This window comes from Streptomyces sp. NPDC101132 (assembly GCF_044759225.1).
Lineage (GTDB): Bacteria > Actinomycetota > Actinomycetes > Streptomycetales > Streptomycetaceae > Streptomyces.
Genome location: NZ_JBIVYX010000003.1, coordinates 209,236 through 322,378, shown reverse-complemented (window position 1 = coordinate 322,378; position 113,143 = coordinate 209,236). Strand labels below are relative to the sequence as shown.

101 protein-coding genes and 2 riboswitches (1 of these 103 cut by a window edge) are annotated in these 113,143 nt (G+C 73.1%); of the genes, 38 read left to right on the top strand and 63 right to left on the bottom strand.

Translation table 11 applies throughout. The annotated features are described in order from the left end of the window. The 6 genes from mraY to rsmH form a co-directional block, all read right to left on the bottom strand. On the bottom strand, nt 1–1,026 hold the 5' portion of the coding sequence (gene mraY / locus ACIQUR_RS09025; RefSeq protein ID WP_399939789.1) for a phospho-N-acetylmuramoyl-pentapeptide-transferase. 45 nt of this gene lie to the left of the window's left edge; 1,026 of the gene's 1,071 nt are visible here — the first part of the coding sequence; its start codon is at nt 1,024–1,026; the stop codon falls past the left edge of the window. After that, nucleotides 1,023–2,441 carry a UDP-N-acetylmuramoyl-tripeptide--D-alanyl-D-alanine ligase gene (gene murF / locus ACIQUR_RS09020; RefSeq protein WP_403660642.1) on the bottom strand — a complete coding sequence of 473 codons (1,419 nt, stop codon included), beginning with the start codon at nt 2,439–2,441 and terminating at the stop codon, nt 1,023–1,025. The genes mraY and murF overlap by 4 nt, the downstream gene beginning before the upstream one ends. Next, nucleotides 2,438–4,129: a UDP-N-acetylmuramoyl-L-alanyl-D-glutamate--2,6-diaminopimelate ligase gene (locus tag ACIQUR_RS09015; protein ID WP_403660639.1), complete on the bottom strand. Its 1,692-nt coding sequence runs from the start codon at nt 4,127–4,129 to the stop codon at nt 2,438–2,440. Before ACIQUR_RS09015 ends, murF begins: the two co-directional genes overlap by 4 nt. Before the next feature lie 64 nt (nt 4,130–4,193). Then, nucleotides 4,194–6,164, bottom strand: coding sequence for a peptidoglycan D,D-transpeptidase FtsI family protein (locus tag ACIQUR_RS09010; RefSeq protein ID WP_403660636.1), 1,971 nt, complete (start codon nt 6,162–6,164; stop codon nt 4,194–4,196). 54 nt (nt 6,165–6,218) lie between these two features. Further along, nucleotides 6,219–6,740, bottom strand: coding sequence for a septum formation initiator family protein (locus ACIQUR_RS09005; protein WP_403660633.1), 522 nt, complete (start codon nt 6,738–6,740; stop codon nt 6,219–6,221). A gap of 79 nt (nt 6,741–6,819) precedes the next feature. Next, complete coding sequence (gene rsmH, locus ACIQUR_RS09000) at nt 6,820–7,776, bottom strand: 16S rRNA (cytosine(1402)-N(4))-methyltransferase RsmH (RefSeq protein ID WP_403660630.1); 957 nt, start codon at nt 7,774–7,776, stop codon at nt 6,820–6,822. A gap of 318 nt (nt 7,777–8,094) precedes the next feature. Here rsmH and ACIQUR_RS08995 point away from each other — a divergent pair, with 318 nt between their 5' ends. The 4 genes from ACIQUR_RS08995 to ACIQUR_RS08980 all read left to right on the top strand — a co-directional run bounded on the left by ACIQUR_RS08995 (nt 8,095) and on the right by ACIQUR_RS08980 (nt 13,523). Then, nucleotides 8,095–8,640, top strand: coding sequence for a beta-class carbonic anhydrase (locus ACIQUR_RS08995; protein ID WP_403660627.1), 546 nt, complete (start codon nt 8,095–8,097; stop codon nt 8,638–8,640). A 139-nt stretch (nt 8,641–8,779) separates the two neighbouring features. Continuing rightward, entirely contained in the window at nt 8,780–9,805 is a 1,026-nt protein-coding gene (locus ACIQUR_RS08990) for an AAA family ATPase (protein ID WP_403660624.1), read from the top strand. Continuing rightward, nucleotides 9,805–11,145 (top strand): DUF58 domain-containing protein, encoded by a 1,341-nt coding sequence (locus ACIQUR_RS08985; RefSeq protein WP_403660621.1) that lies wholly within the window; start codon nt 9,805–9,807, stop codon nt 11,143–11,145. Before ACIQUR_RS08990 ends, ACIQUR_RS08985 begins: the two co-directional genes overlap by 1 nt. After that, a complete protein-coding gene (locus ACIQUR_RS08980) occupies nt 11,142–13,523 on the top strand; it encodes a transglutaminaseTgpA domain-containing protein (RefSeq protein ID WP_403660618.1) in 2,382 nt (793 codons plus the stop codon). Before ACIQUR_RS08985 ends, ACIQUR_RS08980 begins: the two co-directional genes overlap by 4 nt. Nucleotides 13,524–13,946: 423 nt before the next feature. On the opposite strand, the gene ACIQUR_RS08975 is transcribed toward ACIQUR_RS08980, so the two are convergent. From ACIQUR_RS08975 to ACIQUR_RS08965, 3 genes are read right to left on the bottom strand one after another with little or no spacing between them, the layout of a single operon-like run. Then, nucleotides 13,947–14,561 carry a TetR/AcrR family transcriptional regulator gene (locus tag ACIQUR_RS08975; RefSeq protein ID WP_399939765.1) on the bottom strand — a complete coding sequence of 205 codons (615 nt, stop codon included), beginning with the start codon at nt 14,559–14,561 and terminating at the stop codon, nt 13,947–13,949. 11 nt (nt 14,562–14,572) lie between these two features. Beyond that, nucleotides 14,573–16,657, bottom strand: a complete 2,085-nt coding sequence (locus ACIQUR_RS08970) for a YhgE/Pip family protein (protein WP_403660615.1) — start codon at nt 16,655–16,657, stop codon at nt 14,573–14,575. After that, nucleotides 16,629–17,663 carry an ATP-binding cassette domain-containing protein gene (locus ACIQUR_RS08965; RefSeq protein WP_403660612.1) on the bottom strand — a complete coding sequence of 345 codons (1,035 nt, stop codon included), beginning with the start codon at nt 17,661–17,663 and terminating at the stop codon, nt 16,629–16,631. Before ACIQUR_RS08965 ends, ACIQUR_RS08970 begins: the two co-directional genes overlap by 29 nt. Before the next feature lie 200 nt (nt 17,664–17,863). Here ACIQUR_RS08965 and ACIQUR_RS08960 point away from each other — a divergent pair, with 200 nt between their 5' ends. From ACIQUR_RS08960 to ACIQUR_RS08940, 5 genes are all read left to right on the top strand, one after another. Next, on the top strand, nt 17,864–18,346 hold the full coding sequence (locus tag ACIQUR_RS08960) for an SAV_6107 family HEPN domain-containing protein (protein WP_403660609.1): 483 nt from the start codon (nt 17,864–17,866) through the stop codon (nt 18,344–18,346). A gap of 94 nt (nt 18,347–18,440) precedes the next feature. Then, the gene (locus ACIQUR_RS08955; protein ID WP_399939756.1) at nt 18,441–19,208 is read left to right on the top strand and encodes a methyltransferase; all 768 of its coding nucleotides are present in this window, start codon (nt 18,441–18,443) and stop codon (nt 19,206–19,208) included. Nucleotides 19,209–19,497: 289 nt separating this feature from the next. Then, nucleotides 19,498–19,899, top strand: coding sequence for a DUF3040 domain-containing protein (locus tag ACIQUR_RS08950; RefSeq protein ID WP_403660606.1), 402 nt, complete (start codon nt 19,498–19,500; stop codon nt 19,897–19,899). A gap of 80 nt (nt 19,900–19,979) precedes the next feature. After that, nucleotides 19,980–20,600 (top strand): DUF4126 domain-containing protein, encoded by a 621-nt coding sequence (locus tag ACIQUR_RS08945; protein ID WP_403660603.1) that lies wholly within the window; start codon nt 19,980–19,982, stop codon nt 20,598–20,600. Between the two features lie 23 nt (nt 20,601–20,623). Next, a complete protein-coding gene (locus ACIQUR_RS08940; protein WP_403660600.1) occupies nt 20,624–22,069 on the top strand; it encodes a phytoene desaturase family protein in 1,446 nt (481 codons plus the stop codon). Between the two features lie 46 nt (nt 22,070–22,115). Here ACIQUR_RS08940 and ACIQUR_RS08935 read toward each other — a convergent pair whose 3' ends face one another. From ACIQUR_RS08935 to ACIQUR_RS08915, 5 genes are all read right to left on the bottom strand, one after another. Then, on the bottom strand, nt 22,116–23,129 hold the full coding sequence (locus ACIQUR_RS08935; protein WP_403660597.1) for a hypothetical protein: 1,014 nt from the start codon (nt 23,127–23,129) through the stop codon (nt 22,116–22,118). Nucleotides 23,130–23,168: 39 nt separating this feature from the next. Beyond that, nucleotides 23,169–24,083 (bottom strand): methylenetetrahydrofolate reductase [NAD(P)H], encoded by a 915-nt coding sequence (metF, locus tag ACIQUR_RS08930; RefSeq protein ID WP_403660594.1) that lies wholly within the window; start codon nt 24,081–24,083, stop codon nt 23,169–23,171. A 130-nt stretch (nt 24,084–24,213) separates the two neighbouring features. Next, a complete protein-coding gene (thiE, locus tag ACIQUR_RS08925) occupies nt 24,214–24,867 on the bottom strand; it encodes a thiamine phosphate synthase (RefSeq protein ID WP_403660591.1) in 654 nt (217 codons plus the stop codon). Between the two features lie 71 nt (nt 24,868–24,938). Then, nucleotides 24,939–25,304: an Rv2175c family DNA-binding protein gene (locus ACIQUR_RS08920; RefSeq protein WP_399939741.1), complete on the bottom strand. Its 366-nt coding sequence runs from the start codon at nt 25,302–25,304 to the stop codon at nt 24,939–24,941. A gap of 80 nt (nt 25,305–25,384) precedes the next feature. Next, nucleotides 25,385–26,620, bottom strand: coding sequence for an NAD(P)/FAD-dependent oxidoreductase (locus ACIQUR_RS08915; RefSeq protein WP_403660588.1), 1,236 nt, complete (start codon nt 26,618–26,620; stop codon nt 25,385–25,387). A gap of 125 nt (nt 26,621–26,745) precedes the next feature. Further along, a riboswitch (TPP riboswitch) is annotated at nt 26,746–26,858 on the top strand. Here ACIQUR_RS08915 and thiO point away from each other — a divergent pair. From thiO to ACIQUR_RS08885, 6 genes are all read left to right on the top strand, one after another. After that, the gene (gene thiO, locus ACIQUR_RS08910) at nt 26,856–28,031 is read left to right on the top strand and encodes a glycine oxidase ThiO (protein ID WP_403660585.1); all 1,176 of its coding nucleotides are present in this window, start codon (nt 26,856–26,858) and stop codon (nt 28,029–28,031) included. Its footprint overlaps the riboswitch before it by 3 nt. Further along, complete coding sequence (gene thiS / locus ACIQUR_RS08905) at nt 28,028–28,228, top strand: sulfur carrier protein ThiS (RefSeq protein ID WP_403660582.1); 201 nt, start codon at nt 28,028–28,030, stop codon at nt 28,226–28,228. Before thiO ends, thiS begins: the two co-directional genes overlap by 4 nt. A gap of 2 nt (nt 28,229–28,230) precedes the next feature. Next, a complete protein-coding gene (locus ACIQUR_RS08900; protein ID WP_403660579.1) occupies nt 28,231–29,022 on the top strand; it encodes a thiazole synthase in 792 nt (263 codons plus the stop codon). Between the two features lie 127 nt (nt 29,023–29,149). Then, the gene (gene pknB / locus ACIQUR_RS08895) at nt 29,150–31,075 is read left to right on the top strand and encodes a Stk1 family PASTA domain-containing Ser/Thr kinase (protein WP_403660576.1); all 1,926 of its coding nucleotides are present in this window, start codon (nt 29,150–29,152) and stop codon (nt 31,073–31,075) included. An 8-nt stretch (nt 31,076–31,083) separates the two neighbouring features. Then, nucleotides 31,084–31,941: a deoxyribonuclease IV gene (locus ACIQUR_RS08890; RefSeq protein ID WP_403661430.1), complete on the top strand. Its 858-nt coding sequence runs from the start codon at nt 31,084–31,086 to the stop codon at nt 31,939–31,941. Nucleotides 31,942–32,019: 78 nt separating this feature from the next. Further along, nucleotides 32,020–32,580, top strand: a complete 561-nt coding sequence (locus ACIQUR_RS08885; RefSeq protein ID WP_403660573.1) for a DUF4396 domain-containing protein — start codon at nt 32,020–32,022, stop codon at nt 32,578–32,580. A gap of 55 nt (nt 32,581–32,635) precedes the next feature. On the opposite strand, the gene ACIQUR_RS08880 is transcribed toward ACIQUR_RS08885, so the two are convergent. Continuing rightward, nucleotides 32,636–33,268, bottom strand: coding sequence for a sulfite oxidase-like oxidoreductase (locus ACIQUR_RS08880; protein WP_403660570.1), 633 nt, complete (start codon nt 33,266–33,268; stop codon nt 32,636–32,638). Between the two features lie 181 nt (nt 33,269–33,449). On the opposite strand from ACIQUR_RS08880, the gene bfr reads away from it, so the two are divergent. Further along, nucleotides 33,450–33,929 carry a bacterioferritin gene (gene bfr / locus ACIQUR_RS08875; RefSeq protein ID WP_403660567.1) on the top strand — a complete coding sequence of 160 codons (480 nt, stop codon included), beginning with the start codon at nt 33,450–33,452 and terminating at the stop codon, nt 33,927–33,929. A gap of 70 nt (nt 33,930–33,999) precedes the next feature. Here bfr and ACIQUR_RS08870 read toward each other — a convergent pair whose 3' ends face one another. Next, the gene (locus ACIQUR_RS08870; RefSeq protein ID WP_403660565.1) at nt 34,000–34,332 is read right to left on the bottom strand and encodes a bacterioferritin-associated ferredoxin; all 333 of its coding nucleotides are present in this window, start codon (nt 34,330–34,332) and stop codon (nt 34,000–34,002) included. A gap of 162 nt (nt 34,333–34,494) precedes the next feature. Beyond that, nucleotides 34,495–35,850, bottom strand: a complete 1,356-nt coding sequence (locus ACIQUR_RS08865; RefSeq protein ID WP_399939720.1) for a class II 3-deoxy-7-phosphoheptulonate synthase — start codon at nt 35,848–35,850, stop codon at nt 34,495–34,497. A gap of 101 nt (nt 35,851–35,951) precedes the next feature. Between ACIQUR_RS08865 and ACIQUR_RS08860 the strand changes: the two genes are divergently transcribed. Both ACIQUR_RS08860 and ACIQUR_RS08855 read left to right on the top strand, forming a co-directional pair. Further along, nucleotides 35,952–36,008, top strand: a complete 57-nt coding sequence (locus tag ACIQUR_RS08860; RefSeq protein WP_101392327.1) for a trp operon leader peptide — start codon at nt 35,952–35,954, stop codon at nt 36,006–36,008. Between the two features lie 101 nt (nt 36,009–36,109). Beyond that, complete coding sequence (locus ACIQUR_RS08855) at nt 36,110–37,984, top strand: anthranilate synthase family protein (RefSeq protein ID WP_403660561.1); 1,875 nt, start codon at nt 36,110–36,112, stop codon at nt 37,982–37,984. 103 nt (nt 37,985–38,087) lie between these two features. Here ACIQUR_RS08855 and ACIQUR_RS08850 read toward each other — a convergent pair whose 3' ends face one another. The 5 genes from ACIQUR_RS08850 to ACIQUR_RS08830 all read right to left on the bottom strand — a co-directional run bounded on the left by ACIQUR_RS08850 (nt 38,088) and on the right by ACIQUR_RS08830 (nt 43,107). Continuing rightward, on the bottom strand, nt 38,088–39,074 hold the full coding sequence (locus ACIQUR_RS08850) for a 2-hydroxyacid dehydrogenase (RefSeq protein WP_403660558.1): 987 nt from the start codon (nt 39,072–39,074) through the stop codon (nt 38,088–38,090). Nucleotides 39,075–39,185: 111 nt separating this feature from the next. After that, the gene (locus tag ACIQUR_RS08845) at nt 39,186–40,214 is read right to left on the bottom strand and encodes a 6-phosphofructokinase (RefSeq protein WP_403660555.1); all 1,029 of its coding nucleotides are present in this window, start codon (nt 40,212–40,214) and stop codon (nt 39,186–39,188) included. Between the two features lie 146 nt (nt 40,215–40,360). Continuing rightward, entirely contained in the window at nt 40,361–41,032 is a 672-nt protein-coding gene (locus ACIQUR_RS08840; RefSeq protein WP_403660553.1) for a response regulator, read from the bottom strand. Beyond that, nucleotides 41,029–42,249 (bottom strand): MacS family sensor histidine kinase, encoded by a 1,221-nt coding sequence (macS, locus tag ACIQUR_RS08835; protein ID WP_403660550.1) that lies wholly within the window; start codon nt 42,247–42,249, stop codon nt 41,029–41,031. Before macS ends, ACIQUR_RS08840 begins: the two co-directional genes overlap by 4 nt. Before the next feature lie 90 nt (nt 42,250–42,339). Beyond that, nucleotides 42,340–43,107, bottom strand: a complete 768-nt coding sequence (locus ACIQUR_RS08830; protein WP_403661427.1) for a lysophospholipid acyltransferase family protein — start codon at nt 43,105–43,107, stop codon at nt 42,340–42,342. Nucleotides 43,108–43,375: 268 nt separating this feature from the next. Between ACIQUR_RS08830 and ACIQUR_RS08825 the strand changes: the two genes are divergently transcribed. Together ACIQUR_RS08825 and ACIQUR_RS08820 are read left to right on the top strand one after the other, a co-directional pair. Further along, nucleotides 43,376–44,164, top strand: a complete 789-nt coding sequence (locus tag ACIQUR_RS08825) for an alpha/beta hydrolase (RefSeq protein ID WP_403660547.1) — start codon at nt 43,376–43,378, stop codon at nt 44,162–44,164. Continuing rightward, nucleotides 44,157–44,717: a hypothetical protein gene (locus tag ACIQUR_RS08820; RefSeq protein WP_403660544.1), complete on the top strand. Its 561-nt coding sequence runs from the start codon at nt 44,157–44,159 to the stop codon at nt 44,715–44,717. The genes ACIQUR_RS08825 and ACIQUR_RS08820 overlap by 8 nt, the downstream gene beginning before the upstream one ends. Before the next feature lie 87 nt (nt 44,718–44,804). On the opposite strand, the gene ACIQUR_RS08815 is transcribed toward ACIQUR_RS08820, so the two are convergent. The 6 genes from ACIQUR_RS08815 to ACIQUR_RS08790 all read right to left on the bottom strand — a co-directional run bounded on the left by ACIQUR_RS08815 (nt 44,805) and on the right by ACIQUR_RS08790 (nt 49,826). Next, entirely contained in the window at nt 44,805–45,554 is a 750-nt protein-coding gene (locus ACIQUR_RS08815; protein WP_403660542.1) for an endonuclease/exonuclease/phosphatase family protein, read from the bottom strand. 86 nt (nt 45,555–45,640) lie between these two features. After that, complete coding sequence (locus tag ACIQUR_RS08810; RefSeq protein WP_403660539.1) at nt 45,641–46,582, bottom strand: ROK family glucokinase; 942 nt, start codon at nt 46,580–46,582, stop codon at nt 45,641–45,643. 61 nt (nt 46,583–46,643) lie between these two features. Further along, a complete protein-coding gene (locus tag ACIQUR_RS08805; protein WP_403660536.1) occupies nt 46,644–47,117 on the bottom strand; it encodes a DUF5304 domain-containing protein in 474 nt (157 codons plus the stop codon). 100 nt (nt 47,118–47,217) lie between these two features. Beyond that, the gene (locus ACIQUR_RS08800; RefSeq protein WP_403660533.1) at nt 47,218–48,465 is read right to left on the bottom strand and encodes an ArsA family ATPase; all 1,248 of its coding nucleotides are present in this window, start codon (nt 48,463–48,465) and stop codon (nt 47,218–47,220) included. A 90-nt stretch (nt 48,466–48,555) separates the two neighbouring features. Further along, nucleotides 48,556–48,996, bottom strand: coding sequence for an SRPBCC family protein (locus ACIQUR_RS08795; protein WP_403660530.1), 441 nt, complete (start codon nt 48,994–48,996; stop codon nt 48,556–48,558). An 80-nt stretch (nt 48,997–49,076) separates the two neighbouring features. Further along, a complete protein-coding gene (locus ACIQUR_RS08790; protein ID WP_403661424.1) occupies nt 49,077–49,826 on the bottom strand; it encodes a metallophosphoesterase in 750 nt (249 codons plus the stop codon). A gap of 316 nt (nt 49,827–50,142) precedes the next feature. On the opposite strand from ACIQUR_RS08790, the gene ACIQUR_RS08785 reads away from it, so the two are divergent. Beyond that, nucleotides 50,143–51,939, top strand: a complete 1,797-nt coding sequence (locus ACIQUR_RS08785; protein ID WP_403660527.1) for an AMP-dependent synthetase/ligase — start codon at nt 50,143–50,145, stop codon at nt 51,937–51,939. A gap of 22 nt (nt 51,940–51,961) precedes the next feature. Here ACIQUR_RS08785 and ACIQUR_RS08780 read toward each other — a convergent pair whose 3' ends face one another. Continuing rightward, nucleotides 51,962–53,578, bottom strand: coding sequence for a GMC oxidoreductase (locus ACIQUR_RS08780; RefSeq protein WP_403660524.1), 1,617 nt, complete (start codon nt 53,576–53,578; stop codon nt 51,962–51,964). Nucleotides 53,579–53,696: 118 nt separating this feature from the next. Next, complete coding sequence (locus ACIQUR_RS08775) at nt 53,697–54,839, bottom strand: glycosyltransferase family 4 protein (protein ID WP_403660521.1); 1,143 nt, start codon at nt 54,837–54,839, stop codon at nt 53,697–53,699. Nucleotides 54,840–54,907: 68 nt separating this feature from the next. Between ACIQUR_RS08775 and ACIQUR_RS08770 the strand changes: the two genes are divergently transcribed. Next, a complete protein-coding gene (locus ACIQUR_RS08770) occupies nt 54,908–56,065 on the top strand; it encodes a glycosyltransferase 87 family protein (protein WP_403660518.1) in 1,158 nt (385 codons plus the stop codon). A 30-nt stretch (nt 56,066–56,095) separates the two neighbouring features. On the opposite strand, the gene ACIQUR_RS08765 is transcribed toward ACIQUR_RS08770, so the two are convergent. The 5 genes from ACIQUR_RS08765 to ACIQUR_RS08745 form a co-directional block, all read right to left on the bottom strand. Continuing rightward, nucleotides 56,096–57,292, bottom strand: coding sequence for a hypothetical protein (locus tag ACIQUR_RS08765; RefSeq protein ID WP_403660516.1), 1,197 nt, complete (start codon nt 57,290–57,292; stop codon nt 56,096–56,098). 26 nt (nt 57,293–57,318) lie between these two features. Beyond that, nucleotides 57,319–58,356 carry an NlpC/P60 family protein gene (locus tag ACIQUR_RS08760; protein ID WP_403660513.1) on the bottom strand — a complete coding sequence of 346 codons (1,038 nt, stop codon included), beginning with the start codon at nt 58,354–58,356 and terminating at the stop codon, nt 57,319–57,321. A 277-nt stretch (nt 58,357–58,633) separates the two neighbouring features. After that, nucleotides 58,634–59,659, bottom strand: coding sequence for an NlpC/P60 family protein (locus tag ACIQUR_RS08755; RefSeq protein WP_403660510.1), 1,026 nt, complete (start codon nt 59,657–59,659; stop codon nt 58,634–58,636). Nucleotides 59,660–59,915: 256 nt separating this feature from the next. After that, on the bottom strand, nt 59,916–61,280 hold the full coding sequence (locus ACIQUR_RS08750) for an NYN domain-containing protein (protein ID WP_403660507.1): 1,365 nt from the start codon (nt 61,278–61,280) through the stop codon (nt 59,916–59,918). 45 nt (nt 61,281–61,325) lie between these two features. Then, nucleotides 61,326–61,565: a hypothetical protein gene (locus tag ACIQUR_RS08745; protein ID WP_114057246.1), complete on the bottom strand. Its 240-nt coding sequence runs from the start codon at nt 61,563–61,565 to the stop codon at nt 61,326–61,328. A 168-nt stretch (nt 61,566–61,733) separates the two neighbouring features. Here ACIQUR_RS08745 and ACIQUR_RS08740 point away from each other — a divergent pair, with 168 nt between their 5' ends. Next, a complete protein-coding gene (locus ACIQUR_RS08740; protein WP_403660504.1) occupies nt 61,734–62,444 on the top strand; it encodes a rhomboid family intramembrane serine protease in 711 nt (236 codons plus the stop codon). Continuing rightward, complete coding sequence (locus ACIQUR_RS08735) at nt 62,441–62,722, top strand: Lrp/AsnC family transcriptional regulator (RefSeq protein WP_399939655.1); 282 nt, start codon at nt 62,441–62,443, stop codon at nt 62,720–62,722. Before ACIQUR_RS08740 ends, ACIQUR_RS08735 begins: the two co-directional genes overlap by 4 nt. A gap of 103 nt (nt 62,723–62,825) precedes the next feature. Here the strand turns inward: ACIQUR_RS08735 and ACIQUR_RS08730 are convergent, their stop codons facing one another. The 6 genes from ACIQUR_RS08730 to ACIQUR_RS08705 form a co-directional block, all read right to left on the bottom strand. After that, nucleotides 62,826–64,241 carry an aminotransferase class V-fold PLP-dependent enzyme gene (locus ACIQUR_RS08730; protein ID WP_403660500.1) on the bottom strand — a complete coding sequence of 472 codons (1,416 nt, stop codon included), beginning with the start codon at nt 64,239–64,241 and terminating at the stop codon, nt 62,826–62,828. 218 nt (nt 64,242–64,459) lie between these two features. After that, a riboswitch (SAM riboswitch) is annotated at nt 64,460–64,576 on the bottom strand. Nucleotides 64,577–64,710: 134 nt separating this feature from the next. Then, nucleotides 64,711–65,775 carry an anthranilate phosphoribosyltransferase gene (gene trpD, locus ACIQUR_RS08725; RefSeq protein ID WP_403660497.1) on the bottom strand — a complete coding sequence of 355 codons (1,065 nt, stop codon included), beginning with the start codon at nt 65,773–65,775 and terminating at the stop codon, nt 64,711–64,713. Between the two features lie 221 nt (nt 65,776–65,996). After that, the gene (locus tag ACIQUR_RS08720) at nt 65,997–67,619 is read right to left on the bottom strand and encodes a cytochrome bc complex cytochrome b subunit (protein ID WP_403660494.1); all 1,623 of its coding nucleotides are present in this window, start codon (nt 67,617–67,619) and stop codon (nt 65,997–65,999) included. Further along, on the bottom strand, nt 67,616–68,668 hold the full coding sequence (locus ACIQUR_RS08715) for a Rieske 2Fe-2S domain-containing protein (RefSeq protein WP_403660491.1): 1,053 nt from the start codon (nt 68,666–68,668) through the stop codon (nt 67,616–67,618). Before ACIQUR_RS08715 ends, ACIQUR_RS08720 begins: the two co-directional genes overlap by 4 nt. After that, on the bottom strand, nt 68,665–69,474 hold the full coding sequence (locus ACIQUR_RS08710) for a c-type cytochrome (RefSeq protein WP_403660488.1): 810 nt from the start codon (nt 69,472–69,474) through the stop codon (nt 68,665–68,667). Before ACIQUR_RS08710 ends, ACIQUR_RS08715 begins: the two co-directional genes overlap by 4 nt. A gap of 64 nt (nt 69,475–69,538) precedes the next feature. Beyond that, a complete protein-coding gene (locus tag ACIQUR_RS08705; RefSeq protein ID WP_399939640.1) occupies nt 69,539–70,159 on the bottom strand; it encodes a heme-copper oxidase subunit III in 621 nt (206 codons plus the stop codon). Between the two features lie 173 nt (nt 70,160–70,332). On the opposite strand from ACIQUR_RS08705, the gene ACIQUR_RS08700 reads away from it, so the two are divergent. Further along, nucleotides 70,333–70,734 (top strand): hypothetical protein, encoded by a 402-nt coding sequence (locus ACIQUR_RS08700; RefSeq protein ID WP_403660485.1) that lies wholly within the window; start codon nt 70,333–70,335, stop codon nt 70,732–70,734. 102 nt (nt 70,735–70,836) lie between these two features. On the opposite strand, the gene ACIQUR_RS08695 is transcribed toward ACIQUR_RS08700, so the two are convergent. The 4 genes from ACIQUR_RS08695 to coxB form a co-directional block, all read right to left on the bottom strand. Next, nucleotides 70,837–72,084 (bottom strand): Ig-like domain-containing protein, encoded by a 1,248-nt coding sequence (locus ACIQUR_RS08695; RefSeq protein WP_403660482.1) that lies wholly within the window; start codon nt 72,082–72,084, stop codon nt 70,837–70,839. A 147-nt stretch (nt 72,085–72,231) separates the two neighbouring features. Then, nucleotides 72,232–72,630, bottom strand: a complete 399-nt coding sequence (locus ACIQUR_RS08690) for a cytochrome c oxidase subunit 4 (protein ID WP_403660479.1) — start codon at nt 72,628–72,630, stop codon at nt 72,232–72,234. After that, nucleotides 72,627–74,357 (bottom strand): cytochrome c oxidase subunit I, encoded by a 1,731-nt coding sequence (gene ctaD, locus ACIQUR_RS08685; protein ID WP_403660476.1) that lies wholly within the window; start codon nt 74,355–74,357, stop codon nt 72,627–72,629. The genes ACIQUR_RS08690 and ctaD overlap by 4 nt, the downstream gene beginning before the upstream one ends. Continuing rightward, nucleotides 74,354–75,325: a cytochrome c oxidase subunit II gene (coxB, locus tag ACIQUR_RS08680; RefSeq protein ID WP_403660473.1), complete on the bottom strand. Its 972-nt coding sequence runs from the start codon at nt 75,323–75,325 to the stop codon at nt 74,354–74,356. Before coxB ends, ctaD begins: the two co-directional genes overlap by 4 nt. 283 nt (nt 75,326–75,608) lie before the next feature. On the opposite strand from coxB, the gene ACIQUR_RS08675 reads away from it, so the two are divergent. Further along, nucleotides 75,609–76,991, top strand: coding sequence for a cysteine desulfurase/sulfurtransferase TusA family protein (locus ACIQUR_RS08675; protein WP_403660470.1), 1,383 nt, complete (start codon nt 75,609–75,611; stop codon nt 76,989–76,991). Nucleotides 76,992–77,048: 57 nt separating this feature from the next. Here the strand turns inward: ACIQUR_RS08675 and ACIQUR_RS08670 are convergent, their stop codons facing one another. After that, nucleotides 77,049–78,026, bottom strand: coding sequence for a carbohydrate kinase family protein (locus ACIQUR_RS08670; protein ID WP_403660467.1), 978 nt, complete (start codon nt 78,024–78,026; stop codon nt 77,049–77,051). A gap of 158 nt (nt 78,027–78,184) precedes the next feature. On the opposite strand from ACIQUR_RS08670, the gene ACIQUR_RS08665 reads away from it, so the two are divergent. After that, entirely contained in the window at nt 78,185–78,394 is a 210-nt protein-coding gene (locus ACIQUR_RS08665; protein ID WP_403660464.1) for a hypothetical protein, read from the top strand. A gap of 76 nt (nt 78,395–78,470) precedes the next feature. Next, nucleotides 78,471–79,907, top strand: a complete 1,437-nt coding sequence (locus ACIQUR_RS08660; RefSeq protein ID WP_403660461.1) for a hypothetical protein — start codon at nt 78,471–78,473, stop codon at nt 79,905–79,907. 96 nt (nt 79,908–80,003) lie between these two features. Here ACIQUR_RS08660 and ACIQUR_RS08655 read toward each other — a convergent pair whose 3' ends face one another. After that, nucleotides 80,004–80,360: an iron-sulfur cluster assembly accessory protein gene (locus tag ACIQUR_RS08655; RefSeq protein WP_125640545.1), complete on the bottom strand. Its 357-nt coding sequence runs from the start codon at nt 80,358–80,360 to the stop codon at nt 80,004–80,006. A 302-nt stretch (nt 80,361–80,662) separates the two neighbouring features. Here ACIQUR_RS08655 and nadA point away from each other — a divergent pair, with 302 nt between their 5' ends. From nadA to ACIQUR_RS08640, 3 genes are all read left to right on the top strand, one after another. After that, nucleotides 80,663–81,850 carry a quinolinate synthase NadA gene (nadA, locus tag ACIQUR_RS08650; protein ID WP_403660458.1) on the top strand — a complete coding sequence of 396 codons (1,188 nt, stop codon included), beginning with the start codon at nt 80,663–80,665 and terminating at the stop codon, nt 81,848–81,850. A gap of 105 nt (nt 81,851–81,955) precedes the next feature. After that, nucleotides 81,956–82,381 carry a hypothetical protein gene (locus ACIQUR_RS08645; RefSeq protein ID WP_403660455.1) on the top strand — a complete coding sequence of 142 codons (426 nt, stop codon included), beginning with the start codon at nt 81,956–81,958 and terminating at the stop codon, nt 82,379–82,381. After that, complete coding sequence (locus ACIQUR_RS08640) at nt 82,368–84,689, top strand: TCP-1/cpn60 chaperonin family protein (RefSeq protein WP_403660452.1); 2,322 nt, start codon at nt 82,368–82,370, stop codon at nt 84,687–84,689. The genes ACIQUR_RS08645 and ACIQUR_RS08640 overlap by 14 nt, the downstream gene beginning before the upstream one ends. Nucleotides 84,690–84,757: 68 nt before the next feature. On the opposite strand, the gene ACIQUR_RS08635 is transcribed toward ACIQUR_RS08640, so the two are convergent. The 7 genes from ACIQUR_RS08635 to ACIQUR_RS08605 all read right to left on the bottom strand — a co-directional run bounded on the left by ACIQUR_RS08635 (nt 84,758) and on the right by ACIQUR_RS08605 (nt 95,277). Next, nucleotides 84,758–87,904 (bottom strand): efflux RND transporter permease subunit, encoded by a 3,147-nt coding sequence (locus ACIQUR_RS08635; RefSeq protein ID WP_403660449.1) that lies wholly within the window; start codon nt 87,902–87,904, stop codon nt 84,758–84,760. Between the two features lie 210 nt (nt 87,905–88,114). After that, the gene (locus ACIQUR_RS08630; RefSeq protein WP_403660446.1) at nt 88,115–88,801 is read right to left on the bottom strand and encodes a response regulator; all 687 of its coding nucleotides are present in this window, start codon (nt 88,799–88,801) and stop codon (nt 88,115–88,117) included. Continuing rightward, nucleotides 88,798–89,988: a sensor histidine kinase gene (locus ACIQUR_RS08625; RefSeq protein WP_403661421.1), complete on the bottom strand. Its 1,191-nt coding sequence runs from the start codon at nt 89,986–89,988 to the stop codon at nt 88,798–88,800. Before ACIQUR_RS08625 ends, ACIQUR_RS08630 begins: the two co-directional genes overlap by 4 nt. 348 nt (nt 89,989–90,336) lie before the next feature. Further along, entirely contained in the window at nt 90,337–91,023 is a 687-nt protein-coding gene (locus ACIQUR_RS08620; RefSeq protein ID WP_403660443.1) for a hypothetical protein, read from the bottom strand. Then, nucleotides 91,020–92,837, bottom strand: a complete 1,818-nt coding sequence (locus ACIQUR_RS08615; RefSeq protein WP_403660440.1) for a phosphatidylglycerol lysyltransferase domain-containing protein — start codon at nt 92,835–92,837, stop codon at nt 91,020–91,022. The genes ACIQUR_RS08620 and ACIQUR_RS08615 overlap by 4 nt, the downstream gene beginning before the upstream one ends. Before the next feature lie 104 nt (nt 92,838–92,941). Further along, on the bottom strand, nt 92,942–94,003 hold the full coding sequence (gene cobT / locus ACIQUR_RS08610; protein ID WP_403660437.1) for a nicotinate-nucleotide--dimethylbenzimidazole phosphoribosyltransferase: 1,062 nt from the start codon (nt 94,001–94,003) through the stop codon (nt 92,942–92,944). 62 nt (nt 94,004–94,065) lie between these two features. Beyond that, complete coding sequence (locus ACIQUR_RS08605; RefSeq protein ID WP_403660434.1) at nt 94,066–95,277, bottom strand: bifunctional adenosylcobinamide kinase/adenosylcobinamide-phosphate guanylyltransferase; 1,212 nt, start codon at nt 95,275–95,277, stop codon at nt 94,066–94,068. Nucleotides 95,278–95,382: 105 nt separating this feature from the next. Here ACIQUR_RS08605 and ACIQUR_RS08600 point away from each other — a divergent pair, with 105 nt between their 5' ends. Further along, complete coding sequence (locus ACIQUR_RS08600; RefSeq protein ID WP_403660431.1) at nt 95,383–95,598, top strand: hypothetical protein; 216 nt, start codon at nt 95,383–95,385, stop codon at nt 95,596–95,598. 52 nt (nt 95,599–95,650) lie between these two features. Here the strand turns inward: ACIQUR_RS08600 and ACIQUR_RS08595 are convergent, their stop codons facing one another. Both ACIQUR_RS08595 and ACIQUR_RS08590 read right to left on the bottom strand, forming a co-directional pair. Further along, the gene (locus ACIQUR_RS08595; protein WP_403661418.1) at nt 95,651–96,406 is read right to left on the bottom strand and encodes a class I SAM-dependent methyltransferase; all 756 of its coding nucleotides are present in this window, start codon (nt 96,404–96,406) and stop codon (nt 95,651–95,653) included. 146 nt (nt 96,407–96,552) lie between these two features. After that, the gene (locus tag ACIQUR_RS08590) at nt 96,553–97,164 is read right to left on the bottom strand and encodes a DUF3043 domain-containing protein (RefSeq protein WP_403660428.1); all 612 of its coding nucleotides are present in this window, start codon (nt 97,162–97,164) and stop codon (nt 96,553–96,555) included. 242 nt (nt 97,165–97,406) lie between these two features. Between ACIQUR_RS08590 and ACIQUR_RS08585 the strand changes: the two genes are divergently transcribed. Further along, nucleotides 97,407–98,198, top strand: coding sequence for a PspA/IM30 family protein (locus ACIQUR_RS08585; protein ID WP_403660425.1), 792 nt, complete (start codon nt 97,407–97,409; stop codon nt 98,196–98,198). Between the two features lie 14 nt (nt 98,199–98,212). Beyond that, nucleotides 98,213–98,491, top strand: coding sequence for a hypothetical protein (locus tag ACIQUR_RS08580; protein ID WP_403660422.1), 279 nt, complete (start codon nt 98,213–98,215; stop codon nt 98,489–98,491). A gap of 42 nt (nt 98,492–98,533) precedes the next feature. Here ACIQUR_RS08580 and ACIQUR_RS08575 read toward each other — a convergent pair whose 3' ends face one another. After that, a complete protein-coding gene (locus tag ACIQUR_RS08575) occupies nt 98,534–99,295 on the bottom strand; it encodes a hypothetical protein (RefSeq protein ID WP_403660419.1) in 762 nt (253 codons plus the stop codon). A 68-nt stretch (nt 99,296–99,363) separates the two neighbouring features. Here ACIQUR_RS08575 and ACIQUR_RS08570 point away from each other — a divergent pair, with 68 nt between their 5' ends. Then, nucleotides 99,364–100,164, top strand: a complete 801-nt coding sequence (locus tag ACIQUR_RS08570; RefSeq protein ID WP_403660416.1) for an adenosylcobinamide-GDP ribazoletransferase — start codon at nt 99,364–99,366, stop codon at nt 100,162–100,164. Here ACIQUR_RS08570 and ACIQUR_RS08565 read toward each other — a convergent pair. The 6 genes from ACIQUR_RS08565 to ACIQUR_RS08540 form a co-directional block, all read right to left on the bottom strand. Further along, nucleotides 100,091–100,840: a hypothetical protein gene (locus ACIQUR_RS08565; protein ID WP_403660413.1), complete on the bottom strand. Its 750-nt coding sequence runs from the start codon at nt 100,838–100,840 to the stop codon at nt 100,091–100,093. The genes ACIQUR_RS08570 and ACIQUR_RS08565 overlap by 74 nt on opposite strands. A 77-nt stretch (nt 100,841–100,917) precedes the next feature. Continuing rightward, on the bottom strand, nt 100,918–101,718 hold the full coding sequence (locus ACIQUR_RS08560; protein ID WP_403660411.1) for an endo alpha-1,4 polygalactosaminidase: 801 nt from the start codon (nt 101,716–101,718) through the stop codon (nt 100,918–100,920). Continuing rightward, a complete protein-coding gene (locus ACIQUR_RS08555; protein WP_403660408.1) occupies nt 101,715–102,362 on the bottom strand; it encodes a spherulation-specific family 4 protein in 648 nt (215 codons plus the stop codon). The genes ACIQUR_RS08560 and ACIQUR_RS08555 overlap by 4 nt, the downstream gene beginning before the upstream one ends. An 18-nt stretch (nt 102,363–102,380) precedes the next feature. Then, the gene (locus ACIQUR_RS08550; RefSeq protein WP_403660405.1) at nt 102,381–103,919 is read right to left on the bottom strand and encodes a hypothetical protein; all 1,539 of its coding nucleotides are present in this window, start codon (nt 103,917–103,919) and stop codon (nt 102,381–102,383) included. After that, on the bottom strand, nt 103,916–105,439 hold the full coding sequence (gene pelF / locus ACIQUR_RS08545; protein WP_403660402.1) for a GT4 family glycosyltransferase PelF: 1,524 nt from the start codon (nt 105,437–105,439) through the stop codon (nt 103,916–103,918). The genes ACIQUR_RS08550 and pelF overlap by 4 nt, the downstream gene beginning before the upstream one ends. A gap of 113 nt (nt 105,440–105,552) precedes the next feature. Then, entirely contained in the window at nt 105,553–107,562 is a 2,010-nt protein-coding gene (locus ACIQUR_RS08540) for a hypothetical protein (protein ID WP_403660399.1), read from the bottom strand. Between the two features lie 362 nt (nt 107,563–107,924). Between ACIQUR_RS08540 and ACIQUR_RS08535 the strand changes: the two genes are divergently transcribed. From ACIQUR_RS08535 to sucB, 3 genes are all read left to right on the top strand, one after another. Next, the gene (locus tag ACIQUR_RS08535) at nt 107,925–109,448 is read left to right on the top strand and encodes a leucyl aminopeptidase (protein ID WP_403660396.1); all 1,524 of its coding nucleotides are present in this window, start codon (nt 107,925–107,927) and stop codon (nt 109,446–109,448) included. A 298-nt stretch (nt 109,449–109,746) separates the two neighbouring features. Beyond that, nucleotides 109,747–111,135: a dihydrolipoyl dehydrogenase gene (lpdA, locus tag ACIQUR_RS08530; protein WP_399939560.1), complete on the top strand. Its 1,389-nt coding sequence runs from the start codon at nt 109,747–109,749 to the stop codon at nt 111,133–111,135. 57 nt (nt 111,136–111,192) lie between these two features. Then, nucleotides 111,193–112,974 carry a 2-oxoglutarate dehydrogenase, E2 component, dihydrolipoamide succinyltransferase gene (sucB, locus tag ACIQUR_RS08525; protein ID WP_403660393.1) on the top strand — a complete coding sequence of 594 codons (1,782 nt, stop codon included), beginning with the start codon at nt 111,193–111,195 and terminating at the stop codon, nt 112,972–112,974. Nucleotides 112,975–113,143 lie beyond the last annotated feature (169 nt).

Genomic DNA, 113,143 nt, shown 5'->3' with positions numbered 1-113,143 from the left:
GATCACGCACATGCCCTGGATGATCCAGAAGCGGACCACGACCAGCACTTCCGACCAGCCCTTGAGCTCGAAGTGGTGCTGGAGCGGCGCCATCCGGAAGACCCGCTTGCCGGTGAGGCGGAAGGAGCCGACCTGGATCACCACGGACATGGTGATGAGCACGAACAGGCCGCCCAGGAGCGCCAGCAGCAGCTCGGTGCGCGAGCAGATGGCGAGGCCGGCGAGGGCGCCGCCGAGGGCGAGCGAGCCGGTGTCGCCCATGAAGATCTTGGCCGGGGAGGTGTTCCACCACAGGAAGCCGAAGCAGGCTCCCATGAGGGCGGAGGCGACGATCGCGAGGTCCAGCGGGTCGCGCACCTCGAAGCAGGCGGCCGGGTTGGTCAGGGTCTCCGCGTTGGCGCAGGACTCCTGGTACTGCCAGACGCCGATGAAGGTGTAGGCGCCGAAGACCATGACGGAGGCGCCGGTGGCCAGGCCGTCCAGACCGTCGGTCAGGTTCACGCCGTTGGACATGGCCAGGATCATGAACAGCGCCCAGACCACGAACAGCACCGGGCCGATCGACCAGCCGAAGTCCGAGACCCAGGACAGCTTGGTGGAGGCCGGGGCCAGGCCGCGGGAGTCGGAGAACTGGAGCGCCAGCACCGCGAAGGCGATGCCGACGATCAGCTGACCGGCCATCTTGGCCTTGGCCCGGAGGCCCAGCGACCGCTGCTTGACGATCTTGATGTAGTCGTCCAGGAAGCCGACCAGGCCCATGCCCGCCATCAGGAAGAGCACCAGCAGGCCGGAGAACGTCGGCTGGCTGGACGTGATCACCTTCGTCAGGGCGTACGCGGCGAGCGTCGCCAGGATGAAGGAGATGCCGCCCATGGTGGGCGTGCCCTTCTTGCCGAGGTGGCCGCGCGGGCCGTCGTCCCGGATGAACTGGCCGTAGCCCTTGCGGGCCAGCAGCTTGATCAGCAGCGGGGTGCCGATGATCGTGAGGAACATACCGATGACACCGGCGAACAGGATCTGCCTCATCGGCCGGCACCCTCGCCCTCAAGCAGTGCCTGTGCGATCCGCTCCAGACCGATCGACCTGGAAGCCTTCACCAGCACGACGTCCCCCGGCCGCAGTTCCCTGCGCAACAGGTCGACCGCCGCCTGCGCGTCGGACACGAGCACCGACTCCTCACCCCACGAACCCTCGTTATATGCGCCCAGTTGCAGCCAGGAGGCTTCCCTGCCCCCGACCGCCACGAGCCTGCTCACGTTGAGCCGGACGGCGAGCCGCCCGACCGCGTCGTGCTCGGCGAGCGACTCGTCACCGAGCTCGGCCATCGGACCGAGCACCGCCCACGTGCGGCCCCCCGCCGCCTTGGCGGCGTCGCCCATCGCGGCAAGCGCGCGGAGCGCGGCCCGCATGGACTCGGGGTTCGCGTTGTAGGCGTCGTTGACGACCGTCACGCCGTCGGCGCGCTCGGTGACCTCCATCCGCCAACGGGAGAGCGTGCCCGCGCCGGAGAGCGCGGTGGCGATCTCGTCGACGGACATGCCCAGCACGTGGGCGACGGCGGCCGCGGCGAGCGCGTTCGACACGTGGTGCTCACCGTACAGCCGCAAGGTCACGTCGCTGCACCCGGTGGGTGTGTGCAGTGTGAAGGAAGGCTGTCCCCGGTCCGTCATGCGGACCTCGCTCGCGCGTACGTCGGCGTCCTCGGCCTCGCCGAAGAAGACGGTGCGCGCCTTCGTCCGGGAGGCCATGGCCCGTACGAGCGGGTCGTCGGCGTTGAGCACGGCCACGCCGCCCTCGCTCTCGGCCGGCAGGGCCTCGACCAGCTCGCCCTTGGCCTGGGCGATCTGCTCGCGGCCGCCGAACTCGCCGATGTGGGCGGTGCCCACGTTCAGGACGAGGCCGATGCGGGGCGGGGTCAGTCCGGTGAGGTAGCGGATGTGGCCGATGCCGCGGGCGCCCATCTCCAGGACGAGGTGCTGGGTTTCGGCGGTCGCCCTGAGGGCGGTCAGCGGCAGCCCGATCTCGTTGTTGAGCGAGCCCGGGGTCCACACGGTGGGGGCGTGCTGCTGGAGGACCTGGGCGATCAGGTCCTTCGTGGACGTCTTGCCCGCGGAGCCCGTCAGGGCCACCACGTCGGTGCCGAGGCGGCCGACGACGGCGCGCGCGAGGGCGCCGAGCGCCGTCTCGACGTCGTCCACGACGATCGCGGGTACGCCGACGGGCCGGGCGGCCAGCACGGCCACGGCGCCCGCGGCGACGGCCCGCTCGGCGTAGTCGTGTCCGTCGACGTGCTCGCCGGCGAACGCGGCGAACAGCCCGCCGGGTTCGACCTGGCGGGAGTCGATGACGACGGAGCCGGTGACCGTGCGGGAGGCGTCCGGTATGTCGTGCGTCCGCCCGCCGGTGATGTCGGCGATCTCGGCGAGGGAGAGGGCGATCACTGTTTCACCTCGGCCTGTCGGGCCTGCTGTTGCTGGGACTGCTCGATCGCGGCGCGGAGCACCTCGCGGTCGTCGAAGGGGCGTACCACTCCGGCGGTCTCCTGGCCCTGCTCGTGGCCCTTGCCGGCGACGAGCACGGTGTCGCCGGGCCGGGCCCGGGCGACGGCCGCGGCGATGGCGGCGGCGCGGTCCGCGTCGACGAGCACCTCGCCGCGTTCGGCGGCGGGCACGGAGACGGCGCCCCCGAACATCGCGGCCAGGATGGCGAGGGGGTCTTCGGAGCGCGGGTTGTCGGAGGTCAGCACGGCGGTGTCGGCCAGGCGCGCGGCGGCGGCTCCCATGGGGGCGCGCTTGGTCTGGTCGCGGTCGCCGCCGCAGCCGAGGACGAGGTGCAGCCTGCCCTCGGTGACCTTGCGCAGCGCGCGCAGGACCGATTCGACGGCGTCCGTCTTGTGCGCGTAGTCGACCACGGCGAGGTACGGCTGGCCCGCGTCCACCTTCTCCAGGCGGCCCGGCACGCCGGGGACGGCGGCCACGCCGTCGGCGGCGGTCTGCGGGTCGATCCCGGCGGCGGCCAGGGTGACCACGGCGGCCAGGGTGTTGGCGACGTTGAACGGGCCGGGCAGCGGGGCGGTGGCGCGGACGCGCACGCCGTCGGGCCCGACGACCGTCAGGGTGCTGCCGACCGGGCCGGAGACCACGTCCTCGGCGCGCCAGTCGGCACCGGCGTCGCCCTCGGCGGAGAAGGTCACCACGGGGATGGTGGCCTCCTTGGCGAGGCGGCGGCCGTACTCGTCGTCGACGTTGACCACTCCGAGGCGGGCGCGGCGCTCGGTGAAGAGCTGCGCCTTGGCCTGGAAGTAGTCCTCCATGCCGGAGTGGAACTCCATGTGCTCGGGGCTGAGGTTGTTGAAGACGGCGACGTCGAAGACGCAGCCGTCGACCCGGCCCAGCACGAGGGCGTGGCTGGAGACCTCCATGGCGACCGACTCGACGCCGCGTTCGCGCATCACCGCGAACAGCGCCTGGAGGTCGGTCGCCTCGGGGGTGGTGCGCTCGGACTTGATGCGCTCGTCGCCGATGCGCATCTCCACCGTGCCGATCAGGCCGGTGTGGTGGCCGGCGCCGCGCAGGCCGCCCTCGACGAGGTACGCCGTGGTGGTCTTGCCGGACGTGCCGGTGATGCCGATCTGCAGCAGACCGGTGCCGGGGTGTCCGTAGATCGCGGCGGCCAGTTCGCCCATCCGGCCGCGCGGGTCCTCGACGGCGAGGACCGGCAGGCCGGTCGCGGCCGCGCGGTCGGCACCGGCGGGATCGGTCAGGACGGCGACGGCGCCCAGCGAGGCTGCCTGGGCGGCGAAGTCGGCGCCGTGCAGGCGGGCGCCCGGCAGGGCCGCGTAGACGTCGCCCGGCCGCACGGCGCGGGAGTCGTGGGTGATGCCCGTGATCGGCGCGTCGGCCGGTGCGGGGGCTCCGATGCCCAGCAGCGCGGCGAGCTCACCCAGGGGGGTCGGGCGGGCGTTCGCGGGCCGGGGCGCTCCCGGCGGCGCTGCCGGGGCGTCTTTCTGGGTGGTTCTGGGCTGATCAGCGTGGGGCACGGCGGTGAGCGTACCGGGCGCACCGGGCCCGCCGGGAATTGAGGGGCCTCCGGCGCCCTGGTTCCCGGGATCCTGGGTGATGGTCGTCACTGGTGGTGCCTCGCGCTTCTCTCCTCGGGCCCGGGCGCTGCCGCCCGGGCCGGCCGGCCGGTTCTCACCGGCCGGGTCCGAAGGTGACCGGCAGTCCGGCGGGAGCCGTGCCGGTGGGGGCGATCTGGAGGGTCTTGAGGGCGAACTCCATGACCTTCTTGTAGATGGGTCCGCAGATCTGGCCGCCGAAGTAGCTGCCGCGGGTGGGGTTCTGGATGGCGCAGTAGACCGTGATGCGGGGCTTGTCCGCGGGGGCGAACCCGGCGAAGGAGGCCGTGTAGCCCTTGTAGCGGCCGGTGGCCGGATCCACCCGGTTGGAGGTGCCGGTCTTGCCGCCGACCCGGTAGCCGGGGATGCGGGCCTTGGTGCCGGTGCCCTCCTGGTCGTCGACCACGGACTCCAGCATGGCGGCGAGGGTCTTGGCGGTCGCCTCGCTGATCACGCGGCGCGTCTCGGGCGCGGGGGCGGGCGTGAAGCGGCCGTCGGGACCCTTGGTGCCGCGGACCAGGGTGGGCTCGATGCGGACGCCGCCGTTGGCGACCGTCGAGTAGACGGACGCGGCCTGCATGGCGTTGAGGGAGAGTCCCTGGCCGAAAGGGATCGTGTACTGCTGGGAGGTGGACCACTCCGAGGGGCGGGCCAGCAGGCCGCGGGACTCGCCGGGGTAGCCGAGGCCGGTGGGCTGGCCGATGCCGAACTTCGTGAGGTAGCCGTAGAGGGTCTCGTTCACGTCGGCCTGGGTCTTGCCGAGCCGGCCGGTGGCCAGGATGGTCCCGATGTTGCTGGACTTGGCCAGGACGCCGTTGAGCGTCAGGTACCAGGTGGGGTGGTCGATGTCGTCCTTGAACAGCCGGTCGCCGCGGTGCAGCCGGTTGGGGACGGTGACCTGCGTGAGCGGGCCGGCGGCCTTCTCCTCCAGGACGGCGGCCATCGAGATCACCTTGGCGGTGGAGCCGGGCTCGTACACGTCCTGGAGGGCCGCGTTGCCCATGGCGGCGGAGCGGGCCTTGCTCAGGTCGTTGGGGTCGAAGCCGGGGGCGTTGGCCATCGCCAGCACCTCGCCGGTCCGGGTGTCCTGGACGACGACGTAGCCGCGGTCGGCCGCGGAGGCCCGCACCTGTTCGGTGATGGCGTTCTGGGCGGCCCACTGGATGTCGCGGTCGATGGTGAGCTCGATGTCCGAGCCGGGCACGGCGGGCTTCTCGCGCGAGCCGGCGGTGGGCACGCGGCGGCCGCCGGACTGGGCGTAGCGCAGCTCGCCGTCCTTGCCCGCGAGCTTCTCGTCGAGGGAGGACTCCAGGCCTCCGGCGCCCTTGCCCTCGGCGTTGACGTATCCGATTATCCCGGCGGCCAGGTTCCCGTTGGGGTACACGCGCTTGCTGCTGGGCTCCTGGAAGACGCCGGCCAGGACGTTGGCGCCGGGGCCGTTGCGGCGCTTGTCGGCCTGGGCCTTCTCGGCGAAGACGCGCTTGAGGTCCTTGATCTGGTTCCAGACCTGGGGGGTCTGCCGGCGGGCCAGGACGACGTACCGGGTGTTGGGGGTCTTCAGGCGGGCCGTGAGGTCCTCGGCGTCCTTGCCGAGGATGGGTGCGAGGAGCGCGGCGGCCTGCTGGGGCGCGTCGGGGGCCTTGCTCTCCTCGGGCGTGAACATCTTGGGGTCGGCCGTGATGTCGTACGCGTCGACGCTGGTGGCCAGGGCGATGCCCTTGCGGTCGGTGATCCGGCCGCGCTCGGCGGCGAGGGTGTAGCTGGCGTACCGGTTCTTCTGCGCCTGCGCCGAGTACTCGGCGGCGTCGACGGCCTGGACCTGGAGCAGCCGGACCACGAAGGCGACCATGACCAGGGTGAGGCCGAGGCTCACCAGGCGCAGCCGGGGCCTGGGGCTGCCGAGCCGGATGGTGTGCGGGGCGCGGGAGGCGGCGGGGCGGGGGCGGCGGGCGGACGGGCGGGCCGCGGGGCGTCCCGGGCCGCGCTCCCCCGGCCGGGGCCGGCCGGGGCCCGGCACGCGGCGGCGCGGGGGCTCCTTGGGGCTCATCGGCGCGCTCCTCGGGCCGCGGACGGGCGGGGGCTGGCATGAGCGGTCACGACGTCACCTAACGGGGGTCAGTGAGGGCTTCGCGGACGGGGCGCCCTGGCCGGGCGCGGCGGACGTGACGGCGGGGGTGGGCGAGCCGGCGGGCCCGCCCGGGCTCGCGGCGGGCGCCTGCGGGGCGGGCGCGGCCGCGGTGGGGCTGGGCGGGGGCGGCGCGGAGGCGGTGCTGGGCACGCCGTTGACCTTGCCGTCGGCGCCGAGGAAGACGGGGCTGCCGCCGGGGACCATGCCGAGGCGGCGGGCGCGGCGCTCCAGGGCGTCGGGCGCGGAGTAGGCGTCCACGTCGCGCTGGAGGGCCTGCTGCTCGTCGGTGAGCGCGGTGGTGTCCCGCTTGAGCTTGCTGAGCTGGAACGAGCCCTGGTTGAGGGCCGAGTTGAGCAGCAGCAGCGTGATCAGGCCGCCGCCGAGCAGGGCGACGACCAGCAGCACGAACGGGGTGCGCGCGGCCCCCGTGCCGGGAGACCCCTTGAGCCTCCCGAGCCGGCCGGTCCGGCCGGTCTGCCCGCCCCGCGCGGTCACGCGCTCCTCCGCTCCCCGGTCCGGGCCGCGGAGGGCGCGGACGCGGCGGTCCGGGGGCGGCCCGCAGGTGCTGCGACGGTCACAGTTCCTCCTCGCGGATCCGCTGGGCGCCGCGGAGCCGGGCCGGGGCGGCGCGCCGGTTCTCGGCGACCTCCTCCTCGGTCGGCAGCTCCGCGCCGCGCGTCAGCAGCTTCAGCTTGGGCTGGTACTTCTCCGGCACGACGGGCAGGCCGGGCGGGGCCGTGCTGGCGGCTCCGGCCGCGAAGACCGTCTTGACCAGGCGGTCCTCCAGCGAGTGGTACGACAGGACGGCGATCCGGCCGCCCACGGCGAGGGCCTTGACCGCGGCGGGCACCGCCCGCTCCAGCACGGTCAGCTCGCCGTTCACCTCGATGCGCAGGGCCTGGAAGGTGCGCTTGGCGGGGTTGCCGCCGGTGCGCTTGGCGGCCTGCGGGAGCGCGTCGCGGATCAGCTCGACCAGCCGGGCGCTGTTGCTGAAGGGCTCCTTCTCGCGCTCGCGGACGATGGCCGAGACGATGCGCTTGGCCTGCTTCTCCTCGCCGTACGCCCGCAGGATCCGGACCAGCTCGCCGGGCGGGTAGGTGTTGAGGACCTCGGCGGCGCTGATGCCGGTCGTCTGGTCCATGCGCATGTCGAGCGGGGCGTCCTGGGCGTAGGCGAAGCCGCGGTCGGCCTCGTCGAGCTGCATGGAGGAGACGCCGAGGTCGAAGAGGACGCCGTCGACCCTGGGGATGCCGAGCCGGGCCAGTACGCCGGGCAGCTCGTCGTAGACGGCGTGGACCAGGGTGGCGCGCTCGCCGTAGGGGGCCAGCCGCTCGCCGGAGAGCCTCAGGGCCTCCTTGTCCCGGTCGAGGGCGACCAGCCGCGCCTCGGGGAACCGCTTCAGCAGGGCCTCGCTGTGGCCGCCGAGGCCGAGGGTGCAGTCGACGACCACGGCCCCGGGCCTCTCCAGTGCGGGGGCCAACATGTCCAGGCACCGCTGGAGCATCACCGGGACGTGTCGGGTCTCGCTCATGCGCCCTCTCAGGTAACGGCGCGACCTGCGGGTACATGGACGTACGCGCCGCGCACGCGGGGGGATCATCGGGGCCGGGGCGGCGGGAACACACCGGGGCCCGGCCGGTTCGCGTCACTTTAGTCCACGGGTCGCCCCGGTCAACGAACCGGCCCGCGTGCCGTGCGGCGGGCTCCGGACAACCCGGCGAAACCGGCGGATCACCCGGCCGGACGCGTCCGCCGGGGCCCTGTGGGGTACCTCACAACAACGATCGGCGGCGCCCTTTGTCCGCCCTCACACCTGCTGTGCCCGGAGGTGCGCACTAACGTCGTAGACATGACGACTTCCGCATCGCTGCCCGCAGAGTCCGCACCCTCGGAGGCCGGCACCGTCATCGACCGCCTCGTCGAGGCGAACGCCCGCTACGCCGAGCGGTTCACCGACCCGGGCATGGACGCCAGGCCCGTCCTGCAGGTCGCCGTCGTGGCGTGCATGGACGCACGAATAGACCTCCACGCCGCCCTGGGCCTCCAGCTCGGCGACTGCCACACCATCCGCAACGCCGGCGGTGTGGTCACGGACGACACGATCCGGTCGCTCACGATCAGCCAGCGGGCGCTCGGCACCCGTTCCGTGGTCCTGATCCACCACACGGGCTGCGGTCTGGAGAGCCTCACCGAGGACTTCCGCCACGAGCTGGAGGACGAGGTCGGACAGCGTCCCGCCTGGGCCGTCGAGGCCTTCCGGGACGTCGACCAGGACGTGCGGCAGTCCATGCAGCGGGTGCGGACCTCCCCGTTCCTCCGCCACACCGACGACGTCCGGGGCTTCGTCTTCGACGTCACCACGGGCCTGCTGCGCGAGATCGACCCGGCTTCGTGAGTGACATTACGGTGTGAGGCCGTCAAGAATGCTCGGGTGACGCCCGCCCGGGAACCGCTTCCGGTGGACGTCCGTGTGTTTGGGGTGGGCCGGGATTACGCAATGGGCGTCGGCCCGTGAAAGGGCCGAGGAGGGCCGGGTGACGACCTATGACGATCGAGCGAGCCTCGCTGATCTGACCACCACCGCGGATCGTGTGCGGCGGTCGGTCGAGAGCGTGATCGAGGGCAAGCCCGAGGTCGTACGGCTTTCGCTGGTGGTGCTGCTCGCCGAGGGACATCTTCTGATCGAGGACGTTCCCGGCGTCGGCAAGACGATGCTGGCCAAGACGCTGGCGAAGTCCATCGCCTGCTCCGTGCAGCGCATCCAGTTCACGCCCGACCTGCTGCCGTCGGACATCACCGGCGTGAGCATCTACGACCAGCAGCGCCGCGAGTTCGAGTTCAAGCCGGGCGCGATCTTCGCGCAGATCGTCATCGGCGACGAGATCAACCGTGCCTCGCCGAAGACCCAGTCGGCGCTGCTGGAGTCGATGGAGGAGCGCCAGGTCACCATCGACGGCACCCGGCACGAGCTGCCGAGCCCCTTCATGGTGGTCGCCACGCAGAACCCGGTGGAGATGGAGGGCACGTACCCGCTCCCCGAGGCCCAGCGCGACCGCTTCATGGCCCGGGTGTCCGTCGGGTACCCGAGCCCCGAGGCCGAGCTCCAGATGCTCGACGTGCACGGCGGCGTCTCCCCGCTGGACGACTTCCAGCCGGTCGCGCACGCGCACGAGATCGTCAAGCTCATAGAGGCCGTGCGCGAGGTGTACGTCGCCGAGCCGGTCCGCCGGTACGTCGTCGACCTCGTCGCCGCCACCCGCAACCACCCCGACCTGCGGCTGGGCGCCTCCCCGCGGGCCACCCTGCACCTGCTGCGCGCCGTGAAGGCCTCCGCGGCCCTGTCCGGCCGCGACTACGTGCTCCCGGACGACGTGCAGGCCCTGGCCGCGCCGGTGCTCGCGCACCGCCTGCTGCCGACCGCGCAGGCCCAGCTGAACCGCCGGACCGCCGAGCAGGTGGTCGCGGACATCCTCCAGCGCACCCCCGTGCCCACCGCCTCCGTTCGCGGCGGCGCCCCGCACGGGTACGGGGAGCAGCCCCCGGGCCCGCGGAGCTTCTGATGGCCGCCGCGACGCGCCCGTCCGCCGAGTCCGGGCGGGACGGGCTGCGCGCCGCGTTCTCCGGGCTGACCACGCGCGGCCGCTCCTTCCTGGCGGCCGGCATCGCCGCGGCCGTCTGCGCGTACGTGCTGGGCCAGGGCGACCTGCTGCGGGTCGGGCTGCTGCTCGCGGTGCTGCCGCTGATCTGCGCCGTGGCCCTGCACCGCACCCAGGACCGGGTCACCGGCAGCCGCCGGCTCACCCCGGTGCGGGTGCCCGCCGGGGCCGAGGCCCGGGTGCAGCTGCGCATGAACAACGTCTCCCGGCTGCCCACGGGGCTGCTGATGCTGCAGGACCGGGTGCCGTACGTGCTGGGGCCCCGGCCGCGGTTCGTGCTGGACCGGGTCGAGCCGGGCGGGCGGCGCGAGGTCTCGTACCGGGTGCGGTCGGACCTGCGCGGCCGCTACCCGCTGGGACCGCTCCAGCTGCGGCTGACCGACCCGTTCGGGCTGGTCGAGCTGACCCGGTCGTTCCGGGACTTCGACACGCTGACGGTGATCCCGCGCACCGAGCCGCTGCCGCCGGTCCGGCTGACCGGCGAGTCCTCCGGGTACGGCGACGGGCGGCAGCGGTCGCTGGCGCTGGCCGGGGACGACGACGTGATCCCGCGCGGCTACCGGCACGGGGACGACCTGCGCCGGGTGCACTGGCGCTCCACCGCCCGGTACGGCGAGCTGATGGTGCGGCGCGAGGAGCAGCCGCAGCGCTCCCGGGCCACGGTGCTGCTGGACACGCGGCGGGTGGCCTTCCGCGGTGCGGGCCCCGACTCGGCCTTCGAGTGGGCGGTCTCGGCCGCCGCCTCGACGCTGGTGCACCTGCTGGAACGCGGCTTCTCGGTCCGGCTGCTGACGGACACCGGCGACACGGTGGGCGGCGAGGGGTCGGGCGGCTACTCGTCCGGCGGCTCGGAGTCCGCGGAGGCGGCCGGGCTGATGATGGACACGCTGGCCGTGGTCGGGCACTCCGACGGCGCCGGCCTCTCGCGCGCCTGCGACGCGGTGCGCGGGGGCAACGAGGGGCTGCTGATCGCCTTCTTCGGCGACCTGGACGACGCCCAGGCGGACCTGGCGGCGAAGATGCGGCAGCGCTCCGGCGCGGCCGTGGCCTTCGTCCTGGACTCCGCGCAGTGGGCCGGCGAGGGCCGGGCCGCCTCCGGCGGCCCGGACGAGGAGCGGCTGCGCAGGCTGCGCGAGACGGGCTGGACGGCGGTGGCCGCGTCCCCGGGCGTGTCCTTCGCCGAGCTGTGGCGGCACGCGGGGAACGCCCCCGCGGGCCGGGGTACTCCGGGGGGTTGGGCATGAGCGGCCGGGCGAGACTGACGCTGTGCGCGCTGCTGGCCACGCTGCTGACGGCGTGCGCGATGCTGCCGCTGGTGCATCCGGCGACCTGGCTGCCGCAGGCCGCGGTGCTGCTGGCACTCCAGAGCGCGACGGGCGCGGGTGCGCGGCGGGTGCCGCTGGCGCGCTGGCTGACCGTACTGGCGCAGCTGGTCGTGTCGGTGGTGCTGCTGACCCTGCTGTTCGTCGGGGAGCGGGCGCTGGGCGGGGTGCTGCCCGGCCCGGGTGCCCTCCGGGACTTCGGGGCGCTCTTCTCCCAGGGCGTGCAGGACGTGGGGCACTACGCGATGCCCGCGCCGCTGACGGACGGCATCCGGCTGCTGCTGCTCAGCGGGGTGCTGCTGATCGGGCTGATGGTGGACGCGCTCGCGGTGACCTTCCGTACCGCCGCGGCGGCCGGGCTGCCGCTGCTGGCGCTGTACTCGGTGGCGGCGGGGCTGTCCCAGGGCGGCTCGGACTGGCTGTGGTTCCTGCTGGCCGGCTGCGGCTACCTCCTGCTGCTGCTCGCCGAGGGCCGGGACCGGCTGTCCCAGTGGGGCCGGGTCTTCGGCGGCGCGCCGCGCAAGGGCCGGAGCACGGCCGCCGGGCTCACCGGCGGGGGCGCGGTGGCTCCCGTACGGACCGGCCGCCGGCTGGGCGCGCTGGCGCTCGGCATCGCGCTGGTGGTGCCGCTGGGCCTGCCCGCCCTGGAGGGCGGGATGCTCGGCGGTACGGGCAGCGGCGACGGCGACGGCCTGGGCGGCACGATCTCGGCGGTCAACCCGCTGGTGTCCCTGCAGAACAGCCTGAACGTCACCGAGGACCGCGAGGTGCTGCGCTACCGCACCGACCACCGCAACCCCTCGGACCAGTACCTGCGGATCGTGGCGCTCGACGAGTTCGACGGCCAGTCCTGGAAGACGGCGGAGCGCCACATCACCGACGTCCCCGAGCGGCTGCCGGACCCGCCGGGCCTGAGTCCCGCCGTGCGCACCACGGAGGTGCGCACCAGCGTCTCGGCGGCCGGCTGGTACGCCCAGACCTACCTGCCGATGCCGTACCCGGCCACGCAGGTGGACATCGGCGGCAAGTGGCGGTTCGAGCCCGTCGGGCGCACCCTCGTGGGCGACCGGGGGCAGAACACCCGGGGCGTCCAGTACACGGTGCGCGGCCTGCGGCTCCAGCCCACGGCGGAGCAGCTGACGAAGGCCCCGCAGCCGGCGCCCGCGCTGGTGGCCGAGTACACGCGCGTGCCGGCGGGCCTGCCGCCCGCCGTGGAGGAGACGGCGCTGCGGGTGACCCGGAAGGCGAAGAGCGACTACGAACGGGCGGTGCTGCTCCAGGACTGGTTCGCCAGCGAGGGCGGCTTCACCTACAACACGCACGTCAACTCGGGTACGGGCACGGCCGGCATCGCCAAGTTCCTGGAGGACAAGCGGGGCTTCTGCGTCCACTTCTCCTTCACGATGGCGGCGATGGCGCGCACGCTGCGGATCCCGGCGCGGGTGGCGGTCGGCTTCACCGCCGGTTCCGCGAAGTCGGACGGCAGCTGGTCGGTGACCCTGCGGGACGCGCACGCCTGGCCGGAGCTGTACTTCGAGGGCGTCGGCTGGACGCGCTTCGAGCCCACGCCGTCGCGGGGCAGCACCCCGGACTACACCCGGCCGGAGACGCCCACGGGCCGGCCGTCGAACCCGGCGCCCGAGGTGCCGGGCCGTACGGCCGCGCCCGCTCCCGCCCCGTCGTCCTCGGCCTCGGACGCCTGCCCGCCGGAGATGCGGCGGCTGGGCGAGTGCGGGCAGGCGCAGGCGGGTGCCGGTGCGGACGGCGACGGTCCGACCTGGGGCCAGGTGGCCCTGGTGTCCGGGGCGGTGCTGCCGCTGCTGGCGCTTCCGGTGCTGCCGCTGTTGTGGCGGTCCCGGGTGCGCAGGCGCCGGCTGGCCTCGGGCGATCCGCTGGAGGCCTGGCGCGAGCTGGGCGACGCCGCCTGGGACGTGGGCGTCGAGCCGGACGGGGCGCTGTCCCCGCGGGGGGCCGCGCGGCGGATCGTCACGCTGGGCCGGCTGGACGGGGAGGCCGAGCAGGGGGTGCTCCGGCTCGCCGGAGCGGTGGAGCGCTCGCTCTACGCTCCCCCGGCCGCCGGGCCCGGGGCCGCCGGGGCGGCGGACGCCGCCGGGGACGTGCTGAGGGCGCGGGCCGCGCTGCTGGCCGGGGTCGGCCGGTGGTCCCGGCTGCGGGCGCTGGTCGCGCCGCGGTCGGCGGTACGCGTGCGGTGGGCGGTGTCGGACCGCTGGGCGCGGGTGCGCGGGGCGGTGGCCGGACGGCTGCGGACGGTGCGGATCCCGCTGCGCGGGCGCGGCTAGGCCTTCGGGGGCGGGCCGTCCCGCGGCCAGGTCCTGGTGGGGCGGGCCTCCTCGTGGGGCGGGCCGCTCCCCGGGGAACAGCAGAACCCGTGCGGCGGGGCTCGTTCCTCCAGAGCCCCGCCGCACGGGTTTCGTGTACGGGTCCCCCCGGACCCGTTCCCCCGTTCCCCACGGGCCGGTCCCCCCGGACCGGCCACGCCGTCGGACGGGGGCCCGTCCCGCTCCGCCGCCCCGTGTCGGCGGTGCGGGACGGGCTCCCCCTCCGTCGGGTCCACTCTCCCGTCTGTGCAGGTGAGGGCCCATCCGCGTACCTACTCATCTCTGTGTCTAGGTACGGATACTCAGTTCTACGTGGGACCGCCCGGCCGGTGCGACCGCCGACCGGGTCTGTCCCACGTCCCCCGAAGGGGTGGCGGCCGGGTGTCAGCCGGCGTGGCCGGACACCCGCCCGCGCAGCAGCAGCGACAGGGCGGAGTGGACGTCGTCGATGGACCGCTCGCTCTGGAAGGACTGCCAGTCCAGCGCCGCCACGAGCACCATGCCGACCAGCGCGGCGGCCGTGAGCGGCACGTCGATCTCGCCGCTCAGCTCGCCGCGTTCGACGCCCTCCCGGAGCACCGACTCGACGACGGCCACCGCCTCGCCCCTGACCACCATGAGGGTGGACTGCCAGGCGCGGTTGGTGCGCCACAGCTCGGCGACGTACAGCTGGGTGAAGGCGGGGTAGGCGTCGATGAAGACGAGGCCCGCGCGGATCATCGCGTCGAGCGCCTCGACGCTCGTGCCCCCGCGGCTCCTGACCCCGTCCGCCGCCTCGCGGAGCGAGGCGGTCAGCAGGCCGACGCCGTGCCGGAGCAGCTCCTCGAAGAGGACCGTCTTGCTGGCGAAGTTGTAGTAGACGGTGCCCTTGGCCACTCCGGCGCGTTCGGCGATCTCGTCCACCGTGGTGGCGGAGAAGCCCTGTTCGGCGATCAGGGTGACGGCCGCCTCGTAGAGCTTCTGCCGGGTGGCCTGCCGTCTGGTGCTGCTGCTGTCCATGGCGCTGATTGTCACAGGCTCAGCTCCGGGTGCAGACGGTCCATGGTCCACACCTGCTTGCGGCGGGCGGCCAGGGCGGTGAGCGCGAGGGCTCCGGCGGTGAAGGCCGCCAGGACCACGCAGCCCTGCCACACGGGGTCGAGCGGGCCGCCGGTGATGAGGCGGCGCAGGCTCTCGACGACGTACGACATCGGCAGGTACGGGTGGATCGCGTTGAAGAAGCCGGGGCTGGTCTGCACCGGGTACGTGCCGCCGGCCGAGGTCAGCTGGAGCATCAGGACCGCGAGGACCAGGATGCGTCCGGCGGCACCGAAGCGGGCGTTGAGCCACTGGACGATGGCCGCGAAGCAGCCGGTGACCAGGACCAGGAAGCCGATCGTGCCGGCCGCGCGCTCCATCTCCAGGCCGAGGCCCCAGTGGAGTACGGACATCAGCGCGGCGACCTGGAGGACGCCGAGGGCGGCCACCGGGAGCCAGCCGGCGAAGGCGACGCGCCAGGCGGAGGCGCCCGCGGCGAGGGCCCGCCGGTTCATCGGCTGGATCAGCATGTAGGCGACCATCGCGCCGACCCAGAGGGAGAGCGGGATGAAGTACGGGGCGAAGCCGGTGCCGTAGTTGGGAGCCTTGTGCAGGGACTTGGCGGCGAGCTGGACCGGGTCGGCCATGACCTCGGTGCGCCGGTCGCGCTGCTGCTCGTCGTAGTCCGGGATCTGGTCGGCGCCCTCGTGGAGGCCGCCGGCGAGCTGGCCGGAGCCGTCGACGAGCTTGTACATGCCGCCGTCGAGGCTGTGGGCGCCCTTCTTGAGCTTGCCGACGCCCGCGTCGAGGTCGTCGGAGCCGGTGTGGGCGGCGGTGATGCCGGTGTGCAGCCTGTCCATGCCGGTGGCGACCTTGTGGGCGCCGTCGTTCAGGGCGTTGATGCGGCCGACGGCGGCGTCCAGGTCGGTGGCGAGGGTCGGCGCGGCGTCGACGACCTTGCGGGCCTTCTGCTCCAGGTCCTTGAGCTGGGTGCGCAGCTTGTCCAGGTCTCCGCCGGAGTCCTTGACCAGGTTGTTGACGTCACCGGCGAGTTCGGCCGCCTCGGCGGCGTCGTCCTTCGCCCGCTTCAGCGTGGGGCACTTGGGGCTGGGGGTCTCGGCACCGGTGCACAGCTCGCCGTACACGTCGTCGAGGGCGTCGGAGGCCGCGTTGGCGGCGCGGGCGGCGCCGGGGGCGGCCTTGGCGAAGGTGTCGAGGTGGTTGCGGACCACCTTGGCGCTGTCGGCGGCCAGTTCGGCGGCGTCGGCGATGGTCTTGACGTTGTTCCGGAGGAACGGGCGGGCCTTGTCCGCCGCCGTGTTGACCTTGTCGGCCAGGGTCTGGGTGCCGTTGGCGACCTGGCGGCTGCCGGTCTCCAGCTGCCCCGCGGCCGTGTCGAGCCTGCCGAGGCCGCCGGCCAGGTCGCTGCTGCCGTTCTTGGCGCTGGTCAGGCCGTTGGCGAGGTCGTTGGCGCCCTTCTTGGCGCGGCCGATGCCGTCCTTGAGGTCGTCGGCGCCCTCGGCCGCCTCCAGCGTCTTGTCGTGGAGGTCCGAGAAGGAGATGAAGATCTTGTCGAGGAAGCCGCGGGAGGTGCTGCTGGAGGCGGAGGCGCGGACCTCGGAGAACACCGTCTTGGAGATGGAGCCGACGATGTAGTTGTTGGCGTCGTTCGTGCGGACCTGGAGCGCGCCCGTCTCGGGGGCGTCGCCGGAGCTGGAGGCGAGCCGGGTGCTGAAGTCCTTCGGCATGGTGAGGGAGAGGTAGTACGTGCCGTCCTCGACGCCCTCGGCCGCCTCGTCGGCGCTCACGTCACGCCAGTCGAAGATCCTGCTGTCGTGCAGCTTGCGGGCGATCTCGTCGCCCGCGGCGATCTCCTTGCCGTCGACCGTGGCGCCGCTGTCCTCGTTGACCAGGGCCACCGGGAGCTTGTCGAGGCGGCTGTACGGGTCCCAGAAGGAGCACAGGTACAGGGCTCCGTAGAGCAGCGGGAGGAGGAGCAACGCGACGAGCGCGGCGCGCGGGAGCTTCCCCCTGCCGAAGCGCTTGAGCTCAAGCGCGGCCAGCTTCGGCGTGCGCATCGGCCGCCCCCTTCTGTGCGGTGGTGTCGGTGGTCTCGGTGGTGCCGGTTCCGGTGTCCTCGGTGTCCTGGTCCGGCACGGTGGTGCCGGTGCCCTCGGCGTCCGGGTCCGGCGCGGTGGTGGCGGTGCCGGTGTCGGCGGGCTCGGCGCCGGGGGTCGGTCCGGCGCCGTCCGGGCCGGCCGCGCTCGGGGCCCGGCCGGCGTCCGCCGGGGCGGTGCCGGGCCCCGCCTCCTCGGCCTCCGCGGAGTCGGTGCCCCGGGGCGCGTCGGTGGTGCCGCCCTGCGGGGCCGGGTCCTCCCCGGGGGCGCCGGCGGCGGTCGTGCGGATGACCAGCGCGTCGGCGGGGGCCTCGCTGCAGACCGCGAGGACCGTGGTGCCGCGGGCGGCGAGGGAGCGCAGCAGCGCCCAGGCCTCGACCCGTTCGGCGTCGGAGAGCTTGAGGTCGGTGTCGTCCACCGCCAGCAGGCCCGGGCCGGAGATCAGGGCCAGCGCCAGGGAGAGCCGCAGCTCCTCCAGCCGTTCCAGCTCCCGCACCGAGGTGCGGGCGCCCTTCGGCAGGGCCGCCACGTCCAGGCCCACGGCGTCCAGGGCCGCGTCGATCCGGCGGGCGGTGTGCGCGGCGCGCTCGGAGCGGGGCCGGAACAGGGCCCGTACGGGTCCGTCGTAACGGCGCTGGAGCAGCGCCCGCTCCCGCAGTTGCTCGGCCACGGTCAGCGCCGGGTCGAGGTCGGTGATCCCCGGGACCGGGCCCAGGGCGCTGATCCGGCGGACGGCCGCCATCTTCTTCGGCAGGCGCAGGCCGCCGACCTCCGCGTGGCCCGCGGTCGGCTTCATCCGTCCGGTCAGGGCGAGGAGCAGGCAGGTGCGGCCCGTGCCGGACGGTCCCTCGACGGCGATCAGGGAGCCGGGCGCCGCGTCGACGTCCACCCCCTGGAAGACCCACCCGCGCGGGCCCCGCAGTCCGAAGCCCTGGGCCTTGACGGCCACGCCTGTCGGGCTGTCCACCCCGTCCCCCCTCTTTTGAACTGACTGGTCAGTTCAAAAACTAGCACGCCCCCGGAACACCCGGTGCCGCCTCCCCGGATTTACCTGGATTCCGATGGAAAACCGCAGCTCAGGCTGATTGTCAGTGGGTGCCGTCACGATGGGTCCATGCGGAGCGCCCCGCGTGGGGCCTCCCCGTCCGTGAAGACAGGAGGTTCGTCATGGCGACCCGAGTCACCGCACCAGCCGCCGATGTCCACCCCGTCCTCCGCCGCGCCCCGGCACCGCCCGCGGCCCTCGACCTGCTCGCCAAGGCGCGCAGCGGCCTCGAAGAGGCCGCCGGGCTCGCCGTGCCGAACGAGCGGTACGCCACCGCCCACCTCGCCGCGCTGCGCACCGCCGCCGCCGTCCTGGCGGCCCGCGCCCGGCCCGAACCCCCCAGCCCGCGCCGCAGGCAGCGGATCCGCAGCGCGTGGGAGCTGCTCCCCGAGATCGCTCCGGAACTGACCGAGTGGAGCGCCCTGTTCGCCTCGGGGGCGGCCAGGCGCGCCCGCGCCGAGGCGGGCATACGCGACGCGGCGACCGGCCGCGACGCGGACGACCTCCTGCGCGAGGCGTCCATGTTCCTGCGCATCGTCGAGCGGCTGCTGGCGCTGTCGCCGACCCTGCCCGAGCCACGGCGGGAGCGCGCGGACGCGGTATGACAGGCCGGGCTCCCGGAGGCAATAGGGTGGATCACGCACTTCACCGATCCCAGCCCGCCGCACGCGGCGGTACCGCGCCGAGGAGTCATCAGCCGTGTCGGACACATCCCGCCCCCGCGCCTCCCTTCGTACCGCTGTGGTGTGGGAGCTCCTCAAGGAGGTTCTGGACCACCGGGCCAAGGCCACCGGGCGGGATGTCCTGGACGTGCTCGACACCGGCGGCGGCACCGGCAAGTTCGCGGTGCCGGTGGCCCGGCTCGGCCACCGCGTCACGGTGGTCGACCCCAGCCCGAACGCGCTGTTCGGGCTGGAGCGCCGGGTGGCCGAGGAGGGCGTCGCCGACCTGGTGACCGGTGTGCAGGGTGACGCCCAGGGCCTGCTGGACGTGGTGGAGCGCGGCGCGTACGACGTCGTGCTCTGCCACGGGGTGCTGGAGTACGTGGACGACGCCGCCGAGGGCGTGGCCAACGCGGTCGCCGCGCTGCGCCCCGGCGGCACCCTCAGCCTGCTCGCCGCCGGCCTGGGCGGTGCCGTGCTGGCCCGCGCCCTGGCCGGGCACTTCACCGAGGCCCGCACCGCCCTCACCGACCCGGCCGGGCGCTGGGGCGCGGGCGACCCGGTGCCGCGGCGCTTCACGGCCGAGCAGCTCTCCGAGCTGGTCGGCGGCGCGGGCCTGGAGGTGGGCGCGGTGCACGGCGTGCGCGTCTTCGCCGACCTGGTCCCGGGCGTCCTCGTCGACACCGAGCCCGGCGCGGTGGAGGCACTCCTCCGGCTGGAGGAGGCCGCCGCCGAGCTGCCCGCCTTCCACGCGGTGGCCACCCAGCTGCACGTACTGGGCACCAAGCCGGAGACCGCCGCCTGACGACGCCCTGATCTGCGGTGCAGGAGCGGATGGAGTACGCCACAGACCCTCCGCTCCGGCGCCCTTGACCGTATGATCGGGAGACACGGTCCCGTGTGGCCGGGCAGCCGTTGGGGAATAAGCGCCTCAGCGACCGCCCGGGCGACGGTACGGTCCGTGCACAGGTGCAGTTTTCGAAGTGCTTGAAAAGGTGGCGTAGAGGGCGGGTTTCACGGGGGCGATTCCCTGCCTATCCTGAAGGGGACCCCCGGTCGCTACCCCCCGCGACCGACGGATGAGGAGGACTCCCGTGCCGCTCTCGGAGCACGAGCAGCGCATGCTCGAGCAGATGGAGCGAGCGCTGTACGCCGAAGATCCCAAGTTCGCGACAGCGCTTGAGGGAAGCGGGCTGCGTACGTACACCCGACGACGGGTCTACCAGGCAGTCGCAGGCTTTCTGGTGGGTATCGCGCTCCTCATGACCGGAATGGTCGCGCCGAACCTGCTCTGGGTCAGCGTGGTGGGATTCCTCGTCATGCTGGGCTGCGCGGTCCTCGCGGTCACCGGTTGGCGCAAGGCCCCCAAACCGGGAGAGCAGCCCGTCCCCGGCGCGTCCGGGCCCCACGGGCGTGGCCACAACCGGCAACGGCGGTCGATGATGGACCGCATCGAGCAGCGGTGGCAGAAGCGCCGCGACGAGCAGGGGCACTGAGCCCCCCGACACACACGTGCGCGTGAGGGCGCCCGCCGGAACGGCGGGCGCCCTCACGCGCGTCACGGCATGATGTCCGGATGAGTGTGCTCCCCCTGGTCTTCACCAGCGGCTGGGCCAGCGGGATCAACGCGTACGCCGTGGTCCTCCTGCTCGGCCTCTTCGGCGCGACCGGCCTCACCGACGAGGTGCCCGAGTCCCTCCAGCGGACGGACGTCCTCGTGGTGGCGGGGGTGCTGTTCCTGTGCGAGGCGGTGGCCGACAAGATCCCCTACGTGGACTCGGCCTGGGACGCCGTCCACACGGTGATCCGCCCGGTCGCCGGTGCCGTGGTCGGTGCCCTGCTGGCCGGGCAGAACGGCTCGCTGCCCGACCTGGCGGCCGGTGCGCTCGGCGGCTCGACCGCCCTGGCCAGCCATTTCGTCAAGGCCGGCACCCGGATGGCGATCAACACCTCGCCCGAGCCCTTCAGCAACGTCATCGCCAGCACCGCCGAGGACCTCGGCGTGGCCGGTGTCGTGACCTTCGCGATGTTCCAGCCGGTGGCCGCCGCCGTGATCGCGGGGGTGCTGCTGCTCGCCGGCCTGGTCGTGCTGGTCTTCGTCTGGAGCCGGATCCGCAGGTTCCTCCGCCGGCGCGCCCAGCGCCGTGAGGAGAAGCGGCTGGCAGCGCTGGAACGGGCCGGGCTCCCACCCTCCTGACCAGGCTCGATAAGGTCGGCCGCATGGCACGAATTGCGGTGATCGGCGCCGGGATGGGCGCGATGGCGACGGCCGCCCGGCTGGCCGTGGCGGGGCACCGGGTGACGGTGTACGAGCGGGCGGCGACGTACGGCGGCTCCGTGGGCCGGTACGAGCGCGACGGTTTCGGCTTCGACACCGGGCCGGGGCTGCTGCACCTGCCCGCCGTCTACCGCGACCTGTTCGTGAAGACCGGCAAGCGGCCCCTGGAGGACTGCGTCGAGATGACGCGGGTCGACCCGGCCGTCCGGCACCTGCTGCCGGACGGGCGCGCGGTCACGCTGCCCGCCGTCTCCCGCGGCGGGGTGGCCGCCGCCCTCGACGAGGCCTTCGGCGCGGGCACCGGCGAGCGCTGGGCCGCCCTGCTCAACCGGGCCCGCGACGCCTGGGACGCCACCCGGCGGCCGCTGCTGGAGGAGCCGCTGCGGACCGACTGGCAGGTGCTGGGCCGGGACCCCTACCCCGCGCTGCGCAAGAGCGGCCTGCTGCGCCGCCGCCCGCCGACGCTGGCGGAGGTGGCCGAGCGCGAGCTGGGGGGCGGGGCCGCGGGGCTGCTGCGGGGCCTGGTGGGCACGTACGGCCTGGACCCCGGCACCGCGCCCGCGGCCGCGGCGGTCCTGCCGTACATGGAGCAGACCTTCGGCAGCTGGTACGTGGGCGGCGGCATGCGGGCCCTGGCCACGGCCGTCCACGAGCGCTGCCTGGAACGGAAGGCCGCGTTCGTCTTCGGCGCGGAGGTCACCGCAGTGCGCGTGCGGGACGGCAGGGCCGCCGGACTCACGCTGGCCGACGGGACCGCGGTCGAGGCGGACACGGTGGTCTGCGGGATCGACCCGCGCCGCCTGGCCGGCCTGCTGCCGGGCACCGCACTGTGGCCCGCCGGCGCCAAGACCCCGCACGGCCCCGCGCCGAGCCGGGCCACCCTGTTCCTCGCCCTGCGCGGTCCCCGCCCCGAGGGCACCGTGCACCGCACGCTGGTCCACTCCGGCGGGGGCTCCGCCGCGGTGACGGTGCTGCGGCCGGACGACGAGCGGAGCCGGCCCGACGCCGGGCACGAGGCGGTGACCGTCACGGCCGTCACCGGTGCCGGGGAGGGCGCCGGGCCCGAGTGGGCGGCCCGTACCGCGGAGGGGCTGCTCGACGCGGCGGCACGGGCCGTCCCGGAACTGCGCGAACGGCTGCTCTGGCATGAGCTGCGCACCCCGGAGCACGTGGCGCAGGACACCGGCGCCCTGGAGGGCGCGGTCCCCGCGCCGGCCCTCGCGGGCGCCACGGAGCTGCTGTACCCGGCCAACACCACCGCGCTGCCCGGCTTCTACCTCGCGGGCGGCTGGGCGCACCCGGGCGGCGGACTGGCCCATGCCGGGATGACGGGCGCCCTGGTGTCCGGGCTGATCGTGGAGGGCGCGGACTTCCGCGGCTCGCAGTGAGCGGCCGGCCCCGGTGGCGGCCCCCGGCGGGCCGCCGCCCCGCGGCTCAGTAGCGGTACTGCTCGTACTCGCCGGGCGCGCCCTGGTAGGGGTAGGGCCCGGGCTGGTCGGCCGGGTACGGCTGCTCGACGTCGCGCTGCTGCGGCACCCAGACGCCCCCGGGCGGGGTGTCCGTCGCGTACTGGTGCTGGCCGGTGTACGGGTCCGGGTAGGCGGGGTACATCTGCTCGCCCGTCCCGTAGCCGTAGTCGTAGGCCGCGTAGGCGCCGGGGTCGGACTGGGGCGTGACGGCCCCGGTGCCGATGTACGGGTCGGAGTACGCGGCGTACGTCTGCTGCTCGCCGGCACCGTAGTCGTAGCCGCCGCCGTAGCCGTCCTGGCCCTCGAAGGTCGCGGCGTAGCCCGTCCCGGCGCCCGCGTACGGGTCCTGGGCGGGCTGCTGCGGGTCGTAGTAGCCGGAGTAGTCCGCGCCGGCCGCCGCGTACCCGCCGGCGCCCGCGTAGTCGGTCCCGGCGCCGTCGGTGCCCGGGTCCGCGTACGGGTAGCCCGCCTCGGCCGGCACGGGCTCGTAGACGGCCGTCGCGTCCTGGGGGGCATCGTAGGAGCCGGCGTACGCGCCCTCGTCGGACGCCCCGGTGTAGCCCGGCGCGTCGGGGGCCCCGTCCGGCTGCTCCGAGGGGTCGGCGTCGCCCTCGGGCCCGTACTCCAGGTCCGAGACCCGCAGCGCGGGCTCCTCGCGGCGGCCCGCGTCGCTGCCGCCGCGCCGTCTGCCGCGCCGGCCGGGCTCGGGCTCGGCCGCCTCGCGTTTGGCGTTCAGGGCCCAGCCGGCCACGAAGCCGCGCCGGAAGGAGAGGGTGACCAGGGTCTGGCCGACGGCGAACGCGGTCGCGCCCACGCCGATGACCAGCACCGAGTTGATCAGTACGCCCGCGACCACGCCGAGGAATCCGGCGAAGGCGAGCACGCGCCAGCGCAGCCGAGCCTTGTACTGCAGCAGCACCTCGGCCAGCAGCCACAACGCGACGACGCCGAACGCGATGTAGAGGACCGTCCAGCCCATGCATGGCCCCTCTCGGTACGGCCGCGCGGGTACGGCCGGTCAGGGCCGCTGGTGCAGGCCCAGATTCTCGTAGATCTCGAGGGTCGCCGTGGAGTTGTTGAGCGTGATGAAGTGCAGTCCGGGGACTCCCTCGGACAACAGCCGCGCGCAGAACTCCGTGGCGAACTCGATGCCAATGGAGCGTACAGCGGCCGGATCGTCCTTGACGGCGAGCATGCGCTCTTTCACGTCCTCCGGGAAGACCGCGTTGCTCAGCTGGGGCAGCCGGTCGAGCTGCCGGATGCCGACAACTGGCATGACCTCGGGGATGATCGGGGTCTCGCAGCCGGCCGCCTCGACGCGGTCGCGCAGCCTCAGGTAGTTCTCCGGATCGAAGAACATCTGGGTGATCGCGTAATCCGCACCCGCACGGCACTTGTCCACGAAGTGCCTGATGTCCGAATCCCAGTCGGAGGACCGGGGGTGCATGTCGGGGAAGGCCGCGACGCCGACGCAGAAGTCGCCGGACTCCTTGAGCAGCCGGACGAGGTCGGCCGCGTAGTGCACGCCCTCCGGGTGCGGCACCCACTCGCCCATCGGGTCGCCCGGCGGGTCGCCGCGCAGGGCCAGCATGTTGCGGATTCCCGCGTCCGCGAACTGGCCGATGACGTTCCGCAGCTCGGCCACGGAGTGGTCGACCGCGGTGAGGTGCGCGACCGGGGTCAGGGTGGTGTCGGCTGCGATCTCCTGGGTGGCCTTGACCGTGCCGCCCCGGGTGGAGCCGCCCGCGCCGTAGGTCACGGACACGAAGCTGGGGGCGACCGCCTCGACCCGGCGGAGGGCGTTCCAGAGGTTCCGGTTGCCCTTCTCCGTCTTGGGCGCCCAGAACTCGAACGAGTACGACGTACCGGACGCGAGCATGTCGCGGACCGTGCGCGCACGGTCGGTTCTGGTGGAAGCGGTGCCAAGGGCCATACGAGGAGGCTAGACAAACTCCATGATCACCCCAAGACGTGTCCACCCATCGGACACGTTTTTGGACACTCTGATGGACCGGAGGCCCCGGAGCCCCTCCCGAACCGGCGGAACCGACGATTCCGGTTGCTCAGAGGAGTCGGGACCGCACGCGCTTGGCCAGGTCGGCGGCGGCCGCACCGGGGTCGTCGGCCTCGGTGATCGCACGGACCACGACCACCCGGGAGGCGCCGGCGTCCAGCACCTCGTCCAGGTTCCCGGCGTCGATGCCGCCGATGGCGAACCACGGCCGGTCCTGGCCGAGCGAGGCCGCGTACCGGACCAGGTCGAGGCCCGGGGCGTGGCGGCCGGGCTTGGTGGGGGTGGGCCAGCAGGGGCCGGTGCAGAAGTAGTCGACACCCGGCTCGGCGGCGGCCGCGGCGACCTCGGACTCCGCGTGGCAGGAGCGGCCGATCAGCACGCCGTCGCCCAGGATCGCGCGGGCGGCCGGGACGGGGATGTCGCCCTGGCCGAGGTGCAGCACGTCGGAGCCGATGGCGTGCGCGACGTCGGCGCGGTCGTTGACCGCGAGCAGCCGGCCGTGGCGGCGGGCGGCCTCGGCGAAGACCTGGAGGTGCTCCAGCTCCTCTGCGGCCTCCATGCCCTTGTCGCGCAGCTGCACGACGTCGACCCCGCCGGCGAGGACGGCGTCGAGGAACTCGGGGAGGTCCCCCTGGCGCTTGCGCGCGTCCGTGCAGAGGTAGAGCCGGGCGTCGGACAGGGCGGCGCGGGCGTCGACGGACATGGAGGTACCCCCCGGGTGGGGCGGCGTACGGGCCGCTCGGGCCCGTACGCCGCGTGGTGGTTCGGTTCGGATCAGACGGCGAGCGCCTGGGCGCGGCGCTTCACTTCCGTGCCGCGATTCTCACTCAGGGCCTGTGCCGGCGTGCCGGGCAGGGTCGGGTCCGCCGTGAAGAGCCACTCCAGCATCTCCTCGTCGGTGAAGCCGTCGTCCCGCAGCAGCGTGAGGGTTCCGGAGAGGCCCTTGACCACCTTGTCGCCGTCGATGAAGGCGGCCGGCACCTGGAGGGCGCGGTTCTCACCGCGGCGCACCGCGATCAGCTGGCCCTCCTTCACCAGCTGGCGGATGCGCGTCACCTCGACGTCCAGCATTTCGGCGATGTCGGGGAGGTAGAGCCACTCGGGGACGAGAGCATCGATCTTTGCGTCAATCTCGGTCACGGGACAAGCCTGCCATCCCGGACCGACAGCCGGTACCCGGGCGGTGCCGGAGGGGGTACGGCGAACCGCACCCCCGCGCGTCAGCGGGCGGCGGACTTCAGCGGGGCCGCGGCGTCGGCCACCCGGGCCGGGTCCACCGGGACGCCGCTCTCGATGAGCTTGCGGCCCTGCGCCAGGTCCCGGGGCCGGCCCACGGCCAGCACCGCGACCAGGGCCTCGCCGCGCAGCCAGCACGCGGACCAGGCGGCCTCGGCCGGGTCCCCGCGCCAGACCAGCGCGTCGCCCTCGGCGTGGTGGCCCGCGTACTGCACGAAGCGGCCGAACTGCTCCGACCAGAAGTAGGGCACCGGGTCGTACACGAGGGCCTCGCCGCCGGGCCCGGCCAGGATGTTCGCGGCCACCGTCCGGGGACCCTGGAGGGCGTTGTCCCAGTGGTGGACGACGAGCCGCCCGCCGAAGCGCGCCGAGGGGAAGGAGGCGCAGTCGCCGACCGCGTACACGTCGGGCAGCGAGGTGGCCAGGTGGTCGTCGGCGGTGACGGAGCCGTCCGCGCCCCGCTCGATGCCCGAGCCGTCGAGCCAGCCGGTCGCGGGCCGGGCGCCGATGCCCACGACCACGGCACCCGCGGGCAGCTCGGTGCCGTCGGCGAGCACCACGGCGCCGGGGGTGACCTCGGCCACCCGGGCGCCGGTCACCAGGCGGGCGCCGGCCTCGGCGTACCAGCCGGACATCGCGTCGGCGACCTCGGCGGGCAGCGCACCGGCGAGCGGGCGGGCTGCCGCCTCGACCACGGTGACGGCGCAGCCGGCCTCGCGGGCGGCGGTGGCGAACTCGGCGCCGATCCAGCCGGCGCCCACCACGACGACGTCGTGCCGCTCGGTGATCACGGGCTTCAGCCGCTCGGCGTCGTCGAGGGTGCGCAGCAGGTGCACGCCCGGCACGCCCTCGGTGCCCGGGAGAGTGAGGGGCTCGGCGCCGGTGGCGAGGACCAGGGTGGCGTACGGGACCGGGCCCGCGGAGGTGTCCACCTCGTGGTCGGCGGCGCGCAGGCCGGTGACCTCGACGCCGAGGCGCAGCTCGATGCCGAGCCCCTGGAAGTCGACGTCGAAGGCGGAGTCCTCGGCCTTGCCGAGCAGCACCGCCTTGGAGAGCGGCGGCCGGTCGTACGGCTGGTGGGGTTCGGCGCCGAGCAGGGTCACCGGTCCCGTCCAGCCCTGTTCGCGCAGGGCCACGGCGGTCTGCACGCCCGCCATGCCCGCGCCGACGATGACGACGCCGTGCGCCGTGTCCTGGGTCTGACTCAGCTGATCGCTCACGCCGCACACCCTAACCACCTGACGGATCGTCAGGAAAGTCGGTGTCCGTCCGGGGCGGAGCGCCGCTCGCGGCGTGCTCGCGGGCGGCCTTACCCGCGCTCGGGGCCGGGGGATAGTCTGGCCACCGTACCTATCGCGGGAGCCCGGGCGGACCGGGCTGAGAGGGAGGCTGGCCGGCCTCCGACCGTACGAACCTGATCCGGGTCATGCCGGCGAAGGGAGGGGCTGGACGCCCATGCACCCATCTCGTAAGGGATCCGACGTCCTCGTCATCGGGGGCGGGATCATCGGCCTGGTCACGGCCTGGCGCGCCGCGCGGCGCGGGCTGCGCACCGCGCTCGCCGACCCGCGGCCCGGCGGCGGCGCCGCCCAGGTGGCGGCCGGCATGCTCGCCGCCGTCACCGAACTCCACTACGGCGAGGAGACCCTGCTCGGCCTCAACCTCGCCTCCGCCGCCCGCTACCCCGAGTTCGAGGCGGAGTTGACCGAGGCGAGCGGCGGCCTGGACATCGGCTACCGCGCCTGCGGCACGCTGGCCGTGGCGCTGGACGCGGACGACCGTACGCACCTGCGCGAGCTGCACGCGCTGCAGCGGCGCTGCGGGCTGGAGTCGGAGTGGCTCACCGGCCGCGAGTGCCGCCGCCTGGAGCCGATGCTGGCGCCCGGGGTGCGCGGCGGGCTTCGCGTCGACGGCGACCACCAGGTGGATCCGCGGCGGCTGGCCGCGGCCCTGGTCGCGGCCTGCGAGCGGGCCGGCGTGCTCTTCCACCAGACCTCCGTGGAGCGGCTGACCGTCACCGCCGACCGGGCCGCCGGCGCCGTGCTCGACACCGGCGAGGAACTCGCCGCCGACCAGGTGGTGCTGGCCGCCGGCAGCCACAGCGGCCGGCTGGCCGGCCTGCCGCCGGAGGTCGTGCCGCCGGTCCGGCCGGTCAAGGGTCAGGTGCTGCGGCTGACGGTGCCGGGGGCGTACGCGCCGTTCCTCACCCGCACGGTCCGCGCCGTGGTCCGCGGCAGCCACGTCTACCTGGTGCCCCGGGAGAACGGCGAGCTGGTCGTCGGGGCCACCAGCGAGGAGCTGGGCTGGGACACCACCGTCACCGCGGGCGGGGTGTACGAACTCCTCCGCGACGCCCACGAGCTGGTGCCCGGCCTGACCGAACTCCCGCTCACCGAGACCCGGGCCGGCCTGCGCCCCGCCTCCCCCGACAACGCCCCGCTGCTGGGCCCCACGGAGCTGCCCGGCCTGCACCTGGCCACCGGGCACTACCGCAACGGCGTGCTGCTGACCCCCCTCACCGGCGAGGTGATGGCGGAGCTGCTGGCCACCGGTGAACTGCCGGAGGTGGCCCGCGCGTTCACGCCGCGCCGCTTCTCCCCCGCAGCAGTACGTGAGGAGTCCCTCGTATGACCGTGTCCGTGAACGGCGAACCCCGCGAGATCGCCGCCGGGACCACGCTGGACGCGCTGGTCGCCACCCTGACCTCGGCTCCCTCCGGGGTGGCCGCCGCCGTCAACGAGACCGTGGTGCCGCGCGGCCAGTGGCCGGCGACGGCCCTCGGCGACGGCGACCGGGTCGAGGTGCTGACCGCGGTGCAGGGAGGCTGAGCATGTCCGACCTCCTCACCCTCGGCGGCCGGACCTTCTCCTCCCGCCTGATCATGGGCACCGGAGGCGCGCCCAGCCTGGACGTCCTGGAACGCGCCCTGGTCGCCTCCGGCACCGAGCTGACCACGGTGGCGATGCGCCGCCTGGACCCCACGGTGCAGGGCTCGGTGCTCTCGGTGCTGTCCAGGCTGGGGATCCAGGTGCTGCCGAACACCGCCGGGTGCTTCACGGCCGGCGAGGCGGTGCTGACCGCGCGGCTGGCCCGGGAGGCGCTGGGCACCGACTGGATCAAGCTGGAGGTGGTCGCCGACGAGCGGACCCTGCTGCCGGACCCGGTCGAGCTGCTGGACGCCGCCGAGGTGCTGGTGGACGACGGCTTCACCGTGCTGCCGTACACGAACGACGACCCGGTGCTCGCGCGGAAGCTGGAGGACGCGGGGTGCGCGGCGATCATGCCGCTGGGGTCGCCGATCGGTTCCGGACTCGGCATCCGCAACCCGCACAACTTCCAGCTGATAACCGAGCGGGCGGGGGTGCCGGTGATCCTGGACGCGGGGGCGGGCACGGCCTCGGACGCGGCGCTGGCGATGGAACTGGGGTGCGCCGCGGTGATGCTGGCCTCCGCCGTGACGCGGGCGCAGGAGCCGGTGCTGATGGCGGGGGCGATGCGGGACGCCGTCTCCGCCGGGCGGCTGGCGTACCGGGCGGGGCGGATCCCCCGCCGGCACTTCGCCGAGGCGTCGTCCCCCGTGGAGGGCCGCGCCGCCCTGGACCCGGAACGCCCGGCCTTCTGACCGCCCGGCCGTGCCGGGCCCGGGCCCCGTCCCGGTCGGGGCCCGGCGCGGCGTGGTGCGTCACAGGTGTGCCGCAAGGCACGGGGACCCGGGCCGGGAGGCGGGGCGGCACTCGTAGAATTCCCTGGTGGATACGACCCTGGAAGACCCGCTCGTCGGGCGCGTGATCGACGGCCGCTACCGCGTCGACGCCCGCATCGCCGTCGGCGGCATGGCCACCGTCTACCGGGCCGTCGACACCCGGCTCGACCGCGTCCTCGCGCTCAAGGTGATGCACCCGGCGCTCGCCGCCGACGGCGCCTTCGTCGAGCGGTTCATCCGCGAGGCGAAGTCCGTGGCCCGGCTGGCGCACCCGAACGTGGTGGCCGTGTTCGACCAGGGCACCGACGGGCCGTACGTCTACCTCGCCATGGAGTACGTCAGCGGCTGCACCCTGCGCGACCTGCTCCGCGAGCGCGGCGCCCTGCAGCCGCGCGCCGCGCTGGACGTCCTGGAGCCGGTGCTCGCCGCCCTCGGTGCCGCCCACCGGGCCGGGTTCGTCCACCGGGACATGAAGCCCGAGAACGTCCTCATCGGCGACGACGGACGGGTCAAGGTCGCCGACTTCGGCCTGGTCAGGGCCGTGGGCTCGGTCACCGACACCACCGGCGCGGTGCTCGGCACCGTCTCCTACCTCGCGCCCGAGCAGATCGAGAACGGCACCGCCGACACCCGCGTGGACGTCTACGCCTGCGGCGTCGTGCTGTACGAGATGCTCACCGGCGGCAAGCCGCACTCCGGCGACACCCCGGCCCAGGTGCTCTACCGCCACCTGAACGAGGACGTGCCGCCGCCCTCGGCCGCCGTGGCCGGTCTGCCGGTGGAGCTGGACGAGCTGGTCGCCACCGCCACCGCGCGCAACCCCGACCTGCGCCCGTACGACGCGGTGATGCTGCTCGCGCAGGTACGCGAGGCCCGCGCCGCCCTCAGCGACGCGCAGCTCGACGCGGTGCCGCCGCAGTCGCGCGCCGAGGCCCACAGCGCCTCCGAGGACCGCACCAGCGTGGTCCCCCGGCCGGTCGCCACGTCCGCCCCCGCGGACGACGTGAGCCACACCACCCGCTTCGAGCACCCGCCGGTGCCGCCCCTGCCGCCGGGGGCGCCGTCCGGCCCGGCCCGGCGGCGGCCCTCCCGCGGCACGCTGATCGCCCTGGTGGGGACGCTGCTGGTGCTCGCGCTGGGCACCGGCGTCTGGTACATCGGCGCCGGCCAGTTCACCCGCGTACCCAGCCTGCTCGGCAAGACCGAGGCGGAGGCCCGGGACCGGCTGGCGGAGGCCGGCCTCGACGTGGGCGACGTACGCCAGGAGTTCAGCGAGACCGTCGAGCGCGGCAAGGTGATCGGCACCGACCCGGCGCCGGGCGCGCAGATCCGGGGCAACGGCTCGGTGTCCCTCGTGCTCTCCCGCGGGCCGGAGATCGTCACCGTGCCCAAGGTGAAGGGGCTCCCGCTGGAACGCGCCAAGGCCGAACTGGCGAAGGTGGGCCTGGCCCCCGGCATGGTCACCCAGGCGTTCAGCGGGGCCGTGCCGCGCGGCTCGGTCATCGGCACCGATCCCGAGGCGGGCGAGAAGCGGGCCCCGGACACGGCCGTCGCGATCGTCGTCAGCAAGGGCGCCCCGGTGGACGTGCCCGGCGTGGTCGGCTCCCCGCTGGACGACGCCCGCTCCGCGCTGGAGGGCCTGGGCCTGAAGGTGCAGGTCGCCGCGGAGCAGATCAACTCCCCGCAGCCGCAGGGCACGGTGGCCAACCAGTCGGTGGCCGCGGGAGCCAAGGCCGCCACCGGCGACACCGTGGTGCTCACCGTCTCCAAGGGGCCGCGAATGGTCCCGGTGCCCGACGTCACCGGCCGGAACGTGGAGGACGCCAAGCGGGCCCTGGAGGACGCCGGCTTCGAGGTCAAGGTGGAGAAGCCGTTCATCTCCTTCAGCGACGACGTGGCGAGCCAGTCGGTCAAGGGCGGCACGACCGCCCCCGAGGGCAGCACGATCACCATCAGGATCAAGGGACTGTGACGACAGCACTGCGCAACCCAGTGGGCGGGCACGTGCCCGTCGCCGGCGGGCTCGACCGCGTCGGGCTGACCTACGCGCGGGAGATGGGGGCCGAGACCGTACAGGTCTTCGTCGCCAACCCGCGCGGCTGGGCCACCCCCGCCGGCAACCCGGCCCAGGACGAGGCGTTCCGCGCCGCGTGCGCCGACGAGGGCATCCCGGCGTACGTGCACGCCCCGTACCTGATCAACTTCGGCTCGCACACCCCGGCGACGGTGGAGCGGTCCGTGGAGTCGCTGCGCCACTCGCTGCGGCGCGGCCGCGAGATCGGCGCGCTCGGCGTGGTCGTGCACACCGGCTCGGCGACCGGCGGACGTCCTCGCGAGAAGGCGTTCGCGCAGGTCAGGGAGCACATGCTGCCGCTGCTCGACGAGCTGACCCACGACGACGACCCGTTCCTGCTGCTGGAGTCGACGGCGGGGCAGGGCTTCTCGCTGTGCTCGCGCACGTGGGACTTCGGACCGTACTTCGAGGCCCTGGACGCCCACCCGAAGCTGGGCGTCTGCCTGGACACCTGCCACATCTTCGCCGCCGGGCACGACCTGGCGGCACCGGGCGGGACGAAGGAGACCCTGGACCTGCTGGTGGACACGGTCGGCGAGGGACGGCTGAAGCTGATCCACGCCAACGACTCCAAGGAGGGCGTGGGCGCGCACCGGGACCGGCACGCCAACATCGGCGCCGGCCACATCGGGGAGGACGCGTTCCGCGAGCTGTTCTCGCACCCCGCGACGGAGGGCGTGCCGCTGGTCATCGAGACGCCGGGCGGCAAGGAGGGGCACGCGGCGGACGTGGCCCGCCTGAAGGAGCTGCGCGAGATCCACTGACCGGTTGAGGGAATACCCCCCAGGGGTATACGGTTCTGCACATCGGCAGGACCGCATACCTTGCTTTGGGGGTTTCCGATGGAGCACGCGCACCACGACACCGAGCACATGGGTCACGCTGGACACATGGACCACAGCGGACACACCGACCACACCGGGCACGTGGACCACGCCGACCAGGCCGGTCACGGCGGTCACGGCGAGGTCAGCTGGGCCATGGCGGCGAAGGCCACCCTGCACTGCCTCACCGGCTGCGCCATCGGCGAGGTCCTCGGCATGGTGATCGGCACCGCACTGGGCTGGGGAAACGTTTCGACGATGATCCTGGCGATCGTCCTGGCCTTCTTCTTCGGGTACGCGCTCACCCTGCGCGGCATCCTCGGGGCCGGCGTCGGCTTCCGCGCCGCGGTCCGGGTGGCCCTGGCCGCCGACACCCTCTCGATCGCCGTGATGGAGCTGATCGACAACAGCGTGATCGCGCTGTGGCCCGGCGCGATGGACGCGCACCTGGCCGACCCGCTGTTCTGGTTCGTCCTGGCGATCTCCCTGCTGATCGCCTTCGTCGTGACCACCCCGGTCAACAAGTGGATGATCGGCCGCGGCAAGGGCCACGCGGTGGTGCACCGGTTCCACCACTGACGCACCGCCACACCGGAGGGCGGCACGCACCGCTCGGGGAACGGCCGGCCCGGAGCTACAGCTCCGGGCCGTCCCCCGGCTCCTCCTGGTACGAGTACCGCTGTTCGCGCCAGGGATCGCCGATGTTGTGGTAGCCGCGCTCCTCCCAGAAGCCGCGGCGGTCGGCCGTCATGTACTCCACGCCGCGCACCCACTTGGGGCCCTTCCAGGCGTAGAGGTGCGGGACCACGAGACGCAGCGGGAAGCCGTGCTCGGCGGTGAGGGGCTCACCGCCCTGGTGGGTGGCGAAGACCGTGCGCTCCGAAGCGAAGTCCGACAGACGCATGTTGGAGCTGAAGCCGTACTCGGCCCACACCATCACGTGCGTGACGGCGGGCGCGGGCGGGGCGAGTTCCAGGACGGTGCGCGCGAGCACCCCACCCCATTCGGCCCCCTGCATGCTGAACTTCGTGACGCAGTGCAGGTCCGCCACGACCGAGGCGAACGGCAGGGCCGAGAACTCCTCGTGGTTCCAGCAGTGCTTCTCGCCGTCCGTGGTGGCCCCGAAGACCCTGAATTCCCAGCGGTCCGGCTTGAACTTGGGTACGGGCCCGTAGTGGGTGACCGGCCAGCCACGCTGCAAGCGCTGCCCCGGAGGAAGCTCCAGGTGCTCTGCTCCCGGAGATTCCCGGCGTTCCGGCTGACCCATAACTCCATGGTGACAGACGGGACGGGGTGGTCATGACCAGCGGAGGCCTATTCGGGCAACTCCTACTAAGGAGGCACTTACTGGACGGCCCCCGGTGGCGGTGCAAGGATGCGCCCAACTCCCCCAGGCAGTCCTGGGCGGGGCCCGAGCCCAGCCACACGCGTTGGAAGGAGCCTCTGCGATGCAGGGCGACCCCGAGGTCCTCGAATTTCTCAACGAGCAGCTGACCGGCGAGCTGACCGCCATCAACCAGTACTGGCTGCACTACCGCATCCAGGACAACAAGGGCTGGACGAAGCTCGCCAAGTACACGCGTGAAGAGTCCATCGACGAGATGAAGCACGCGGACAAGCTGACCGAGCGCATCCTGATGCTGGACGGCCTGCCGAACTACCAGCGGCTCTTCCACGTGCGCGTCGGACAGACGATCACGGAGATGTTCCAGGCCGACCGCCAGGTCGAGGTCGAGGCGATCGACCGGCTGAAGCGGGGCATCGAGGTCATGCGCGGGAAGGGCGACATCACCTCGGCGCGGCTCTTCGAGGACATCCTGGAGGACGAGGAGCACCACATCGACTACCTCGACACCCAGCTGGAGCTGATCGAGTCCCTCGGCGAGTCGCTGTACATCGCGCAGCTGATCGAGCAACCGGAGAGCTGAGGCTCCCGGCCGGACCGCGGCACCGGCCGGTCCGCCGCGCCGGGCAGAGCCGGCAGGGCCACCGGGCCGGTCAGGCCGCCTCGGCCAGCTCGGGCTCGGGCGCGGTCTCGGCCAGCGGGGCCACGGAGGGCGCCGGGCGGGACTCGGCGAGGGCGGGGCGGGACTCGGCGAGCGCCGGGTCGGCCGCCAGCACGGCCTTCTTCTCGCCCTTCTCCAGCAGCTCGCGGCGCGGGCAGGCGCCGCGGCCGAGGAGGCCCTGGATGGTGCGGACGCAGGAGCCGCAGTCCGTGCCGGCCTTGGTCACCGAGGCGATCTGGCGGGGGGTGCAGGCGCCGTTCGCCGCGTGCTCCTCGACCTGCTTGTCGGTGATGCCGAAGCAAGAGCAGACGTACACGCGGTTCACCTCCCGGAAGGATGTTCGGTGCGCCTTCCCGATCTTCGTTTCGGTGAGGCTAACCTAACTTTACCCGGGGGCCCCGAGGCGTAAAAGCCCTGTCAACGAGAGTGGGGCGCGGATCACATCGATCCGCGCCCCACTCCCGTAGGTCTCCACCTGTTGATCGTCCTACTGGTCGCGGTACATCTCCGCGACCAGGAAGGCCAGGTCCAGCGACTGGCTGCGGTTGAGCCGCGGGTCGCAGGCCGTCTCGTAGCGCTGGTGCAGGTCGTCGACGAAGATCTCGTCGCCGCCGCCCACGCACTCGGTGACGTCGTCACCGGTGAGCTCGACGTGGATGCCGCCCGGGTGGGTGCCCAGCGCCTTGTGGACCTCGAAGAAGCCCTTGACCTCGTCGAGCACGTCGTCGAAGCGGCGGGTCTTGTGGCCGGAGGCCGCCTCGAAGGTGTTGCCGTGCATCGGGTCGGTGACCCAGGCGACGACCGCACCGGAGGCGGTGACCTTCTCGACCAGCTCCGGGAGCTTGTCGCGGACCTTGTCGGCGCCCATGCGGACGATGAAGGTCAGACGGCCGGGCTCGCGGTCCGGGTCGAGGCGGTCGATGTACGTGAGCGCCTCGTCGACCGAGGTGGTCGGGCCGAGCTTGATGCCGATCGGGTTGGCGATCTGCGAGGCGAACTCGATGTGCGCGTGGTCCAGCTGCCGGGTGCGCTCACCGATCCAGACCATGTGGCCGGAGGTGTCGTACAGCTTGCCGGTGCGCGAGTCGGTCCGGGTCAGGGCGCCCTCGTAGTCGAGCAGCAGCGCCTCGTGGGAGGCGTAGAACTCGACGGCCTTGAACTCGGCCGGGTCGGTGCCACAGGCCTTCATGAAGTTCAGGGCGTTGTCGATCTCCCGCGCGAGCGCCTCGTAGCGCTGGCCGGAGGGGGACGACTTCACGAAGTCCTGGTTCCAGGCGTGCACCTGGCGCAGGTCGGCGTAGCCACCGGTGGTGAAGGCGCGCACCAGGTTGAGCGTCGAGGCGGAGGCGTTGTACATCCGCTTCAGGCGCTCGGGGTCCGGGATCCGGGCCTCCTCGGTGAAGGCGAAGCCGTTCACCGAGTCGCCGCGGTAGGTCGGCAGGGTCACGCCGTCGCGGGTCTCGGTGTCCTTGGAACGCGGCTTGGAGTACTGGCCCGCGATGCGGCCGAGCTTGACGACGGGCACGGAGGCCGCGTAGGTCAGGACGGCGCTCATCTGGAGCAGGGTCTTGAGCTTCGCGCGGATGTGGTCGGCCGACACGGCGTCGAAGGCCTCGGCGCAGTCGCCGCCCTGGAGGAGGAACGCCTCACCCCGGGCGACGGCTCCCAGACGGGCGCGCAGCTGGTCACATTCGCCCGCGAAGACGAGCGGCGGATACGAGGCGAGGTCCGCGACGACTTCGCGCAGAGCCTCGGCATCGGGGTACTCAGGCTGCTGCGCCGCGGGCAGGTCTCGCCAGGTCGCCTTGGCGGCGACGGCTTGGGTTTCAGCGTTCACGGTCACCCCCCAAACATTACGTCGTGTCTCGCCGCGTCCGGCCCACCGACCATCTGGTGAGACGGACCGGTACAGATCCGGGCCTTCCAGGGGGTAGGGTGCACGGCATGTTCGCGCACTCGAACCAGAACTGGTGGTGGACCGCTCATCCGGCGGCCCACTGACTGCGCGTTCCCGTAGAACCGACGCGAAGGCCGCCCGAGGGGCGGCCTTCTCGCATGTCGGGGGCCGTTCCTCTCCACCCACGCCGGAAGGAACCCCACCGATGCCGATCACGAGGCTGCTGGCCGACGACTGCCCGCCCTTCGCCCTGCTCCGCCGCCGCACCCCGGGCCGCGACCACGACACCGTCGAGCTGCTGCTCGGCCCGGTCCACGAGGCCGCGCGCCTGGCCGACCTGCCGGTACGGGAGCTGCCCACGCTCGCCCTGGTGCCGTTCCGGCAGATCCGGGAGCGCGGGTTCGACGTCCGCGACGACGGCACGCCGCTCAGCGTGCTGGTCGCCGAGGAGGCGTACGAACTGCCGCTCGACGAGGTGATGGCCGCGCTGCCGGCGCACGGCGTGCGGGTGGAGGGCGGCGCGTTCGACGTCTCCGACGAGGAGTACGGCGGGATCGTGCGGCGGGTGATCGACGAGGAGATCGGCCGGGGCGAGGGCGCGAACTTCGTCATCCGCCGCACCTACACCGGCGAGATCCCGGGCTTCTCGCGGGCCGACGCGCTGGCGCTGTTCCGGCGGCTGCTGGCGGGTGAGCGGGGCGCGTACTGGACGTACGTCGTGCACACCGGGGACCGGACACTGGTCGGGGCCAGCCCGGAGGTCCACGTGCGGATGTCCGGGGGCACGGTGGTCATGAACCCGATCAGCGGGACGTACCGCTACCCGGCCGGGGGCCCGACCGCCGACTCCCTCCTCGCCTTCCTCGGGGACCGCAAGGAGACCGAGGAGCTGTCGATGGTGGTCGACGAGGAGCTCAAGATGATGTGCACCGTCGGCGACATGGGCGGCGTCGTCGTGGGGCCGCGGCTGAAGGAGATGGCACACCTCGCGCACACCGAGTACGAGCTGCGCGGGCGGTCCTCGCTGGACGTGCGGGAGGTGCTGCGGGAGACCATGTTCGCGGCGACCGTGACCGGCTCCCCGGTGCAGAACGCGTGCCGGGTGATCGAGCGGTACGAGGTGGGCGGGCGGCGCTACTACGCGGGCGCGCTGGCCCTGCTGGGCCTGGACGCGAACGGGGCGCAGACCCTGGACTCCCCCATCCTGATCCGGACGGCCGAGATCTCCCCGGAGGGCACGCTGCGGGTGCCCGTCGGGGCGACGCTGGTGCGGCACTCCGACCCGGCCGGCGAGGTGGCCGAGACGCACGCGAAGGCGGCCGGGGTGCTGGCGGCGCTGGGGGTGCGGCCGGGGGCCCCGGCGCCGGCCGCCGGCGGTGCGGGGCGGCTGGCCGACGATCCGCGGGTGCAGGAGGCGCTGGCCGCCCGGCGCGCGGACCTGGCGCCGTTCTGGCTGCGGATGCAGGAGCGGGTGGCTCCGGTGGCCGGGCACGCGCTGGTGGTGGACGCGGAGGACACGTTCACGGCGATGCTGGCGCACGTGCTGCGGGCGGCGGGCCTGGAGGTGACCGTACGGCGGTACGACGAGCCGGGGCTGCGGGAGGCCGCGCTGGCGCACCGGGGGCCGGTGGTGCTGGGCCCGGGCCCGGGGGATCCGGCGGACGCCGGGGACCCGAAGATGCGGTTGCTGCGGGGGCTGGCGCGGGAGCTGCTGCGGTCGCACCGGGACGGGCTGCTGGGGGTGTGCCTGGGGCACGAGCTGATCGCGGCGGAGCTGGGGCTGCCGCTGGTGCGGAAGGCGGAGCCGGCGCAGGGGGCGCAGACGCGGATCGACTTCTTCGGGTCGCCGGAGACGGTGGGCTTCTACAACACCTACACGGCCGCGTGCGACGCGGAGGCCGCGGCGGAGCTGCTGGCGCACGGCGTCGAGGTCTCCCGGGACCCCGCCTCGGGTGAGGTCCACGCCCTCCGCTGCACGGCGCGGGCCTTCGCGGGCGTCCAGTTCCACCCGGAGTCGGTCCTCACCCTCCGGGGCGCTGCCCTCCTGTCGTCCCTGGTCCGCACCCTGACCCCCGCGTAGGGGATCCGCCCGGCCCCCGCCCCGGCGCCCGGGCCGGTGCGGGGGCCGGGCCGGTGCGGGGGCCGGGCCGGTGCGGGCGCCGGGAGCGCCCGGCGCGGGACGGTCAGGTGAGGGTGTTCTCCGAGCGGTGGCCCGCGAGGTAGTCCGCCACGTTGCGGACCGTCGCCTCGATGATCTGGCCCACCGCGTCGTGGGTGTAGTACGCCTGGTGCGACGTGACCACCACGTTCGGGAACGTGATCAGCCGGGCCAGCGTGTCGTCCGGGACCGCCTCCAGCGACTTGTCCAGGAAGAAGACGCCCGCCTCGGCCTCGTACACGTCCAGGCCCACGCCGGTGAAGCGCCCGGCCCGCAGCTCCGCGACCAGCGCCTCGGTGTCCACCAGGCCGCCCCGGCTGGAGTTCACCAGGATGGCGTCGTCCTTCATGGACTTCAGCGCGGCGGAGTCGATGATGTGGTGCGTCGCGTCCATCAGCGGCACGTGCAGGCTGACCAGGTCGGCGGAGGCGAGCAGGGCCTCCTTGTCCACGTACTTCATGCCCAGCTCCAGGCAGCGCGGGTTCTCCGCCACGTCCCAGCCGAGCAGGTTCATCCCGAAGCCGTGCGCGATCCGGGTGAACGCCTCGCCGATCTTGCCGGTGCCGAGCACGCCCGCGGTGCGGCCGTGCATGTCCCGGCCGAGCAGTCCGTTCAGCCGGAAGTCGAAGTCCCGCGTGCGGTTCGAGGCGCGGACGATCCGCCGGTTGACCGCCATGGCCAGGGTCCAGGCGAACTCGGCCACCGCGTAGGGCGAGTAGTACGAGACCCGGCTGACCGTCATGCCGAGGGACTTCGCCACGTCGAGGTCGATGTTGTTGAAGCCGGTGGACCGCTGGGCGATCATCTTCGTCCCGCCGGCCGCCAGGGTCCGCAGCACCCGCCCGCTGAGGTCGGCGTTGACGCTGGAGCTGACCACCTCGTAACCGGCCGCGATCGGCGCGGTGTCCTCGCTGAGGAAGACGCCGAGGCAACGCACCTCGTGTTGTCCTGCGAAGGCCCGTTCCAGGAGGGGCGCCTCGTCGGCGGTCACACCGAATGCCAGGATTTCCACGCTCTGCTCCCCTTTTGTAGCCATGGGCCGCATATGGCGATCTTCACCGGATAGGTGATCATTGCCGAATATACGGCCCGGGCCTCCGCACTGCCCCCGGGAGCGGGCGCCTCAGCCGAAGAAGACCCCGGCCTCCCGGTACAGCTCCGGGTCCACCGTCTTCAGCTTGGCCGTCGCCTCGGCGATCGGCACCCGCACGACGTCCGTGCCGCGCAGCGCGACCATCTTCCCGAAGTCGCGGTCCCGCACCGCGTCGATCGCGTGCAGTCCGAAGCGGGTGGCCAGCCAGCGGTCGTACGCGCTGGGGGTGCCGCCGCGCTGCACGTGCCCGAGGACGGTCGTACGGGCCTCCTTGCCCGTACGGGCCTCGATCTCCTTGGCCAGCCACTCCCCCACGCCGGACAGCCGGACGTGCCCGAAGGAGTCGAGCGAGCCGTCCTTGAGCACCATGTCGCCGTCCTTGGGCATGGCCCCCTCGGCGACCACCACGATCGGCGCGTAGCTGGCCTTGAAGCGGGAGGTCACCCAGGCGCAGACCTGGTCCACGTCGAAGCGCTGCTCGGGGATGAGGATGACGTTCGCCCCGCCGGCGAGGCCGGAGTGCAGGGCGATCCAGCCGGCGTGGCGGCCCATCACCTCGACGACCAGCACGCGCATGTGCGACTCGGCAGTGGTGTGCAGCCGGTCGATGGCCTCGGTGGCGATGCCGACGGCGGTGTCGAACCCGAAGGTGTAGTCGGTGGCCGAGAGGTCGTTGTCGATGGTCTTCGGCACGCCGACGCAGGGGATGCCGTACTCCTCGTACAGCCGGGCCGCGACGCCGAGCGTGTCCTCGCCGCCGACCGCGATCAGGGCCTCGACCTCGTACTTGGCCAGGTTGTCCTTGATCCGGCGGACGCCGTCGTCCGTCTTGAAGGGGTTGGTGCGCGAGGAGCCGAGGATGGTGCCGCCGCGCGGCAGGATGCCGCGGACCGCGGGGATGCCGAGCGGGACGGTGTCGCCGTCGAGGGGGCCGCGCCAGCCGTCCCGGAAACCGATGAAGTCGTACGCGTACTCCTGGACGCCCTTGCGGACGACCCCCCGGATCACCGCGTTCAGCCCGGGGCAGTCGCCACCGCCGGTCAGCACTCCGACCTTCATGGAATCCTCCCTTTCGCCATAAAGGGCCCCAAGGGCCCGCATGGCGGCCACGCTAGTGGTGACGCAGGTCACCCCGAGCGCACCCGAAGGGTCAATTCCGGTGAGATCACGGGTACTTGCGTAGACGCTTTCACCCGTAAGGGGAGCTACTCGTCGTCGAGGCCACGCTCGATCGCGTACCGGACCAGCTCCACCCGGTTGTGCAGCTGGAGCTTGCCCAGGGTGTTCTGCACGTGGTTCTGGACGGTCCGGTGCGAGATCACCAGCCGCTCGGCGATCTGCTTGTACGACAGGCCCTTGGCGACGAGGCGCAGCACCTCCGTCTCCCGGTCGGTCAGCTGCGGGGCCTTGGGCACGTCCGGGGCGGCCGGGGCGGGGTCGGAGGCCAGCCGGCGGTACTCGCCCAGCACCAGGCCGGCCAGGCCCGGGGTGAAGACCGGGTCGCCGACGGCGGTACGGCGCACCGCGTCGATCAGCTCGTCGGCGCCGGCGGACTTCAGCAGGTAGCCGGTGGCGCCGGACTTCACCGCCTCCAGCACGTCCGCGTGCTCACCGCTGGCGGAGAGCACCAGCACCCGGAGCGCCGGGTTGGCGCCGACCAGCTCCTTGCAGACCTGCACGCCGGGCATGCCGGGCAGGTTCAGGTCCAGCACCAGCACCTCGGGGTCCGCGGCCTTGGCGCGGCGGACCGCTCCCGGCCCGTCCCCGGCGGTGGCCACGATCTCGCAGCCGGCCGCGGCGAGGTCGCGGGCGACCGCGTCCCGCCACATCGGGTGGTCGTCCACGACCATCACCTTGATCGCGCGCTCTTCGCTCATCGTCCCGCTCCCGCCCCGTTCCGTGGAACCTTCAGCTCTACTTCGGTGCCCTGCCCCGGTACGGAGACCAGGTCGGCGGTGCCGCCCAGGTCCCGCAGCCTGCCGCGGATGGACAGGGCCACGCCCATCCGCCCCTCCCCCTCGGCCTGCACCAGGCGGCCCTCGGGGATGCCGGGACCGTCGTCCCGGACGGTCACGATCACCTCGTCCGTCCAGTCCTCGACCAGGATCCAGGCCCGGGCCGTCTCCCCGGCGTGCCGGCGGACGTTGTCGAGGGCGGCGCTGACGGCCGCGGCCAGCTCGCGGGCCGCCGGCGCCGGCAGCACGACCGGCGCGCCGGGCTCGGCGAAGCTGACCCGGGACCCGGCGTGCGGGGCCAGCAGGGCCCGCAGGTCCAGCTCCGCCGGCTCGTCCGCGCCGGGCTCCTCGACCTCCTCCGCGCTGACCAGCGCCCCCTGGGCCGCGTCGCGCGAGACCCGGGAGGCCGGCAGCAGTCCGCTGGAGACCAGGGTGCGCAGCGCCACCTCCTGCTCGCCCGCCATCCGGCCCAGCTCGGCGGCCTCGCCGCCCAGGGCGGTGCCGCGCCGCTGCACCATGGCCAGCACCTGGAGCACCCCGTCGTGGATGTCCCGGGCCAGCCGCTCCCGCTCGCGGGTGGCCGCCTCGATCTCCAGGGCCCGCGCGAGGGTGTTCTCACTGGCGCGGGCGACCTCGACGACGTATCCGATGGCGATCGAGGCGACCCACACCAGCAGCACGTTGTGCACGGTGTCGCGGGTGGGTGCGCCGCGCTGGACCACGTTGGCCACCGCCACGAAGGTGGAGGCGAAGCAGGCCCACCGCCAGCCGCCCTTGAGCGCGAAGGCGAGGACCGAGCCCGCCGTCCAGATGGACGGCAGCGTCGGCCCGCCCTCGGCGATCCGCCGGGCCGAGTCCGCGACCGGGGTGAGCAGGATGCCCACCATGGCGACGGTGAGGTCGGCGCCCAGGAAACGCTTGGTGCAGGCGGCGGCTCCGGCGACCTTGGGCAGGGTGGCCAGGGTCCACACCACGAGGACGGCGAGGTACGCGACCGCCACCCAGGGCCGGACGAACTGGCGGTACGCGGAGACGAACAGCAGCACCGCGTAGCCCGCGGTCAGCAGGCGGTACGCGGTCAGCGCCCGCCACAGCGGCTGCTCCACGGACATGCGCACGACGCGCTCGCGCTTGGCCATCCCCACCCCCGGGCGGTGCCTGCGACCGCCTGTCCGTACGTACTGCCGGCGGCCGGCCGCCCGGTGCCACCGGTGCGACCGGCGTCCGGTCTACTGCTCCTGCTGTCCGGCCTCTGCGGCCTTCTGCGCCTTCTCGGCCTGCGCGGCCTCCTTGGCGGCTTCCTTCGCCGCGTCCTTGGCGGCCTTCTCGGCATCGGCGATCTGCCGCTTCGCGGCGGTCGCGTAGATGTCGACGTACTCCTGGCCGGAGAGCTTCATGATCTCGTACATGACCTCGTCGGTCACCGAGCGGAGGATGAAGCGGTCGCCGTCCATGCCCTGGTACCGGCTGAAGTCGAGGGGCTTGCCGATCCGGATGCCCGGGCGCATCAGCTTGGGGATCACCTTGCCGGGCGGCTGGATCTTCTCGGTGTCGATCATGGCCACGGGGATCACCGGGGCGCCGGTGGCCAGTGCCACGCGGGCCAGGCCGCCGGGCTTGCCGCGGTAGAGGCGGCCGTCGGGCGACCGGGTGCCCTCGGGGTAGATGCCGAACAGCTCGCCGCGCTCGATGACCTCGATGCCGCTCTTGATGGCGGCCTCGCCGGCACCGCGGGCGCCGGAGCGGTCCACGGGGAGCTGGCCCACGCCCTTGAAGAAGGCCGCGGTCAGCTTGCCCTTGACGCCCGGGGAGGTGAAGTACTCGGCCTTGGCGATGAAGGTCACCTTGCGGTCGAGGACCGCAGGCAGGAAGAACGAGTCGGAGAAGGAGAGGTGGTTGCTCGCGAGGATCGCCGGGCCTTCGGCGGGGATGTTCTCGAGGCCCTCCACCCAGGGCCTGAAGGCGAGCTTCAGTGAGCCCCCGATGGAGAACTTCATTGCGCCGTAGATCAACTCGAAAGCCTTCCTGTGTCCGTCGATCAGACCTTAACCCCTGGCGGGCCCGCGATCCCTCCCGCGGCACCCCCCGAAGCCCTGGTGGGCGGCGGGGCGCCGACCCTGGCCCGTGTCACCCCGGTCGCGTACCGTGAAGTACACACGGCGCACCCCCTCGTTACATCCCTCTGTGCCCCCTCGTTTCGCGCATGAGCCCCCCGCGGGCCCCCGTGACCCGCGCCTTCCGCGCCCTCATGAACAGGAGACCCTCGTGCCCGTCCTCCCTGGAGCCGAGCCGTTCCGCCACGAGGGCGGAGAGGTCGGCGTACTCCTCTGCCACGGCTTCACCGGCTCCCCGCAGTCGCTGCGCCCCTGGGCGGAGTACCTCGCGGACCGCGGTCTGAGCGTCTCGCTGCCGCTGCTGCCGGGCCACGGCACGCGCTGGCAGGACATGCAGCTCACCGGGTGGCAGGACTGGTACGCGGAGGTGGACCGGGCCCTGCGGGAGCTGCTGGACCGCTGCGAGAAGGTCTTCGTCTTCGGCCTGTCGATGGGCGGCGCCCTGACGCTGCGGCTGGCGGCCAGGCACGGGGACGCCGTCGCCGGCATCGTCGTGGTCAACCCGGCGAACAAGGTCCACGACCCGCTCGCCGTGGCCCTCCCGGTGGCCAAGCACTTCATCCGCTCCACCCCGGGCATCGCCAGCGACATCGCGAAGCCGGGCGCGGCGGAGGTCGGCTACGACCGGGTGCCGACCCGCGCCGCGCACTCGCTGCGGCAGTTCCTGCGCATGGTGGACGGCGAGCTGCCGCAGGTCACGCAGCCGATGCTGCTGCTGCACAGCCCCCAGGACCACGTGGTGCCGCCGGTGGACTCGGCGCGGATCCTGAGCCGGGTGTCCTCCACGGACGTGACGGAGACCCTGCTGGAACAGAGCTACCACGTCGCGACGTTGGACCATGATGCGGACCGCATCTTCGAGGACTCGTACGCATTCGTCGCCCGACTCGCTCCGCAGGTCGGAGCGATCGGCATGGAGGGGACGGCCACCGGTGGCTGAGCAGGACGGCAAGATCTCCAACGGCGGCGGCGAGCCGCTGGACGAGGAAGCGGCCTGGGCCGCGATCGTCGCGGGGTACGGCGAGGAGCCGGCGGACCCGCCGGGTGCGCGCCCGTTCAAGCCGATCGAGGACCTGCTGCTGCCGGAGCCCGAGGAGCCGGAGGCGCCCGCCGCGCCGAAGGGTGCCGAGGAGACCGACGAGCCCGCCCCCAAGCCCGCTCTGGGCAGCTCGGTGGTCTTCGCCCCGGGCGTGGGCGCGGGTCCGCGCGACCACACCCTCGCGGAGCCGGACGAGGACGACCCGGACGAGGGCCACTTCGTCCAGCCGGACCCGGAGCTCCCCGAGGCCGACACCACGTCGAAGTTCGCGTGGCTGGCGGTGGTGGGCGGCCCGGTGCTGCTGCTGCTCGCGGTGCTGCTCCAGTGGGAGATGACCTGGTGGCTCACCACGCTGGGGGTGGGCGGCTTCCTGGGCGGCTTCGCCACGCTGGTCGCCCGCATGCACCAGGGCGACGACGAGGACGACGACCCGGGCCGGGGCGCCGTCGTCTAGCGGGACGTGACGGGGAAGGGCGGGCCGCACGGCGGCCCGCCCTTCCGTGTTCCCGGGCCAGGGAGCGCGGCCCGGGGGGGGCACGGTCTAGGCGGGCAGCCGGAGGGCCGCCAGCACCGGCAGGTGGTCCGTCGCGCCGGCGAGGTCCGCGGCGGAGACGCCCGGCAGCCCCACGGGGACCCCGCAGCCCAGCACCTCCACCCCCTTCGAGGCGAAGACGGCGTCGATACGGCGCTCCGGGCGCCCGGCGGGGAAGGTGGCCTCCGCACCCCACGGCCGTACCGCCCGGCAGTCCTGGAGCTCGGCCGCCAGCAGCCCGAAGGCGCTGCCCTCGGGCCCTTCGTTCAGGTCGCCGGCGGCGACCGCGTACGGGACGTCCAGCTCCCGCAGCCGGTCCAGCAGCAGCCCGGCCTGGGCCCGCCGCTCCTCGCGGCGCAGCGAGAGGTGGGCGGAGACCACCCCGACCCGGGCCGCGCCGAAGCGGACCACGGCCGTCGCGAAGCCCCGCCGGTGCGTGCCGGGGGTCAGCGGCAGCAGCACGTCCTCGGTGCGCTCCACGAAGGCCCGCAGCGAGCACAGCAGCAGCGGCCCGGCCGCCGTGGCGCCGCCGCCGAGGACGACGAGGTCGGTCTTCGCGGCCAGCCGGGCCGCGTGCTTGCGCCAGCGGAAGAACCTGGGTGCCTCCTGGACGAAGACCAGGTCGGGGGCGCAGGCGCGGATGACCCGGGCCAGCGCGTCCTCGTCGTCGCGCAGCGAGCGGACGTTGTAGCTGAGCACCCGGATCACCGCGGAACCGTCCGCATCGGTACGGGAGTTGGGGAGGTCGGGAATCGCCATGGGGCCCAACATAGGCAGTTGCCCGCCGCGCCCCCAGAGGGCACGACGGGCAACCGCGCGGAATCGGGTGGCCGGGGCCGCCGGGACTAGCCCTGGCGGGCCAGGTCCGCGGCGCCGACCAGGCCGGCCTCGCCGCCGAGCTGCGCGGCCAGCACCTGCGCGTGCGGGCGGAACTGGCCGCCGATCAGCCAGCGGCGGAAGGACTTGCGGATCGGCTCCAGCACCAGCTCGCCCTCGTCGGAGACGCCGCCGCCGACGATGAAGGCGGACGGGTCGAAGAGCGAGGCCAGGTCGGCCAGGCCCGCGCCGGCCCAGCGGGCCAGCTCGCGGAACGAGTCGACGGCCACCGGGCAGCCCTGACGGGCGGCCTCGCTGATGTGCTTGCCCTCGATGCCCTCGACGGTGCCGTCGCCCAGGGAGAACAGGATCCGCGCGTTCTCGGGCGTGGCGTTGGCCCGCTGCTTGGCGTACCTGACCAGGGCGCGGCCGGAGGCGTACTGCTCCCAGCAGCCCTGGCTGCCGCAGCCGCAGAGCAGGCCGTCGGGGACGACCCGGATGTGGCCGAACTCGGCGGCCACGCCGAAGCGGCCGCGGCGGAGCTTGTTGCCGATGATGATGCCGCCGCCGAGGCCGGTGCCGAGGGTGATGCAGATGACGTCGTCGTGGCCCTGGCCGGCGCCGAAGCGGTACTCGCCCCAGGCCGCGCAGTTCGCGTCGTTCTCGACGACGACGGGCAGGCCGATGCGCTGCTCGACCTTGTCCTTGAGCGGCTCGTGGCGCCAGTTGATGTTCGGCGCGAAGAGGACGGTGGCGCGCTTGTCGTCCACGTAGCCGGCCGCGCCGATGCCGACGGCCTCGATGTTGTGGCCGCTGCTGACCACGGCCACGGCGGAGCAGATCGCGTCCGTCACGCCGTCCGCGGTGGGCGGGGTGGGCACCTTGTACGTCTCAAGGATGGTGCCCTCTTCGTCGACCACTCCGGCCGCGATCTTCGTGCCGCCGATGTCGACGCCGATGGTGAGTCCCATTAGTCCCTCGGTTTCCGGTCAAACCCCGCCACGGCCAACCGTACCCGAGCGCGGCGGTGCCTCAGTCGAGGTCGATGCGCTCCGTCGGCCCGGGGCCCTCGTCGTCCGGGCCCTGCGACGTCGGGTCCTCCCAGGGCCGTCGCCCGGAGTCCCCGGCCGGGGTGCCGCGCGTCCAGCGGGCCTCGTGGCCCGACACGGCGGAGCGGTAGGCGGCCAGCAGCTCGCCGCCGGCGGCCGCGAGGTGGTCGAAGACCTCCGGATTGCGCTCGATGACGGGTTCGACCGCGGACTTCGCCTGGTTGACGAACTGGCGTACGGCGCCCTGGGCGGCCGCGCCGAACAGGGGGTTGTTCAGGCTCGCGACCTTGTCGGCCACGGCCTCGACCAGCTTGAGCAGCTCCTCGGCGGCGGTGCCGGGCGCCTGCGCGGCGCCGTCCTGCTCCGCCCGGCGGCGCGCCCGCTCGGCGGCGAGGTCCTCGGCACAGGCGGAGGCCCAGGCGTCGTCGTCGGAGGGGCGGTCGGTGGCCTCGCTCATGGCGGACTCCTGCGGCAGCTGCGGACTGACACCTCCGACGTTACCCGAACGGCGGCACGGCGTTGCCGGGCCCGTCTCAGGGCCGGGTGCCGGCGCCCGGTCAGCGGCTGGGCCAGAGGGCCGGGTCCGGGGTGAAGCGGATGGCCAGCTCGCCGTCGCGCAGGGCCGCGCCGGAGACGGTGCAGCGGCGCGGTGCGGAGGGCAGGGGAACGATCCTGCGGAACGGCCCGGCCGTCAGCAGCAGCTCGTCCCCGCGGCGGACCAGGTCCAGGCCGTCCTTGCGCGCCCCGGGCAGCGGGATGCGCCAGAGCAGCACCCCGTCGTCCGAGAGTCGGTCCTCCACGGGCCAGGGGGCCCGCGGTCCGGGCAGGCCGGAGGCGGCGGGGGCGGTGCGGGAGGCCGGCTCGCCGGTGCCGCCGGGGGCACCCGCGCCGGCGGTACCGCCGGCGCCTCCGGTCCCGGCGGTGCCGGCCGGGCCGTCGGCCCGTACGCCGTCCCCCGGCGCCAGCAGCGCCAGGTCCTCGGCTCCGCGCGGGTCGTGGCCGAGGTGCGGGAGGCGCTCGGCGTCCGGCCACTCGGCCAGGCACTTGTCCTGCTGGGCGGCCAGGGTGGCCAGCCAGGTGTCGGCGGACTCGCGCGGGAGGACCCGGTTGGCGACCACCCGGTCGACCGGGATCTGGTGCAGGGCGAGCCCGAGGAGTCCGGTGCGCACGGCGTCGGCACCGGCCGGTCCCGGCTCGGCGACGATCCGTACGGCCGTACCCGGGTGCTCGACGACCCGCTGGACGGCGGCCAGCTCGGTGTCCCACCGGGCGGCGGTCTCGTACAGCCACTGGGCGGGCATGGGCACGCCGGCGAGCTGGGCCAGTACGGGGCGCAGGGCGCGGGCGGCCTGCCGCTCGGCGGGCAGCAGGCGGCGCAGGTAGCGGCGGAGCTGCTCGGGGAGGGCGAGGAGGTCGATGGCCTGGCGGAGCGGGGGCAGGTCCACGACGACGAGGTCGTACGCGGCGCCCTCCGCGGCCCGGCGCAGGGCCCTGAGCAGCGCGAACTGCTCCGCACCCGGCAGGGCGGTCATCTCCTCGGCCTGGAGCGGGCGGGCGCCCAGCAGGGAGAGGACGGCGGTGCCGCGGGTCTGGAGGGCGGCCAGCTCCTCGCGGAAGGTGGTGTCGGAGTCGACGTGGCACACGTCGACCCCGCCGGCCGTGCCGAGCACGGCGTCGAGCCGCTGCCGGTCCTCACCGGTGACGAGCAGGGTACGGCTGCCGTTCCGGGCTCCGTCCAGGGCCGTGGCCGCCGCCACGGTGGTCCGTCCGGCCCCGCCGGGGCCCGTGACGAGAAGGGTGCGCATGCGTGTGCCGTGCTCTCTGCTGGTGGTGCGGGTCCCGCGCCGGGTGCGGCCCGCACCTCCCGGCCCGCACCCGTCGCCGGACCGGTGGGGTCAGGCGGACTCGACGCGCTTCTTCAGGCCTGCCAGGGCGCGGTCGATGATGACCTTCTCGGCCTTGCGCTTGATCATGCCGAGCATGGGGATCTTGACGTCCACGGTCAGCTGGTAGGTGACCTCGGTACGGTCCCCGGCGCCCAGCGGGGCGAGCCGGTACGAGCCGTCCAGCACCCGCAGCATCTGCGACTTGACCAGCGTCCAGCTGACCTCGTCGGTGCCCTTCCAGGTGTACGCCAGCGTGTGGTCGTCCTTGATCGCGCCCGCGTCCAGCAGCAGCCGGACCTGCTCGGCGCGCCCCTCGGCGTCGGTGGCGAGCACCTCCGCCTCCTTCACCTCGCCCGTCCACTCCGGGTAGCGGGCGAAGTCGGCGATCACGGCCATGACGTCGGCCGGGGACGCCTCGATCGTGATGCTGGAGCTGGTGTGTTCCGCCATCGGTGCGGCTCCTCCAGAGGCTCGTTACGGGGGTCGGACGCCTTGCGGCGTCGCGTGAAGGCTACCGCGCGTGTGCGGGGTCACCACTCCAGGGCCCAGGGCCGGCCGGTGGAGGCGAAATGCCCGACGTTCACGCACTCGGTGGCCCCGATGCGCATGCGCGGGGCGAGCGGCTGGTGGACGTGGCCGAAGAGCGCGTACCGGGGGCGGGTGCGCCGGATCGCGTCCAGCAGCGCGGCGCTGCCGCGCTCGAACCGGCGCGCGACGGTGTCGTAGCAGAGCTCCGGGACGTCCGGCGGGATGTGCGAGCAGAGGACGTCGACCTCGCCGAGGGCCTCGACCTTCGCCGCGTACTCCTCGACGTCGATCTCGTAGGGGCTGCGCATGGGCGAGGGCAGGCCGCCGCCGACGAAGCCGAAGACCAGGCCGCCGATCTCGGTGCGCTCGCCGTCGAGGACGGTGGTGCCCTCCCGGGCGTACTCCGGCCAGAGCGCCGGTATGTCGACGTTGCCGTAGGTGGCGTACGTCGGGGTGGAGAAGGCCGCGAACATCTCCTCGTACTGGCGGCGGACCGCGCCCTCGATGGCCGCCTCGCGGTCGATGCCGGCCCACAGCCGGCGGCCGAGGGCGCGGGCCTCCTCGAAACGGCGCTGCGTGCGCAGCTCCACGATGAGGTCGGCGTTCTCCACGCCGAAGAGGTCGGGGAAGATGCCGCGCGAGTGGTCGGCGTAGTCGAGGAAGAGCACCAGGTCACCGAGGCAGATCAGGGCGTCGGCGCCCTCCCCGGCCCGCGCCAGGGCCTCCGCGTTGCCGTGGACGTCGCTCACCACGTGCACCCGGTTCCGCTTGCGGCCGCCGTCCGGGCTTGCCCCCGCAGCCGTGGAACGGCCGGTTCCGGCCCCGTGCTTACCGCTGATCGCACCCATGCCGATCACCCTAGGTGGGGCGGCCTGCGCCTGGGTAGAGGCGGCCGGACCTGCGGTTACTTCTCAGTCGCAAAACGGGTGGACTACTGTCGGCAACGTATGGCCGCGTCATGTGACGCACGGAACATCTGGCCGGGACCCCCTATCGGGAACCCACTACCGGTGGGTAACGTCCGGTCGGTCCACATCGTGGCGATGGCGCCCCAGAGGAGCAGCAGTCTTGCGCGAGTTCAGCCTTCCGGCCCTGTACGAGGTCCCGTCGGACGGGAATCTCACGGATCTCATCCGCCGCAATGCCGCTCAGCATCCCGACACCGCCGTGATGAGCCGCAAGGTCGGCGGCGCGTGGGCGGACGTCACCGCCACCGAGTTCCTGGCCGAGGTGCGGGCGACCGCGAAGGGCCTGATCGCGGCCGGCGTGCGGCCCGGCGACCGGGTGGCCCTGATCTCGCGCACCCGCTACGAGTGGGTGCTCACCGACTTCGCGATCTGGACCGCGGGCGCCGTGACGGTGCCGGTGTACGAGACCAGCTCGCCCGAGCAGATCCAGTGGATCCTCGGCGACTCCGGCGCCACCGCCGCCGTCGTCGAGAGCCCCGCGCACCGCGAGGCGCTCGCCGGCATCCGCGACGCGCTGCCCGAGCTGAAGCACGTGTGGGAGGTCGAGGCGGGCGGCATCGAGGAGCTGCGCGCCGCCGGCGCCGAGGTCTCCGAGGAGCTGGTCGACGAGCGCACCTCGCTCGCGAACGCCGACGACATCGCGACCATCGTCTACACCTCGGGCACCACCGGCCGCCCGAAGGGCTGCGTGCTGACGCACCGCAACTTCTTCGCGGAGTGCGGCAACGTGGTGGAGCGCCTGAAGCCCCTGTTCCGCACCGGCGAGTGCTCGGTGCTCCTCTTCCTCCCGGCCGCGCACGTCTTCGGCCGGCTGGTGGAGGTGGCGTCCGTCCTGGCGCCGATCCGGCTGGGCTGCGTACCGGACATCAAGAACCTCACGGACGAGCTGGCGAGCTTCCGTCCGACGCTGATCCTCGGCGTGCCGCGGGTCTTCGAGAAGGTCTACAACTCGGCGCGCGCCAAGGCGCAGGCCGACGGCAAGGGCAGGATCTTCGACGCGGCGGCCGAGACGGCGATCGCGTACAGCCGGGCGCTGGACGTGCCGGGCGGCCCGTCCTTCGGGCTGAAGCTCAAGCACAAGATCTTCTCGAAGCTGGTCTACAGCAAGCTCCACACGGTGCTCGGCGGGCGCGGCGAGTACGCGATCTCGGGCGGCGCCCCGCTGGGGGAGCGGCTCGGCCACTTCTTCCGCGGCATCGGCTTCACCGTCCTGGAGGGCTACGGCCTGACCGAGTCCTGCGCGGCCACGGCCTTCAACCCGTGGGACCGGCAGAAGATCGGTACGGTCGGCCAGCCGCTGCCGGGGTCCGTGGTGCGGATCGCGGACGACGGCGAGGTGCTGCTGCACGGCGAGCACGTGTTCCGGGAGTACTGGAAGAACGAGGCGGCCACGGCCGAGGCGCTGACCGACGGCTGGTTCCACACCGGTGACGTCGGCACGCTCGACGAGGACGGCTACCTCGCGATCACCGGCCGCAAGAAGGAACTGATCGTCACGGCGGGCGGCAAGAACGTGGCCCCCGCGGTGATCGAGGACCGGATCCGGGCGCACGCGCTGGTCGCGGAGTGCATGGTGGTCGGCGACGGCCGCCCGTTCGTGGGCGCGCTCGTCACCATCGACGAGGAGTTCCTGGGCCGTTGGGCGCAGGACAACGACAAGCCCGCCGGGTCCACGGCCGCCTCGCTGCGCGAGGACGCGGACCTGATCGCCGCGGTGCAGAAGGCCGTGGACGACGGCAACGCCGCCGTCTCCAAGGCGGAATCGGTGCGGAAATTCCGCATTCTGCCCTCCCAGTTCACCGAGGAGTCGGGGCACATCACGCCGTCGCTGAAGCTGAAGCGCAACGTCGTGGCGAAGGACTTCGCCGACGAGATCGAGGCGATCTACCGCGGCTGAGCCGCGGTCCGCCGGGGGCCCGTCAGCGCGGGTCCTCGGCGAGGACCCGGGCCATGTTCCGCTCGGCGAGCGCGGTGATGGTGACGAACGGGTTGACGCCCAGCGAGCCCGGGATCAGGGAGCCGTCCACCACGTACAGGCCCGGGTACCCCCGGGCCCGGCCGTAGCCGTCGGTGGCCTCGCCGAGCACGCAGCCGCCGAGCGGGTGGTACGTGAAGGTGTCGGCGAAGGCCTTGTTGTCGCCGAAGAGGTCGTACCGGTACATCGTCACGTTGGTGCGGTTGATCCGGTCGAAGAGGCACTTGGCGGCGTTCACCGAGGGCGTGTTCTGGCCGCGTGACCAGTGCAGCCGTGCCGAGTCGGTGGCCGGGTCGTAGCTGAAGGTGCCGCGCTCCGGGTTCTTCGTGATGGCCAGGTACATGCTGATCCAGTGCTCCAGGCCCATCGGCAGCGGGGCGATCTCGGCGAACACCGGGTTGGCTGCGTTGTCCCAGTCGTCGATGCCCAGGGCCGGCATGGTGGCCTGGTTGACGCCCACGGTGTCCCACAGGTGGTTGGCCCGGGCCGTCATGATGTTCCCGTTGCCGCCCCAGTTGGTGCCGACCCGGGGGCTGAGGCCGGGCAGGGTGCCGGTCTCGCGGGCGCGCAGCAGGATCTCGGTGGTGCCGAGGCTGCCCGCGCCGAGGAAGAGCTGCCGGCAGCCGATCTCCTTCCGCTCGACGACCGCTCCCGTGAGGTCGATGCGGTGCACGGTGAGGACGTACGTGCCGTCCGGCTCCCGGCGTACCGCGACGACCTTCTGGAGCGTCTCGATGGTGACGTTGCCGGTGCCGAGGGCGGCGGCGAGGTAGGTCTTGTCGACGCTCTTCTTGCCGTGGTTGTTGCCGTAGATGACCTCTCCGGCCAGGGCCGACTTCGGGACCTGGCCGGCGGCCTCGCGCTGCATGTAGCCGAAGTCGTAGACGTTGGGCACGAACACGGTCTTCAGGCCGGTGTTGCGGGCGTGCTTGCGGGAGATCCGGGCGAAGCGGTACCACTCCGTGGACTCGAACCAGCCGGGGTCGATGTCGTTGACACCGAGCATCTGCCGGGCCCGCGGGAAGTACGTCCCGTACATCTCGTCGGCGTCGACGGCGGGCAGCACCTCGGAGAAGTACGCGCGGCGGGGCGTGGGCGCCATGCCGCCGTTGACCAGGGAGCCGCCGCCCACGCCGCGGCCCACGAAGACGGACATGTCGCCGTAGCCCACCCGGTCGAGGACGCCCGGGTAGGGGGAGATGTTCTTGTTGACCAGGTCCAGCCACAGGAAGGTGGCCAGCGGGGCCTCGGTGCGGTTGCGGAACCACATGGAGCGGTGGTCGGGCGCCGTGGTGGTGTTGAAGACCTTGCCGTCGGGGCCGGGGGTGTCCCAGAGGCGGCCCATTTCGAGGACCACGGTCCGTACGCCGGCCTGGCCCAGGCGGAGGGCGGCGACCGCGGCGCCGTACCCGGAGCCCACGACGACGGCCGGGGCGTACGAGGCCGCGGCGGGCTCGGCCGCGGCCGCCGAGGACAGGCCGATTCTGGTGAAGCCCAGGGCCGCCGCGGTCTGGAGGGCGCCGAGACCCAGGAGGTGACGGCGCGTCAGCTGAGGTGTCATGGCCGCATCATGGGCGGAATCCAGCCGTCCGCCCATACGCGGTGTTGACACAGATCTGAGTGACAGTCAGATCAGGGCGCCGGTCGCGCCCGGCGCCCGCCGACCCGGCGGAACGCCCTCAGAGCAGCTCGCGGAGGCGGTCCGCCAGGAGGTCCCAGCGCCACTTCTCCTCGACCCAGGCCCGGCCGCGCTCGCCCATCCGGGCCCGCAGCTCCGGGTCCAGCAGCAGCGTCGCGATCCGGTCGGCGGACTCCTCCGCGTCACCGCCCCGCACCACCCAGCCGGTCTCCCCGTCCAGCACCGCGTCCGGGGCACCGCCCGAGTCGCCGGCCACCACGGGCAGCCCGGTGGCCGAGGCCTCCAGGTAGACGATGCCCAGGCCCTCGACGTCGAGCCCGCCGCGCCGCGTCCGGCACGGCATCGCGAAGACGTCGCCCGCCCCGTAGTGCGCCGGCAGCTCCGCCCAGGGCACCGCCCCGGTGAACCGCACCGAGTCCGCCACACCGGTACGCGCCGCCAGCTCGCGCAGGTCCTTCTCGTACGGGCCACCGCCCACGACCAGGAGGACCGCGTCCGGCACCCGCGCCAGGATCCGCGGCATCGCCTCGATCAGCGTGTCCTGCCCCTTGCGCGGCACCAGCCGGGAGACGCACACCACGACGGGCCGGTCCGCCAGGCCCAGCCGCTCCCGCACCGCGTCCCCGCCCGAACCCGGGTGGAAGGTCTTCTCGTCCACGCCCGGCGGCAGCTGCACCATCCGCGCCGCGGCGGCCGGGGTCAGCGCCGACGCGATCCGCGACCGCGTGTACTCGCCGAGGTAGGTGAGGGTGTCGGTGCCCTCGCCGATCCGCCGCAGCAACTGCCGCGCGGCGGGCAGCTGCGCCCAGCCGGCCTCGTGGCCGTGCGTGGTGGCCACCAGCCGCTTCGCGCCCGCGCGGCGCAGCGCCGGGCCCATCAGCCCGAGCGGCGCGGCCGCGCCGAACCACACCGACTCGCAGCCGTGCTCGCGCAGCAGCGAGACGGCCCTGCGGGTCACCCGCGGCGTGGGCAGCAGCATCGTCGTACGGTCCCGGACCACCCGGAAGGGCTGCTCGGCGTCGAAGGCCGCGGTGGCCTCCCGGCCCTCCGCGCCGTGCTTCCAGGTGGAGGCGTAGACGACGATCCGCTCCGGGTCCAGGCGCAGCGCCATGTTGTGCAGGAACGCCTGGATGCCGCCCGGGCGCGGCGGGAAGTCATTGGTCACGATCAGCGTCTTGTGCATCGCCTGCGACAGTACCGAACGGCCGCGCCGAATCGCTCCCGGCCCCTGCCGCACGGCAAAATGGCGCGATGCTCTTGACCGTCTGGTCGGCCACCCGGGCCCTGCTGATGCTCTTCGTCCTGAAGGTCCTCACCCTCCCGGGACCCGACGTGACGACCGACGTGTCCGTGATCTACCAGGGCTGGTACGAGGTGCTGCGCACCGGCTCGTTCCCCCTGGACGACGTCACCTGGCAGTACCCGCCGGGTGCGGCGGTGCCCGTGCTGGCGCCGGGGATGCTGCCGTTCCTCCCGTACCCCACGGCCTTCTTCGTGCTGGCGCTGCTCACCGACGCGGTGGTGACGCTCCTGCTGGCACGGGCCGGGCGGCGGCCGGGGCGGCGGCGGGCCGGGGCCTGGACGTGGGTGGTGGGACTGCCGCTGCTCGGACCCACCGCGTACGCGCGGTACGACCTGATGGTCACCGCCCTGGCCGTGGCGGCGCTGCTGGTCCCCCGGCTGCGCGGGCCGCTGATCGGGCTGGGGGCGCTGGTGAAGGTCTGGCCGGTGCTGCTGCTCACCGGGGTGCGGGCGCGGAGCGTCTGGGTGTCGGCGGGGGTGACGGCGGCGGCAGTGCTGGCGGCCTTCACGCTGCTGATGCCCGGGGCGCTGGCCTTCCTGGCCTTCCAGCGCGACCGGGGCACCGAGGTGGAGTCCCTGGGCGCCCTCGTCTTCCACGTCGCCCGGCACTTCGGCTGGGAGGGCGAGGTGATGATGAACTACGGGTCGGTGGAGTTCCTCGGCCCGTACGTGCCGCTGGTCAGCCGGGCCTCCCTGGCCCTGACCCTGCTGTCCTTCGCGTGGCTGCTGTGGTGGCGCTTCCGGGCGCGCGCCTTCGGCCCGCACACCATGGCGGACGCCGCCTTCGCCGCCGTGCTGCTGTTCACCGTCACGAGCCGGGTGATCAGCCCCCAGTACATGCTCTGGCTGGTGGGCCTGGCCGCCGTCTGCCTCACCCTGCGCTCCTCCCGCATGGAGCCCGCGGCCCGGGTCGTGCTGGCCGCCACCCTGGCCACCCTGCTGGAGTTCCCCCTGGGCTTCTCGCACGTGGTCCACAGCGACGCCCTGGGCATCACCGTGCTCCTGATCCGCAACGCCCTCCTGGTCACGGCCACGGCCCTGGCCTGCCGGGCCCTCTGGCGCGACACGGTCCCGTCCGGCTCCCGCCCGGCCCGGGCCCACGTCTGAGGGCCCCTGCCCGCCCGGGTGCGCCCCGCCTCAGTCGTCGCCCTCGCCATCGCCGTCGGCGCTGCCGCCCCCGCCCAGCTGCTCCCGCACGTACTCCCGCCAGTCCGCCGTGAAGGCCTGTTCGTCCGTGCCCAGGACGTTCGCGAAGGCGGACTGCGGGGAGGTGGCGGCGGCCTCGTAGAAGGCGATCAGTTTGTCGCGGCCCCAGTGCTGCTCGATCATCCGGTTGGCCAGCCACGCGGACTCGTACGCCCGCGCCAGCCGCTCGCCGTCGCCCGCGAAGGAGAACTCCCCCGCCTCCGGCAGCCCGGCCGGGGCGTTGCCCGCCCGGACCGCGCGGGCCAGCGCGGGGGCCACCTGGGCCGGCGTGCGGCCGGTGTCGCGGTACGCCACCCAGTCCGCGAAGCCTTCGGAGAGCCACAGCGGGGTGTGGGAGGTCGTGGCCCCCCGCGTCGCCACGTGCACGGTCTCGTGGGTGAGCACCACCTGGCGGCCCAGCGCGCCCAGCTGTCCGTACGCGCCGGGGTTGACCGTCACCCGGTCCCCCGGGCTGGTGGTGACGGCGGCCATCCCGCCGTACGACCCGGCCGGCGACCCGAGCAGCGCGGCCATCGCGTCCAGCGAGGCGGGCACCTGGACGACCACCCGCTCCGGCCACTTCCCCGGCCAGGCCGAGGTCACCTCGGGCACCGCGCGGTCGGCCGTCTCCGCGACCCCTTCCAGGGTCCCCCGCCCCTGACCGACGCCCAGCACCAGCGACCGCGCTCCCCGCACCGCGGTGACCGGGCCCTGGTCCCACAGCTGCGGATGGGCGCCCGCGCCGGGCCGGTCGGAGACGACGGACCAGCGCCCGTCCCGCTCCGCCAGTTCCAGCTCGCGCGGCGAGGTCACCGCGACGCCGTCGTACCCGGCGAGCCGGTAGCGCAGCTCGGCGGCGACGAACGCCCGGCTGCCCTCCCGCTTCACCCCGAGCACCCCGTACTCCCAGGCGGCCAGCGGCACCTGCGCGAGGTTGCCGAAGGCGGCCCGCGCCTCCGGGCGCCGGTCCAGGGACAGGTACCGCGCCTCGTCGCGGGCCAGCTGGGCCGCCGACCAGTCGGCCACCGTGCGGCGGACGGACCGGTCGTCGGCGGAGCCGGCGGGAGCGGTGCCGCCCGCGGTGCATCCGGCGACCAGCCCGAGCAGCAGGAGCAGCCCCACCAGCGCGCGCAGACCCGTACGTACCACGTGCCCGATCGTACGTCCGTACGGGCTCAGACTCGTGTCACCCCGGACACCGGCATCATCCCGACGGGGTCGTAGCGCACCGGCGCCCCCGGGTAGGGCGCGTGGACGACCTGGCCGTTGCCGACGTACATGCCGACGTGGCTGGCGTCCGAGCGGTAGGTGATCAGGTCGCCGGGGCGCGCCTCCGACAGCGGCACCTGGCGGCCGGCGTGCCGCTGGGCCTGGGAGGTGCGCGGCAGCGCGACCCCCGCCTGCCGGTACGACCAGACCATCAGTCCCGAGCAGTCGAAGCCGGAGGGGCCGGTCGCGCCCCAGACGTAGGGGCGGCCGACGGCGGCGCGGGCGGCCATCACGGCGGCGGCGGCCCGGCCGGAGGGGGCGCCGCCACCGGTGATCTCGGGCAGCGCAGCGGCCCGGCCCGAGGAGCGGTTGGCGCGCTCGAAGGCGGCCCGCTCCTCGGAGGGCATCTCGTTCAGCAGCCGCCGGGCGGCGGCGAGTTTGGCGGTGACGGAGCGCTTGTGCCGGGCCACGTCGGAGCGCAGGCGTTCCAGTTCGGCGAGTTTGCGGGAGCCCTCGGCGCGCTGCTGGGTCAGCTTGCGCTGCGCTTCGCGCAGTTCGTCCAGTTTGTCGGCCTGGCGGCTGGTCAGCCGGTCGAGGGCCGCGGCCTTCTCCAGGTAGCCGTCGGGGTCTTCGGAGAGCATCAGCTCGACCGAGGGGTCGACGCCGCCGGCCCGGTACTGGGCTCCGGCGTAGCTGCCGAGGACGCCCCGCATCGTGTTGACGCGCTGCTGGCCGCGGGCGACGGCCTCCTGGACCTGGCGGACCTCGGCGCGCAGCCGGCCGGCCCGCTCGCCCGCCTTGTTGAACCGCTCGGTGGCCTGCTCGGCCTCCTCGAACAGCCGGTCCACGCGGGCCCGGGCGCTGTCGGCCGGCTCCTCCGGCGCGGCGCTCGCGGGAGATCCCGTCATCGCGGCCGCGGCGGTCGCGGCGGCGGCGGCGGACAGGACCGTGACCCTGGTACCGCGGTCCAGGCCCGAGGACACGGGCCGACGATGGGACGACACAGGAAGCCGCACTCCCTTCCGCTGGCGCGGCGACCGGGTCCGCCCCCGTGGACGGCCGTGTGCCGGGTCTCCGCGCGGGGCGACCCTAGCCGCGCCCGCGCACCCCGGCCAACGACCCGTTTCGGCACGCACAGTGACGCCCCGCCGGAGAACACAGGTCACCGGCGGGGCGTGGGGTCAGCTTCGGGTGTCGCAATTCGCCCGGATGGGCGGGTGTCGGCGGGTCGCCGTCCGTTCAGCGGAGCGGGCGGGCGGCCGTCCGCTCAGGGGGACGGGATCAGATCCGGACGCCGAACTGCGGGCTCATGTAGCTGATCTTCTCGTACTTGACGCCGCCGCGCGGGTTGGAGGCGTGCAGCGTCATGCCGTTGCCGGCGTACAGGCCGACGTGGTGCAGGTCGGAGTAGAAGAAGACCAGGTCGCCCGGCTGGAGCTGGCTGATCGGGATGCGGGTGCCCTCGTTGGCCTGGGTCCAGGTGGTGCGCGAGATACCCACGCCGGCCTGCTTGTAGGCCCACTGCGTCAGACCGGAGCAGTCGAAGGCGTTGGGGCCCTCGGCGCCCGAGATGTACGCCGAGCCGAGCTTGGTCTGGGCGGCGGCCAGGGCGGCGCCCGCGCGGCCGGAGGGCTTCACGTTGCCGAGGTCGGGGCGGCTGGCGCCGCTGCGGTTGGCGCGGCCCTCTTCCTGGTCGAGCTTGGCCCGCTCCGCGGCCGTGAGGGTGTTGAGGAGCTTCTGCGCCTCGGCGAGCTTGGCCTGGACGGCGGCCTTCTTCTCGCTGAGCTCCTTGCGGGTGTCGGCGAGGTCCTTGAGCTTGCCGGCGGCCTGGGCGCGCTGCTGGGCGAGGGCGCGCTGCTTGGCCTGGATCTTCTGGACCGACTCGACCTGCTTGGCGCTCAACTGGTCGAGCACGGCGGCCTTGTCGAGGTACTCGTCCGGGTCGGCCGAGAGCAGCAGCTGTATGGAGGTGTCGACGCCGCCGGAGCGGTACTGGGCGCTGGCGAGCGAACCGAGTGCGTTGCGCATCTCGTTGAGCTCGCCCTGGCCGCGGGCCACCTTGTCCTGGAGCTCGCCGATCTGCTTCTGGAGCTTGTCCTGCTGCTCCTTGGCGCCGTTGGCCTTCTCGGTCGCCTTCTCCGCCTCTTCGTAGAGGGCGTCGACCTTGGCCTTCACCTCGTCCTTGCTCGGCTTGGCCGGGGCGGCCTGAGCGGACTGGGAGGCGAGGGCGACGGCCGCGGCGGCGGTTGCGGTGAGCACGGTCACACGAGCGCGGGTCGGCTGCTTGGGTCGACGGTGGGACGCCACGGGGGCGAGCTCCTTCTTCCTAGAGCCGCCGAACAACGCAGTCTCGGCGGTACCTTCGCCCGCCACCCCGAATGGGTGATCAACCGCACGAAGGTTTGATGCCAGACCCTAGTGACCTTCCTGTGATCACTTCAAATCCTGATGAGCAAAATCTCGCGCGCCGACCAGCTTCTTTACCTACAGCGCACGCTCCGTGGCGGCCACTTGACGGTCCGTCCCAGACACGTCCAGCCAAATCGGGCATAAGTCCCAGGAGTTACGAGAGCCGCGAAAGCCTCTTCAGCAACAAGGCGGACGCAACGGGCCGCGCCCCCGCCTTGGCCACTCCGTCGGCCACCTCGCGGTCGGTGGACACCACGACCACCGGGCGGCCCGGCGGCTCGGCGCGCACCAGCTGACGGATCAACTCGTCCGCCGTGACACCGGGCTTGGAGAACAGCACCCGCACCCCGCGCGGCGGCGCGAGCAGCACGGGCGCGGCGAGTTCCGCGCCGTCGAAGACACAGGTCATCTCCGCGCCGGTCTGCGCGGCGAGCACCGACAGCCCGCCCAGCAGCCGCAGCCGCTGCTTCTCCAGCGGCATCGTCGGGTACCCGGTCTTCGTCACGTTGTAGCCGTCGACCACCAGGTGTGCCTGGGGCAGCGCCAACAGCTGGTCCAGCAGCGCCGGATCGGTCTCCGACAGCGCCCGCGCCGCGATGTCCTTCGGCGTCATGCGGCCCGGCTCCACCGCGTCCACGGTGTCGGCCGGACGTACCGAGGCCGGCGGCAGCGCCAGCTCCCTGCGCAGCCCCTGGGCCGACTCCAGCACGGTGTCGAGCAGCAGCCGCAGGCGCATGTCCTCGATGCTGCGGCCCTCGCGCGCGGAGCGCCTGCTCGCCTCCAGGGCCGCTTCGACCTCGGCCAGCCGGGACTTCAGCCGACGGGTCTCGCTCTCGGCCGCGGCCACCTGCGCCGCCGCCTCGGACCGGATCCCGTCGATCTCCGCGGTGCTCTTGCGGAGCGCGGCCTCGCCGCGCTTCACGTCGTTCTGGGCGCTGCGCAGCTTGCGCTGAAGCGATTCCGCTTCCTTCCGGGCGGCCTCCAGCTCCTGCCGCTGCTGCTCGCCGCCGGTGCGCTGCTGCTCGCGCAGCGCGGCCAGCTCCTCCCGCAGCCGCTCCAGCTCCCGCTGCGTCTCCTCGCCCGCCCGCTCGGCGTCGACCCGCTGGGCCTCCTCGCCCGCGGCGGCGACCAGCTTGACCCAGCCGGCCGGGCGCAGGACGTACGCCACCGCCGCCACGTCCAGCGGGTCGGCGGCGGCCGGCGGCGCCCCGGACTCCAGCGCACCGGCCAGCTCGGCCTGCGTCTCCTTGAGCCGCTCCCCGATCCGGCCCCGGAACACCGGGTCGCCCTCCAGCGCCGCGGCCATCGCGTTGCCCGCGAACTTGGCCCGTCGCGAGGGCGTGAAGCGGGCGTACTGGCGCAGCTGAGCCGGGAGGTCCGCGACCGTCAGTCCGCCGAAGGCGTCCGAGACGAACGCGACCACCCGGCGCCGCACGCCTTCCGGCAGAGGCCGGTCGAGCGCCTCGGCGCCGCCGCCGGCCGCGCCGGCCGGCTCAGCACCGCTGGCAGGCTCCACCATCCGTCACCCCTACCGTCAAAACCGTCGTAAAGGGCGGCCGCTCCGTCAGGAGTCGGCGCCCGGCCTGTCCACGAGCTCGATCTGGTCCACCGCGTTGCACCAGCGGCAGCGGACCGACTCGATGGTCTCACTCACCACCTCGCGCTCCTCGACCTTGGGCTCGCCCGCGAGGTCGAGGTGGACGTACTCGACCACCTTGGACGAGCGGGTCACGTCGAACCGGGTGAGGTTGCCGCACAGGGTGCAGCGCCAGCGGGTCGTGGCGGTCGGCAGGGGAACCGTCATCGGGCCGTCTCTCTCCTTCTGGGACTTCGGTGCGTGTTGCTCGCGTGCTCTCTTCCGTACCGCTCGTAACCCTACGGCCTGTCGCCACCGCCGGGTGGAGCCCCGTCCTCCATGCGAGACACGGCGAGGCAAGCTGTCCCGGTCCGTCCCATACGGGATGCTCTGGTCATGATCGTAAGGTGGGGAGCCGTCCGCGGCTCGCTGGTCACGCACACCCTGATCGCCGCCTGCACCGTGCTCTTCCTGCTCGGCCCGCTGTCCGGCTTCGACCCGCTGTACGGCACCGGCGACGAGCTGCTGGCGGCGCAGACGGAGTACCTGCACCGCTGGGGCGTGGTGCCGGACGAGCTGTTCACCGGCTCGGGCCGCGCGGCGCTGACCCCGCTCACGGCGCTCTTCGTGCACGGCAACTGGCTCCACCTGCTGGGGAACATGCTCTTCCTCTACGTCTTCGGCGTGATGACCGAGGAGCACATGGGCCGCGTGGAGTTCGCCTTCTTCTACCTGGTGTCCGGGTACCTGGCGCTGCTGGCGTACGCGGCGGCCAACGCCGACTCCCCGCAGACCCTGATCGGCGCCTCGGGGGCCATCTCGGCGGTGCTCGGGGCCTTCCTGTGCCTGTTCCCGCGGGCCCGGGTGACCAGCCTGGTCCCCGTGCTCCTCTTCCTGCCGCTGCGCTTCCCGGCCTGGATCGTGCTGGTGTTCTGGTTCGCCCTCCAGTGGGTGGCCGCGAACCGGGCCGGCAGCGGGCCGGGGGTCGCCTATCTGGCCCACCTGGTGGGCTTCTCGATCGGCTTCCTCTACGCCTGGGGGCGCTACCGGCGTACGACTAGAGTGAAGGACCCAGCCACGGCCACCGAGGGAGACAGCCAGCCGTGATCACCGCCCTTGTGCTCATCAAGACCAGCGTGGACCGCATCCCCGAGATCGCCGAGTCGATCGCCGCGCTGGACAACGTCAGCGAGGTCTACTCCGTGACGGGCACCTACGACCTGATCGCGATGGTCCGCGTCGGGCGCCACGAGGACCTGGCGGACATCATCCCCGGCAAGATCAGCAAGATCCCCGGCGTCGAGGCCACGGACACGCACGTCGCCTTCCGCACCTACTCCCAGCACGACCTGGAGGCCGCCTTCGCGATCGGCCTCGACGCCTGACCGACCGGGACGCACCGTCCCGGGCATGCCGGTGGCGGGCCACCGGGGCCCGCCACACCGTGCACGCGGATCCGGACCGTACGAGCGGGTCCGTGAGGGGCGGTCAGACCGCCGGGACGCAGCGGCCCTCCTCCGTGCGGTACTGCCACTTGGCGCCGTCGGCGACCAGTTCCCGCACGGCGCCGACGAAGCGCTCCACGTGCTCGTCGGGGGTGCCGGCGCCGAAGCTGACGCGGATCGCGTTCAGGCTGCGCTCGCCGGGGGCCGCCTCCGGCGCCCCGCACTCGCCCGGCTCCTGCGGCGCGCTGCCCAGCAGGGTGCGCACCAGCGGGTGGGCGCAGAACAGGCCGTCGCGTACGCCGATGCCGTACTCGGCGGACAGGGCGGCGGCGAAGTGGGAGCTGTTCCAGCCGTCCACGACGAACGAGATGACGCCCACGCGCGGCGCGTCGTCGCCGAACAGCGACAGGATCCGCACCTCGGGCACGTCCGCCAGGCCCTCGCGGACCCGCCGGACCAGCTCCTGCTCCCGCGCCACCAGCCGGTCGAAGCCGGCCTCGGTCAGCGCCCGGCAGGCCGAGGCGATCGAGTAGACGCCGATCACGTTCGGCGAACCGGCCTCGTGGCGGGCGGCCGTGGTGTGCCACTCGACGTCCACTCCCCCGGCGCCCTCCCCGCTGACGCGCCGCGTCACCTTCCGGGAGGCGCCGCCGCCGGCCAGGTACGGCTCCGCGTCCTGGAGCCAGTCCGCGCGGCCGGCCAGCACGCCGGAGCCGAAGGGCGCGTACAGCTTGTGGCCGGAGAAGGCCACCCAGTCCACGTCCAGCTCCGTGACGGAGACCGGGTGGTGCGGGGCGAGCTGGGCGGCGTCCAGCACGATCCGCGCGCCGTGCGCGTGGGCCGCGGCGGCCAGCTCCCTGACCGGCCACAGCTCGCCGGTGACGTTGGAGGCGCCGGTCACGCAGACCAGGGCGGGGCCGTGCGGGTCGCGGTCGGCCAGCGCGCGCTCCAGGGTCTCCACGGCCTGCTCCGGGGTCCGCGGGGCGTTGAGGTAGGTGACCCGGGCGTCCCGCCAGGGCAGCAGCGAGGCGTGGTGCTCGGTCTCGAAGACGAACACCTGGCAGCCGGCCGGCAGCACCTGCGCCAGCAGGTTGAGCGAGTCGGTGGTCGACCGGGTGAAGATCACCTGATCGGACGGCCGGCAGCCGAGGAACTCGTGCACCGTGACCCTGCTCTGCTCGAACAGGTCGGTCGACAGCTGCGAGAGGTACCCGGCCCCCCGGTGCACGCTGCCGTAGTACGGGGCGTACGCGGCCACGTCGTCCCACACCCGCTGGAGCGCGGGGGCGCTGGCCGCGTAGTCCAGGGCCGCGTAGGTGACCTCGCCGCCGGTGACCAGCGGCACGGTCACGTCGCGGCCGAGCACGGGCAGCGGCCCGTCACAGCAGGCGTCGGCCCCGGTCCGGGCGGAGGCGGCGTCGGTGGAAGTGGTGGCGGTGGCGTTCGGGTACGCGGACATGACGGTGTCTCCCGGTGGAGGAAGGGCGGATGGCTTCGTTCGACCCGTACGCGGGTACGCCGGAACGGCACGCGGAGTACGGGGGTTGCCTCGACGCACGGGAACGCGGACGTGCCACGGGACCGTACGGAGGGATGAAGAAAGGGCGCTGGGCGCCTATCGCATTCGCTTGCTCACGGAAGAAGCTCCTCGAGAGACCAGGACCCCTGGTGTCGAGGGGTCCGCGCTTGCCGAGGGCCTTGCTGCCCACGGCCTGGTCATCACCCGGGGCACCCCGCCACGGACGGAGGGTTGCCGGACAGCAAGCCGGGGCCAAAACGCTGTCACTCGTGACCTGGTGAGCATCCTGCCACAAGATCCGCCCAGCGCAACCGGCTGTCCGCATCCCGGACCGGCCGTACCCGCGAGGGGGCCGGGACGCAGCCGTCCCGGCCCCCTCGCGCCCGACCCACCGGGCCCGCAGCAGGCGTCACGCGTTGCTGGCGGCCACCCAGCGCTCCAGGGCGGCCCGAGCGGCGCCGGAGTCGATCGACTCGGCCGCACGGGCGATGCCGGCCGCGATCTCCTCCTCCAGGCTGCCTCCGCCGGGCTCCACGGCCACCAGGGCCGCCGCCGAGTTCAGCAGCACCGCGTCCCGCACCGGGCCGGTCTCGCCGGCCAGCAGACGGCGCGCCACGTCGGCGTTGTACGAGGCGTCGGCGCCGCGCAGCTCCGCGACGTCCACCAGCGGGATGCCGACGTCGCGCGGGTCGAAGGACTGCTCCACCGCCCGGCCGTCGCGCACCCACCAGACCCGGGAGGTGGCGGTGGTGGTCAGCTCGTCCAGTCCGTCGTCCCCGCGGAACACCAGCGCGGAGGAGCCCCGCTCGGCGAGCACGCCGGCGACGATGGGCGCCATCCGGGCGTCGGCGACGCCAGTGGCCTGGGAGCGCACCCGGGCGGGGTTGGTGAGCGGGCCGAGGAAGTTGAAGGTCGTCCTGATCCCCAGCTCCTTGCGGGCGGCGGCCACGTGCCGCAGCGCCGGGTGGAACTTGACGGCGAAGCAGAAGGTGATGCCGGCCTCCTCGGCCACCTCCGCCACGCGGCGCGGGGTGAGGTCGAGGTTGACGCCGAGCTTCTCCAGGACGTCGGAGGCGCCGCTCGCGGAGGAGGCGGCCCGGTTGCCGTGCTTGACGACCTTGGCGCCCGTCCCCGCGACCACGACGGCCGACATGGTGGAGATGTTCACGGTCTTGGCGCCGTCGCCGCCGGTGCCCACGATGTCCACCGTGCGGCCGGGCACCTCGATGAGGTTGGCGTGCGCGTACATCGTCCGCACGAGGCCGTTGATCTCGGCGACGGTCTCGCCCTTGGCCCGCAGGGCCACCGCGAAGCCGGCGATCTGGGCGTTGGTCGCCTCGCCGCGCATGATCCGGTCCATGGCCCAGGCGGTGTCGTCCGCCGAGAGGTCCTGACCGGTGAGGAGGGCGTCCAGGACGCCCGGCCAGGACCGGTCCGCCACGCTGTCGCCGCCTGCCGGGGTCACAACGTTCATGGTCCACTCCTGGGTCCACAGCCGATAAAGGGGTCACCCTCAGCCTATCGACCCCCACGGACGGCGAAGAGCCGCGTCCGGGGAGTGGACCCCCGGACTATGGACGGATATGGACGGGCGGACGGCGAAGAGCCCCGTCCGGTGCCCGGACGGGGCTCTTGCCGTGGCGACTGCTTCAGGAGTCACGCGCGGGGCGCGTCACTCCGTCGATCATCCGGAGGTCAGTGGTGGCCGTGGCCGCTCTGGATCTCCTTGTACTCCTCCACCGAAGGCTTCGGAATCTGGTTGTTCTCGCCGTAGTAGCCCTTGCTGAGCTTCACGCGCAGCTTCTCGCTGCCCTTGACCTTGCGCTCGACGCCGTTCTCGTCGACCGTCGGGCCCAGCTCGGCCGGCGCGTACTGCTCGTGCGCGGTGAGCGTGTGCAGCTTGGCCTGGTTGAGCGGCTCGTGGACCTCGACGAACTCACCGTGCGGCAGGCGCTTGATGATGCCGGTCTCGCGACCGTGCAGCACCTTGTCCTTGTCCCGGCGCTGGAGGCCGAGGCAGATGCGCTTGGTGATGATGAACGCGATGACCGGGCCGACGAAGAAGCCGATGCGGGCGAACCAGGTGATCGAGTTGATCGACAGGTGGAAGTACTGCGCGAACATGTCGTTGCCACCCGCGATGAGCAGGATGACGTACCAGGTCAGCCACGCCACACCGAAGCCGGTACGGGTCGGGGCGTTGCGCGGGCGGTCCAGGATGTGGTGCTCGCGCTTGTCGCCGGTGACCCAGGACTCGATGAACGGGTAGACGGCGATGGCCGCGAGGACCAGCGGGAAGATCACCAGCGGGATGAACACGCCCAGGACGAGCGTGTGGCCCCAGAGGTTGATCTCCCAGCCCGGCATGGCACGGATCAGGCCCTCGGAGAAGCCCATGTACCAGTCCGGCTGCGCGCCCGTGGACACGTGGTCCGGGACGTACGGGCCGAGCGCCCAGATCGGGTTGATCGAGGCGATCGCCGCGACGGCCGCGATGACACCGAAGACCAGGAAGAAGAAGCCTCCGGCCTTGGCCATGTAGACCGGCATCAGCGGCAGGCCGACGACGTTCTTCTCGGTGCGGCCCGGACCCGCGAACTGCGTGTGCTTGTGGTACACGACGAGGATCAGGTGGGCGACCAGCAGGCCGAGCATGATGCCCGGCAGCAGCAGGATGTGGATCGAGTAGAACCGGGCCACGAAGTCGTGGCCGGGGAACTCGCCGCCGAAGAGGAAGAACGACAGGTACGTGCCGACGATCGGCACGGACAGGATCGCGCCCTCCATGAAGCGGACACCGGTGCCCGAGAGCAGGTCGTCCGGCAGGGAGTAACCGGTGAAGCCGGTGAACATGCCGAGGACCAGCAGCAGGAAGCCGAAGACCCAGTTGATCTCGCGCGGCTTGCGGAAGGCGCCCGTGAAGAAGACGCGCATCATGTGCACGAGCATCGCCGCGACGAAGATCAGCGCCGCCCAGTGGTGGATCTGCCGGATGAGCAGACCGCCGCGGACGTCGAAGCTGATGTCCAGGGTCGAGGCGAAGGCCTCGGACATCCGCACACCCTGCATGGGCACGTACGAGCCGTGGTACACGACCTCGTTCATGCTCGGGTGGAAGAACAGCGTCAGGTACACACCCGTGAGGATGATGATGATGAAGCTGTAGAGGCAGATCTCACCCAGCATGAAGGACCAGTGGTCCGGGAAGATCTTGCGCATGTTGGACTTGGCCAGGGCGTAGATGCCCAGACGGCCATCGGCCCAGTCGGCTACGCGCTCGCCCGCGGGCGCTTTGCGCGTCTCGGTGGCAGTGCTCATCCGCGCTCCCAGAATGCAGGACCGACGGGCTCTTCGAAGTCGCCGAGCGCCTCGAGGAAGCCTTCGTCATTCACACCGATCCGCAGCTGCGGAAGGGCGTGACCGGCCGGGCCGAAGATGACGCGGGCGCCGTCGGAGAGGTCGAAAGTGGACTGGTGGCACGGGCAGAGCACGTGGTGCGTCTGCTGCTCGTACAGGCTGATCGGGCAGCCGACATGGGTGCAGATCTTGGAGTAGGCCACGATGCCGTCGTGGGACCACTCCAGCTCCTGCTTGTCCTTGATGTCCTCCGGCTGGATGCGGACGATCATCAGGGCCGCCTTGGCGATCTCCTGCATGTAGTCGTGCTGGTCCTCCTCCAGGCCCTCGGGCTGGGCGAAGGTCAGCGAACCGACGGCGACGTCCTCGGGACGCAGCGGCTCCATCGTGTTCTGGTTGATGAGCAGCTTGCCCTTGGCCCACGAGGTGGTGCGGAGCTTCTTCTCCGGCAGCGGGCCGAGGTCGCGCAGCAGCACGACGCCGGACAGCGGGACCATGGCCAGCGCGCCGAGCAGGGTGTTGCGGATCAGCTTGCGGCGCGGCAGGTCGGAGTCCTTGACGCCGTCCGCGAAGTCCTGCATGACCGCGGCCTTGACCTCCGGCGACGCCGCGATCTCGTGGCGGTCGTCGGCGATCTCCACGTCGGACATCAGGGTGCGGGCCCAGTGGACCGCGCCCGCGCCGATGCAGAAGAGGGCGGTGCCCAGGGTCAGACCCAGCGCGAAGTTGAGCGCGCTCACGTGGCCGATCGGCCAGATGAACACGATCTTGTCGACGGGGATGGCCACGTAGGAGGCGATGAAGCCGATCGTGGCCAGCATCGACACCGTGAACAGGAGGGCGACGGTGCGCTCGGAGCGCCTCGCGGCGCGCTCGTCGATGTCCTGGATACGCGGCTTGTGGGCCGGCAGGCCCGGGTCGGCGAACGGGTCGTCCGCGACCGCTACACCACCGTGGTGCGCGTCCTGCTCGCTCGGCAGGTTCTCTTCGGGAATGTCTTGGCTACTCATGACTTCTTGGCCTTAGCGGTGTGGGCCGCGACCCAGACGGCGACAGCGATGAGCGCACCCAGACCGAACACCCAGCCGAACAGGCCTTCGCTGACGGGGCCGAGGCCGCCGAGCTTGAGGCCACCGGGGCTCGCGGTCTCGTCTCCGTTGACGGTCTTCAGGTACGCGATGATGTCCTTCTTCTCCTTCTCCGGCATGGTGCTGTCCGGGAAGGAGGGCATGTTCTGCGGGCCGGTGAGCATGGCCTCGTAGATGTGCTTCGGCTCCACGCCCTCGAGGTTCGGCGCGTACTTGCCGTAGGTCAGCGCACCGCCCTCACCGGTGAAGTTGTGGCACTGCGCGCAGTTGTTGCGGAAGAGCACGCCACCCCGGGCGACGTCGGCTCCGGCCGGGTCGTACTGCTTCTCGCTCGGCACGGCCGGGCCGGCACCGAGGGAGGCGATGTACGCGGCGAGCTGGTCGATCTGCGCCTGGGTGTAGATGTTCTTCTTGCGCGGGACCTGGGCGCCCGGCTGCTGGGCGGGCATGCGGCCCGTGCTCACCTGGAAGTCGACGGCGGCGGCGCCCACGCCGACCAGGCTCGGGCCGTCGGAGGAACCCTGACCGCCGGTGCCGTGACAGGTGGCACAGCCGACGGCGTAGAGCTTCTTGCCCTCCTCGATGGCGAGGGACTGGGCGGTTTCATCGGCCTGCGCCTTGCCCGCGGGGGCGAAGGCGGCGTACAGCCCCCCAGTGGCCGCCAGCGCGAGGAGTAGAACGACGACCGCCGCCAGCGGATGGCGTCGTCGTGCGGAGAGCTTTTTCACGGATTACCCCGGTGTCAGGATCTTCTGCGTCGGTGCTTGCTGGATGAGGTCGGGCCGGGCCCGATTACTTGATCAGGTAGATCGTGGCGAAGAGGCCGATCCAGACAACATCGACGAAGTGCCAGTAGTAGGACACGACGATGGCCGAAGTGGCCTGTTCGTGGGTGAACCTCTTGGCCGCGTACGTCCGGCCCAGGACCAGCAGGAAGGCGATGAGACCGCCCGTCACGTGCAGACCGTGGAAGCCGGTGGTCAGGTAGAAGACCGAGCCGTAGGGGCCGGACGAGAGCGACATGCCCTCGTGCTTGACCAGCTCGGTGTACTCGAACACCTGGCCGCCAATGAAGATCGCACCCATCACGAAGGTGATCACGAACCAGGTGCGGAGCTTCTTCACGTCACCGCGCTCGGCGGCGAAGACGCCGAGCTGGCAGGTGAGGGAGGAGAGCACCAGGATCGTGGTGTTCGTCGCCGAGAAGGGAAGGTTCAGGGCCTCTGCCTGTTCCGACCAGTACTCGGTGCCCGTCACCGATCGCAGGGTGAAGTACATCGCGAAAAGGGCCGCGAAGAACATCAGCTCGGAACTCAACCAGATGATGGTTCCGACGCTGACGAGGTTCGGCCGATTGACCGTCGGGTGCGCGTGCCCGGTATCTACTGTCGTTGCTGTCGCCACGACCGACATTATGTCGGTCGCTTATCCCGCCCTCACCCCGGGGGGTGCCGTTCGGAGTGTCCGGGGGGTGTGCACTGCCCGAACGGCCCATCAGACGGCTGTCCGAACCGATGTTGAGGGGGCGTCGGACGGAGTAGCATCCGCGCATCATCAACGTGATTCATGTGACACGTGGAGGAACGATGCGGGCGACTGCGAGGGTCCTGGTCTACAGCGACGACGCCAATACCCGGGAGCAGGTGCGGCTGGCGGCCGGGCGCCGGCCCGCGTCGGACGTGCCGCCGCTGGAGTTCCTGGAGTGCGCGACGCTGCCCGCGGTGCTGACGGCCCTGGACGAGGGCGGGATCGACCTCTGCGTCCTGGACGGCGAGGCGGTGCCGGCGGGCGGCATGGGCGTGTGCCGGCAGATCAAGGACGAGGTCTTCAACTGTCCGCCGGTGCTGCTGCTGATCGGGCGCCCTCAGGACGCCTGGCTGGCCACCTGGAGCCGGGCGGACGCCGCGGTCACCCTGCCGGTGGACCCGGTCGAGTTCCCGGACACGCTGGCGGCGCTGCTGCGCAAGCGGCTGTCCCACGCGGCCTGACGGGCCGCTCGACGCCCGGGAGGCGCCGTACGGCCCGTACGGCGCCTCCTGCGGGCCCGCACGCCCCTCCGGGGGCGCGCCGCGTCCCTTCCGACCCTGCGGTCACACCTGGGGGCGCAGCCGTGCCGTGTCCGCCGGGCTCCGGTCGGGGGTGCCGGCGAGCAGGGCGCTGCCCTGCCGCCACTTGTCCCAGGCCAGGTTCCAGTCGCCGAAGCCGTTGCCGAAGGTGTCCATCTCGTCGCCGATGCTGTTGACGACCTTCACGATGTCGCCGGCGCGGATGTTCTCGTAGAACCAGGCGGCGTTCCCGGTGCTCATGCCGGTGCAGCCGTGGCTGACGTTCTCGTAGCCCTGGGAGCCCACGGACCAGGGCGCCGCGTGCACGTATTCACCGCTCCAGGTGACCCGGGTGGCGTAGTAGACGGGCAGGTCGTACGACTCCGAGGTGCCCTCGGCGATGCCGATGCTGGTGCCGCGCATCCGTACGAAGTACTCCTTGCCCAGCACGACCTTGACCCCGTTGCGGGTGGAGAAGCCGGGCTTGCCGGTGGTCACCGGAATGGTGTTGATCACTTCCCCGTTGCGCTTGAAGGTGAGCTGGTGGGCGGAGGCGTCGGTGATGGCCTCGACCCGGTCGCCGATGGTGAGCTTCAGGGGCTTGGCGGCGGCGCCGTAGAGGTGGTCGCCGACCCGGACGCCCTCCAGGTTGCTCCGTACGGAGACGGTGGAGTTGGCGGGCCAGTACTCCTTGGGGCGGAAGTGCAGCTTCTTGTCGTCCACCCAGTACCAGGAGCCGTCGACCCGGGGGCTGGACTCCACGACCAGGGCGCGTTCGACGACCGCGCGGGCGGCCTTGTCCTTGACGGCTTCGCTGAGTTCGGCCGTGATCGGCTGGCCGACGCCGTAGGTGCCCGCGTCCGGGCCGAACTCGGCCGTGAGGAGCTTCTTGGCCGGGGTGGTCTCGAAGCTCAGGGTGCGGCGTCCGGGGGCGCCGTCCTCGTCCTCCGTGCTCACGGTGAGGGCGTAGCGGACGCCGGCGGCGAGCGACCCGGTGCTGTGCCAGCGGTCGCCGTCCGCGGAGAGCTCGCCCGCCAGGCGGCGGCCGTGGGTGTCGGTGACGGTGACGTCGGTGATGCGGCCGTCCTCGCCCTTGAGGGTGACCTCCAGGGGGCGGTCGGGGTCGATCGGCCGGCTGCCGGCCTTCTGGTTGAAGGCGACCTGGTCGGCCGCGTCGTAGGGGGAGGCGGAGAGCGGGTGGTCCCCGGTCCCGCACGCGGTGGCCCCGGCCCCGAGGGACGCGACCAGCAGGGAGCAGCTGAGTACCGTCCAAAGACGCGGTGTGTGACTCATGCCATAACGCTATGAACAGATGGCAACCACGGCGCGCCGGGTGCCTGCAAACGAGGGAGCGGGTGCCACCCGTCCGTACGCAACGCGAAGGCCCGGGCGCCCCCTTGGGGGGTGCCCGGGCCTCCGTCGTCGGTTCAGCCGCGAGAGCTACTGGTTCGCGTTCTCACCGCGGTAGTACTCGTAGACCCATCCCCACAGGCCGACCAGGATGACCGGGGCGGAGAAGTACAGCAGCCACCAGCCGAAGATGACGCCGCAGAACGCGAGCGCGCCACCGATGGCCAGCGAGAGCGGCTGCCAGCTGTGCGGGGAGAAGAAGCCGAGCTCGCCGGCCTCGTCCGCGACGTCCGCCTCCTTGTTGTCCTGCGCCATGGCGTCGACCCGCTTGGCCGTGAAGGCCAGGTAGTAGCCGATCATCACGGACAGGCCGAAGGCCAGGAACAGCGCGGTGGTGCCCGCCGGCTCCTTCGACCACACGCCGTACACGACGGCCATGATCAGGATGAAGGCGGAGAGCCAGAGGAACATCTTGCCCTGGATCTTCACTTGCCGGCCTCCTTGCCACCAGCGACGGCCTTGGTGGAGCCGTGGTCCTCGAGGTGGTCGAGGGCCGCGATCTCAGGGTGGTGCAGGTCGAACGCCGGCGATTCCGAGCGGATGCGCGGCAGCGTGAGGAAGTTGTGCCGCGGCGGCGGGCAGGACGTCGCCCACTCCAGCGAGCGGCCGTAGCCCCACGGGTCGTCGACCTCGATCTTCTTGCCGTACTTGGCGGTCTTCCACACGTTGTACATGAAGGGAAGCATCGACAGGCCGAGCAGGAACGAGCTGATCGTGGAGATGGTGTTCAGCGCGGTGAAGCCGTCGGCGGCGAGGTAGTCCGCGTAACGGCGCGGCATGCCCTCGGCACCCAGCCAGTGCTGCACCAGGAACGTGCCGTGGAAGCCCACGAACAGCGTCCAGAAGGTGATCTTGCCGAGGCGCTCGTCCAGCATCTTGCCCGTGAACTTCGGCCACCAGAAGTGGAAGCCGGAGAACATCGCGAAGACCACGGTGCCGAAGATGACGTAGTGGAAGTGCGCGACGACGAAGTACGAGTCGGAGACGTGGAAGTCCATCGGGGGCGAGGCCAGGATGACGCCGGTCAGACCACCGAAGGTGAAGGTGATCAGGAAGCCGACGGCCCAGAGCATCGGGGTCTCGAAGGACAGCGAGCCCTTCCACATGGTGCCGATCCAGTTGAAGAACTTCACACCGGTCGGGACCGCGATCAGGAAGGTCATGAAGGAGAAGAACGGCAGCAGCACACCGCCGGTGACGTACATGTGGTGCGCCCACACGGTCACGGAGAGGCCGGCGATCGCGATCGTCGCGCCGATCAGGCCGATGTAACCGAACATCGGCTTGCGGGAGAAGACCGGGATGACCTCGGAAATGATGCCGAAGAACGGCAGCGCGATGATGTACACCTCTGGGTGTCCGAAGAACCAGAAGAGGTGTTGCCAGAGCAGTGCTCCACCGTTCGACGCGTCGAACACGTGGGCACCGAACTTGCGGTCGGCCTCCAGCGCGAAGAGCGCGGCGGCGAGGACCGGGAAGGCGAGCAGGACCAGGACACCGGTCAGCAGCACGTTCCAGGTGAAGATCGGCATGCGGAACATCGTCATGCCGGGCGCGCGCATGCAGATGATCGTGGTGATGAAGTTGACCGAGCCGAGGATCGTGCCGAAGCCGGAGAAGGCCAGACCCATGATCCACATGTCGGCGCCGACACCCGGCGAGCGGACCGCGTCCGACAGCGGGGAGTAGGCGAACCAGCCGAAGTCGGCCGCACCCTGCGGGGTGAGGAAGCCGGCCACCGCGATGGTCGAGCCGAAGAGGTACAGCCAGTACGCGAACATGTTCAGCCGCGGGAACGCCACGTCGGGCGCACCGATCTGCAGCGGCATGATCCAGTTCGCGAATCCGGCGAACAGCGGCGTCGCGAACATCAGCAGCATGATCGTGCCGTGCATCGTGAACGCCTGGTTGAACTGCTCGTTCGACATGATCTGCGTGCCCGGACGGGCAAGCTCGGCGCGCATGGCCAGGGCCATGATGCCGCCGATGATGAAGAACACGAACGAGGTGACCAGGTAGAGCGTGCCGATCGTCTTGTGGTCGGTGGTGGTCAGCCACTTGACGACGACGTTGCCCGGCTGCTTGCGCCGCACCGGCAGCTCGTTCTCATACGAGTCGGCTGCGGCGGCACCCTGAGGTTCGTTGAGGATGCTCACAGTTTGTTCGTCTCCGAGTTCCGGGCCGGGTCGGTCTGCTTGATGCCCGCCGGGAGGTAGCCGGTCTGACCCTTCTCAGCCAGCTCCTTCAGGTGCGCCTGGTAGCGCTCCGGGGAGACGACCTTGACGTTGAAGAGCATCCGGGAGTGGTCGACGCCGCAGAGCTCGGCGCACTTGCCCATGAAGGTGCCCTCCTGGGAGGGGGTCACCTCGAAGACATTGGTGTGGCCCGGGATGACGTCCTGCTTGAAGAGGAACGGCACCACCCAGAAGGAGTGGATGACGTCGTTCGACGACAGGATGAAGCGGACCTTCTCGCCCTTGGGGAGCCAGAGGGTCGGACCCGGGTTGCCGTTCTGCGGGTTGCGGTCACCCGGGACACCCTTGGTGTAGACGCCCTCGGCGCCCGCGGGGAAGTCCTTGGTGAACTTGTCCGGAATCGAGGCGAGCTCCTTGGGAACCTCACCCGCGGACGGGGTGGCCGCGTCGCCGTCGACGTCCTCGATGTAGTTGAAGCCCCAGCTCCACTGGTAGCCGACCACGTTGATCGTGTGGGCCGGCTTGTCGAGGGCGAGCAGCTTCGACTCGTCACGGGCGGTGAAGTAGAACAGCACCGACACGATGATGAGCGGGACCACGGTGTACAGGGCCTCGATGGGCATGTTGTACCGGGTCTGCGGCGGGACCTCCACCTTGGTGCGGCTGCGCCGGTGGAAGATGACGCTCCACAGGATCAGGCCCCAGACCAGGACACCGGTGGCCAGGGCGGCCGCCCACGATCCCTGCCACAGGGAGAGGATGCGCGGCGCCTCCTCGGTGACCGGGGTGGGCATTCCGAGGCGGGGGAAGTCTTTCCAGGTATACGAGCAACCAGTGGCGGTCGCCAGGACCATACCCGCAGTCAGCGCCTGCAGCAGCTTCCGCCGCATCGGGCGCCGCGGCGAGCGGTCGGAGCCGTAGGGACTCACGTAGCGCCTTCCCGAGAGTCTCGGCCCGCGCGACCGGCTGCGGCCGTCTCGCGGGTCGGTCGCCGGCCCTGACGCGGGCAGGGGTTTGGATGTTTATGCGGACCAAACCCTACTGGACGCTATTTGGGGTCGCGCGGGGAGGGTGCCCAACGCGCCGCTACAGCCCCCGAAGGGGTGGCTCCGCCTTCCGGGGGACGGTCCAACTGCCCCCGATCGGCGGGGTTCGGGCGCTATCTGACGCCCCCTGACCTCGATCGGCGCAGCCCGCGGCTAGCGTGGGCGGGTGCCGTACTTCGACTCCGCTTCCTCCGCACCGCTCCACCCCGTCGCCCGGCAGGCCCTGCTGGCCGCGATCGACGAGGGCTGGGCCGACCCCGCCCGGCTCTACCGCGAGGGGCGGCGGGCCCGGCTGCTGCTGGACGCGGCGCGGGAGACGGCGGCGGAGGCCGTCGGGTGCCGTCCCGACGAGCTGGTGTTCACTCCTTCGGGGACGCACGCGGTTCACCTCGGCATCGAGGGGGCGCTCGCGGGCCGTCGCCGGGTCGGCGGTCACCTGGTCGTATCAGCGGTCGAACACAGTTCTGTCCTTCATTCGGCCGCGGCACACGGGTCACGGGGCGGCAGCACCACCGAGGTGCCGGTGGACCGGTCGGGTGCCGTCTCCCCCGAGGAGTACGCGGCGGCCCTGCGGCCGGACACCGCGCTGGCCTGCCTCCAGTCCGCCAACCACGAGGTGGGGACCGTGCAGCCGGTGGCCGAGGTCGCACAGATGTGCCGGGAGGCGGGTGTGCCGCTGCTGGTGGACGCCGCCCAGTCGCTGGCCTGGGGAGCGGTGCCGGGCGACTGGTCGCTGCTGGCCGGCAGCGCGCACAAGTGGGGCGGGCCGGCGGGCGTCGGGCTGCTGGCGGTGCGCAAGGGGGTGCGGTTCGCGCCGCAAGGACCGGCGGACGAGCGGGAGTCGGGCCGGTCCGCGGGGTTCGAGAACATCCCGGCGGTCGTGGCGGCCGCGGCCTCCCTGCGGGCGGTGCGGGCCGAGGCCGAGGAGGAGGCGCGGCGGCTGCGGGTGCTGGTGGACCGGATCCGGCGCCGGGTGGCCCGGCTGGTGCCGGACGTGGAGGTGGTGGGCGCGGCGGACCGGCGGCTCCCGCACGTGGTCACGTTCTCCTGCCTCTACGTCGACGGGGAGACGCTGCTGCACGAGCTGGACCGGTCCGGTTTCTCCGTCTCGTCCGGTTCGTCGTGTACGAGCTCGACGCTGACGCCCAGCCACGTGCTGAAGGCGATGGGCGTGCTGTCCGAGGGGAACGTCCGGGTGTCGTTGCCGATGGGCACGACCGCGGAGGAGGTGAACCGTTTCCTGGAGGTGCTGCCGGGCGCGGTGGCCGGGGTGCGGGAGCAGCTGGGCGTCGTACCGGCGGCGGCGGACGTGACGCCGGAGGCCGAGTCGCTGGAGCTGGACACGCTGGGGCTGCGGTGTCCGCAGCCGGTGATCGAGCTGGGGAAGGCGATCGGGCGGGTGCCGGTCGGGGGGACGGTGACCGTGCTGTCCGACGACGAGGTGGCGCGGCTGGACATCCCGGCGTGGTGCGCGATGCGCGGCCAGGAGTACCTGGGCGAGTCGCCGGCCGCCGCCGGCACCGCGTACCGCGTCCGCCGGCTGGTGTAGGGCGGTTCCGGTACGGGGGCCCCGGCCCCCGTACCCTCCCCGGCTCCCCGGACGCGGTCAGACGTTCAGGTGGGCCTTGATCTCGGCGGCGGCCTCGTCGCCGTAGGCCTTCGTGAAGCGCTCCATGAAGTGGGCACGGGCCAGGGTGTACTCCTGGGTGCCCAGGGTCTCGATCACCAGCGTGGCCAGCATGCAGCCGAGCTGCGCGGCGCGCTCCAGGCTGACGCCCCAGGAGAGGCCGGTCAGGAAGCCGGCGCGGAAGGCGTCGCCGACGCCGGTGGGCTCGACCTTGCGCTCCTCCGGCGGGCACGGCACGGTGATCGGCTCGTGGCCGGCGCGGTCGATGCGCACGCCGCGCGAGCCGAGGGTGGTGACGCGGGTGCCGACCTTGCCCAGGATCTCCTCGTCGGTCCAGCCGGACTTCGACTCGATGAGGCCCTTCTCGTACTCGTTGGAGAAGAGGAAGGTCGCGCCCTCCATGAGGGTGCGGATGTTGTCGCCGTCCATGCGGGCGATCTGCTGCGAGAAGTCCGCCGCGAAGGGGATGCCGCGGGTGCGGCACTCCTCCGTGTGGCGCAGCATCGCCTCGGGGTCGTCGGCGCCGATCAGGACCAGGTCCAGGCCGCCGACCCGGTCGGCCACGGACTTGAGCTCGATGAGGCGGGCCTCGCTCATGGCGCCGGTGTAGAAGGAGCCGATCTGGTTGTGGTCGGCGTCCGTGGTGCACACGAAGCGGGCGGTGTGCAGGACCTCCGAGATCCGCACGAAGCGGGTGTCGACGCCGTGCCGGTCGAGCCAGGCGCGGTACTCGTCGAAGTCCGAGCCGGCCGCGCCGACCAGGATCGGGTTGGCGCCGAGCTGGCCCATGCCGAAGCAGATGTTCGGGCCCACGCCACCCCGCCGCACGTCGAGGTTGTCGACGAGGAAGGAGAGGGAGACCGTGTGCAGCTGGTCCGCGACCAGCTGGTCGGCGAAGCGGCCGGGGAAGGTCATGAGGTGGTCGGTGGCGATGGAGCCGGTGACTGCGATACGCACGGCGTGGATGCTCCTGCAGGGGGCGAAGGGTGACAGTCAACGCTACCCGGTCTTGACCCCCCAGGGAGACCGGTCAAAACTACCCGATAGTAGGGCTTTCTTCGCGTAGATCATCGTGCGTACGGTGCCGGTACCCCTCACAGAATCGGGAGCAGCGCATGAGGCAGTACAGCGTGAACGACTCCGCCCGGGAAGGGGCCGAGCCGGGTATGGCCGAGCTGCTCGGCGACTGTGCGCGGATGGCGCCCCACTGGACGGTTCCGGCGGAGCCCCGCCCCGACCGGGTGGCTCCCTCGCAGATCCATGGCGTGCGCGTGCCGAGCTCCTCCGTCCGGCTGATCGCGGGCACCGCGCAGTACGGGGACTGACCTCCGGGGAACCGCTTGCTCCAGTCTTTCGTCCCATACGCACCACGGTCCCGTGGACGGGCGAAGGAGCGATGCGGTGAGCAGCGAAGACGAGCGGGCGGGCGAGCAGACCGGCCGGGTACGCCGTCGGCCCGGGCCGGTCCTGGTCGCGGCGGCGGCGACGGTGCTGCTGGCGGGCGGCGGCGCCTGGTGGGCGGCGGCGTCGGCGGGTGGCGACCCCCGGGCCGCGCTCGGCGACACGGCCACGGCCGCCCGGCAGGGTGCGGCGGACGGGAGCACTCCCCCGCCGGGCATCGCGCCGGGCGAGCCCGACCCGTCGGGCGGCGGTGTGGTGTACGTGGCGGAGGGGGCCCTGCCCGAGGGCCCGGGCAGGGCTCCGGCGTACGACGTCACCGGCGAGGTGACCAAGGAGGAGGTGGCCCGGCTCGCGGCGGCCCTCGGCATCGAGGGCGAGCCCCGGCTCTCGGGCGGGCAGTGGCAGGCCGGGGTGGTACGCGACCCCGACGGCCCGCGGCTCACCGTGACCCGGCAGGCGCCCGGGACCTGGAGCTACACGGCGTACCGGTCGGGCGGCGGCGACAACTGCGAGAAGGGCAAGGACACCTGCGGACCCGTGACGCCCCCGGAGGGCGACGGGCGGTCGCCGGTCGGCGAGGCCGCGGCCAGGGCGGCGGCCGTGCCGGTGCTGAAGGCGGCCGGGCAGGACGGTGCCAAGCTCGACGCGCGGCAGGTGCAGGGCTCGCTGCGGGTGGTGAACGCCGATCCGGTGATCGGCGGGCTGCCCACCTCGGGCTGGCGGACCTCGGTGCTGGTCGGCCCGGACGGCGCGGTGGCCAAGGCGAACGGGAACCTGAAGGCTCCGGTGCGCGACGGTGAGAAGCAGGTGGTGGGGGCGCGGCAGGCGCTGGACCGGCTGAACGCGGCCCGGTCCGGCACGGAGGTCGCCGGCTGCGCGACCCCGGTGCCGGACACCGGCGCGGAGCCGGGCGCGGGCGCGGGTTCCGGGACGGACGGGGCGGTCCCGTCGGTTCCCGATCCGTGCGAGCCGGGCACCGCGCTGCCGAAGCAGCCGCGCCGCGAGACGGTCGAGCGGGCCGTGCTGGGGCTGACCCCGCGCTCCGGCCCCGGGCCGCGGCAGCTGGTGCCGGCCTGGCTGTTCGAGGTGGCCGGCCGGGACGGCGGGCCGGGGCACACCGTGGCGCAGGTCGCGCTGGAGGGTGAGGACGAGGTGCGGCCGGGTCCGGTGGGGACGGTGCCGGGGTTCTCGTACCAGCAGGACGGCCGGAAGCTGACGGTGCACTTCTGGGGTGGCGTGTGCAGCACGTACGCGGCGGAGGTGCGGGAGCACCCCGGGACGGTGACGGTCAAGATCACCGACACGCCCCGTGAGCCGGGCCGGGCGTGCATCCTGATCGCCCAGGAGATGTCGCTGACGGTGACGCTGGAGCAGCCGCTGGACGGCCGGAAGGTGGTCGACGCCACCACCGGCAAGGAGCTGCCGCGCAGCAGGTAGCGGCGGCCGTCGGGGGAGTCCCCCGGCACACGCCGAGGGCGGCGGTACCGGTGCCGGTACCGCCGCCCTCGGCGTGTGCTGGGGCTCTCTCCAGGCTTAGCTGAAGGAGTCGCCGCAGGCGCAGGAGCCCGTGGCGTTCGGGTTGTCGATGGTGAAGCCCTGCTTCTCGATGGTGTCGACGAAGTCGATCGAGGCGCCGCCCAGGTACGGGGCGCTCATGCGGTCGGTGACGACCTTGACGCCGTCGAAGTCCTTGACGACGTCACCGTCGAGGGAGCGCTCGTCGAAGAAGAGCTGGTAGCGCAGGCCCGAGCAGCCACCGGGCTGGACGGCGACGCGCAGCGCCAGGTCGTCGCGGCCTTCCTGCTCCAGCAGGGCCTTGACCTTGGCCGCGGCGGCGTCGGACAGGAGGATGCCGTCGCTCACAGTGGTCTTGTCGTCCTGAACGGACATCTGCATTCACTCCCGAAGTGGGCGGCTCCCCGCCGGGGCAGGGAAACGTCGGACTCTTGCCGTCGGTAGGAACCGACGGGGCCGCGGATTCATTCCGGGCCTGACGCTTGTTTCAGATATTCATGCTCGCACACACTCGAGCGCCCGTGGAGCCGCCTGACCGGCCGGGCGAATTCGTCACATCGACACAATCATCCATCGTCAAACTGACGTGAAGCGGTTATGATAATAACGTCAAGTAGACGAGAAGTGAGCTCAGCGGAAGCACAACGCATCCGCAGAACAGAAAGGGTGCGTGTCTCGTGACCACCGCCCAGCCCCGGCAGGACCTCGACGTCCAGCCCACACCTCTCGCCCTGCTCCTGCTCGGCCGCGAGGCCGATCCGAAGAGCGAGCGCGGCGTGGAGTGCCCCGGTGACCTGCCGTCGCCGTCCGACCCGGACCTGGTGGAGCGGGCCCGCGCGGCCAAGGAGAAGCTCGGGGACAAGGTCTTCATCCTCGGCCACCACTACCAGCGCGACGAGGTCATCGAGTTCGCCGACGTGACCGGCGACTCCTTCAAGCTGGCCCGCGACGCCGCGGCCAAGCCGGAGGCCGAGTACATCGTCTTCTGCGGCGTGCACTTCATGGCCGAGTCCGCGGACATCCTGACGAGCGACGCCCAGAAGGTGGTCCTCCCCGACCTCGCCGCGGGCTGCTCCATGGCCGACATGGCCACCGCCGAGCAGGTCGCCGAGTGCTGGGACGTGCTGACCGAGGCCGGCGTCGCCGAGCAGGTCGTGCCCGTCTCGTACATGAACTCCTCCGCCGACATCAAGGCCTTCACCGGCAAGCACGGCGGCACCATCTGCACGTCCTCGAACGCGAAGAAGGCCCTGGAGTGGGCCTTCGAGCAGGGCGAGAAGGTGCTCTTCCTGCCGGACCAGCACCTGGGCCGCAACACGGCCGTCCGCGACATGGGCATGTCGCTGGAGGACTGCGTGGTCTACAACCCGCACAAGCCCAACGGCGGCCTGACCGCCGAGGAGCTGCGCGGCGCGAAGATGATCCTGTGGCGCGGGCACTGCTCGGTGCACGGCCGGTTCAGCCTGGACTCGGTCAACGACGTGCGCGAGCGCATCCCGGGCGTCAACGTCCTGGTGCACCCCGAGTGCAAGCACGAGGTCGTCGCGGCGGCCGACTACGTCGGCTCGACCGAGTACATCATCAAGGCGCTGGAGGCGGCCCCGGCCGGCTCCAAGTGGGCCATCGGCACCGAGCTGAACCTGGTCAAGCGGCTGGCGAATCGATTCGCCGCCGAGGACAAGGAAGTCGTCTTCCTCGACCGCACGGTCTGCTTCTGCTCGACGATGAACCGCATCGACCTCCCCCACCTGGTGTGGACCCTGGAGTCCCTGGCCGAGGGCAACCTCGTCAACCAGATCCAGGTCGACAAGGAGACCGAGAGCTTCGCCAAGCTGGCGCTGGAGCGGATGCTGGCGCTGCCGTAGCGGCCGCGCGCGGCCGTCACGCGACCGGCCGCACCCGTTGGTGAAAGGGGCACCCCCAGGGGTGCCCCTTTCGCATAACCTCCCCCCAAACGAGGGGAGTTCACGATGACGACGACGCAGTCCATCGAGGTCCTGGTCGACGCGGGCGAGGACGCCGACGCGCGCGGGCAGGAGGAGGCCCGCGCGGAGGTCCAGGCCCTGCTGGAGGAGCTGGGCGTGGACGAGGTGGCGCCCAGGGCCGCCGAGGCCGCCCCCGGCTCCAAGTCGGAGGGGCCGGCCTCGCTCACCGAACTGGCCGTCACGGTCGGTCCCACCCTGTTCCCCGCCCTCCTGACGGCGTTCGAGGGCTGGGTGCAGTGGGCGGCGTCCCGCCGGGTGTGGGTCAAGATCGGCGGGAACGAGTACGCCGCCTCCGGGCTGACCAGGGCGCAGCGCCGGCAGCTGCTGGACCACTTCATCGCCCAGTCCGCGGCGCCGGCCGCGGAGCGGCTCCCCGAGCAGGGCCGGGGGGCGATCGATGGCGGTGCGTGACGCACTGGTCATCGCGACGTCGACGTACGAGGACGCCCGCCTCAAGCCGCTCACCGCCCCCGGCCGGGACGCCGACGCGCTCGCCGGGGTGCTGGCCGACCCCTCGATCGGCAACTACGCGGTCCAGACCGTCCTGGACGAGCCGGCCCACGTGGTCGGCGGCGCCATCGAGAAGTTCTTCGCCGCGCGGAAGGCGGACGACCAGCTGCTGCTGTACCTGTCCTGCCACGGCATCAAGAACTCGAGGCTGGAGCTGTACTTCGCGGCCCGCAACACGGACAAGGACCTGCTGAAGACCAGCTCGCTGCCGGCGACGGTCCTCAACGACCTGCTGAACGGCTGCCGCGCCCGCAGGATCCTCGTGCTGCTCGACTGCTGCTACAGCGGGGCCTTCCGCCCCGGCGCCAAGGGCGACACCACCGTGCACCTGCAGGAGCAGTTCCGGGCGCCGGACGGGCCGCTGGTCCCGAGGGAGTCCGACGGCACCGGCATCGTGGTGATCACCGCCACGGACGAACTCCAGCCGGCCTGGGAGGAGGACGCGGAGGAGGCCGCCCGGACCGGCCGCGGGCAGCTGTCGGTCTTCACCCGGGCCGTGGTCGAGGGCCTGGCCTCCGGCCGGGCCGACCGGGACGGCGACGGCGAGGTCTCCGTCGAGGACCTCTACCACCACGTCCTGGACGAGATGCTGGAGGCCGAGGCCCCCCAGACCCCGCTGCGCTGGGTGCTGGGCGGCAAGGGCACCCTCACGATCGCCCGGCGCGCCGACGGCACCGCCCGGACCGCCTCCCGGTCGCCGCGTCCGACGGGCGGCACGGTGGGCGCGGAGCTGTACGCCGCGATCGAGCGGACGGCGCTGGCGCTGCACCGCACCTACGGCCCCAACGGGCGGCCCTTCGTCCTGCCGGGCGAGGACGGGCCGGCGTTCCGCAGCCAGGTCACCGCCGAGGTGGTGGCGCGGCTGGCACCCCCGGGCGGCTACCAGGCACTGGGCCACGGGCTGGTGACCTCGCTGGTGGAGCGGATGGAGCGGGAGGCCGGAGACGGCACGGCCGGCGCCGTACTGGTCTTCGCCGCCTTCGTACGGGCCCTCCTCGCCGCACTCGCGGACGGCGCCCACCCGGTCCGGCTGGCCCGGGCGCTGGACACGGTCTTCGCGACGGCGGAGGTGAGGCTGGACGCGATGGTGATGCGCCGGGCCCGGCCCGACGGGGACAACGACCGGGAGGCCATCGCCCACGCGCTGCGCACCGCCGTCACGGACGAGCGGATCGCGGACCTGGTGGTCGAGGCGGTGCAGGCCGTCGGCGTGGACGGGCTCATGGCGGTCTACCCGGGCCACGCCCCCGGGGTGCACCTGGAGCTCCCCAGGGGCTACCTGCTGGACGGCGGCCACCTCACCGCCGACGGGACGGTGCACCCCGCGCAGGCGCCCCGTGCCCTCCCGGACCCGCGCATCGCCCTGGTCTCGGTGCCCGTCCACTCCCCCGAGGCCCTGCCGCCCCTGCTCGGTTCCGCCGCTCCGCTGCTCCTCGTCGCCCCCGAGATCGGTCCGCAGGTGGCCGGGGCCCTGCCCCCGGCGAGCGGGCTTGCGGTCGCCACGCGCCACCGGGGGCCGCAGCTCCGGGAGCAGCTGCACGACCTCGCCACCGTGACCGGCGGCCGGGTCTTCGACTCCCAGGCGGCACTGCGCGAAGGCGGCCGGCGGGCCTTCGGCCGTGCCGAGTGGGTGCGGTCGGACGGCGCGGTCACGCTCTTCTCGGGAACACCCGAACGCGAGGAGGTCGGCACGCTCCTCGACCGGCTCCACGGCGACATGCCGTTCGAGACGGACATGGTGCGCCAGGCCTGGCTCCGGGAGCGGATCGCCAAGCTCACCCGCCGGGTGGCACTGTTCCGGGTCGCCGAGGAGACCGCCGGGGGCCGGGGGTCCGCCCTGTCCCGGACGGACAAGGCGATGCGGATCGGCCGTCTCGCGGCGCGCGAGGGCCTGCTGGCCGGTGCGGCCAACGCCTTCGCCGTGCTCGGCGAGCGCAAGCTGCCGGTGCCGAAGGGCGCGGACGAGCGGGTGGTGGCCGGGGCGCTGGGGAAGGCGCTGACGGAGCCGGTACGCGTGATCGCCGCGAACAGCGGGGGCGACCCGGACGAGGTGGTGCGCGAGTGCTGCGAGTCCTGGCCGCGCAGCTCGTACGACGCCCGCACCGGTGCGTTCACCGGCCGGGGCCGGGTCCTCGACCCGGTGGCGGTGCAGCGCAGCCTGCTGCTGGCCGTGCGGGACGCCGCCCGGGAGTTCCTGGAGCTGGTCTGACCGGCCACCGGGCGTACGAAGGAGCCCCCGCCCCCTCGTGGTGAGGGGGCGGGGGCTCCGTACGGGGGTCAGACCGTGACCGACTCCGGCGCGTCGTCGGCCGCGGCGGCGGGGGCCGGGAGCGTGCCGGCCTTCTTCGCACGCCTGGCCGCGCGCTTGTCCCGGCGGCGCTCCTTGCGGAGCTCGACCATCGCGTACAGCGTCGGCACGAGCAGCAGGGTCAGCAGCGTCGACGTGACCAGGCCGCCGATCACGACCACGGCGAGCGGCTGCGAGATGAAGCCGCCCTCCCCGGTGACGCCGAGCGCCATCGGGAGCAGCGCGAAGATCGTCGCCAGGGCGGTCATCAGGATCGGCCGCAGGCGGTGCCGGCCGCCCTCGACGACGGCCTCGACCACGCCCAGGCCCTGGGCCCGGTACTGGTTGATCAGGTCGATCAGCACGATCGCGTTGGTGACCACGATGCCGATGAGCATCAGCATGCCGATCATCGCCGGGACGCCCATCGGGGTGCCGGTGGCGACCAGCAGGCCGATCGCGCCGGTGGCGGCGAAGGGGATGGAGACCAGCAGGATCAGCGGCTGGACGAGCGACCGGAAGGTCGCGACCAGCAGCATGAAGACGATCGCGATGGCCGCGAGCATCGCCAGGCCGAGGGAGGCGAAGGCGTCGTCCTGGTCTTCGGACACGCCGCCGATGGCGGCGGTGGCGCCCTCGGGGAGGTCGAGCTTCTTCAGCTCGGTCTGGAGGGCGGCGCTGACCGCGCCGGTGTTGTCGCCGTCGGGCCGGGCGGTGATGGTGGCGGCGCGGGCGCCGTCGATGCGGGTCATCGCGACGGGGCCCGGGACCAGTTCGACGGTGGCGACGTCGGCGAGCTTCAGCGGGCCGACGGGCAGCGCCTTGAGCTCGGCCAGGGTGGTGGCCGGGCGGGCGGAGCGGACCACGATGTCGCGCTCGGTGTCGTCCAGGACGGCCTTGCCGACCGGGTTGCCGCGGACGGCCTGGGCGACGAGCTGGCCCAGGGCGGCCTGGTTGAGACCGAGCTCGGCGGCCCTCGGGGTGGCGCTGACGGAGATGCGGGGCACGGACTGCGAGAGGTCGCTCTGTACGTCGCTGACGTTCTTCAGGCCGGCGACGGCCTTGCGCACCTGCTCGGCGGCCTGCTTGAGGACGGCGGCGTCGCCGGCCTTCACCACGACCTTGAGGTTCTGGTTCCCGAAGCCGTCGCCGGCGGCGATGTTCGTCTCGCCGATGCCGTCGAGCCGGTCCAGCTCCGCCTGGAGGCGGTCGCGGGTGTCCTCGAAGGTCGCCGAGTCCTCCAGGGTGATCTGGTACTGGGCCTGGTTGGAGCCCGTGCCGCCGCCGAAGGCCGCGAGGAAGCCGGAGGAGCCGACGGTGACCTGGTGGTCCTTGACGCCCTTGACGGAGTCGAGGACCTTCTCGACCTTGCGCGCGGCCTCGTCGGAGGCGGCGAGGGAGGTGCCGGGCGGCAGCTCCTGCTTGACCGACATGACCTCCTGCTCGCCCTGGTCGAAGAAGTTGGTCTTCAGCAGGGGCGCCATGCCGAAGGTGCCGAAGAGCACCACGAGGGCGATGACCACGGAGGTGATGCGGCGCCGGGTGGCGAACCGCAGCACGGGTACGTACGCGCGCTGCAGGAGGCTGCGGGCCTCCTTCTCCTCGGCGGCGGCCCGGGCTGCCGCGGCACTTTCGGCGTCGGCCGGGTCGGTGCCCTTCGGGGCGCGCAGGAACCAGTACGACAGGACCGGGACGACCGTGAGCGACACCAGCAGCGAGGCGAGCAGCGCGGCGGTGACGGTGAGGGAGAACGAGCCGAACAGCTCGCCGACCATGCCGCCGACCAGGCCGATGGGCAGGAAGACCGCGACGGTGGTCAGCGTGGAGGAGGTGACCGCGCCGGCGACCTCCTTGACGGCGGTGATGATGGCGCTCTCGCGCTCCTCGCCGTAGCCCAGGTGGCGCTTGATGTTCTCCAGGACCACGATCGAGTCGTCGACGACGCGGCCGATGGCGATGGTGAGGGCGCCCAGGGTCAGCATGTTGAGCGACAGGTCGCGGGTCCACAGCACGATCAGCGCGAGGACGACCGAGAGCGGGATGGAGACCGCGGTGACCAGGGTCGAGCGGACCGAGGCCAGGAAGACCAGGATCACGACGACCGCGAAGAGCAGGCCGAGCATGCCCTCGGTGGTGAGGCTGGAGATGGACTTCGAGACGGCCGGGCCCTGGTCGCTGACGACGGTCAGCTCGGCGCCGGAGCCGAGGTCGGCGCGCAGGCCGGGCAGCTCGTCCTTGACGGCGTCGGAGATGGCGACGGCGCTGCCGTCCTTGTCCATGGTGACGACGACGGCGAGGCTGGGCTTGCCGTTGGTGCGGGTGATGGAGACGGCGGCGGACGGCTCCTGCTTCACCGTGGCGACGTCGCCGAGGCGGGTGACCGGCTTGCCGGGACCGGCCGACAGGCGCAGGTCCGCAAGCTGCTCCAGCGAGGTGTAGCCGGTGCCGACGCGGACGGTGCGGTTCTGGCCCTGCTCGTCGAAGGAGCCGGCCGGGAAGGTCGCGCCGCCGGCCTGGAGGGCCTGGGCGAGGGCGGCCTGGTCGAGCCCCTTGGCGGCGAGCTTCGCCGGGTCCGGGGAGACGGTGACCTGGAGGTCCTGGACGCCGTCGACGCTGACCTGGCCGACGCCCTCGATGTCCTGGAGGACGGGGACGACGGTGCGCTCCAGCTGGTCGGCGAGGGCCTGCTGGTCCTTGCCGGAGGTGACGGCGAGCACGACGGTCGGGATGTCGTCGGTGGAGCCGGCGACGACCTGCGGGTCGACCTCCTGGGGCAGCCGGGCGCGGGCCCGGTTGACGGCCTGCTGGACGTCGGCGACGAGCTGCTTGGTGCCGCTGTCGCCGTAGTCGAAGGTCGCCATGATGAGGGCGTTGCCCTCGCTGGCGGTCGAGGTGACGCCGGTGATGCCGTCGACGGCCTTGATGGTGCTTTCGAGGGGCTCGACGACCTGCTTCTCCACCACGTCGGGGGACGCGCCCTGGTACGGGGCGAGCACCGAGACCATGGGCAGTTCTATGGAGGGCAGCAGCTGCTGCTTGAGCTGCGGGATGGCGATGGCGCCGAAGACGAGCGCGACGATCGAGACGAGTCCGATCAGGGCCCGTTGCGCGAGGCTGAAGCGGGACAGCCAGGACATGGGTGGAGGTCTCTCTTCCGTGGCGGATCAGGCAGGGCGTCGGGCGTACGGAGCCGCCCAGCCTCCACCTTCGGCCATCCACCGGGGCCGGATCCTCGCCCCCAGGTCCCTTTCCTTATCTCCCGCATACCGCGGTTGGAGTACGGGGGTGTACTCCCCGCCCGGGGGACGGCGTGCACCGTGCGCCCGACCCGTCCCGAATGGGGCGTTTCATTCCACGCGGGGCCGGACCAGTCCCGACTCGTAGGCGATGACCACCAGTTGGGCGCGGTCGCGGGCGCCGAGCTTGGCCATGGCCCGGTTCACGTGCGTCTTGACCGTGAGGGGGCTGACCTCCAGCCGCCCGCCGATCTCGTCGTTGGACAGGCCGGCCGCGACGTGGACGAGGACCTCGCGCTCCCGGCCCGTGAGCGTGGCCAGCCGCTCCGCGTGCATGCCCTGGGCCGGACCGGAGACCGAACCTCCGCCCTGGGCCAGGAACTTCGCGATCAGGCCCTTGGTGGCGGCCGGGGAGAGCAGGGCCTCGCCGGCGGCCGCGATCCGGATGGCGCCGAGGAGGTCCTCGGGCTCCGCGCCCTTGCCGAGGAAGCCGGAGGCGCCCGCGCGCAGGGACTGGACGACGTACTCGTCCACCTCGAAGGTGGTCAGCATCACGACCCGCACGCCGGCCAGCTCGGGGTCGGCGCTGATCATGCGGGTGGCGGTGAGCCCGTCGGTGCCGGGCATGCGGATGTCCATCAGGACCACGTCGGCGGCCCGTTCCCCGGCCAGCCGGACGGCCTCGGCGCCGTCGGAGGCCTCCCCGACGACCTCCATGTCGGGCTCGGAGTTCACCAGCACCTTGAACGCGCTGCGCAGCAGGGCCTGGTCGTCGGCGAGCAGCACCCGGATCGTCATCGTTCCTCCCCCGCGGTCTCCAGGGGCAGGATCGCATGGACCCGCCAGCCGCCGCCGAAGCGGGGGCCCGCGGTGCAGGTGCCGCCGAGCGCGGTGGCGCGCTCGCGCATGCCGAGCAGGCCGTGGCCGCCGCCGGGTTCGGGGACGGGCGCGGCGGCGGCGTCGGCGGTGCCGCCGTCGAGGACGGTGATCTCGACCGTGCGGCCCACCCGGACCACGCTGACCTCGGCCCGGGCGTCGGGGCCGGCGTGCTTGCGCACGTTGGTCAGCGCCTCCTGGATGACCCGGTACGCGGCCAGGTCGACCGAGGCGGGGAGCGGGGACTCCGTACGGTCCCTGGCCACCTCGACCGGCAGTCCGGCGTGGCGGAAGGTGTCGACCAGCTCGTCGAGTACGCCGAGGCCGGGCGCGGGTTCGGTGGGCGCCTCCGGGTCACCGGACTGGCGGAGCAGGCCGACGGTGGCGCGCAGCTCGTTGAGCGCCGAGCGGCTGGCCTCGCGGACGTGGGCCAGGGCCTCCTTGGCCTGGTCGGGGCGCTTGTCCATGACGTGCGCGGCGACCCCGGCCTGGACGTTCACCAGGGCGATGTGGTGGGCGACCACGTCGTGCAGGTCGCGGGCGATGCGCAGGCGCTCCTCGGCGACCCGGCGGCGGGCCTCCTCCTCGCGGGTGCGTTCGGCGCGCTCGGCGCGCTCCCGGATGGCGTCGACGAAGGCGCGCCGGCTGCGGACGGCGTCGCCCGCGGCGGCGGCCATGCCGGTCCAGGCGAAGATGCCGAGGTTCTCCTGGGCGTACCAGGGCAGCGGGCCGACCAGCATGGCCACGGCGGTGAGGCCGGTCATGGTGAGCAGGCCGACCCGCCAGGTGGTGGGGCGGTCGGTGCTGGCGGCCACCGTGTAGAGCGCGACGACGGCGCACATCGGGACGGGTGCGCGGGGCGGTCCCGCGAACAGCTCGACGAGGGAGACGGCGCAGGTGGCGGCGAGCACGGCCTTGGGCCTGCGGCGCCGGAAGACGAGCGCGGTGGCCCCGATGAGCATCAGGGTGAGGCTGGGGAGGTCGGGAGCGCGGGTGCCGAAGGTGGGGCGGCCGTGGATGCCGGAGGGCTCGACGAAGGAGCCGAGCACCATGGCGACGAGCACCCCGAGGGCCAGGACCGCGTCCATCGCCAGGGGATGGCGGCGCATCCAGTGGCGGGTGGGGGCCAGGCCGGGGGCCAGTGGGGTGCTCACCGGGAGAGGGTACGGGTTCCTCTGCCCCTCCCGTGCCGGGTGGCTCCGCCGGTCCTGGGTGACACCGGCGCCCCTCCCGCGCCGGGTGGCTCCGCCGGTGCCGCTCCCCGCGCCCCGTGCGGGGGCCGTCGCCGGATGCGGGTCCTGCCTTGCGGGCTGTCCCTCCCCCAGCTCCTCGAATGCCGGAGGGGCCGGATCTGCCGGCACCGGCAGGGGCGCGAGGGCCGCGGAGGGGCCGGTGCCGCCCGCCCCGCCGGGCCGGTGCCGCATCCGCTGGGGCGCGGCCGCGGAAGGCGGGCGGGGCTACGGGAGGGACGCGCGGGCGGCCGCCACGGCCGGCGGCACCGGGGGCGGGCCCCAGATCGCGACGCGGACGGCGATCAGGACCAGGACCGCCGCGATGGCGGCCAGGTGCTCCTTGCCCGCCAGGTTGTTCTTGACCAGGATCTCGCCCACCATCAGCAGGATCACCACCCCGCCCGTCAGGTACGCCCGGTACCGCCAGCAGACGAAGACCGCCAGGCCGACCACCGCCGCCGACGGGCCGGTGTCGTTGACCAGCTTGTCGGACGCCGGCAGGCCGAGCGGGTGGTCGGGGCCCAGGGCGATGCCGATCCGCGCGTACGTGGTGCCGGCGAGCGTGGCGACGTACCCGACCAGCAGCGTCCGCCACCAGCCGATGCAGATCTCCGCGATGCCGAAGACCAGCAGTATCTGCGCGAGCGCACCCCAGACCGGCAGGTCCAGGGCGGGCACGAAGAGCGAGAGCGGGGTCCGCAGCAGGGCGAGCCAGAGCGGGTCGGTGGCGTGCACCGACCCGAGGTTCTGGACGGGGCGGAAGCCCCACGGCTGGTTCTGGACGATCTGGAAGATCGAGGTGAGGGCCACCGCGCCCAGGGTCATCGGAACGGCGCGCCACCCGCGGGTGACCAGGGCCTCCCGGACCGTCCGGTAGAGCGGCCCCCACTCGCGGCGGGCGAACTCCCTCAACGCTTGCTCTCCAGGTGTCTGCGGTGCAGCCACTTCGGAAGCCCCGGAGCTTCCAGGAAACCCTCCGCCCGGCCCGCCGCGATGCCGATCCGCAGCAGGTCGGAACTCTTCTCGAAGAGCATGAACCGCGGTTCCCAGATCGGCCGGTACTTGGCGTTGGCCCGGTAGAGGGACTCGATCTGCCACCAGCGCGAGAAGAAGGAGAGCAGCGAGCGCCACAGGCGCAGCACCGGGCCCGCACCCAGCCGCGAGCCGCGCTCGAACACCGAGCGGAACATCGCGAAGTTGAGGGAGACCTGGGTGATGCCGATCTCCCGGGACCGCTCCAGGAGTTCGATGACCATGAACTCCATCAGGCCGTTCTCGGAATCGCGGTCACGGCGCATCAGGTCGAGGGACAGGCCCTTGGGCCCCCACGGCACGAAGGACAGCAGCGCCCGCAGCTCGCCCTCGCCGTCGGTGCACTCCAGCATCACGCACTGGCCGTCGGCGGGGTCGCCCAGCCGGCCCAGCGCCATGGAGAAGCCGCGCTCGGTCGCGCCGTCGCGCCAGTCGTCGGCGCGGCGCAGCAGCTCGTACATCTCGTCGGCCGGGATGTCGGCGTGGCGCCGGATGCGGACCTCGTAGCCGGCCCGCTTGACCCGGTTGTAGGCCTGCCGGACGGTGCGCATGGCGCGGCCTTCGAGGGTGAACTCGTCGGTCTCGACGATGGCCTCGTCGCCGAGTTCGAGGGCGTCGAGGCCGTGGCGCGCGTAGACCGTGCCGGCTTCCTCGCTCGCGCCCATGACGGCCGGCACCCAGCCGTGTTCGCGGGCCTCGGCCAGCCAGGGCTCGATGGCGCCCGGCCAGGCCTCGGGGTCGCCGATCGGGTCGCCCGAGGCGAGCGATACGCCGCCCACGACGCGGTAGGTCACGGCGGCCTTGCCGGTGGGCGACCAGATGACGCTCTTCTCGCGGCGCAGCGCGAAGTAGCCGAGGGAGTCGCGGTCGCCCTGCCGCGCCAGCAGCGCGCGCAGCCGCTCCTCGTCGTCCTCGGTGAGGGGGTCGACGGCCTTGCGGGAGCGGAAGGCCGCGTACAGGACGGCCAGGAGCAGCAGGGTGGACATCACGTTGATGGCGACGTCGACCCAGCCGGGGGTGTTGATGCCGGGGTACGCGGAGTCGTCGGTGGCCAGCGTGACCAGGCGCATCACGCCGTACCGCCAGCGGTGCATGAAGGAGGCCTCGGCGTGGTCCGGCGTCGCGTTGGTGGCGCCCACGAGGAGGGCGGCGGCCAGCGAGGTGACCAGCAGGCCCAGGACGGCGACGGCGGCGGCGAGCCTGGGGTTGGAGCGGTCGCCCTTGGCGTAGAACTCGCGCCGGCCCAGCAGGAGCGCGGCCACGAAGGCGGCGGTCAGGCCGAGGGAGACCCAGTTCTGCGGGTGTGCCCGGAACTCCGGGAAGACGGCGCAGACGTACGCGAAGAGGACCAGCAGCAGCCCGCTGAGCACCAGGTTGAGGATCCACGCGGCGCGCTTGCGGCGGCGCATGGTGACCGCGAGGAAGAGCGTGAACAGGCCGGACGCGAAGCCCGCCGTCAGCATGTACGGGGTGAAGTAGTCCTCGGAGTTGTGCCGGCGGAGGTCGGCCCCGAGGGAGACCCACACGGCGCTGAGGAAGTTGACGAACGCGACGGTGCGGAGGTACCAGACGGCGAACGACGCGCTGCGCCGCGCCCGCTCGCCGCTCGCGCCGGTGCCCGGGCCGGTGCTCCGGCCGGTGTCCCGGCTCTCCCCCCGGACCGAGTCCCCACCGGCGGTCTTCCGGTCGGTCATATCGGTAGCCAAACGGACTTCTCCCATGAAAAGCGATGATATGGGGCATCATCCTTCACATGAGAGCACGGGAACCGGCGTGGTCAGCGCCGGTTCCCCGCGGCTCAGTGCGTCTCCTCCACCTCACGCACGGGCAGCTCCGCAGCGAGTGCGGCGGCCGCCTGGACGAGGGGGAGCGCGAGCAACGCCCCGGTTCCTTCTCCTACTGTGACGCCGTGGTCGAGCAACGGGTTGAGTGCCATGCGGTCCAATGCCTTGCTCTGTCCCGGTTCGCCGCTCGCCTGACCGGCCAGCCACCAGTCGGGGGCGCGGAACGCCGCACGCTGGGCCACCAGGGCGCAGGCCGCCGAGACCACGCCGTCGAGGATCACCGGCGTACGGCGCACCGCGCACTGGAGCAGGAAGCCGGTCATCGCCGCGACGTCGGCGCCGCCGACCGCCGCGAGCAGCTCGACCTGGTCGCCCAGCACCGGCCGGGCCCGCCGCAGCGCGTCGCGGATCGCGGCGCACTTGCGCATCCAGGCCAGGTCGTCGATGGGCGCGCCGCCGCGGCCGGTGACCACGGAGGCGTCCGTGCCGCACAGCGCCGCGATCAGGGTGGCGGCGACCGTGGTGCCGCCGACGCTCAGGTCGCCGAGGACCACGAGGTCGGTGCCGGCGTCGGCCTCCTCGTCGGCCAGGGCGATGCCCATGCGGAGGGCGGCCTCGGCCTCCTCGGCGGTGAGGGCGTTCTCCACGTCGATCCGGCCGCTGCCCCGGCGCACCCGGTGGCGCACGACCTCCTCGGGCAGCAGCTCCGGCTCGCAGTCCAGGCCGGCGTCGACGATCCGGACCCCGGCGCCGAGGCGGCGGGCGAGCACCGCGACGGGGCTCTCGCCGTCCAGCACCTTGCGGACCAGCTCGTGGGCCGAGCCGGCGGCCCGGGCGGAGACGCCGAGCGAGGCCACCCCGTGGTCGGCCGCGAAGAGCACGACCCGCGGGTGCTCGACCGGCTTGACCGGTACGGCGGCCTGGGCGGCGGCGAGCCACTCGGCGAGCTCGTCGAGCCGCCCCAGGGAGCCGGGCGGCACGGCCAGCCGGTCACGGCGTTCTTCGGCGTCACGCCGCACGCCCGCGTCGGGGCGCTCGATCAGATCGGAGAAGTCGTCGAGGTTCAGCCTGCTCATCTGCCGAACAGTACAGGCGGCCGGGGCCGGTCAGCGCCCCGCCCGGCGGCCGGCCGGGGGCGTCACCCGCGCAGGACCAGCGCCTGGCCCGCGACCACCAGCAGCACCTGCTCGCACTCGGCCGCCACCGCCGCGTTCAGGCGCCCCAGTTCGTCCCGGAACCGGCGGCCCGAGGCGGTGGCCGGCACCACGCCCGAGCCCACCTCGTTGCTGACCAGCACCACCTGACGGCCCGTCGCACGCACCGCGGCGACCAGCTCCGCCACCCGCTCCGCGAGCGCCGCGCGGCCGGTCTCCGCCCAGGTGCCGTCGTCCCACGCGCCGACCCGGTCCATCGCGTCGGTGAGCCACAGGGCCAGGCAGTCGATCAGCAGCGGCGGGCCGTCGGCGGCCAGCAGCGGCACGAGTTCGCAGGTCTCGGTGGTGCGCCAGGAGCCGGGGCGGCGGTCGCGGTGCAGGGTGATCCGGGCCGCCCAGTCGGGGTCGCCCTCGCGGGTGCCGCCGGTGGCGACGTACTCGATCGTCGGGAAGGTCTCCAGGCGCCGCTCGGCCTCCACGGACTTGCCCGAGCGCGCCCCGCCCAGCACCAGCGTCCGGCGCGGCACGTCGGGTACGGCGTGGTACTCCCCCACCACGAGGGTCGTGCCGTCCGGCACCGCCCGGGCGCCGGCCGCCGCCAGCCGCCGGTCCGTCTCCGCGCCCGGCGGCACCTCGTGCCCGAGGTGGACGGCGACGACGTCGGTGGCCGGCCCCACCGCGCCCGCGGCCCGCAGCCGGGCCAGGGCGTCGGGGCGCCCCACCACGTCCATGGCGACCAGGTCGTACGCCCGGTCCCGGCGCCCGCCCGCTCCGTCGGCCCCCGCCGGGGACCCGCCGGGCGGCAGGTACAGCAGCCGCTCCCCGTCCGGGCCGGTCACCTCGTACCCGGTGCCCGGCGAGTCCATCGGCACGGCCCGCACCCGGTGCCCGCTGATCACCGCCAGCTCGCGCCCGTCCGGCACCCGGCCCGCCGTCGGCAGCCCGGGCGGCAGCTCCACGGCCGGCCCGTCGTGCGGATGGGTCAGCAGCACCTGCCGCACCCCGGACAGCGAGTGCCCGGCACGGGCGGCGGCCAGCGCCGCCCCGGGGGTGAGGTCGAGCAGCAGCGCGCCGTCCACGAGCAGCGCGGTGGCGGCCCGGGCCAGCGGGCCGACGGCGGCGGCGCAGGCGGCGCAGGGGCAGCCGGGGCGGGGCAGCCCGTCGGGCGCCCCGGTACCGAGGAGAGTCAGTTCCACGTGGATGATCCTCCCGCGTCCCCGCAACCCGTGCGCGCCCGGCTACGCTGCGGGCAGGCTGGACTGCGTACAGCCGACGCGTACGGACGAGCATCGGAGGCGGGCATGGCGTGGACGTGGCGGTTCGAGGACGCGCAGGGCGCGGAGACGGCCCCGGCGGTGGAGCCCGAGGAGTTCACCACGCAGGGGGACGCCGAGTCGTGGATCGGCGAGGTCTGGAAGGAACTGCTGGAGGGCGGGGCCGAGAAGGTCGCGCTCAGCGATGACAACGGGACCGAGCTGTACGTGATGTCCCTGCGCGAGGCGGCGGAAGCCTCGTAGCGCCCGGACCGGCCGGGTGCGGCCCCGACGGGGGCGGCACCCGGCCGTCGGGTCACTGTCCGCGGACCCCGCAGAGGTGCAGCAGCGCCGCCACCCCGCGGTACGGGTCCACGCGTCCGGCGCGGTCCTCGGCGGCCAGCAGCCGCTCCAGCTCCTCCGCGGCCGGGAGTTCCACCTCGTTGCCGATGGTGTCCGTGAAGACCCGCACCCCGTACCAGGCGTGCAGCGGCGCGCCGATGCCGGACAGGGTGGAGGTGAGGGCGTCCAGCCGGTCGGCCCGTACGGGCAGCCCCAGCCGGTTCGTGTACGCCTCGGTGTCGAAGGCGGCCAGGGTTCCCGCCCAGTCGCCGCTCAGCCCCGGCCGCATGGCCAGCGCGTCGCCGTTGCGGACCAGCAGGGACAGCAGGCCGCCCGGGGCCAGCATCCGGGCCAGCGCCGCGAGCATGGCGTCGGGCTCGGGGACGTACATCAGCACGCCGTGGCAGAGCACCACGTCGAAGCTGCCCGGCAGGAAGTGGGCGCCGGTCTCGCGGCCGTCGCCCTCCATGAAGCGGACCCGCTCCCTGATGCCGGCGGGCTCGCCCGCGAGGGCGTCCCTGGCGACCTGGAGCATGCCGGGGTCCGACTCGAGTCCGGTGACCTTGTGGCCGGCCCGGGCGAGCCGCAGGGCCTGGGTGCCCTGGCCCATGCCGACGTCGAGGATCCGCAGCCGCTGCCCGACCGGGTAGCGGGCGGTGATCTGCTCCTCGACCTGGCGGGCGACCAGTTCCTGGCGGACCGTGTTGCGCAGGCCGCCGAGCCCGGCCAGCCAGGCGTCGGCGCCGCCGCTGAAGGCGGACGGGCGGACGGGCGGACGCGGAGCCGCGCCGGCGGTCGCCGGAGCCGTGGCCGGGGGGCCCGGCTGGGCGGGGACCGTGGTCCCGCCCGGGGCGGCTACCGCCTCGTCGGCCGTACTCAGGGCCGCTCTCCGCGCTTGACCTGCGGCTTCGGCAGGCGCAGGCGACGCATCTGGAGGGTGCGCATCAGGCCGTACGGGACGGCGCCGCGCCTCGGCTCGTTCGGGAAGCGCTGGTTCAGGGCCTTGCGGAGGCGGAAGACCAGGCCGATCGAGTCGACGATGATCAGCGCGATGACCGCGAGCCACAGCAGCAGCGCGACGTTCTGGATGGCCGGCTGACGGATCATGCTCAGCACCAGGATGATCACCGCCAGCGGCAGGAACATCTCGGCGACCGAGTAGCGGGAGTCCACGTAGTCGCGGACGAAGCGCCGCACCGGGCCCTTGTCGCGTGCGGGGAGGTAGCGCTCGTCGCCGGAGGCGAGGGCTTCGCGCTGGCGCGACAGCTCCGCACGGCGGCGCTCGCGTGCCCGCTTGGCGTCCTCCTTGCGGTTTCCGGTCGAGGCCACGACCGCCTTGCGCTGCGACTGGGCCACGGCGCGCTTGGGCGTCGGGCGGCCCTTGGGCGCCTGCGGGTCACGGGGCTGCTTGGAGAGGTCGTCGCTCACCTTGTCGGTGGCGGACGCCTTCTCATCCTTGGAGGAACGGCTACCAAACACAGAACCCAAGGGTACGGGGTGCGCGGCATGGACCCCACCTCGCCGGGGAACGATCCGGCAACGACGGGCGTCTACCCCGGTGCCGGGTCCTGGTGTCACCTACTCCTCAGGCCGGACGTCCGCCGAGTGCAGTCGTCCTGGAGGAGGAGCGCATCCGGGCTCGAACAGTGCGGTAATGGAGGCAGGGCCCGTACTGTGGGTGATGTCGGAGTCCTGGACCTGAAGTCGTCAGAAGGGGGCGCGCGAAGCCCATGAGCGGTGTCATGAAGCGTATGGGGATGATCTTCCGCGCGAAGGCGAACAAAGCCCTTGACCGGGCCGAGGACCCGCGCGAGACCCTCGACTACTCGTACCAGAAGCAGCTGGAGCTGCTCCAGAAGGTGCGCCGGGGCGTCGCGGACGTCGCGACCTCCCGCAAGCGCCTCGAACTCCAGCTCAACCAGCTCCAGGGGCAGTCCGCCAAGCTGGAGGACCAGGGCCGCAAGGCGCTCGCCCTGGGCCGCGAGGACCTGGCGCGCGAGGCGCTGTCCCGCCGCGCCTCCCTCCAGCAGCAGGTCTCCGACCTGGAGGTGCAGCACCAGACCCTTCAGGGCGAGGAGGAGAAGCTGACGCTGGCGGCGCAGCGGCTCCAGGCCAAGGTGGACGCCTTCCGCACCAAGAAGGAGACCATCAAGGCCACCTACACCGCGGCCCAGGCGCAGACCCGCATCGCGGAGTCCTTCTCCGGCATCTCCGAGGAGATGAGCGACGTCGGCCTGGCGATCCAGCGGGCCGAGGACCGTACGGCGCAGCTCCAGGCCCGCGCCGGCGCGATCGACGAACTGCTGGCCTCGGGCGCGCTGGACGACCAGAGCGGGCTGGGCGGCAAGGACGACATCCAGGCCGAGCTCGACCGCCTCTCCGGCGGTACGGACGTGGAGCTGGAGCTCCAGCGGATGAAGGCGGAGCTGGCGGGCGGCTCCGCGCCGAAGCCCGCCATCGAGGGCGGCACCGCCGACCCGTCGCAGCAGTCGCACTCCCAGCACCGGTTCGACAAGCAGTAGGACAGGGGCCCGTCATGATTGTCCGCATCATGGGGGAAGGCCAGGTCCGGCTGGACGACAGCCACGTCGCCGAGCTGAACGGACTGGACGACGAGCTGCTCCGGGAGATGCAGGGCGGCGACGAGGCCGGCTTCCGCCGGACCCTGTGCGCCCTGCTGGACAAGGTCCGGGAGCTGGGGGCTCCGCTGCCGGACGACGCCCTGGAGCCGTCGGAGCTGATCCTGCCGGCGCCGGACTCGTCCCTGGACGAGGTGCGGCAGATGCTGAACGACGACGGACTGATCCCGGGCTGACACCGCGGGACGGACACGGCGTACGACGGCCCGGCCGGGCGCTCAGCCCGGCCGGGCCGTCTCCTTCTCCGGGGTCGGCGCGCCGCCGATCCAGTCCTGGACCTTGCGCCGGGGCACGGCCCAGCGCCGGTCGTGGCGGTAGGCCCGCAGGCCCGCCTTCGCCCGCGCCTTCGGCCGCTTCGCGTAGAACTTCTTGGCGTACGGGGAGCCGGGCCGGGCCAGCCGGATCGCGCCGATCAGCGCCACGAAGGGGATGAGGGTCCCCAGCAGCGCGGTGCGCGGCTTGCCCTTCCAGAGGGCGACCAGGGCGAGGAAGAAGTTCGTCGCGGTGTTGATGACGACCACGCCGCGGTTCTGGCGCTCGTCCGCCGTCAGCTCGTTCACGCCGAACGGCAGGAAGCCGCCGAGGACCAGGGCCACGAGGGCGGCGGTGAGGACCACGATCTCCACGCTCTTGCGGCCCTGTTCGCTCCAGTAGACGTCGTCGAGGTGGAGGATCAGCGCGAACTCGTCGAGCACGAGGCCCGCGCCGAGGCCGAAGAGGACGGCGGAGAGCAGCGCCCCGAAGCTGTGGTGGGCGCTGCCGATGGCGCCGAACCCGCCGATGATCACGAGGACCACGCCGGGCACGACGTGGTGGACGTGCATCCCGCCGGGGGTGACGTTGCGGAAGGGGCCCTTGCCGGCCCGGATCATCCGCGTGATCGTCCGGGTCACCAGGAAGGACGTCACGAAGGAGACCAGCGCGAGCAGCATGGGGAGCTTCCCCGGCTCGACGATGTTCCGGTACCACCAGTGACCCATACCACCAGCTCCCGATTCGGTGCTTATGAGGCAATTTACCTGTCGGGCCACCGGGTAGCGTTCGCGCGATGAGCCACACACCGCCCGCCGGGCCCGCCACGCTCGCCGACGGCGTGCGCTTCGCCTTCGGCACCCTCACCGTGCTGCCCGCCCGGCTCACCCGCTGGGACCGTCCCGCCGCCCGCGCCGGGATGCTCTGCGCACCGCTGGCGGGGCTGGCCGTGGGGCTGCTCGCGGCGGGGCTGGGCGCGGGGCTGCTGCTCGCCGGGGCCGGGCCGCTGCTCGCCGCGGTGGCCACGGCCGCCGTGCCGGCGGCCCTGACGCGCGGGCTGCACCTGGACGGGCTGGCCGACACCGCGGACGGGCTGGGCAGCGGGAAGCCGGCCGAGGACGCGCTGCGGATCATGAAGCAGTCGGACATCGGGCCGTTCGGCGTGATCACCCTGGTGCTGGTGCTGTTCGCGCAGGTCGCGGCGCTCGCCGAGCTGTACGGGCAGGGCTGGGCCCAGGGTGCGCTCGCCGCCGTGGCGGCCGCCGCGGCCGCCCGGCTGGCCCTCACCCTCGCCTCACGGGCCGGGGTGCCGCCGGCCCGGCCGGAGGGGCTGGGCGCCGCGGTCGCCGGGGTGGTCCCGCGGGGGGCGGCCCTGGCCGTGGTGACCGTCGTCGCGCTCGGCTGCGCCGCCGCGGCGCTGCCGCTCGGCCCGGCCGCGGCGGTACGGCAGCTCGTCGCCGTCCTGGCCGCCCTGGCCGTGTCCGAGCTGCTGCTGCGCCGGTGCGTCTCCCGCTTCGGCGGGGTCACGGGTGACGTGTTCGGCGCCCTCGCCGAAACCGCCGCCACCACCGCTCTCGTGGTCCTGACCCTGGGCTGACCGGCACACCGGCGGCCTCCCCGGCCGCCGTGGCCGCCGCGGCTTCCGGGGCTTCCGGGGCTTCCGCCGACTCCGCGGCTTCCCGGGCCTCCGCGGACTCCGCCCACTCCGCGGCTTCCGGGGCCTCCGCGACCCGCACGGCCTCCGTGGTCTCGGCGGCGGGCACCCCGGCTCCGGAAGCCGGAACGGCGGGCACCTCGCCCCCGGGCGCCGGAACGGCCGGGGTCCCGGCCGGGACCGGGTCCTCCCAGTAGTCCCGGCCGCCGAAGCGCAGTACCTCGTCCACCCGGTCGCGCTCCGGCGAGCCCTTGGGGACGACCTTGGCGATCCGGCACTCCAGCGCGGTCGCCCGCGCGGCCCGCCCGGGGTGGTCCACCGGGTCCGCGCGCAGGCAGAGCCGCAGGTACGAGACCAGCAGGCCGGGATCGTCCGCCGCGAGTTCGAGCCCCTTGCGGTACGCCAGCTCCGCCTCGGCGTCGTGGCCGCCCTCGCGCTCGTCCTCGGCCGCGTGGGCCAGGCCCAGCCAGCGGTAGAGCACGGGGTCGGGCCCCCGTTCGGCGAGTCCCGAGCCGGCCGTGCGCCGTACGTCCTCGAAGGCACCCGCCGCGAAGAGGACGGCGCAGCGCGCGGCGTGGTCGTGGTCCTGTTCCTGCACCTGCTGCACCTGCCGTGTCACGTGTCCCACCGGGTCGCTGAGCGTGCGAACACTGTCCGGTCGGCCGTCCGGCCAGTCAACGCCGTGCAGGTCACGATTCAGCAGGTCCGGCGCCAGGCGTCGAGCTCGTACCGCTTCAGCAGGGAACTCAGGCCGAGGGCACGGGAGCGGGCGCAGAAGCGGTCCACCGGGAGTTCGTACTCGGCATGGAAGACGGCCTTGCCGGCCTTCACGAAGGGGGTGAGGCGCTCGCACTCGGAGTATTCGGCGCACTGCTCGTTCACCGCGAAGTCGAAGTCGCCGACCAGCTCGGGGATCTGGTCCAGGTCGTTCTTCAGGCCCACGGCCAGGCCCCGCTCGTGGGCGAGCCGGGCGAGCAGGCGGTTGAAGCGGAGCTGGTCGGCGGCGGTCAGCGGGAAACCGGTGCGGTTGCGGTAGCCGTCGGTGTTGTCGGGCTCCACGGCGTCGAAGCCCTTGTCGCGGCACATGTCGAACCGCTCGGCCAGCAGCGGTTCCAGCCGGGCGGTGGCCCGGATGTCGAGCCAGCGCTCGCCGTCCCAGCCGTTGCCCTCGCCGAGCAGCTCCTCCGGGAACTCCCCGGCGTCGGGCCGGAACTCCTCCCAGGCGCCGGCCGACAGGTAGCAGACCGCCTTGCGGCCCTTCCGGTGCAGGGCCGCCACCTCCGCGGCCGTGGTCGTGAAGCCGTCCACGTCGTAGACCTCGGCGTCGACGGAGAGGTCGAGCCGGCCGCTGAGCTGCCACTGCCAGGTGAGCCCGGGGCCGGGCCGCCACCGTTCCGCCGTCGGGTCCCCGGCCCCGCCCCGCGCGGCGGGCGGTGCGGACGGGGTGCACGCGACGGCCAGCAGCAGCAGTACGACGGCCCCGAGCGCGCGCCTCATCCGGCCGCCCCGAGACCCTGCGGCAGCCCGGCCCAGGGATGGGTGCCGGCGCCCGGCACCGCGCAGTGCACGGCCGCCCCGCGGCGGCGGGCCAGTTCGGCCGCCGGGGCTCCCGGCGGCACCCCGTACACCAGGTGGCAGAACCGCTCGGGCGGGTGCGCGCCCGTCCACTCCGGCACCTCGACGGCCTGGTAGGCGTCCCAGGGGCCCTCGAACGTCACGAGGACGTCGGCGAGTTCGGCGTAGCCGGGGTGCGGGTGGGCGCCGTGGTTGAGGACCAGGGTGTGCGCGCCGGCGGCCCGGGCGGCGACCGACAGCCGCCGGTAGTGGGGCAGCAACTCCCCCTCGGCGGCGGCCTGGTCGAGGAAGGCGCCGTCGGCCCCGTACCAGTCGCGGTAGCGCAGCAGGTCCTGGACGACGGCGCCGTGCCGGCGCCGGCCGTAGTCGGTGTCGACGTAGCCGAGGACCGGCACGCCCGCGTCCTTGAGCCGGTGGCAGACGGCCAGGAACCTTTCGTCGGCGCCCGTGCCCGGCCCGCTGGCCGGGTTGAGCACGACGGCGCGCAGCAGGTCGGCGGCGCGGATCAGGGCCTCCCAGTCCTCGGGCCGGTCGGCGGGGTGCTCGTAGAGCGGCACCAGCAGCATGTCGTCCTTCCGGTTCTTCTATCGGTGGGCGGTGGCCCGGCTCAGCAGTACGCAGACCAGCACGGCCAGCGCCGCCGCGGCGGCCCCCGCCACCGCGAGCTGCACCAGCCGGGGCTGCCCCGCGCCGGTCAGCAGGGCCACGCTCTGGACGGCGGCGGCCGCCCCGCACACGCCGGCCGCCGCCCGCACCGCGCCGAAGGACTGCAGCAGCAGCCCGGTCCACATCACGGCGCCGAGCAGCAGCAGGGTGGCCAGCCGGGGCACGTCGAGCCCCGGCGCCCCGGGCCACAGCAGCGTCCCCGCGACCCCCAGCGCGAGCAGCACCGCGAGGTAGGCGGAGAGGCACTCGGCCAGGGTCACGAGCATCGCCCGCCAGAAGGCGCCCGGCGTCCCGGCCGCGCGCAGCCCCGCCAGGCTCCCGCTGCGGAACCGGTGCAGCAGCCACTCGGCCGGGCCCATGCTGAGCGTGAGCGCCACCGCGGAGGGCGCGGCCACCGCTTCGGCCGGGCCGCCGGCCAGCACCTCGCCCAGCGCCGCGTACAGCACCAGCAGCCCGGTGCCCAGGCCGAACACCCCGAAGGGCACCGAGTCCGCGAGCCGGGGCCCCCGGAACACCCGGTCCTCCTCCGCGCCCCGCAGCATCCGCCAGTGCACGGGGCCGTGCCCGGACCGGGCGGCCGCCCAGCCGCGGACCTTGGCCCGGAGCGCCCGTACCCCCTCGGCGACCGGCAGTTCCCGGACGGCCAGCACGCAGGCCGCGGCGAGCGAAGCGGCCAGCAGCCCGACGCGGACGGGCACCGGCATGCCCACGGACAGGGCCACCACGGAGCCGGCGGCCATCGGCAGCAGGGCGTAGAGCAGCACCCGCTCGCGGCCGAGCACCAGCAGCACGGTGGCGGCGCCGACGTACACGGCCTGGCCGGCGGCGAAGGCCACGCAGAAGGCGGGGCCGGGCACGGCCACCGCGGCGGCGGTGCCCAGCAGCGCCCCGGCGGGGGCGCCGACCAGCAGCGTGCGGCCGGCGGCGGCCCGGTCACCGAGGCCCAGCCAGGAGTACGCGCGGTGCGACAGGGTCTGGTCCCACACCCAGCCGATCAGCGCCCCGGCCAGCAGCGTGAGGGTGCCGGCCGGCAGCCCGAGCCGGTCCGGGGGGCCTTCGAGCAGGGGGGCGCCCAGCAGGTAGGCGAGGCCGGGCAGGGCGAAGACGATGCCCCGGAGCAGGCAGGCCGTCAGGGAGACCCGCCAGGGGTCGGGGGCCGTGCCGTCCGGCTCGTCGAACTTCCGCGGCACCCGCGCGTACAGGTCCTCGGCCAGCGTGAAGGAGTCCTGCCGCCCGTAGGAGAGCCGGATGTGTTCGTCCGTCATCCCGTCCGACTCCAGCAGGGCGGCGATCTCGTCCGGGTGGACGGCGCCCGCGATCTGCGGGGACAGCCGGTCGGCCAGCTCGTCCACGGGGTCGTCCGCGGCGGGTCCCGACCGGCGCGGTCGGGGGATCCGCAGCGCCAGGGTGTCGTCGCCCGACCGGGCTCCAGGGGTCAGCCACAGCGGTCCGCTCACCACAGGCTCCCGTCCGCCGCGAGCTCGCGGTACCAGGGGTCGGCGGCGCGGGGCGACCAGTCCCCCGCGAGGTCGGCGTGCAGCTGCGGCACGGGCGGTGCGGCCAGTTCGCGGTAGATATGCCGGAAGCCGTCGACCGACTGGTGCAGGGTGAACTTCTCGACGACCCGGCGGCGGGAGGCGCGGCCGAGTTCGGCGCGGCGGGCGTCGTCGCGCAGCAGGGCGAGGGTGGCCCGGGCCATCAGCTCCGGTTCGCGGGGCGGGACGACCAGGCCGGTGTCGCCGACGGCCTCGCGCACCCCGCCGACGTCGGTGGAGACGGTGGTCCGGCCGCAGGACATGGCCTCGATGATGCTGAAGGGGAAGCCCTCGCTGATGCTGGACAGCATCACGACGCTGCCGGCCGCGTAGGCCTTGGCGACCTCGCTGATCCGGCCCTCGTAGCTGATGCCGTCGCTGACGCCGAGCTGGGCGGCGACCTTCTCCAGGTGCAGCTGGTAGTCCTCGCCGCCGGCGGGGACCGGGCCGAAGAGGCGCAGGCGGAGCGCGGGGAGTTCGGCGCGCATCAGGGCGTAGGCGCGGATCAGCGTCTCCAGGTCCTTGATGGGGTCGATCCGGCCGCACCAGCTGAGGGTGGGGACCTCGGGCTCGGGGCCGGCCTCGGGGAAGCGGTGCGGGTCGACGCCGTTGTAGACGGTGCGGATGCGGTCGGCGGGGGCGCCGCCGCGCTCCTCCCAGCGGCGGTTGTACTGGTTGCACGGGGTGATCAGGTCGGCCTGGCGGTAGCCCTCGGAGTTCAGCTCGCGGTAGAAGCCGAGCATCAGGGCCTTGACCGGGTAGCGCTGGGCCTGGCTGCGGTAGCCGAGGTAGCGCTCGCGCAGGTAGATGCCGTGTTCGGTGAGGAGGAAGGGGACGCCGTCCAGCCGCTGGGCGGCGAGGGCGGGGAGGGTCGCCAGGCCGCTGCTGACGGCGTGCGCGACGCAGTCGTCCGGGATCCGCACGGCGAGCGGGCGCAGGGCGTGTTCCAGCAGGTCGTTGGCGGTGAGGGCGTCGTGGAGGGTGGGGCGGGAGCCGGCCACCGGCAGGTCGGGGCGGGTCCAGACGGCCATCAGGGTGCGCAGGACCGATTCGGAGCGCAGCGCGGTGGAGAGGCGTCCGGTGCGGGCGAGCGCGGCGAGTTCGTAGAGGGCGGCGGAGAACTCGTCCGGGGCGGGCGGGCCCAGGAGGGAGAGCACGAAGCGTTCGTACGTCTCGGCGAAGCGGCGGTGGACGCGGCCGCGCAGGACGGTGCGTGCCGAACGGCCGGGTGCGGGTCCCCAGAGGGGGACGGCCGTGTGCCGGTAGACGTTGCGCGGCAGTTCCCAGGTGACGGGTTCGCGGCCGGTGCCGGTGAGGGCGACGACGTTGAAGTCGACCTCCGGCATGCCGCGGACGAGCTGGTCGCACCAGGTGCTGACGCCGCCGTGGACGTGCGGGTACGTGCCTTCGGTGAGCATGGTGACGTGGCGCCCATGGCTCATGCGGTTGGTCCCCCCAGGACTCGAAGGCGCCGGCGCCCCGGATGCGGGTGCGCCGGCGAGGTGGTGCGGTCGGGTGGTGTGGGTCGTACGGCGGCCGGTCCTGCCGGCCGTGCTCAGCTGGGCAGCTTGAGCGTGACCGCGGACTGCAGGAACTCCGGCGCGGTCCAGGCGGAGCGGGTGCCGGCGTAGGCGGTTCCCCAGGCGCCGGTGCCGAGCGTCAGCTGCTTGCGGGTGCCCTCGGGAGCGGTGACCGGGGCGCTGACGCCGGCGGGCGCCTTGACGGTGACGGTGCTGCCGACGCGGTAGGCGGTGACCTTGCCGTCCGCGAGGGCCTTGTCCCAGGCGGCGCGGCGGGTGAACTCGGTGCCGGTGTCGCGCTGGCGCGGGTTGACCAGCGGGGTGCTGGCGGCGAACAGAGCCTGGTAGGTGGTCAGGATCTCGTCCAGCACGGGGTAGAGGATGCGGTCCTCGGCCAGGTTGGACTGGTGGACGTAGTGCGGCCGCGGGTCGTTGGCGAGGACGTGCCGCAGGGCGGTGCGGGCCTCCTGCGGGACGATGTACTCGGCGTACCCGGTGGCGGTGTCCAGCGGCTCGGGCAGGCAGGTGGAGGCCGGGTTGGACTCGCAGATGCCGCTGCCGCCGTCGGCGGCGCTGGTGTAGATCCAGTTGTACTCGTCGGCCATCTCGGCGGCCGTGCCCGTGTTGTAGTACACGTTCATCGGGTGGCGCGGGACGGTCAGCGCGTTGCCGACGGCACGCTGCTGGGGCTCGCGGGAGTTGTCGCTGGCGATCCAGCGGACGCCGTTGTCGGCGAGCGCGCCGGCGAGGTTGGGGTTGTCCACGGGCTGCTGCGGGAGGGTCTTCAGGCCCGAGTGCTCGCCGGTGACCAGCTCGGTGCGGTCGACGGAGATGCCCTTGCCCACCGCCCAGTTGTGGTTGTCGCGGATCTGCGCGGCGATCTCGGAGCGGCTCATCCACTGGGTGGTGCCGTTGGCGGTGGTGGCGCACTTCCAGGGCACGACGGAGACGTCCTGGACGCAGCCGAGGAAGGGGTGCGTGTACGTGTGGTTGATCCAGCGGTACTTGGCCCGGTCGGCGACCAGCTGCGCGGCCATGGCGTCGGTGCCGCCGTTCTCCGCCTTCCACTCCTCGCCCGCGCCGGCGTTGTAGACCATGTCGAGGGTGAAGCCCCGGGCCTGCTGCCACTGCGCCGCGTACTGGGCGTCGGCGGCCGTCATCCGGATCGTCGAGCCCTCGCCCTCGCCGCCCGCGCAGTCGTAGTCGCCGGGCGTGCAGTCGAGCTCCGTGTTCCACCGGGCGTCCGGCGCGAAGACGTCGTCGACGTGGACGGAGAGGTAGTTGCGGGACTGGCCGAGGTGCACGCCCTGGGTGAGCCAGTCGACGATGCCCCGGGCCAGCAGCCGGTACTGCCGCTGGTACCGGTTGTAGCCGAAGGTGACGACCAGCTCGCTGCGGCCGTCGTGGGTGTACTCGCCGACCAGGGAGGCCCGGCCGCCGCCGGCCACCGGCATGTCGACGTAACTGGTGTAGCCGGGGCGGGGCTTGCCGGCGTAACCGTAGCTCTCCGGAATGAGGCCGGAGTTGTCCTCGAAGGTCACCTGACCCGCGAGGTAGCCGAACGGGCCCGCGCGCCCGGCGTCGGTGAGCGCCGCCTGGACCCCGTCGAGCTGGCCGGAGTAGCCGCCGTTGTCGGTGTAGTCCAGGCCCACGCCCGGGTGCGCCCAGGTGTAGGCGTCGACCTGGCGGATGCCGTACGCCGCCTCGTAGGCGGTCAGCGCGGCCATCTCGGCGGAGCCCGCGCCGAACGGGTCCTCGTTCGGCAGGACGACGCCCTGGTACTTGGCGCGCGGCTTCCCGTCGACGGTGTCGGCGAGGAAGGCGGCGTCGATCACCGGGCGGCCGGGGCTGCCCAGCGCGACGGTCGTGTACGGCACCCCCGTGTCCCGCAGCTCGCTGGTCACGGCGTCGACCGCGCTGCCCCCGTCGTCCACCACCAGCACTTTGAGGTCGATCCGCGGTGTCACGGCGGCCGTCGCCGAGACCGCGGGCACTGCCACCGACACCAGGGCCGCCGCCACGCACACGGCAGCCGTCCGGTTCATCCGGTTCCTGTGGACCATCGTGGCCTTTCCCCCCGCAGCAGCCTCCGCCGCCGGCCCTGACGGAGGCCGTACGGGTGAGGCTCTGTGGAAATCATGCAAAGGAACCTCGCGTCCCCTTGCGAGAGTGCGTCGAGTCTCGCGGACCCCATCAGTCCCGAGCGGCAAACCCGGAGCAGTGACCACAGATGGGTGAACCGGGCGACGTTCCGGTCGAACAACCTGACCAACGGCGGAGTGGCGTGCGGACGAGTGCGTGCGCGTAGGCTCATTTCTGGCGGCGGACGGCCCGGAATACGATCGCCGAGCATGGCCGACCACCCCCTCGGCCCATACGACAAAAACGGAAGCGAGACCTCACCACCGTGACTGCTCTGACTCTCAGCACTGCCGGCGCGGCGACGCTGCGCGCCGACGCCCTCGTCATCGGCGTCGCGAAGGGCGCCAAGGGCCCCGTCGTCGCCCCGGGCGCCGAGGCCGTGGACAAGGCGTTCGACGGCAAGCTCGCCGCCGTTCTCGACGCCCTGGGCGCCGGCGGCGCCGAGGGCGAGGTCACCAAGCTCCCGGCGCCGGCCGGGCTCAAGGTCCCGGTCGTGATCGCCGTCGGCCTCGGCTCGGAGCCGGAGAAGAACGAGTCCTTCGACGAGGAGGCCCTGCGCCGCGCCGCCGGTGCCGCGGCCCGCGCGCTGCACGGCGCCAAGAAGGCCGCCTTCGCGCTGCCGCTGGAGGACGCCTCGGCCGTCACCGCCGTGGCGGAGGGCGCGCTGCTGGGCGCGTACGCCTTCACCGCGTACCAGGGCGGCGACAAGAAGGACGGCAAGAACGGCAAGCAGCCGCTCGCCGAGGTCGCCCTGCTCGGCGCCAAGCCGCGTGACAAGGAGCACAAGGCCGCGATCGAGCGCGCCAAGATCGTCGCGACCGAGGTGAACATCGCCCGCGACCTGATCAACACCCCGCCGAACGACCTCACCCCCGAGGCCTTCGCCGCCGTCGCCCAGGCCACCGCCAAGGAGATCGGCCTGAAGGTCCAGGTGCTCGACGAGAAGGCCCTGACCAAGGGCGGCTACGGCGGCATCATGGGCGTCGGCAAGGGCTCCGAGAACCCGCCGCGCCTGGTGAAGATCACCTACACCCACCCCAAGGCGGAGAAGTCCCTGGCCTTCGTCGGCAAGGGCATCACCTACGACTCGGGCGGCATCTCCCTGAAGCCGGCCGGCCACAACGAGACAATGAAGTGCGACATGTCCGGCGCCGCCGCCGTGTTCGCCGCCGTGGTCGCCGCCGCGAAGCTGGGCCTCCAGGTCAACGTGACCGGCTGGCTGGCGCTCGCCGAGAACATGCCCTCCGGCTCCGCCACCCGCCCCGGCGACGTGCTGCGCATGTACAGCGGCAAGACCGTCGAGGTCCTCAACACGGACGCCGAGGGCCGCCTGGTCCTGGGCGACGCGCTGACCCGCGCCTCCGAGGAGAACCCGGACGCGATCGTCGACGTGGCCACGCTGACCGGCGCCATGGTGCTGGCCCTGGGCGACCGCACCTTCGGCATCATGTCGAACGACGACGCCTTCCGTACCTCGATCCACGAGATCGCCGAGGAGGTCGGCGAGGCCTCCTGGCCGATGCCGCTCCCCGCCGACCTGCGCAAGACCATGGACTCCCCCACCGCGGACATCGCCAACATGGGCGTCCGCATGGGCGGCGGCCTGGTGGCCGGCCTCTTCCTCCAGGAGTTCGTGGGCGAGGGCATCACCTGGGCGCACCTCGACATCGCGGGCCCCGCCTTCCACGAGGGCGCCCCGTACGGCTACACCCCCAAGGGCGGTACCGGATCCGCGGTCCGCACCCTGGTCCGGCTGGCCGAGCGCACCGCCACCGGCGACCTGGGCTGACGGGTCCGTCCGGTTTGATCCGCTCCGTACGGCCCCCGACCGCCCTCGGTCCGGGGCCGTACGGCTGTGTTCACTCTCAACGAAATCCGCAGCCGCCTACGGGTCGGTAACCCCCGTGGGCTGCATCACGGACTTGCCACACCCCGGGCCCGGCGTCCCGCGTTCCCTCGACAAATGCGAAGATGGGTTCTCGGCAGGACAGGGCCCCACCACAGGGGCCGAAGAAAAGCGGCCGAACACCAGCCGCCGCCCGGTCACAGGAGACCGGCGCCCGGCGCACATGCATGGAGGACGTGACGTGGCGAACGACGCCAGCACCGTTTTCGACCTAGTGATCCTCGGCGGTGGCAGTGGCGGTTACGCCGCGGCCCTGCGCGCCTCGCAGCTGGGTCTGGACGTTGCCCTGATCGAGAAGAACAAGCTCGGCGGCACCTGCCTGCACAACGGCTGCATCCCCACCAAGGCTCTGCTGCACGCCGGAGAGGTCGCGGACCAGGCCCGCGAGGCCGGCCAGTTCGGTGTCAAGACCTCCTTCGAGGGCATCGACATCGCCGGTGTCCACAAGTACAAGGACGAGGTCATCTCGGGCCTGTACAAGGGCCTGCAGGGCCTGGTCGCCTCCCGCAAGGTGACGTACATCGAGGGCGAGGGCCGCCTGTCCTCCCCGACGTCCGTCGACGTCAACGGCCAGCGCATCCAGGGCCGCCACGTCCTCCTGGCGACCGGCTCCGTGCCGCGCTCGCTGCCGGGCCTGGAGATCGACGGCAACCGCATCATCTCCTCGGACCACGCGCTCGTGCTGGACCGCGTCCCCGAGTCCGCGATCATCCTGGGCGGCGGCGTCATCGGCGTCGAGTTCGCCTCGGCGTGGAAGTCCTTCGGCACCGACGTCACCGTCATCGAGGGCCTGAAGCACCTCGTCCCGGTCGAGGACGAGAACAGCTCCAAGCTGCTGGAGCGCGCGTTCCGCAAGCGCGGCATCAAGTTCAACCTCGGCACCTTCTTCGAGAAGGCCGAGTACACCGAGAACGGCGTGCGCGTCACGCTGGCCGACGGCAAGACCTTCGAGGCCGAGGTGCTGCTGGTCGCCATCGGCCGCGGCCCGGTCTCCCAGGGCCTGGGCTACGAGGAGCAGGGCGTCGCGATGGACCGCGGCTACGTCCTGGTCGACGAGTACATGCAGACCAACGTGCCGACGATCTCGGCCGTGGGCGACCTCGTCCCGACCCTCCAGCTCGCGCACGTCGGCTTCGCCGAGGGCATCCTGGTCGCGGAGCGTCTGGCCGGCCTGAAGACCGTCCCGATCGACTACGACGGCGTGCCGCGCGTCACGTACTGCCACCCCGAGGTCGCTTCCGTCGGCATCACCGAGGCCAAGGCCAAGGAGATCTACGGTGCGGACAAGGTCGTCGCCCTCAAGTACAACCTGGCGGGCAACGGCAAGAGCAAGATCCTGAAGACCGCGGGCGAGATCAAGCTCGTCCAGGTCAAGGACGGTGCCGTGGTCGGCGTCCACATGGTCGGTGACCGGATGGGCGAGCAGGTCGGCGAGGCCCAGCTGATCTACAACTGGGAGGCTCTGCCGGCCGAGGTCGCGCAGCTCATCCACGCGCACCCCACGCAGAACGAGGCTCTCGGCGAGGCCCACCTGGCGCTCGCGGGCAAGCCCCTGCACTCCCACGACTAATCACAGTCACCGGGCGCGACGACCACTTCCGCACATCCGTTAGGAGCAACTGAAACCATGGCGGTTTCCGTAACCCTTCCGGCGCTCGGCGAGAGCGTCACAGAGGGCACTGTCACCCGCTGGCTGAAGGCCGAGGGCGAGCGCGTCGAGGCCGACGAGCCGCTGCTCGAGGTGTCGACCGACAAGGTCGACACCGAGATCCCGGCCCCGGCTTCGGGCATCCTGGCCTCCATCAAGGTCGCCGAGGACGAGACCGTCGAGGTCGGCGCCGAGCTGGCCATCATCGACGACGGCACCGGCGCCCCTGCCGCTGCCCCGGCCCCGGCCGCCGCCGAGGCACCCGCCGAGGCGCCCGCCGCCGCTCCGGCCCCCGTGGCCGAGGCGCCGGCCGCTCCGGCCCCGGCTGCCGAGGCCCCTGCCGCGGCTCCCGCGGCGGGCGGTGCCACCGGCACCGACGTCGTGCTGCCCGCCCTGGGCGAGTCCGTCACCGAGGGCACCGTCACCCGCTGGCTGAAGCAGGTCGGCGAGTCCGTCGAGGCCGACGAGCCGCTGCTGGAGGTGTCGACCGACAAGGTCGACACCGAGATCCCGGCGCCGGTTTCCGGCACCCTGCTGGAGATCGTGGTCGGCGAGGACGAGACCGCCGAGGTCGGCGCCCGTCTCGCCGTCATCGGTGCCGCGGGTGCGGCTCCGGCCGCCGCCCCGGCCCCGGCCGCTCCGGCTCCGGCCGCTGCCCCGGCTCCGGCCGCCACTCCGGCTCCGGCCGCCCCGGCCGCCCCCGTGGCCGCTCCGGCTCCGGTCCAGGCCGCCGCTCCGGTCGCCGCCCCGGCTCCGGCTCCGGCCGCTCCGGTCGCCGCCCCGGCTCCGGTCACCCCGGCCCCGGCCGCCGCTCCCGCCGCCGGCGACGAGGGCGCGTACGTGACCCCGCTGGTCCGCAAGCTGGCCTCGGAGTCCGGCGTCAACCTGGCGACCGTCACGGGCACCGGTGTCGGTGGCCGCATCCGCAAGCAGGACGTCATCGCCGCCGCGGAGGCCGCCAAGGCCGCCGCTCCGGCTCCGGCCGCTGCCGCCGCCCCGGCCGCCGCCGCCAAGGCCCCGGCCCTGGAGGCGTCCCCGCTGCGCGGTCAGACGGTCAAGATGACCCGCATGCGCAAGGTCATCGGCGACAACATGATGAAGGCCCTGCACTCGCAGGCGCAGCTGACCTCCGTGGTCGAGGTGGACATCACCAAGATCATGAAGCTGCGCGGCAAGGCCAAGGACTCGTTCCTGGCCCGCGAGGGCGTCAAGCTCTCCCCGATGCCGTTCTTCGTCAAGGCCGCTGCCCAGGCGCTGAAGGCCCACCCGGTCGTCAACGCCCGGATCAACGAGGACGAGGGCACCATCACCTACTTCGACTCGGAGAACATCGGCATCGCCGTGGACTCCGAGAAGGGCCTGATGACCCCGGTCATCAAGGGTGCGGGCGACCTCAACCTGGCCGGCATCTCGAAGGCGACCGCCGACCTGGCCGGCAAGGTCCGCGGCAACAAGATCACCCCGGACGAGCTGTCCGGCGCCACCTTCACGATCAGCAACACCGGCTCGCGCGGTGCGCTGTTCGACACGGTCATCGTGCCGCCGAACCAGGTCGCCATCCTGGGCATCGGCGCCACCGTCAAGCGTCCCGTGGTCATCAACCACCCGGACCTGGGCGAGACCATCGCCGTGCGCGACATGACCTACCTGTCGCTCTCCTACGACCACCGTCTGGTGGACGGCGCGGACGCCGCCCGCTACCTGACGGCCGTCAAGGCGATCCTGGAGGCCGGCGAGTTCGAGGTCGAGCTCGGCCTGTAACACGGGACTTGTAACGAGCCTCACCGTCGGGGGCCCCCCCCCCGCCCCCCCCCGGGGGGGGGGGCCCCCGGCCCGGGCCCCGCCCCCGCCCCCGCGCCCCCCACCCCGGGTAAAACACAAGAAAACCCCCCCCCCCGGGCGCGCGCAGCCCGCGCCCAAACCCCCCCCC

Bases quoted from the DNA above. Each gene is read 5' to 3' on its own strand.
- ACIQUR_RS08960 (WP_403660609.1), top strand. From the start codon at position 17,864: ATGGCGACCCGAGTCACCGCACCAGCCGCCGATGTCCACCCCGTCCTC.
- ACIQUR_RS08840 (WP_403660553.1), bottom strand. From the start codon at position 41,032: ATGAGCGAAGAGCGCGCGATCAAGGTGATGGTCGTGGACGACCACCCG.
- pelF (WP_403660402.1), bottom strand. From the start codon at position 105,439: ATGAGCCATGGGCGCCACGTCACCATGCTCACCGAAGGCACGTACCCG.
- bfr (WP_403660567.1), top strand. From the start codon at position 33,450: ATGCAGGGCGACCCCGAGGTCCTCGAATTTCTCAACGAGCAGCTGACC.
- ACIQUR_RS09010 (WP_403660636.1), bottom strand. From the start codon at position 6,164: ATGAGCCCCAAGGAGCCCCCGCGCCGCCGCGTGCCGGGCCCCGGCCGG.
- ACIQUR_RS08780 (WP_403660524.1), bottom strand. From the start codon at position 53,578: ATGACACCTCAGCTGACGCGCCGTCACCTCCTGGGTCTCGGCGCCCTC.
- ACIQUR_RS08830 (WP_403661427.1), bottom strand. From the start codon at position 43,107: ATGAAGTTCTCCATCGGGGGCTCACTGAAGCTCGCCTTCAGGCCCTGG.
- ACIQUR_RS08845 (WP_403660555.1), bottom strand. From the start codon at position 40,214: ATGAAGGTCGGAGTGCTGACCGGCGGTGGCGACTGCCCCGGGCTGAAC.
- ACIQUR_RS08805 (WP_403660536.1), bottom strand. From the start codon at position 47,117: ATGAGCGAGGCCACCGACCGCCCCTCCGACGACGACGCCTGGGCCTCC.
- ACIQUR_RS08560 (WP_403660411.1), bottom strand. From the start codon at position 101,718: ATGAGGCGCGCGCTCGGGGCCGTCGTACTGCTGCTGCTGGCCGTCGCG.
- ACIQUR_RS08695 (WP_403660482.1), bottom strand. From the start codon at position 72,084: ATGAGTCACACACCGCGTCTTTGGACGGTACTCAGCTGCTCCCTGCTG.
- ACIQUR_RS08935 (WP_403660597.1), bottom strand. From the start codon at position 23,129: ATGGGCTGGACGGTCCTCTACATCGCGTTCGGCGTCGTCGCGTTGTGG.
- ACIQUR_RS08880 (WP_403660570.1), bottom strand. From the start codon at position 33,268: ATGGGTCAGCCGGAACGCCGGGAATCTCCGGGAGCAGAGCACCTGGAG.
- ACIQUR_RS08540 (WP_403660399.1), bottom strand. From the start codon at position 107,562: ATGAACCGGACGGCTGCCGTGTGCGTGGCGGCGGCCCTGGTGTCGGTG.
- ACIQUR_RS08730 (WP_403660500.1), bottom strand. From the start codon at position 64,241: ATGTCCGCGTACCCGAACGCCACCGCCACCACTTCCACCGACGCCGCC.
- thiE (WP_403660591.1), bottom strand. From the start codon at position 24,867: ATGTCCGTCGACGCCCGCGCCGCCCTGTCCGACGCCCGGCTCTACCTC.
- ACIQUR_RS08705 (WP_399939640.1), bottom strand. From the start codon at position 70,159: ATGTCGGTCGTGGCGACAGCAACGACAGTAGATACCGGGCACGCGCAC.
- thiS (WP_403660582.1), top strand. From the start codon at position 28,028: ATGACCGTGTCCGTGAACGGCGAACCCCGCGAGATCGCCGCCGGGACC.
- ACIQUR_RS08585 (WP_403660425.1), top strand. From the start codon at position 97,407: ATGAGCGGTGTCATGAAGCGTATGGGGATGATCTTCCGCGCGAAGGCG.
- ACIQUR_RS08655 (WP_125640545.1), bottom strand. From the start codon at position 80,360: ATGTCCGTTCAGGACGACAAGACCACTGTGAGCGACGGCATCCTCCTG.
- ACIQUR_RS08980 (WP_403660618.1), top strand. From the start codon at position 11,142: ATGAGCGGCCGGGCGAGACTGACGCTGTGCGCGCTGCTGGCCACGCTG.
- ACIQUR_RS08900 (WP_403660579.1), top strand. From the start codon at position 28,231: ATGTCCGACCTCCTCACCCTCGGCGGCCGGACCTTCTCCTCCCGCCTG.
- ACIQUR_RS08600 (WP_403660431.1), top strand. From the start codon at position 95,383: ATGGCGTGGACGTGGCGGTTCGAGGACGCGCAGGGCGCGGAGACGGCC.
- ACIQUR_RS08700 (WP_403660485.1), top strand. From the start codon at position 70,333: ATGCGGGCGACTGCGAGGGTCCTGGTCTACAGCGACGACGCCAATACC.
- ACIQUR_RS08715 (WP_403660491.1), bottom strand. From the start codon at position 68,668: ATGAGTAGCCAAGACATTCCCGAAGAGAACCTGCCGAGCGAGCAGGAC.
- ACIQUR_RS08800 (WP_403660533.1), bottom strand. From the start codon at position 48,465: ATGCGCACCCTTCTCGTCACGGGCCCCGGCGGGGCCGGACGGACCACC.
- ACIQUR_RS08630 (WP_403660446.1), bottom strand. From the start codon at position 88,801: ATGACGATCCGGGTGCTGCTCGCCGACGACCAGGCCCTGCTGCGCAGC.
- ACIQUR_RS08665 (WP_403660464.1), top strand. From the start codon at position 78,185: ATGAGGCAGTACAGCGTGAACGACTCCGCCCGGGAAGGGGCCGAGCCG.
- ACIQUR_RS08855 (WP_403660561.1), top strand. From the start codon at position 36,110: ATGCCGATCACGAGGCTGCTGGCCGACGACTGCCCGCCCTTCGCCCTG.
- ACIQUR_RS08580 (WP_403660422.1), top strand. From the start codon at position 98,213: ATGATTGTCCGCATCATGGGGGAAGGCCAGGTCCGGCTGGACGACAGC.
- ACIQUR_RS08770 (WP_403660518.1), top strand. From the start codon at position 54,908: ATGCTCTTGACCGTCTGGTCGGCCACCCGGGCCCTGCTGATGCTCTTC.
- ACIQUR_RS08940 (WP_403660600.1), top strand. From the start codon at position 20,624: ATGGCACGAATTGCGGTGATCGGCGCCGGGATGGGCGCGATGGCGACG.
- ACIQUR_RS08740 (WP_403660504.1), top strand. From the start codon at position 61,734: ATGATCGTAAGGTGGGGAGCCGTCCGCGGCTCGCTGGTCACGCACACC.
- ACIQUR_RS08645 (WP_403660455.1), top strand. From the start codon at position 81,956: ATGACGACGACGCAGTCCATCGAGGTCCTGGTCGACGCGGGCGAGGAC.
- ACIQUR_RS08945 (WP_403660603.1), top strand. From the start codon at position 19,980: ATGAGTGTGCTCCCCCTGGTCTTCACCAGCGGCTGGGCCAGCGGGATC.
- ACIQUR_RS08975 (WP_399939765.1), bottom strand. From the start codon at position 14,561: ATGGACAGCAGCAGCACCAGACGGCAGGCCACCCGGCAGAAGCTCTAC.
- ACIQUR_RS08555 (WP_403660408.1), bottom strand. From the start codon at position 102,362: ATGCTGCTGGTGCCGCTCTACGAGCACCCCGCCGACCGGCCCGAGGAC.
- ACIQUR_RS08775 (WP_403660521.1), bottom strand. From the start codon at position 54,839: ATGCACAAGACGCTGATCGTGACCAATGACTTCCCGCCGCGCCCGGGC.
- cobT (WP_403660437.1), bottom strand. From the start codon at position 94,003: ATGAGCAGGCTGAACCTCGACGACTTCTCCGATCTGATCGAGCGCCCC.
- ACIQUR_RS08570 (WP_403660416.1), top strand. From the start codon at position 99,364: ATGAGCCACACACCGCCCGCCGGGCCCGCCACGCTCGCCGACGGCGTG.
- ACIQUR_RS08745 (WP_114057246.1), bottom strand. From the start codon at position 61,565: ATGACGGTTCCCCTGCCGACCGCCACGACCCGCTGGCGCTGCACCCTG.
- ACIQUR_RS08795 (WP_403660530.1), bottom strand. From the start codon at position 48,996: ATGGCGGAACACACCAGCTCCAGCATCACGATCGAGGCGTCCCCGGCC.
- ACIQUR_RS08720 (WP_403660494.1), bottom strand. From the start codon at position 67,619: ATGAGCACTGCCACCGAGACGCGCAAAGCGCCCGCGGGCGAGCGCGTA.
- ACIQUR_RS08970 (WP_403660615.1), bottom strand. From the start codon at position 16,657: ATGCGCACGCCGAAGCTGGCCGCGCTTGAGCTCAAGCGCTTCGGCAGG.
- ACIQUR_RS08985 (WP_403660621.1), top strand. From the start codon at position 9,805: ATGGCCGCCGCGACGCGCCCGTCCGCCGAGTCCGGGCGGGACGGGCTG.
- trpD (WP_403660497.1), bottom strand. From the start codon at position 65,775: ATGAACGTTGTGACCCCGGCAGGCGGCGACAGCGTGGCGGACCGGTCC.
- metF (WP_403660594.1), bottom strand. From the start codon at position 24,083: ATGGCCCTTGGCACCGCTTCCACCAGAACCGACCGTGCGCGCACGGTC.
- ACIQUR_RS08575 (WP_403660419.1), bottom strand. From the start codon at position 99,295: ATGGGTCACTGGTGGTACCGGAACATCGTCGAGCCGGGGAAGCTCCCC.
- ACIQUR_RS08615 (WP_403660440.1), bottom strand. From the start codon at position 92,837: ATGACCGACCGGAAGACCGCCGGTGGGGACTCGGTCCGGGGGGAGAGC.
- ACIQUR_RS08750 (WP_403660507.1), bottom strand. From the start codon at position 61,280: ATGGTGGAGCCTGCCAGCGGTGCTGAGCCGGCCGGCGCGGCCGGCGGC.
- ACIQUR_RS08885 (WP_403660573.1), top strand. From the start codon at position 32,020: ATGGAGCACGCGCACCACGACACCGAGCACATGGGTCACGCTGGACAC.
- ACIQUR_RS08635 (WP_403660449.1), bottom strand. From the start codon at position 87,904: ATGTCCTGGCTGTCCCGCTTCAGCCTCGCGCAACGGGCCCTGATCGGA.
- ACIQUR_RS08810 (WP_403660539.1), bottom strand. From the start codon at position 46,582: ATGGGACTCACCATCGGCGTCGACATCGGCGGCACGAAGATCGCGGCC.
- ACIQUR_RS08625 (WP_403661421.1), bottom strand. From the start codon at position 89,988: ATGCGCCGCCATCCCCTGGCGATGGACGCGGTCCTGGCCCTCGGGGTG.
- ACIQUR_RS08995 (WP_403660627.1), top strand. From the start codon at position 8,095: ATGACGACTTCCGCATCGCTGCCCGCAGAGTCCGCACCCTCGGAGGCC.
- macS (WP_403660550.1), bottom strand. From the start codon at position 42,249: ATGGCCAAGCGCGAGCGCGTCGTGCGCATGTCCGTGGAGCAGCCGCTG.
- sucB (WP_403660393.1), top strand. From the start codon at position 111,193: ATGGCGGTTTCCGTAACCCTTCCGGCGCTCGGCGAGAGCGTCACAGAG.
- thiO (WP_403660585.1), top strand. From the start codon at position 26,856: ATGCACCCATCTCGTAAGGGATCCGACGTCCTCGTCATCGGGGGCGGG.
- ACIQUR_RS08640 (WP_403660452.1), top strand. From the start codon at position 82,368: ATGGCGGTGCGTGACGCACTGGTCATCGCGACGTCGACGTACGAGGAC.
- rsmH (WP_403660630.1), bottom strand. From the start codon at position 7,776: ATGAGCGAGACCCGACACGTCCCGGTGATGCTCCAGCGGTGCCTGGAC.
- ACIQUR_RS08815 (WP_403660542.1), bottom strand. From the start codon at position 45,554: ATGGCGATTCCCGACCTCCCCAACTCCCGTACCGATGCGGACGGTTCC.